The sequence below is a fragment of the Gordonia sp. VNK1 genome (assembly GCF_040049135.1).
GTDB lineage: Bacteria > Actinomycetota > Actinomycetes > Mycobacteriales > Mycobacteriaceae > Gordonia > Gordonia oleivorans.
Window position 1 is genome coordinate 1 of the sequence record NZ_JBDZDJ010000018.1, and the last position, 115343, is coordinate 115343.

A 115343-nucleotide genomic window follows, 5' to 3' on the forward strand; every position below is an offset into this window, starting at 1 on the left:
AAACCCGCGGCTGCCGCGGGTGTTTTTGTTGTCTTCACAAACCACAAATCATGCCCCGGCAGCCGCTCCCACCAGCGCAAACACGCCGCGCAACCTCACAACCCGCGATCTACGGCTGTAGTACTAGTGGCTATGATCTCACGTTCGACGGCTTCCCTGAGCAGGGACTTGAGTAGATTCCATGCCGCCGCACGGCTCGCTTCATAGGTTGTGCCAAGGCCTTGCCACCATTCGTCGAGGCCGTCGGCAGTGATCGCGGCGACGGCGTGGGTACCAAGTCCTGGAATGATCCGACTATCGAGCAGTCGCTTGTACTCGGATCGGGTTGTTGGCTCCAGGGATCTGCCGGCCAGCGCGACTTCTGCGAATTCGGCAAGAGTAAGTGAAGAACGGGAGGCCTTCCTTTCGCGCTCTTTCGGTGGTGTCCAGCCACCTTGATCGATCAGGCTGCGCTCTGTGTGTAGCCAGGCCTCGGCTGCCATTCGGGTGGCGAAGGTCTTGGGCGCGCGGAACCTCGTGGGCGTGCCGTTGAAGACGTGCATATACGACGCTTCGAATCTCCCGCCAGGAGTACGCGGCTTCTGCACGAAGCCCCACCCTCTGCGGCGTCGCTTACCCGGCATCGTGGGCCCCTGTCGTCTGTCATCCGGTGGGTTGCTATGCGCGTTCCTGCTTGCTCATGCAGATAACTCGCGCGATATAGATGCTATCTCGTGGACGCTTGCGCATGTCGGTGGATGCGGCTACAGTCGCTCCTACCGGGCAATACGTGCTCCATATAGCCTGGTCAAACAACTCAATGGGTTCCTAAGTGCATCCAGGTTCGAGTCCTGGTGGGGGAGCAACGACGTATCCGCAGGTAGGTGCGGGTACCGGCGAACTCTCGATGTGGTCCGTGCGCCCTGCGCGCACCCCGATGCGGTTCACGCGCCTGGTTCTCGTTGGCGCGGTGCTCCCGTGCTCGCGCTGTTTGTTGCAACAAACAGCGCGAGTGTGGGGGCGCCGCGCGGGCGAACAGGACCCGCGCGAGTAATGCGGTCTCCAACGCCTCCCGTTTGGCAGCACCCCAGCCCACCGTGATTTAATTTGCCGGACTGGAAATTTACGATTCGGGATTGGTGGCGGGTGTCGGACGGGGTGGACTGGGGTAGGCGGCGCGCCATTCGCCGACGACGCGTGGCGCAACTGTGTATCGCTGTGGGGTTCAGTGCCGGAACGTATGCATTGATCTACGGTGCGTCCATCCTCTATTCGTTGACGATGCTGTTCAGCTTCGGCGACACCGACGTCGGCGGTGAGTTCGAGGTGACCACTCAAATCGCCCAGCAGACAACCGTATTCACAGTCATCGTGGTATTGGTGTTGCTCGCCGCGCTACGGGTCTGTCGACGTTGGTGGCCCGGGATCGGATCGGGTCCATGGTCGCCTCAGTGCGTGCCCGTCGCGACCGTACTCGGATCGGTCGGGTTCGTCATGGCGTCCGTGGTGTTCGGAGTGATCGTGATCGTGCCGGCGATCGACGGTCTGCACCTCTTCAGTTCCGGCACTGCGATGGACAGCGGACTCGCCGCGTCGCTGTGGTGGGCGGTCGGCGCCGGATTCGGTGAGGAGATCATCGTCCTCGCCGTCCCCGTGGTGATCTTGCGGTTCTATCGGGTGCCGACGGTGGGTGCCATCTGGATTCTCGTCGCGCTCCGCATCGCATATCACCTGTACTACAACGTGATCGGTGTCTGGTGGATGCTGCCGTGGGCGCTCGCCTCGGCGCTGATCTACTGGTGGTGGCCAGATCGTCGGATTCTCGGTGGGTTGATCGTCGCGCACATCGCCTACGACGCGGTGGCGGCGAGCGGAACGACTGCGTTCTTCGTCTTTGCCGGTGTCGCGGTGATCCTGCTGGCGGCGGCAACTCTGGCCGACCCCGGGTGGTTCCGCGTCTCGGCGCTACCGATGCGCAGCACGGACATTCGGCGCGCACTGCTCGGCCCGTCGGGTACCGGATGGACGCCGTCCGGACATCGTCGAGCTCGCAACGACTGAATCAACCCCGGAGCAGACCTCTTGGGCTGATTCGCAGCGTGGAGGATTTCGGCCCGGGTCGAGCAGCAACCGATCCGATGACACCGTGAGGCCACCGCGATCAGCAGCTGGCGCAAGCGCTTACGGTTGCGACCGCCAGGGAGATCGTGCCCGCGGCGTGCACTATCCGCGGCCACAAGGGTGGGTCGGACAACGCGAAATCTTGTGGCGCAGAGCCACTGTGAAGGGTTTCGACCATGCTGTCGGTGTCCCACAGTGCGAGAGCAGGTCCGTTCGAGTGTGCCGCGTTGTAGTAGACACCATGAACAGTGCGGTTCGGCGCGGGCTGATCCTCATGGATGGCTCGAGCCCACTGCTGGGTGAGGTCGCGAGCGTACGCACCGGTCGCGAGCGAGGGTAGCGCGCCGATACGCATGGCGGCGCCCTGTCCTCGCAGATCGAGCAGGTCGATCGGTGAGCGTGGGCCAACGATCGCCACGCGGTAGTTGGGGCAGATCTCCGCGATACTCAAGTCCCCGAATACTTCTCCGAGTGCAGTTGCGAGGTTGGTGGCGACGTAGAGCACAGACCGTCCACGCGGACATATCCCCGGCGGATCTGCCGGAGTGTGGTGATCGAACCGGTGTAGCGGCCCGAACCGGCGGTGAGTGACGCCGTCGGGAGTATGTCGTGACCGATGGTAGATACGGCACCACGTCCACGCCCCGCCCGTCCCACGGGGCTGCCACGTCCAGGACAAACCCGCGGCCGGGAGGGGGCGTTGTGGCGTGGCGAGGTCGACTACCACGCCGCGGCGGTGGTGGCTCTCGCCGCAGCAAGGACCTTGGCGATCTGGTCGGTGGCGAGAGCGTCGGCGGGTGTGGCCCCGTCGAGGTCGGCGTTCGGGCGTGTCATCCAGTGGCTCAATGTGACGACACCACCGGGGAACACCTCACGCAACCGGGCCAGCCCGTCGAGATGTCCGCGCGCAGTGTCTGCCCGGAACTGCCACGCCGGCAACCGCCACTGCCGACCATCTTTCAGCCCGATCAAATCGTGCCCGCGGAGACGATCGAGCACAGCTTGAGTCGAGATGCCGAGGAGCTCCGCGGCCTCACTCGTTCCAATCGCGGCGACGAGCGTCGCGTGACGCGCCGCGTACTGACGAGACAAGTTCGCGAGCAGGTCCTCGTCCCGTTCGGCGGGTGTCGGCGCCGGCCCCCACAGGTCGCTGTCGATATCCGGCGCGCCGCCTCGCAGTCCGCGAACAAAGGTTTCCTTTGTCTGCGGGGATGCGGCACGGAGAGCGGTGGCCAACGCCTCGTCGAACCCGGCCGAGGACGACTCGTCGCTGCTGTCGAATGCTGTCCCGCCGTTGCGTCGACCCGCGGGCGAGGTGATGGGCACCTTCTTGTCGGGTGCCCGTACAGCGTGCCTGCGGCCCGCCACTTTCACCGTGCGACCAGGTCGCTGCGGCCTACGCGTCTTCGGCACTGCCATACCTTCCATGATAGCGATCCCAAGCAAAACAAGTTGCCCAAGATAACAAGGCGGTGGACGGGATAAGACAAATGGGTCACCCGCCGACCTTCACGTCCTGGCCGGGGCTCTCTTGCGGGAACTCCGCATAAGACCCGTGCTTCCTCCGATCAACAGACCCCGGGACCAAATCGGGACGCCCCGATGTTCTTCTCTGTGACGCCGCAGCCAGCGGCGCACCGGAGAGGAGAGAAGTGTCCGACTACCGCAGCACACCCGAGGCCGTGAGCCGTCTCACCGCCGACCAGTATCGCGTCACGCAGCGTGACGGCACCGAGCCCGCGTTCCGTAACGCCTACTGGGACAACCACGAGCCCGGCATCTACGTCGACGTCGTGTCCGGCGAGCCGTTGTTCGCCTCGACCGAGAAGTACGACAGTGGCACCGGCTGGCCGAGTTTCACCCGCCCCATCAGCGACGACGCGGTGACCACCCGCACCGACCGCAAGCTGTTCATGTCCCGCACCGAGGTGCGTTCGGCCCACGCCGACAGCCACCTCGGTCACGTCTTCACCGATGGCCCGCGCGCCGACGGCGGCCTGCGCTACTGCATGAACTCGGCGGCGCTGCGCTTCATCCCCGTCGCCGAACTCGAGGAGCAGGGGTATGGGCAGTACCGGCGACTGTTCGACGACCCGACGAGCACTCACACGACAACCGACACCACCGAGGAGAATCCATCATGACCAGTGGCCCCAATGACACCGGACGCATCACGACGACGCCAGGAACCGAGACCGCCGTCCTCGCCGGCGGATGCTTCTGGGGCGTCGAGGACCTCATCCGTCGCCAACCCGGGGTTGTGGCCACCCGCGTCGGCTACACCGGTGGCAGCAATGATCATCCGACCTACCGCAATCACCCCGGACATGCGGAAGCCGTCGAGATCGTCTTCGATCCGACACGCACGACCTACCGCGACATCTTGGCGTTCTTCTTCCAGATCCACGATCCGTCGACGAAGAACCGTCAGGGTAATGACGTGGGCAGCAGCTACCGGTCGGCCATCTTCCCGGTGACACCCGAGCAGGAGCACATCGCACGGGAGACGATCGCCGACGTCGACGCGTCCGGACTATGGCCGGGCAAGGCGGTCACGACGATCGAGCCGGCGGCCCCGTTCTGGGAGGCCGAGCCCGAGCATCAGGACTACCTGGTGCGCTACCCCAACGGGTACACCTGCCACTTCCCGCGGCCGGGGTGGGTGCTGCCGAAGCGAAATGAGGTGCGCAGCAACAGCTGACGCCTTCCTTCCGCGGCCAAAGATGGGTCGTGTCGGCGAATAGTGGTGCTGTAGAACCCAATTCCTCCAACACGACCCATCGACGCCGGCCGCAACGTCGAAGCTCGCCATGTCCGATCCCATGATGTGACACGCCGAGGTTGCACAGCCACCCATCCGCGGGCAGAGTGAAAGGCAACGTCCACAAGTGCTTCGGCGCGGAAGGGATCGCTGTCGCAATGACCTCGGAGCACCGAACGTGCAGGTCATCAGTCGATTCCGCCCACTTCCTCGCTGCCGGGATGAGTCGTCGCCGCTTCTTTTCCGTGGCTGCGGCCGCGGGTGTCGGCGTGGCCGGCGCGACGGTACTTGGCGCCTGTGCGCCGTCCGGGTCTGGTGTGGCGAGCTCGGACAACACGATTCGGGCGGCGATCGCCGGGGAGCCGGATCAACTCGATCCGCACAAGACCAGCTCGTACTTCTCATTCGAGGTGCTGGAGAACGTCTTCGACACTCTCGTCGAACCCGACGAGAAACTCGAGATGCAACCGGCGCTGGCGCAGTCCTGGCAGGTCAGCCCGGACGCCACCATCTGGACATTCACTCTTCGGCCGAATGTCCGTTTCCACAACGGTGATTCGCTGACCGCCCAGGACGTGGTGTATTCCTATCGCCGCATCATCGATCAAGATCTGTCCAGCGCATGGCGATTGGAGAACATCGCCACCATCGCCGCACCCGATGACCAGCACGTGGTCATCACGACCACGGCACCGAGCTCGAATCTCTTGTCCACCATCGGCAGCTTCAAGGGAGTGGCAATCGTCAACCGCCGCAACGTCGAATCCGGACAAATCGCCACCCACCCGATCGGCACCGGCCCGTTCTCCTACGACTCGGGCTCACCGGGGACCTCGATCGTCCTCAAGGCCAACCCCGGCTACTGGGGTGGTGCGCCGAGGGTCGACGGCGTCGCCTACAGTTTCATCTCCCAGCAGACCACGGCCGTCTCGGCGCTGCGCTCCGGTGAGATCGACTGGACCGATTCCATTCCCGCTCAACAACTCCGGATTCTGGAGAGTACCGACGGCGTCGTCGTCGGCAGTGTGGTCGCCAACGACTACTGGTATGTGGCAATGAACTTCGCCAAGAAGCCCTTCGATGACACGCGGGTTCGTCAGGCCGTCGCGTACGCCATCGACCGCAAGTCCATCGCCCAGGTCGTCGGTTACGGCACGGCCACCCCCAACCAGCTGGCCATACCGAAGACCAGTCCGTGGTTCGCCGAATATGGCCGCTACACCGACGGATTGGATCGGGACGGCGCCACCGACAAGGCGCGCGACCTGCTGAAGCAGGCCGGGGTGGGCTCCCTGCCGATGGGATTGATGGTGACCACCGAATACCCGGAAACGGTGACCGCCGCGCAGGTGATCGCCTCCAACCTGTCCGACGTCGGCATCGACGTCACCATCGAGCAACTCGACTTCGGTGTGTGGCTCGACCGCCAATCGCAGGGTGCCTTCGACGCACTCCTGCTCGGCTGGCTCGGCAATCTCGATCCGGACGATTACTACTACGCCCAACATCATTCGCAGGGAACGTCGAACTCACAGAAGTACGCCAACCCCGACGTCGACCGCCTCCTCGACGCCGGCCGCGTCGAACTCGACATGGCCCGGCGCAAACAGATCTACACCGACGCCGCCGCCCACATCGCCGACGACGTCAGCTACCTCTACCTGTACAACCCGTCGGCCAATCAGGCCTACACCAGCGCCCTGCTCGACTACACCGTCCGATCCGACAAGGCGATCCGCTTCCGTGGCGCACACCTGGATCGGAGTCAGAGCGTATGAACGGATTCGGTTGGCCGCTGGTGCGTTTCATCCTGCTGCGGTTGCTCTACACCGCCATCGTCCTGCTGGGCGTGATCGTGGTGGTGTTCCTGCTGATCCAGGTGGTGCCCGGTGATCCCGTCCGCATCGCCCTGGGTACCCGGTACACGCCTGAGGCCTACGATTCTCTACGTCAGGCGTCCGGACTCGACCAGCCGCCCCTGACCCAGCTCGTCCACTACATCGGCAACGTCTTCACCGGCGACCTCGGCGTCAGCTTCCGCGACGGCGAATCGGTCACCGACCTGCTGCTCTCCCGACTGCCGGCGACCATCGCACTCGCCCTGGCCGCGATCGTGGTCGCCCTGGTGATCGCCATCCCGCTGGGCACCTGGGCGGCGCTGCGTGAAGGCCGGTTGGCCGACAACAGTATTCGCGTGGTGTCCCAGTTCGGGATCTCGGTGCCCGACTTCTGGATGGGCATCCTGCTGATCGCGGTGTTCTCCACCGCGTTGGGCTGGCTGCCGTCGGCGGGATACCGGCCACTCTCGGCCGGGTTCGTGCCGTGGATCGAACACCTGGTGCTCCCGGCGATCACCGTCGGCATGGTCACCGGCGCGATCATGACCCGCTACGTACGCACCGCCATTCTCGACGCCGCGAACTCGCCGTTCGTCATGACCGCCGAATCGAAGGGGCTCAGCCGCAGGCGAATCCTTGTCTCCCACATCGGACGCAACGCGCTGGTCCCGGTGCTCACCATCTCCGGCATCCAGCTCGCCACGCTGCTCGGTGGTGTGATCGTGGTCGAGGTGGTCTTCGCCTGGCCCGGACTCGGGCGCCTGGTCTACGACTCGGTCGCCGCCCGCGACTACCCGGTCCTGCAGGGCGCTATCCTGCTCATCGCCGCCATCTTCCTGATCATCAACCTCATCGTCGACATCCTCTACGCCGTCATCGATCCCAGGATTCGGCTGTCATGACCACGACCAACCCGCCCACCCCCGACGAGCCCGCCACCGACGAGCCCACCGCCGCAGCGCCGGAGCCGACCGACTCCGCCTGGCGGCTGTTCCTGCGCAACCCGGCCTCGGTCGCCGGGCTCGTCGTGATCCTCGTCGTGATCATCTGCGCGCTCTTCGGGCAGTGGATCGCGCCTTACGGCGCCAACGACATCGACGTTCCCGACGCGCTCGCGGCACCGAGTTGGTCGCATCTGTTCGGCACCGACGACCTCGGCCGCGACGTGTTCTCACGCGTCGTCCTCGCCGCGTCGGTGAGCCTGCGGGTGGCCGTCGTGGCGGTGGCGATCTCCCTGATCGTCGGCGTGATCCTCGGGATGTTCTCCGGCTTCGCCGGTGGTGTGGTCGACACGGTCCTGATGCGCATCGTCGATGTCGTCTTCTCCTTCCCGGTCATGTTGCTGGCCTTGGCGATCGTGGCGATCCTGGGTCCCGGCGTCACCTCGGCGATGATCGCGATCGGCATCGTCTACATCCCGATCTTCGCCCGCGTCGCCCGCGCCGACACGCTGCGGGTGCGCCAGACACAGTTCGTGCAGGCCGCCACCACCATGGGTGTCGGAACGCCACGCATCCTGTTCGGTCATGTGCTGCCCAACATCTCGGGTCCGGTGGTCGTGCAGACCTCCATCTCGCTGGCATTCGCCATCCTCAGCGAGGCGGCACTGTCGTTCCTCGGCCTCGGAGTGCAACCACCCGAACCGTCGTGGGGCCGGATGCTCTACGACGCGCAGGGATTCATCACCAGCGCCTGGTGGATGGGAGTGTTCCCCGGCCTGGCCATCCTGTTCACCGTCTTCGCGTTCAACCTCATCGGCGACGGTGTCCGCGACGTCCTCGACCCACGCCAACGCACCCTGCTCCGCAACCGCGGAAAGCGGCGCCACCCCACGGTGACCCGCGCGACCGTCACCCCGGTCGCCGACTCCGACACCGACGACTCCGCCGAGACGGTCCTGACCGTCACCGACCTCGTAGTCGGCGTGGGGCCACGGGAGATCGTGCACGGCAACAGCTTCAGTGTCGCCAAGGGGGAGACCCTCGGCATCGTCGGCGAGAGTGGATCGGGTAAGTCCCTGTCGGTGCTGGCGGCCACCGGACTCTTCGACGCGCCGAGCGCCCATATCTCGGGTTCGGCGCGCATCGGCGACACCGAGGTCATCGGCGCCTCCGATGCGACGCTGCGCGCGGTGCACGGATCCCGTGTCGGATTCGTCTTCCAGGACCCGTCGTCGAGTCTCAATCCGCTGCTCACCGTCGAATCGCAACTGACCGAGGGGCCGCGTCGGCACCTGAAGCTCACCAAATCGCAAGCGCGAGAACGGGCGCTGCAACTGCTGCGCGATGTGAACCTGCCCGATCCGGAGAGCAAACTGCACGCCTACCCGCACCAGCTGTCCGGTGGGCAGCGCCAGCGGGTGATGATCGCCATTGCACTCGCCTGCGACCCGGAGATCCTCATCGCCGACGAGGCGACCACCGCACTCGACGTGACCACCCAGGCCCAGATCATCGACCTGGTCGCCGAACTCCAGCGGGAACGCGGGATGGCGGTGGTGTGGATCAGCCACGATCTCGGCGTCATCGGACGCATCGCCGACAGTGTCCTCGTCATGCGTTCGGGTTCCGTCGTCGAAACCGGCACGGTCGACGAGGTTTTCGCCAACCCGCGTGCTGAGTACACGCGAACCCTGCTCGAATCCCGGCCGTTGCTGAGCAAGGTCGGTGACCGCGCCGAACCCGAATCCGACACCGACGACACGTCGCCCGCACTGGTCAGTATGCGCGGCCTCGGGGTCGATTTCACCATGCGACGCACCACGGGTCGCGACACCCTGCATGCGGTACGCGACGTGGATCTCGATGTGGCACAAGGCACCACCCTGGGGATCGTCGGCGAATCCGGGTCGGGGAAGTCGACCATCGCCGGCGTGTTCACCGGGCTGATCACCTCCGGCGGCGGGACCACGGTGCACGGGAGCATCGACGTGCGGGTCGACGGCCGAACCATCGACGCGGTCGGCGTGCGCGGTCACGATGCCGCGGTCCTGCGTCGACGGGTGTCGATGGTCTTCCAGGACCCGGGCGCCTCACTCGATCCACGCATGACCGTGGCCGCCTCGATCGCCGAACCGCTGCGCACCCACGGCCTGGTCTCCGGCAAGGGCGCGCTGCGCGAGCGTGCGGAGGAACTGCTCGGCGACGTCAGCCTCGACGGCTCGTATCTGGGTCGCTACCCGCACGAGATGTCCGGCGGGCAACGTCAACGAGTCTGTCTGGCACGGGCTCTCGCCTCCGACCCGGAGGTCCTCATCCTCGACGAGTCGACCGCGTCGCTGGACGTGTCGGTACAGTCCGAGGTCCTCGAGCTGCTCGCGCGTCTGCAGGCCGAGAAAGGCCTGACCTACCTGTTCATCGCGCATGATCTTGCCGTCGTCGAGCAGATCAGTGACACCGTGGCGGTCATGCAGAACGGCAGGGTCGTCGAAAGCGGTCCGGCCACAAGGATTCTGCACGACCCGGAGACCGACTACACCCGCAGGCTGCTCGCCGCGATCCCGCCGGAGACGCCGCAGCGGGCCTGAGGTGGCCGAGTCCAGGGCACTGACAGCCGCCTCACAGTTCCCGAACCTATCGTGGTGACATGGCGTCGACACTGCAGTCCGAACCCGTCCGCTCGATCCTCGACGAACTCTACGAACGCGCCCGCCAAGGAGGGCGTCCGCCGGGGCCGCGCCCGGGCGGCGCGCCACCGATGGATGCGCTCAGTCCTCAGGAGCACGCCGATGCCATGGCGGATCGCTACATGGCGATCGGCCGCGACACCGGTGTGCTGGCCTACTCGCTGATCCGCGCGGCGCGCCCATCGGTGGTCGTCGAATTCGGGATGTCCTACGGTGTGTCGGCTCTCTTCATCGCGTCCGCGTTGCGGGACAACGGGTCCGGTCATCTCTACACCACCGAACTCAGCGGCAAGAAGGTGGCCGCCGCGAGCGCGACCTTCGCCGACGCGGGTCTCGACGACCTCATCACCGTCCTCGAGGGCGACGCGCGTGAGACGCTGACGACGGTGACCGACGAGATCGGTTTCGTGCTCCTCGACGGGTGGAAGGATCTCTACACCGAGATCCTGGCCTTGCTCGAACCGCGGCTGCGTCCGGGTGCGCTCATCCTCGCCGACAACACCGATAGTCCCGGCGCCGCACCGTATCTCGACGTTGTGCGGGCCGGCGGCGACTACACCGGCGTCCCGCTGCCGGGCAAGCACGGTGATTCGGTCGAATTGAGCTGCCGCCTCTGATCGAGGGCCCGCTCAGGACAGCGTGGCGACCAGCACCCCGACGATCAGCACGATGAACACCAGGAAGATGACCGCGCCGCCGATGATGGCGGCGCGGGTCGTCGCCGGATCGGTGGGTTGGCGCGGCGGTTGGTAGCCGGTCGGTGTGGGGTTCACCGGGCCGGGACTCATCGTGCCCGGCGTCACCGGCGGAATGTGGACGATCGGCGGCAACACACCCGCCGGGGCGGCCTGCGGCATGGGTGGCGGGGGCGGGACGGCCACCGGCGGTGGCACCGACACGCGGCCCTCGAGCGCCTCGCGAGCCGCCTGCGCCATCTGCCCGGCGGTGACGAAACGATCGGCCGGATTCTTGGCCATCCCGCGGGCGATGACGTAGTCGAAGGGGCTGCCCAGCATGGGCGGCGGCTGATTGAGGTGGGCCGCGACGAGTACCTGGAGATCTCCCGCCCCGAACGGCGCCGCGGCCGTGAGGCATTCGACGAGCACACAGGTCAACGCGTAGATGTCGGTGGCCGGGGTGGCGATGTTGCCGGCGCCGAAGCGTTCGGGAGCCATGTAGGCGAACGATCCGACCGCGGCGCCGGTTTCGGTCAAACGCGGATCGGTGGTGGTCTGGGCGAGGCCGAAGTCGACGAGGTAGGCGAAGTCGCCGCTGTCGATGAGGACGTTGTCCGGTTTGACGTCCCGGTGGACCAGCCCGGCGGCGTGCGCGGCGTCGAGTGCCTGGGCGACCTGTTCGATGATGGACACCGCACGCTCGGGTGCCAGCGGCCCGCCGGCGAGCAGATGCCGCAGATCGGTGCCGCCGGAGACGATCCGCATGTCCAGGAACAGCAGCCCGTTGATCTCGCCCCAATCGTGGATGGGGATGACGTGCGGATCGTTGAGTTGGGCGGCCATCCGGGACTCGCGCAGGAACCGTTCGCGGAACATCGCGTCGCCCGCGTATTGCTGGGCCAGCAGTTTCAGGGCGACGGTGCGTCCGCGGCGTTCGTCGCGGGCCTCGTAGACCTCGCCCATCGCGCCACGCCCCAGGAGCCGTTGCAAGGTGTAATCACCCAGAACGGAACCGCTGCGGTCGGCGGGGCTTCCCATGGCGTGCGTCATCCTCCTGCCCACCGGGCCTCGGGCGGGTCCGCGGCAACGGATCGCTTTCCGCGGTACGCTACCCGCTCCACGTCGAGGTCGTGGACATCGACGCGCGGGTGTGGATGGCCGGCGGCCCGGCTCCGAGCTCGTATGACCTCGGCCTCTTGTCCCAATTGTCCTGCGCGACAGGCACTGAGGTGTTCAGCGACCGTGCTCGCGGGTGCCGTGACGGCGATGCCGCGGCGGTGATGCGTGTCGATCAGACAGACGGCCCGGCCATCGTCATGATGGCCGGGCCGTCCGTCTGCCGGTGCGGTGTCGAGATGGCTCAGGGGAGCCGGTGTCTCACGTCAGTGTGCGACGACCATCTCGTCCCCCTGGGTGGCGGGCAGCTTGCCGCTGCGGATCACCACCGCGGAGATGACGCCGCCGGCCGCGAAGACCGCGGCGGCGACCCAGAACGCCACCGTGTAGGAGTGCACCGCGGCCATCAGTGACAGCTGCTGCAGGTTCGCCGTGTGTGCGGCGTGATCGGTGACGTAGCCCGCCGCCGCGCTGGAGGCGATGGTGGACAGCAATGCGGTGCCGACCGACCCGCCGACCTGCTGCATCGTGTTGACCGTCGCCGAGGCCACGCCCGCGTCCTGGGGTTGCACACCGGAGATGGCGCCCTGCATGGCCGGTGCCATCGACGCACCGAGTCCCAGGCCCATCACGATCAGTGCGGGCAGGATGTCGGTGGTGTACGAACTCGAGTCGCTCAGCCGGGTCAGATACACCATGCCACCTGCGGCGATGAGCATGCCCGCGGTCATCAGCCAGCGCGGCCCGAACCGCGGCAGCAGGACCGCGGTCGAGGTGGTGGCGGTGAGGATGAGGGCGGCGATCATCGGCAAGAACGCCAGTCCGGTCCGGATCGGGCTGAACGCGAGGTTCTGCTGCAGGTAGTAGGTCAGGAACAGGAAGATCCCGAACATTCCGATACCGACGATGAAGACCGCGAGGTACGAGCCGGCACGGGTGCGGTCGGTGATGACCCGCAGCGGCAGCAGGGCATGCTCGGTGCGCGATTGCAGCCAGACGAAGACGCCGAGGAGTACCGCACCGGCCACCAGCCAGGTGAGGGTGGCCCAGTCGGACCAGCCGTGGGTCTCGGCGTGGGAGAAACCGTAGACGATGGAGAACAGTGCCACCGAGACGGTCAGGACGCCGGGGATGTCCAGCTTGGGGCGGTGTTCGGCCTTGTGCGGGGCCAGGAACAGGATGGCGCCGACCAGGGCGATGGCCGCGATCACCAGGTTCACATACAGGCACCAGCGCCAATCGGCCCACTCGGTGAGCATGCCGCCGAGCAGCAGGCCCAGCGCGCCGCCACCACCGGCGATGGCGCCGAAGATGCCGAAGGCCTTGCCGCGTTCATCGGGGTCGACGAACGTCGTGGTCAGCAGCGACAGTGCGGCCGGGGCGAGCAGTGCGCCGAAGACGCCCTGACCGGCGCGTGCGGCGACCAGCATGGTGAAGTTCACCGCGGCGCCACCGACCGCCGACATCACCGCGAAGCCGATGAGCCCGATGATGAAGGTGTTCTTGCGGCCCCACAGGTCCGACAGGCGGCCGCCGAGGAGCAGGAGGCTGCCGAAGGCGAGGGCGTAGGCGGTCACGATCCACTGACGGTCGGCGTTGTCGAATCCGAGCGACGACTGTGCGTGGGGGAGTGCGATGTTGACGATGGTGGCGTCGAGCACGACCATCAGCTGGGCCAGGGCGAGGACACCCAGCACCACCCACCGGAGCCGGTGATGCCGGGCCTCCGGGGTTTCGGGAAGAGACGAGGTCTCCTCGTTCTTCGAATAGACGGTTGTCATTCCGGCCTCCTGAAGCTAGGTGGAGGAGCTTCCTCCGGTTACCCAAGGGCCAACGGCACCCAACCGGAGAAGATTCCTCCGTTTGCTAAACTGTGACCATGACCACCCAGGCCGGGGAATCGCGGCCGTTGCGCGCCGACGCCGAACGCAACCGCTTACGCATCATCGCCGCAGCTCGAGAGCTCTTCGCCCAGCGCGGGCTCGACGTCTCCCTCGACGAGGTCGCCGAGGCCGCCGACGTGGGCGTGGGCACCGTCTACCGACGATTCGCCAATCGCGACGAACTCATCGCCGGCGTCCTCATCGAGCACCTGAACACCGTGAACGCCAAGACGGCCGCGGCACTGGAGAACGACGATCCCTGGGCGGCTGTGGTCGACCTCGTCACCTGGCTCGCCCAGTCGATGGCCGAGGACCGTGGGCTGGCGGCGATCATCATGCGGGTCGATCACTCCCACCCCGACATCACCGCGGTCAAGTCGCAGATGTCGGAACGGGTGGAGCAGATGTTCGCCCGGGCCCGGGACGCCGGAGTGGTCCGGCCGGATCTGGCGTCCACCGACTTCTACGCCATCTTCACCATGCTGTCGGCGGTGGCCGACGCCACCCAGGAGACCGCTCCGGGTGTCTGGCGCCGCTACCTCGGGTTGATCCTCGACGCCATCAAGGCCGACCCGCAGCGCAGCCCCCTCGACGTCCCACCGATGACCTTCGAGCAGGTGATGGACATGCAGCGGGCCAAACACGACGCGAAGCGCCGGGCGTCGGAACAGGGCGGCTGACTCGCCGTCAGGTGGCTCAGGTCCCCATGGTCGAGATCGACAGGATCTCCGGCACGGTCCGGGGCGTTCCCCAGTACCCGCCCGCACGTGCCGGCGTGAACCCGCCGGTCGAGATCGCGTCGACGACGGCCATGCCGTCGGGGTCGACGGTCCCGACGTGGGTGTAGATCGGGGCGCTGATGACCGGCCGGATCGCAACGAAGAAGGTGGCCGAGCCCTTCGGGTTCGACTGCCCGGTCAGCTGCGGATCCGCGACGGAGACCGACACACTCCCGCGCGGGTAACTCACCTGCGCTCGCCCGAAACCATCTGTGCTCCCGGCCGACGGGAGGTCGGTCGGGACCTCGTCGGGAGATGTCCATCCCGGACCGGCGCTCACCTGATGGATGTCGTCGGGCGTTTCCGTGGCGCCCGCCGGTTCGCCGCACACCAGAATGTAATCGCTCAGCCGACGACAGACCATGTCGTCGTAATACCGGGCGCGGGCAAGCGCGGCGATCGCCCCGGCATTGCAGGGCGCCGAGGAGTGGTCGAGGTCGATGCCGATCGTCCCCCTGCTGGTGTGCATGTCGAGGCGGGTGACACCGCTCGCCGGCTGCGTCGCCGACGGAGTCGGTGTCCGCGTGCCGTCGTGGGCTGCGGCGGGGTAGGAACAGGCGACCGAACCGGCCGCCGCCGTGGTGGTGGACAACCCTGCGCCCGCAACGGGATTCGACGGACCACGAACCGCGATGGCAACCATCACGGCGGTGATCGTCACGATCACGAGCGCGGCGAGGATGCCGCCGGCGATCAGGGCTCGCCGCGGCCCTCGGCGCTCGCCGGTAGGGATCGGCGTCGGTGGCGGCGGAAACAGCGGCGGCGGTGGAGGACTCATCGGCGGCGCGGTGGCGACACGGGTGCGCGCGGTCGCCGTGGGTGTGGGTGCGGGTGCCATGGGCGGGGGTGCGGGCAGCGGTGTCGTCGGTGCGGCAACCGGGACCGGTGCGGCACCCGGGCCGGATGCGGACGCGGCATCGCCGGCCGCGTGGGCGAGCTGTCCGGCGGTGGCGAAGCGGTGCTGCGGTGACTTGTTCAGCGCCGTCGCGATGACCGGGTCGAAGGCGTTGTGCAGCAACGGTGGTGGTGCCGAGATGTGCGCGCCGATCAGGCGGTGGATATCGCCGGTTCCGAAAGGTGGCTGCCCGGAGAGGCATTCGTACAGGACACAACCGAGTGCGTAGATGTCGACCGACGGGCTGATCGCATCGGTCGGCCCGAACCGTTCGGGTGCCATATACGAGAACGAACCGATGGCCGCACCGGTCTGGGTGATCCGGGTGTCGGTGATCCCCTGGGCGAGGCCGAAATCGGCGAGATAGACGAAGTCGTTGGCGGCGATGAGGATGTTGTCGGGTTTGACGTCGCGGTGGACGAGGCCCTCGGCGTGGGCGACGTCGAGCGCCGAGGCGACCTGGCCGATGATGCGGACCGCCCGGTCGGCGGGAATCGGTCCCGCCGCAAGGATGTCGGACAGGTTGTGGCCGCGAACCACCCGCATGTCGAGGAATAGTTGGCCTGCCACCTCGCCCCAATCGTGGATCGGGACGACATGTGGATTGTTGATCCGCGCCGCGATCCGGGACTCGCGCAGGAATCGTTCCCGGAACTGTGGGTCGTGCGCGAGGCCGGACGTCAGGAGTTTGAGTGCCACCTCGCGGCCGCGTCGGGTGTCGCGGGCCAGATAGACCTCGCCCATGCCGCCGCGACCCAGAAGACGTTCGAGGACGTAATCGCCCAGCACGTCGCCGGAACGGTCGGTGGGGCCGGTCACGGTGATGATTCCCCTGCACGTCGATGGCTCACGGACTCGAGGATGGGCGACTCGAGGGACGTCAGACTATCAAGCCCTCACTCTTGAGCCAGTCATAGGCGACGGTCGACGGATCTTCTCCGTCGATGTCGACGCGTCCGTTGAGTTCCTGCATCACCTCATCGGTGAGCCGCTCGGATATGGTGCCCAATAGCCCCGTCAGTTGCGGCCATTCCTTCAGGATCTCGGCGCGCACCACGGCGGTCCCGCTGTAGGGCAGGAAGAACTTCTTGTCGTCGACGAGGACGGTGAGGTCCAGATTCTTGATACGACCGTCGGTGGTGTACACCTCGCCGAAGTTGCACGGTGAACTCTTGGCCGTGGAGGTGTAGATGACGCCGGCGTCCATGCGGGTGACATTGTCCAGCGGGACGCCGTTGGGGTCACCGAGCGGCATGCCGTAGGTCTGCAACATCGGTTTGAAACCATCGGGGCGAGAGTAGAACTCGTCGTCGACACAGAAGGTGCGTTCGGCGACAGGCAGTTTCGCCACGTCGGAGAGCGAGGTCACACCCAACTGCTTGGCCTTGGCAGAGGCCGCGGCAAAGGCATAGGTGTCGTTGAAGTTGGCGGGTGGCAACCACACCAGGTTGTGCTCGGCGAGTTCGATGTCATGGACCTTCTGCCACAACACTTGCGGATCGGCGATGGTCTCGGTTTCGCCGTGATAGTTCACCCACGCGGTGCCGGTGTACTCCCACAGGATGTCGGCGTCGCCGTTGAGTTGAGCTTGCCGGGATGACGCCGATCCGGGTGCGCCGGTGAGATCGGTGACGTCCGCGCCCGCCGCCGCCAGATAGGTCGCAGTGATCTTGCCCAGGAGCACGCCCTCGGTGAAACTCTTCGATGTCACCGTGAGTTCGGCGCCCTTCAGCGGGGTCTGCCCATCGGGGAGCGAGGCCTGCTCGAACGTTCCCGAACTGCTCACCAGGCCACAGCCGGCAAGGACGAGCAGACCGGCCAGCAGCACACCCATCGTGCGCGAGGCCCGCAGGAGTCGCGGTGCGTAAGCGGTTGTCATGAGATGCCCCGCGGTGTGGCCACGAGTTCGACGATGCGGCCGAGCCAATCGATGACCATCGCCAACAGCGCCACCAGGATTGCCCCGGAGATCAGGAGTTTCGGCAGGAACAGTGTGACCCCCGTGGTGATCAACGTGCCCAGGCTCGTCGCCCCGATGAACGTGCTCAGGGTTGCGGTACCGACCAGGATGACCAGCGCGATCCGTACCCCGTTGAGGATCACCGGAACAGCGAGCGGTAACTCGACCTGGACGAGGGTACGCACCGCCGAGTATCCGATGCCGCGGGAGGCCTCGATGGTGCGTTGGTCGACCTGCCGCAATCCGACGATGGTGTTCTGCAGGATTGGTAGCACGGCGTACACGACGAGTCCGACGACGGCGGTCTTGAATCCGGTGCCGAGCCAGAAGGTGAACAAGACCAGCAGGCCGACGGCCGGCGCGGCCTGACCGATGTTGGCGACGTTCACCGCAATCGGACTGAACCAGCGCATCGATGGCCGGGTGAGGATGATGCCGAGTGGAATCGCGATGACGATGACGATCACGGTGGCGGTCAAGGTCAGTTTGATGTGATCGAGAATGGTCGTCTGTAGCGTCGCCCACTCCAACGACGCGCTCTCGGTTTCGGTGAATGTGGTGGTCGCGTACCAACTGAAGTACCCGATACCGATCACCAGGAACACCAGCGGCTCAAACCACACATCGATCGGTAGTTGCCGGAATCGTTTCATGATGCCGGGTCCGATTCGAGGGGTGGATTCTTCGGTTCGCCACCCTCTCGGTGCGAGGCGTAGCTGGTCTCGTCCTCATCCGTGCGGGCATCGGCGAGCTGTGACCGGATCACATCCATCACCGCGGCGATGGTGAGCGAGCCTATGACCGATCCACGGCCGTCGGTGACGAGCGTTCCTCCCTGGCTGGCCGCGAGCATGGAATCCAGGGCGTCGTTGAGTGTCGACGAGTCCGCGACGACCGGTAGGCGGGGATCGACGTAGTCGGAGATCTCCCTTTTCGTCGACACCTCACCAAGTGTGGGCCAGGCCCTCGGTCGGCCGTGCTCGTCGACCACCACAATCCAATCGTGGCCGTTGCTCCGGGCCCGGTCGAGCACCGAAGCGGATGAATCCCCGACCTGCGCGGTGGTGACCTCGACGAGATCGACATCGCGCACCCGCGAGAGTGTCAGATGTGCCAGCGTCGCCCCGGAGCCGATGAACTCCTCGACGAACGGGGTGGCCGGGTTGGCCAGGATCTCCTCCGGCGGCGCGTACTGCTCCACGTGCCCGCCCTCGGACAGGATCAGGACCTTGTCGCCGAGCTTGGTGGCCTCCTCGAAGTCGTGGGTGACCAGCACGATGGTCTTGCCGAGTTCCTTCTGGATGGCGATCAGGCTGTCCTGCAACCGAACCCGGGTGATGGGGTCGACCGCGCCGAACGGTTCGTCCATCAGCAGAACGGGTGGATCGGCGGCCAGCGCGCGGGCCACACCCACGCGCTGTTGCTGGCCACCGGACATGTCCTTGGGTAGTCGGTGGGCAAACGTCGCCGAATCCAGACCGACCAGGTCGAGGAGATACTCGGTTCGCTCGGCGATCTTCTTCTTGTCCCATCCCAGCACCCGGGGGATGGCGCCGATGTTCTTGGCGACATCCCAGTGTGGGAAGAGTCCGCCGGACTGGATGACGTAGCCGATTGACTGCCGGAGCTTGTCGGGGTTCTCGCGGGTGACGTCGCGGTCGCCGATGAAGATTCGCCCCTCTGTGGGTTCGATGAGCCGGTTGATCATCTTGAGTGTGGTCGTCTTGCCGCATCCGGAGGGACCGACGAAGGCCACGATGTCACCGGCATCGATGGTCAGGTCGAGTCGCTCTACCGCCGGTGTGGCCTGGCCGCGATAGCGCTTGACGACACCGTCCAACCGGATCGAGGCACCTGTGACAGTCCGGTCGTCGGACCCCGGCGAGTGAGGTGACGCCGGGCCGGGTGCGGCGGAACCATGTGAGACATCGGTCATGACAACCCCTTGGAGATCGTGACGCGGCCGAGAAGGACAAGCAGTGCGTCGAAGACGAGTGCGATGGCGACGATGAGAATGGTTCCGGTGAGCGCCATTTCGAGTGCATTGGCGCCGCCGAGTCGGGAGAGTCCGTTGAAGATCAGTGAACCGAGTCCCGGGCCGAGGACATAGGCGACGATCGCGGCGACACCGACGATCATCTGTGTCGAAACCCGGATACCGGTCAGGATCACCGGCCACGCGATCGGCAGTTCCACGGTGAGCAGAATGCGCCAGCGCGGCAACCCGATTCCACGTGCGGATTCAATGACCGTGTCGGGCACCGAGCGCAGGCCGACGACCGCGTTGCCGATCACCGGCATGGCGGCGAAGAACGCCAACATGATGAACGACGGCACCACTCCGAGCCCGAAGGGCACGATCAACAGTGCGAGCAATGCCAGTGACGGGATGGTCAGCGCCACTCGGCTCGACGTCAGCGTCAGCGACGATACGAGCGGCAGCCGATAGACCAGCACCGCGATGATCACCGCCGCCAGCGCACCGACGAGGACCGTCTGGAAGGCGAGCGAGGCGTGCTGATAGGTCAAGAACGTCAAGGTGGACGCGTGGCCACTGATGTAGTTCCACAACTGCACGTGTCGATCCCTTCGTGGACCCCGAAGTGGACAAGGGGTTGCGCAATGTGGCGGCACACCACTTGTGCCGCTTTTCGAACACTAGTTGTCCGTGGTGCCGGCCGTTGCCCGATTGGGGCGTGAAGAGTGCGCGCGTGCGTTCACCGAGGAGATGTCGGCGCCCGATGACATGGGCACATTCCCGTCGCATCACGATTGTCGGCAACTTTCAATCATGATGAACAAAAGTCGCTGGCGACGCGGGCCGATAGGCTGGACGCCATGGCAGTCAGTCGCCCCACCGACAAGACCGACGAGGTCCGGCGCGCACCCCGCGCGCGGATGACCGGTGCGCAGCGTCGCCTGCAACTCATTGAGGTCGCGCGGGGATTGTTCGCCGAACGCGGCTTCGAGGCCACCTCCATCGAGGAGATCGCGCAGCGGGCCGGTGTGTCCAAGCCGATCGTCTACGAACATTTCGGCGGCAAGGAGGGTCTCTACGCGGTGGTGGTGGACCGCGAGATGGAGACGTTGCTGGAGATGGTGACGTCGTCGCTGTCGCGCAATCGCTCGCTGTACCGCATCCAGCAGGTGGCGCTCGCGCTACTCACCTACATGGAGGAACGCACCGACGGCTTCCGCATCCTCGTCCGTGGCGAGAGCACCAGCGCCGGCACCTATTCGAGCCTGCTCAACGACGCGATCAGCCAGGTCGAGCACATCCTGGCCGGCGACTTCGAGCGACGCGGATTCGACCCGAAACTGGCGCCGCTCTACGCCCAGGCGCTCGTCGGCATGGTGTCGGTGACCGCGCAATGGTGGCTCGATGTGCGGGAGCCCTCCAAAGAGGTTGTCGCCGCACACCTGGTGAATCTGTGCTGGAACGGACTGACCCGCCTCGACCCCGATCCGGAGTTGGTGGGACCCGATTACGTTGAACCCGAACGGGTTGGATCAGACCGGGTCGAACCCACCGAGCGGAGCGCGGCCGAGGACTCCGACGACTGAGCGACCGCACGCGGTTCGCCCATCTTGGCCGCGACCACACCGACGATGATCAACACTCCACCGAGGATCTGGGCCGGCGCGGGAATCTGCCCGAGCAGTGCCGCCGCCCACACCACGGCGGCGAGCACCTCCAGCAACGCGATCAGCGAGGCGAGTCGCGCACCCAGGCGCCGGGCCGCGCCGATGCCGGTGAGATATGCGGTGGCCGCGGAGATGACGGCGAGTCCGACCAGCACCGAGGCGGCCGGCGCGGCGAATCCGGCGAAATGTGCGGTGGCCTCACCGGCGGTCATCGGCAGCACTCCCACCACCCCGAACATGCCCAAAAGCAGTGCGGCGAAGATCATTCCGCCGGTCGCCAGCACGGCGGGCGGCAGGTCGTCGTGCTGGTGGGCCGAGATCAGGAAGTAGCCGGCCGCGCCGATCATCGCTCCCACGGCCCAGAGTGCGCCGACCGGATCGATCGATGCCGGGCCGAGGAGGTCGAGGACGAGGACGAGACCGACCGCGCAGATCGCGATCCCGGCGACCGCCCACCTGCTCGGCCGCTGTCGGTGGACGGCCCACATCCACCCGACCACGACGACCGGCGCGGTGTACTCGATCAGCAGCGCGGGACCGACGTCCATCGTCTGGATCGCCGAGAAGTAGCAGAACTGGGCGGCGGCGATGCCGAGCAGTCCATACAGTGCGATGGTCTTTCCGTGCGCGCCGAGGATGGAGACGAGCCGGGCCGGGCGCAGCTGCGACCAGCCGCCCAGGTCGCGCACCGCGAAGGGGATGAGTGCCAGTCCGCCGAGTCCGATACGGATGCCGACGACGGCACCGGGACTCCATCCGGCCGCCAGCAGCGGAGTCGCCAGCGCGCCGGAGATGCCAAAGCTGACCGCCGAGATCACCGCCAGTACCAACCCCGACCTGACGCGGGTGGCGTCGAACGTGGGGTCATTGGTCAACGTGCTCATGACGAATGACGCTAGGGTCCGATTCGGTAATGTGTCAACATGATTTTCGGTGATGACGTGGACCTGGCGCTGCAGGCGGCGGTCACCCTGGTCAATTCGGGCTCGCCCCCGGACACCTTCGAGACGATCGCCGATCTCGACGCGTACTGGGAACGGTTCGGCTACACCGGCCGCCGAGTCGGCGATCGCGCCGAACTCGACAGCGTCCGGGCCATCCGGCCGCGTCTGCGGGCACTGTTGCTGGCCGACCGCGACGACGCCGTCGACCTGGTCAACACGGTCCTGCGCCGTCACCGGGCGCTGCCTCAGCTGGTCCGGCACGGGCGGACCGATTGGCATCTGCATGCCATCGATGACGACGCGCCCTTGGCCGACCGGATCATGGTGGAGACCGCGATGGCGCTGGTCGACGTGATCCGCGCCGATGACCTGTCACGCCTCGCGATCTGCGCCGACGAGGGCTGCGACGCCGTCGTCCTCGACCTGTCCCGCAACCGATCGCGACGGTACTGCTCCACGGCGTGCACCAACCGCAATGCGGTCGCCGCCTACCGCGCCCGGCAGGGCGATCCCGAGGGAGCCCGGCGGGCATGACCACCGGACGCTGACCGCTGACGCCAGGTCCTACAATCGCACGAGTGTCGTCTTCACCCGCCCTGTCCGGACTTGCCGCTCTCACCTGTTCGGATGCCTCGCTCGCCGCGCTCCGTGAACGGTGCGACACCGACCGCCTCGACATCACCGGACCGGACGCCGCGCGCCCCTTCGTCGTCGCCTGTCTCGCAGCGTCGTCGGCGCCGCTGCTCGTCGTGTCCGCCAACGGTCGCGAGGCCGACGACCTGACCGCCGAGCTGCGCGAAATGCTCGACGACCCGGACTCGGTCGCGCAGTTCCCGTCCTGGGAGACGCTCCCGCATGAACGGCTCTCGCCCAGCGCCGACACCGTCGGCGCGCGTCTGGCGGTGCTGCACCGTCTTGCGCAGCCGGGGGAGCATCCGCTGCGCGTGGTGGTGACCACGGTGCGTTCCCTGGTGCAGCCGATGGCACCGGGCCTCGGTGCGGTCCGCGCCATCACCCTGCGCGAGGGCATCGAGATCGACTTCGACACCCTTCTGGCCGATCTGGTGGAGATGGCCTACGAGCGCGTCGACATGGTGGGCCGGCGTGGCGAGTTCGCAGTCCGCGGCGGCATCCTCGACGTCTTTCCGACGACCACCGACTATCCGGTGCGCGTGGAGTTCTGGGGTGACGAGATCACCGAGATGCGCGCCTTCTCGGTCGCCGATCAGCGCAGCCAGCCCGAGATCGACGCCGCCGAGGTGCAGATCCATCCCTGTCGTGAACTGGTGCTCACCGAACGGGTCCGCCACCGTGCCGCCGACCTCGCCGCGGCGAACACCGGCGACGAGGCACTGGCCGACATGCTGGCGAAGCTCTCCGAGGGCATTCCGGTGGAGGGCATGGAAGCGCTCATCCCGGCGCTCGTCGACGGGCAGATGCAACTGCTCACCGAGGTGATCCCGGACGGCTCACGGGTCCTCGTCCTCGACCCGGAGAAGGTCCGCACCCGCGCGGGCGACCTCGCGGCCACCGGAGCCGAATTCCTCGAGGCGTCCTGGAACGCGGCCGCCTTCGGGGCCTCGGCGCCCGTCGACAACGTCGGCGGCGCAACCGGAATCGACCTGCAGGCCAGCGCCTACCGTCCGCTCGACGAGGTGATGGACACGACCATCGCCGCCGGTCGCTCCTGGTGGACGATGAGCCCGCTGTCGGCGGGCTTCGGCGACGAATTCGAGCTGGACCTGGTGGCCGGGCCGACGCCGCACGGCGGTGAGAAGGAGATCGCGGAAACCTTCGCGATGCTGCGCGCGCACGTCGCCACCGGCAAACCCGCCGCAATCGTGGTGGCCGGCAAGGGAACCGCCACCCGTATCGGCGAACGCCTCGCCGACGCCGAGGTGCCGCATTCGATCGCCGAGCCGGGGGACCGGCCCGCCGACGGCGAGGTCACCGTCTACGGCGGCACCCTGCGCCACGGAATCATCTCTGCCTCTGCGGGATTGGTGATCGTCACCGAAACCGACCTGACCGGCTCGCGGGTGGCGGCCGTGCGCGACGGGCGGCGGCTGCCCGCCAAACGACGCAACCAGGTCGACCCGTTGGCCCTGACCGCCGGTGACCTGGTGGTGCACGACCAGCACGGCATCGGCAAGTTCGTCGAGATGATCGAACGCACGGTGTCCGGGGCGCGACGCGAATACCTGGTGCTGGAGTACGCCGCGGGCAAACGCGGTCAGCCCGGCGACCGGCTCTACGTTCCGATGGATGCCCTCGACCAGCTGTCCCGGTACGTCGGTGGCGAGCAGCCGTCGCTGTCGAAGCTCGGTGGTTCCGACTGGCAGAACACCAAACGCAAGGCGCGCAAGGCCGTTCGGGAGATCGCCGGTGAGCTCGTGCAACTCTACGCCGCCCGCCACGCCGCCCCCGGGTACGCCTTCAGTCCGGACACCCCGTGGCAGCGGGAGATGGAGGACGCCTTCGACTTCACCGAGACCGTCGATCAGATGACGGTGATAGGCGAGGTCAAGGACGACATGGAGAAGCCCGTCCCGATGGACCGGGTGATCGTCGGCGACGTGGGCTACGGCAAGACCGAGATCGCGGTGCGCGCGGCCTTCAAGGCCGTCCAGGACGGCAAGCAGGTGGCCGTTCTCGTGCCGACAACCATTCTGGCGCAACAACATCTGCAGACCTTCACCGAGCGGATGTCGGGTTTCCCGGTGCGGGTGCGGGGGCTATCGCGGTTCACCGACACCAAGGAATCCAAGGAGATCATCGAGGCGATGGCCGACGGTTCGGTCGACATCGTGATCGGTACCCACCGGCTCCTGCAGACCGGGGTCACCTGGAAGGATCTCGGCCTCGTCATCGTCGACGAGGAACAGCGTTTCGGTGTGGAACACAAGGAGCACATCAAGTCGCTGCGCACCCACGTCGACGTGCTGACCATGTCGGCCACCCCGATCCCGCGCACCCTGGAGATGTCGATGGCCGGCATCCGGGAGATGTCGACGATCCTCACCCCGCCCGAGGAGCGGCATCCGGTGCTCACCTACGTGGGCGGGTATGCGGCCAAGCAGGTGGCCGCCGCCATTCGCCGCGAACTCCTGCGTGACGGGCAGGTCTTCTACGTCCACAACCGTGTCTCCACCATCGACAAGACGGCCAAGGAGATCGCCGACATGGTCCCCGAGGCCAGAGTCGTTGTGGCACATGGCCAGATGAACGAGGATCAGCTCGAACGCACCGTCTCCGGATTCTGGAACCGGGAGTACGACGTGCTGGTGTGCACCACCATCATCGAGACCGGACTCGACATCTCCAATGCGAACACCCTGATCGTCGACCGCGCCGAGAATCTCGGTCTGTCGCAACTGCATCAGCTGCGCGGCCGGGTGGGACGCAGCCGGGAACGCGGATACGCCTACTTGCTCTACAGTTCCGAGAAGCCGTTGACCGAGACCGCCTACGACCGCCTGGCCACCATCGCCCAGAACAACGAACTCGGCGCGGGAATGGCGGTGGCGCTCAAGGACCTCGAACTGCGCGGAGCCGGAAACGTGCTCGGCGCCGAACAATCCGGTCACGTCGCCGGAGTGGGATTCGACCTGTATGTGCGGCTCGTCGGCGAGGCGGTGGAGGCCTATCGCGCCGCCGCCGACGGTAAACCGGTGACCAGCGAAGAGGTCACCGAGGTGCGTGTCGATCTCCCCGTCGACGCCCACATCCCGGTCGAATACGTCGACTCCGACCGCCTGCGCCTCGAGGCGTACCGCAAACTCGCCTCGGCATCGGCCGATTCCGAGGTGGACGCGGTGATGAGCGAACTGCTCGACCGCTACGGGGAACCGCCGGAGGAGACCCGGCGCCTCGCCTCGATCGCCAAGCTGCGATTGCGTTGCCGCGAACGTGGTGTCGCCGAACTCGGGGTGGTGGGAACCAACGTCAAGGTGTCGCCGCTGCATCTGCTCGACAGTGAGCAGATACGCCTCAAGCGGCTGTACTCCGCGGCGTCCTATCGTGCGACGACCGGCGTCATCACGCTGCCGATCCCACGGACCGGCGGGGTCGGATCGGCGCGACTGCGCGACGACGAGCTGATCGACTACCTCGTCACCTTCCTGACGCAGCTCAAACCTACGCCGGCGCCGTAGCCGATCCCCGAGAGAAACCGCATCGACATCCCACGTTGTCGCGGGTACACCGTTTACGGTTGTCGTGTTCTCACATACGTTCCGTGAAAGGTGCCCGCGATGACGGTGGTCCTGCTCGATCCGCTGCGTCCGGACATGATCCCGATCCGCGCACGGTCGGAGCTGTCCGGAACGGTGTATGTGACCGAGGACGTCCCCACCACGATCCTGTGGGAGCTCGATCACTTCGAGCCGGTCTTCGACGAGACACCCCTGGGAACCACACTGTTGTCGACCGATCCGCATCATCGGTTGGTCGCCGCGCGCAGAGCGCTCGGTGACACCGTCATCGAGGCGACCCCGCTGGCCGGTGGTGACCTGCTGGCCGCCGTCGCGCTGATGGACACCCTGCGACGCAACGGTCCGTGGGAGTCGCAGCAGACCCACGCCTCGCTGCGGCGCTACCTGCTCGAGGAGGTCTACGAGCTCCTCGACGCCTTCGACTCCGGCGATCAGGCACACCTGCGCGAAGAGCTCGGCGACCTGCTGCTCCAGGTGTTGTTCCATGCGCGTATCGCGGCCGATCATCCGACCGAGCCGTTCGACATCGATGCTGTCGCAAGAAGTTTCACCGATAAGGTGACCCGCCGCACTCCCGGGGTGCTGTCCGGGGCGCACAGCGATCTCGAGACGCAGATCCGCGAGTGGGAAGAGCGCAAGGCCGCCGAGAAGAATCGGGGATCGGTACTCGACGGGATCGCCACCACCGCGCCGGCTCTCGCACTGACTCAAAAGGTTCTCGAAAGGCTCACCGCCGCAGGCTATCCCGTCGAACGCATCGATCCGGAAGTGCTGACGGTGACCGTGGCCGCCGGAGACGACAGCGTCGAGGCCGCCGCGCGAGCACGCACCCTGGACCTGATGGCCCAGGTGCGTGCCGTCGAGGAACAGGCCCGGGCCGACGAGGTCGTCCTCGACAGCCGCGAGGCGTGGTGCTCGATCCTCGACGGCACGGCGGTACCGGAATCGGAACCGGAAACGGAACCGCAGTTCGAGGATCCGGCCCCGGTCGCCGAAACCGACGGCGAACCCCCGGCCGAGTAGTGGCAGCATGCCATCTGCATGCTCAACTCCCACCCGCGCGGAATGCATGACGTGTAGGTGGGAGGTGCGCGCGCACCGCCGGTACGGTGCACGTTCGGATCACGGTGATTTCAACGTGGTGGCCGGGGCCGGAGGCCGCCGCCCGCACCCGCCCCGCGATACCCCCACGACATGGGAAAACGCGGCCGTGCATCATGGAGGGATGCCTTTCGACACCGCAGGCGACCCCGATGGAGGCACCCGGAGCACCCGCGAGAACGTGATCCTGGTGCACTGGCACGATCTCGGTCGCCACCTGAGGTGCTACGGCGCCGACGGTGTCGAGAGCCCCCATCTCGACGCGCTGGCCGCCGAGGGCATCCGGTTCACTGACGCACATGCCACCGCCCCGCTGTGCTCACCGGCCCGCGGTTCACTGTTCACCGGCGAATATCCGCACCACAACGGGCTCGTCGGCCTGGCGCATCACGGGTTCGCCTATCGCGACGGCGTGCAGACGCTTCCGGCTCTGCTGGGTGGTCACGGGTACCGCACGGTGCTCTTCGGCATGCAGCACGAGAGCACCGATCCCACCAGCATCGGCTTCGACTCGGTGGATGTCTCCGACTCACGGTGTGACTACGTCGTCGGTGAATCGCAGTGGTGGCTGCGGCGTCACGTCGAGGCCGGCGGAAACCGGCCGTTCCTGTTGACGGCCGGATTCTTCGAGACGCACCGTCCCTACCCCGACGACGAGTACGCACCCGCCGACACCACCGACATCGAGGTGCCCGGATTCCTGCCCGACACCGGTGACGTCCGCGACGACCTCGCCGGTCTGCACGGCAGCATCACCAAGGCCGACGCCGCGGTGGGGCGGCTGCTCGCCACCGTCGACGAACTCGGACTGGCCGAGAACACCTGGATCGTCTTCGTGACCGACCACGGTCTGGCGTTCCCGCGTGCCAAGTCCACGCTGTACGCCGAAGGGACCGGCGTCGCCCTGATCGTCCGGCCGCCGCGGGCCCGCGGTATCGCCCCGCGGGTCTATGACGACCTGTTCTCCGGGGTCGATCTCACGCCGACCATTCTCGACCTGCTCGGGATGGATCTGCCCGACACGGTCGACGGTGACTCCCATGCCGCGGAGTTGACGGACGCCTCCGACGGTGCGGTGCGTGAGGAGGTCTTCACCGAGAAGACCTATCACGACGCCTTCGACCCGATCCGGGCCGTGCGCACCAAGACGCACAGCTACATCGAGAACTACGCGCACCGTCCCGAACTGTTGCTGCCACTCGACATCGCCGACAGTCTCTCCGCACGATCCCTCGAGCCGGCTATCACTGTCCGGGACCGCGCGCACATCGAACTCTACGATCTGGTTTCCGATCCGTATGAGCAAAAGAACGTCGCCGACGATCCCGACTACGCCGAGATCCGCGCCGACCTCGCGGCGCGTCTGGCCCGGTGGCGCAGCACCACCGGCGACGCACTTCCCCCGGAGGCGGAGGGAACCGCGGTCGCCGAAGCGTTCATGGCGGTCTTCAACGCGAAGACCGAGGCCGGAGACCCTGCCGAGGAGGCACTTCCGTCGCGGCGGCCGCTCGGCGAACGCCGCGAGCTCAGTGGCGATCTCACCTCCGGTGAGGGCGACGTGGTTCGCGCCTCACACTCGGCGGGCGCCACGCACTGACCGCCGGATCGACGGCGTGCGGTCGGGCACGCACACTGGCCCGTCGGTGTCAATGATTTTCCGCGCGCTGGCCGTAAAATCCCAGGTTGCGGGCGGTTTCGAGGTGGCTACACTGAGCCGGTGTCCAGCCAGAACTACCTCGTGTGCGCCAGTCAGCGCAGTGGGAGCACGCTGCTCGTCGAGTCCCTCGCCGCCACCGGTGTGGCCGGGACCCCCGAGGAGTTCTTCCAGTACCTCACGTCGTCCTCACAGTCCCCGCAGCCACGGGAATGGTTTGCCGGAGTGACGGATTCGACGATCCTGGATCTGCTCGACGAGGTGGACCCGGGAGAGGTCGACACTCGCGACTTCGATCGGTGGCGCACCGATGTCCTCGAGGCCGGCCGCACTCAGAACGGCGTCTGGGGCGGCAAGCTGATGTGGAATCAGACGCCACTTCTGATCGCGCGGACCCGCGTCGCATCCGGGTCCCTGCGCACGGCCATCCGTGAACTGTTCGGCGACGATCCGCTTTTCGTTCACGTCTATCGTGAAGATGTTGTGCCGCAGGCTGTCTCGATGTGGCGTGCGGTACAGACCCGGGTGTGGCGCGACGGTCACGGTCCGCATTTCGAGGCCGACCGCGACGAGAAGGCGCAGTACAACGCCGAGGGCATCGCGCACCTGGCAGCCATCCTGTCCGAGCAGGAACGGCAGTGGCGACGCTGGTTCGCCGAGGAACAGATCGAGGCCATCGACATCGAGTTCGGGGAGTTGGTCAAGGATCCTCAGGGCACCACGGCCGTGGTACTCGAAGCCCTGCACCTCGATCCCGGACTCGCCCCGCCACCACCTCTCAAGCCCCAGTCGAATGCGCGATCCAAGGAATGGGTCACGCGCTATCGTGCCGACGCGGAACAGAACGGATATCCACTATGACCGCCGACCTCACCGACCATCCGACATCGGCGCCCGCATCGGAATTCGATCATGTTGCCGCACTGCGCATCCTGGAGTCGGAATCCGTTCACATCATCCGTGAGGTGGCCGCCGAACTCGAGCGTCCGGTGTTGCTGTTCTCCGGCGGCAAGGACTCCATCGTCCTATTGCGATTGGCGGAGAAGGCATTTCGGCCGAGCCCGCTGCCGTTCCCGATCCTGCATGTGGACACCGGTCACAACTTCGACGAGGTGATCGAGTTCCGGGACCGGCGAGTGGCGCCGACCGAGGAGAATCCCTCCGGCATCAAACTGATCGTGGCGTCGGTTCCCGATGCGATCGCCGCCGGCCGGATCGCCGAATCGACCGACCCGTCCGGATCACGCAACCGCCTGCAGACCCGGGTGCTGCTCGATGCATTGGAGGAAGGCGGATTCGACGCCGCCTTCGGCGGTGCGCGCCGCGACGAGGACCGCGCCCGCGCCAAGGAACGCGTGTTCAGCTTCCGTGACGAATTCGGCCAGTGGGATCCGCGGGCGCAACGCCCGGAACCGTGGTCGTTGTACAACGGCCGCATCCGGAAGGGGGAGTCGGTCCGCGTCTTCCCGCTGTCGAACTGGACCGAGACCGACATCTGGCGCTACATCGAACTCGAGCAACTCGACCTGCCGTCCATCTACTACGCCGCCGAGCGTGAGGTGTTCGACCGGGACGGCATTCTCCTTGCGGTGTCCGAGTTCTCGCAGCCGGGCGCGGCCGACGAGGTGAGCACCGAATGGGTGCGCTACCGCACCGTCGGTGATCTGACGATCACCGGGGCGGTGCGCTCACGCGCCACCACCATCCCCGAGATCATCGCCGAGATCAGCGAGGCGACCGTCTCCGAACGCGGCGAGACCCGCGCCGACGACCGGACATCGTCGGCCGCCATGGAAGACCGTAAACGAGAGGGCTACTTCTGATGAGCACCGCTGTCGCACGGCCCCATCGACCGACCACCAACCGGCAGATCCTGCGCCTGGCAACCGCCGGCAGCGTCGACGACGGCAAGTCGACACTGATCGGCCGACTACTCCACGACACCGGCAGCCTGCCCACCGATCACCTCGCCGGGGTGACCTCCGACGACGGTGACGTCGACCTGGCGGCCTTATCGGACGGGCTGCGCGCCGAGCGGGAGCAGGGCATCACCATCGATGTCGCCTACCGCTTCTTCTCCAGCGACACACGCAGTTACGTCCTCGCCGACACGCCCGGTCACGAGCGCTACACCCGCAACACCTTCACCGGTGCCTCCAATGCGCACGTCGCGGTCCTGCTCGTCGACGCCCGAAAAGGATTGCAGCGTCAGACCCGTCGCCACGCGCGGATCGCCACCCTCGTCGGCGTCCCGCACGTCATTGCGGCGGTGAACAAGATCGACCTCGTCGACTTCTCGCAGGAACGATTCGACGAGTTGCAGGCAGACCTGACCGAACTCGCTGTCCAGCTCGGGATCGGTGAGATCCTCGCGATCCCGGTGGCCGCCAAGATCGGCGACAACGTCGTGCACCGCTCGTCCCACACTCCGTGGTACTCCGGTCCGACCCTGCTGGAGTACCTGGAATCGGTGGAGCTGCAGGCACCGTCGCCGCAGCCGCGGGAACTCCGGCTGCCGGTGCAATGGGTGTCGCGGCCCGGTCCCGACGGCAAACGCAACTACACCGGACGGGTGGCCGCCGGCACCCTGGCCGTCGGCGATCCGGTGACGGTGTTGCCCTCCGGCTCACGCAGCGTCGTCACCGCACTCGACACCCTCGATCCGCGGCGCGACGTCGCGGTGGCGGGCCTGTCGGTGTCGGTGCAACTGGCCGACGAGATCGACATCGGCCGCGGTGATGTCCTCATCAGCGGCGCCGAGGATGCGCATCGGCCGGTGCCGGCGCGCGAGTTGTCGGCCACGCTGTGCTGGCTGTCGGAGGCGCCGCTGCATGCCGGCGATCGGGTTGCGCTCAAGCAGGGCGCACACACGGTCCGCGCCACCGTAGGCTCGCTCGAACGCCGCCTCGACCCGGAGTCGCTCCTCGAGGTCGTCGGACCAACAGAGTTGGGCCTCAACGACATCGGCACCGTCACGCTGCGTACGTCGTCGGTCGTGGTGGCCGACCGCTACATCGAGAACCGGGACACCGGCGCCTTCATCCTGATCGATGAATCCTCCAACGACACCGTCGGTGCCGGCACCATTCTCGAACCGCGAGAGGTCATCCCCGGCAAGGCCACCCGCAACGACATCAAGTGGCACCCGAGTTCACTCAACCGCTCGGAACGGTGGGCCAAGACCGGACAGCGGGGCGCCACGGTGTGGCTGACCGGACTGCCCGCCTCGGGGAAATCGACGGTGGCCGTCGCGCTGGAACGAGAACTGGTCAACCGCACGCGGGTGGCCTATCTCGTCGACGGTGACAATATCCGGCACGGCATCTCCGACGACCTGGGCTTCTCGCCGGGGGACCGGGCCGAGAACATCCGCCGGGTCGGCCATCTCGCCCGACTGTTCGCCGACGCCGGGGTCATCGCGATCGCGTCGATGGTCTCGCCCTTGCATTCCGATCGGGAGATCGCACGGGAACTGCACCACGCCGCCGACCTGGACTTCGTCGAGGTGCACGTGTCCACCCCGGTCGGCGAATGTGAACGTCGCGACCCGAAGGGCCTGTACGCGCGGGCTCGGCGCGGTGAACTCAAGGGCCTCACCGGTATCGACGCACCGTACGAGAAGCCGCTGAATCCGGACCTGCGATTCGACACCACCGGAGCCGACATCGACGAACTCGCCGGTCGGGTACTGGCGCTGCTGGCGCAACGGGGCATCATCGAGGAGTGAGTTGTTGCCACCCGGAACGTGACGCCCAGCGCGAGGAGGACTCCGCGGTAGGTGTGCCGACGTCCGGCGGCAGCCATGGAATCGAGTCGGTGGCCATCCCGGCGGGCGAATTCGCCATGGGCGACGCGTTCGACGAGGGGTACCGCACCGACGGCGAGACCCCGGTTCATCGAGTGACGCTGAGCGCGTTCGAGATCGACACCACCACCGTCACCAACGAGGCATTCGGTGTGTTCGTCGCCGACACCGGTCACCTCACCGATGCGCAACGATTCGGCTCGTCGGCGGTGTTCGCCGGGCACGTGCCGACGGGACATGTGTCGGGGGAGGCCGGTGTCCGGATCGTCGGCACCCCCTGGTGGATCGACGTCCCCGGTGCCACCTGGGATCACCCGTTCGGACCCGGCAGCGACCTCGCCGGTCGTGCCGATCACCCGGTGGTGCACGTCTCCCATCGGGACGCGCTCGCATACTGCGCGTGGGCCGGACGTGCACTGCCCACCGAATCGCAGTGGGAGTACGCCGCACGCGGTGGGCTCGACGGCGCCCGGTTTCCCTGGGGCGATGAGCACCCGACCTCAGATGATCCGCGGTGCAACATCTTCCCGGGAGAGTTCCCCGACCGTCCCGACGGCCCGGTCGGGACGATGCCCGTCACATCGTTCGCGCCCAACGGATTCGGCCTGTACCAGATGGTCGGCAACGTCTGGGAATGGTGCGCCGATCGGTTCAGTGCGCGGGCCTATCGCACGGCGCCGGCCGACGATCCGATCGGCTCCGAACGCGGGCGGTCACGCGTCCTGCGCGGCGGCAGTCACCTCTGCCACGACTCCTACTGCTACCGCTACCGGGTGGCGGCACGCTCACACAACACTCCCGAAACATCCACGGGCAACATCGGTTTCCGTACCGTCGGCTCGGCCTAGCCGTCGAGTGGGCGCCCATGCGCGTCGAGTGGGCGCCTCAGATTATCGACTGTGCTGCAACAGGAATCCGATTCACTCAGCCCCGGTACCCGAGCATGGTCTTGCCGTACCAATCGCCGATCTCCTTCAGGCCCGGTGGGACCGCCCACAGTGAACTCGAGATCGGGGAGATGTACTCGTTCAGCGCATCCTGGGCGAGGTTGTTCTGGATTCGTGCGAACTGATCGTGCGCGTTCTTCTGGTAGGCCATGAAGAACAACCCCGCGGCGAGTGTTCCGGTGCGCGTGTCGATTCCGTCGGTGTAGTTGTAGCCGCGACGCAGGATCTGGGCCCCGCCGTTGCTGTCCGGGTGGGCGAGACGAACGTGGGAGAAGCGGTCGATCTTGGTCTGGCCCGAACTGTCCTTGACCGCGAAGTCGAGGTCGGTGAACTCCTCACCGCCCGACAGTGGCGCGCCGGAATCCTTGATACGACCGAAGATCCGTTCCTGGTCGGAGATGTCGTCGGAGTCCCACGCCTCGATGTGCATCCGGATCTTGCGGGTGACGAGGTAGCTGCCGCCGGTCATCCAGGCCTGATCGGTCTCGTCGCCCACCCACACCCACTCGTCGGCGACGGCCGGTTCCTCGGCCTTGATGTTGGCGGTACCGTCCTTGAATCCCAGCAGGTTTCGGGGTGTGACCTGGGATGTGGTGGTGGCCGATGCGCGACCGAAACCCTCCTGCAGCCACCGCAGAGTGACCACGTTGCGGCCGATCCGCGCGAGATTGCGCACCGCGTGGAAGGCGACCTGCGGATCCTCCGAACACGCCTGGATGCAGATGTCACCACCGCTGATGGTGGGATCGATCGTGGTGTCGACGGCCAACTGCCCCAACGGTTTCAGTGCGGAAGGCATCTTCGATTGCAGGCCGAGCCGGTCGTCGAACAACGTCGGCCCGAAGCCGACGGTGACCGTCAGCAGGTTCGGGCCGAGGTCGAAGGCCTCGCCGGTATCGGCCGGCGGCGACTGCGGCCGGGATTCGACCGGCCCGACCGGTTTGCCCTCGACGAGCAGGCTGGCCGCCGCCGCCCACCGCGCCAGCATCACCTCGAGGGTGTCGACGGTGACGGTGTCCTTCAGGTCGAACGCCGCGAACACCAACGAATTCTGTTGGCGGGTGATGATTCCTGCCTGATGCGGACCGTAGAACGGTACCGACTGGTCGGCGGTGTCCAGCGAGTCGTCGGCGGTCAGCGCGTAGGTGATCCCGGCGCCGGCGGCCCCGCCGACCGCCAGGCCCGCACCCGCGATCCCGGCGCCGGTGAGGAAGCCGCGACGGTTCACCCCACGGCTCCTCCCGGTGCGCGGTTCGGCGGGGTCGGGTTCTGGCGTGTCGGCGGTGCTCATCAGCTGGCTGCGGCGATCTTGCCACCGGCCTGAGACAGCGGATCCTTGACGGCGATGATGGCCGCGGCCATCTCGCGCTTCTGCTCCTCGGTGACCTGGCCGAACGGCTTGAATCCGCCGGGCGCGTTGGGGTCACGGAAGGAGTCGACGAGGTCGTCGACCTTGTCGAAGGCCTGCTGGATGGTCGTCGTCAACTGCGGATCGATCTGATTCAGAGCAGGTTTGACGATGGCGAAGGCCTGCTGACTACCCTCGATGTTGGCCTGCATGTCGACGAAGTCGATGTGGCTGTACGCCTCTTCCTCGCCGGTCAGCTTGGTGGTCGAGACCTCGTCGAGCAGGTCGCCGGCACCGTTGATGATGTCGGCGGGCTTGACCTCGAAGCCCGGCTCGTTGACCAGTCGCTGCAGATCCTTGACGTTGGTCAGCAGGGTCTGGGACACCTGCTGCATTCCGTCGAGGTTGCCGGCCTCCCACAGTTGCTTCTCGATGACGTGGAAGCCTTCCCACGTGTCGCCCGGACCGACCGCATCCGGACGTGCGTCGATCGCGACGTCGAGGTTGACGGCGTTGTCGGTGGAGCAATCGGCGGCACCGTTGGCGCAGAAGGTTCCGGCGATCGGTTCGATGCGTTCGTAGTAGGGCCGGGCCTTGATGTAGGCGTCCTTGGCGGCGCTGACATCTCCGGCCTGGACCGCGGTGTTGAGTGCCTCGGTGGCGGTGACCAGACTGTTGACCTGGGTGATGACGTACTGCTTGTACTCGGCGGCCGCAGCGTTGAGCTGATCGGCGACGGTGCCGGATGCCTGGGCGGCCTGCCCGGTCACCGTGAAGGTGGTCTTCTCCGTGGTCGCGCCGGGGCAGTAGATCTCGTAGGTGCCGCCGTCGAGCTTGTGGGAGAACGACGTTGCGGCCATTCCGGGTGCGATGTTCTCGCGTTCGGCGAGGATCTTGCCGTCCTGCAACAATTCCACTTCGCTGACCGCTGCCGCGTTGGTGTTCTTGATCTCGAACGTGATCGGGCCGGCCTCGACCTTGTCCGGAGTCACCGTGCAGCCGTCGTTGGTCATCTCGACCGTGACGGTCTTGGCCTCGCTCGACGAATCGTCGTCGCTGCTGCTGCAGGCGGCGACGCCGGCGAGGGCCACCACAGACGCCCCTGTGGCGACGAGTCGCATTGCCTTCATCGGGTGTGCTCCTTTTCCTCCAACGGCGCTTCGGTAGCGGCCGGGTCTTGGGTTCGGTGTCGTCGGATGAACAGCAGGGCGGCTGCCACCAATGCGAGGACGACGGCGACGACGGTCAGTGTCAACGGGATTCGCACGCCCTGCGATTCGTGATCGAGCTGCTGTGTGTGAGCGCTGTCGAGGGCGGTGAGTTCGACGGAGGTGGGCTCATGACTCGCGGTGACGGTGCCGACCCTGCCCAGTACCGTCGCAGCGCCGCGCTCCGGGGTGGCCGTGGCGGTGATCGCGTAGATCACCCGTGCGGCCAGCGGTCGATGGAAGTACGGGTCGAGCGCGACGGTCACCGTCGCGGTCACCGCGTACACGACGGGGGCGGACGCGCCGAACTTCTATGTGTCGAGGCCGACCGGGATGCGTCCGTCGTTGGCGGCGACCACCTGGGCGAGGGTGACGGTGGTGGGCGCGCCGGTCACCAGGGCGTCGACGGGGATGGCGGGGCTGATCACCTGGGTGTAGCCCGGTGCGGCCACGGTGCCGAATGTCGTGGGGGCGATCGCACTGAGCCGGGGCATCGGCGTGGTCACGTCACCGGACTGCAGGGAGCCGGTCGCCGACTCCGCGGTGGCGTCGTCGACGGTCACCGCGACACCATCGGGTGCCCGCATCGTCGTACCGGCGAGGATTCCGCTGGTGGTGGGCGCCTGGGTGACGGACATGGCCAACGTGGTGGGTGGCAATGACGGCGTGGCGGGCGCGGTCAGGAACACGACCAGCGCCGCGACCGCGGCACCGGCGGCCAGAGCACCCGAGACGAGACCGACCCGACGACGAGGGAACGGTTTTCCGGCGGGCCACAACACGATCCCACCGACGATCAGCACGTAGAGCACCCAGCCGACAACCTCGATCAGCACCGGTTTGGGTTGCAACCCGAGCACGCCGGTCAGCAGCGACGACTGCACCGATCCCGGCCGCACCAGCCAACTCAGGTCGAGGATCTGCTGCTGGCCGGCGTCGAGCCAGCCGGCTTCGTGGGCGGTGTGCAGGGCCGTCATCACCAGGCCCGCCGCCACCAGGACGAGCAGCAGGCCGGTGACCTTGAAGAAGCGTGCCAGGTTGATCCGGACGCCACCGCGGTAGATTCCGTAGCCGAGCGCGATGGCGATCCCGATACCGATGATCGCGCCGGCGGCCGAGGGCACCGCGTTTCCGCAGGCGTTGAAGGCGGCGACCAGAAAGACAGCGGTCTCCAGCCCTTCCCGCAACACTGCGAGAAACGCCATCAGCACGAACGCCGTCGCCGAACCATCGGCCATCGCGTCGGAGGCGGCAGACTCCAAGTCTCCCTTGAGGTCTCGTGAGTGCTCACGCATCCACACGATCATGTAGGTGACCATCGCGACGGCGATCACCCCGATGACGGTCTCCAGTGCCTCCTGCTGGCGTTGCGGGAGATCGCGGGAGAGAACTTCGAGGCCGAGGGCCACGGCGACGCAGATGGCAACGGCCACAACGACGCCCACCCACATCCAGCGCAGGGCGTCGGTGCGGTTCTGCCGGCGCAGGAACGCCGCGATGATGCCGACGATGAGGGCGGCCTCCAGGCCCTCGCGGAGTCCGATGATCGTGTCGCGAGCACGGCCACCCCATCCGGGTCGGGCCGGAAATGCCGGAGTTGCCGGAGCCTGGCCGGGATGCCGGATCACGGTTGACGGCCGTGACCAATGTGGGCGTGGCGCCCGACGTCGGCTCCATGTTCTGACTTTCGGTTATCGCTCGGCCGCGACGGAGGTCCGTCGTTTGGTGAGGCTAACCGATGACAGTAGCGCCTCGGATGGGGAACCGGAACGGCGTGGCCGGAGTTGAGAAGTAAGTCGGGACCATCGGCCCCACGGCGACGCCGCGATGTGGCGATCCGGTGCCCGATGTGTCACCCTGATTCGTTTGTTTGTCCAGGCTGTGAAGTCCACAGGTGTGAGTAGCGGTGAGGTGCAGTGATGTACGGGGGTAGGGGAGTGCGCAGACGTACCGTGGTGGCGGCATCGGCGGTGCTCGCGGTCATCGGTTCGCTGACGTTGACCAGTTGCCTGGATCTGCCGTCGCTGAACCGGCCCGACATCCCCGACGGCATCCCGCCGGCGATGGGCACCCCGCAGCCCTACATCGACATCGATGCCCCCGGACGCACCGCGGCGGAGATGGTGCAGTGGGCGACGCCGATCTCCGAGGCGACCGGTATCCCACTGGTGTCGCTGGAGGCCTACGGCAACGCGGCCGAGATCCAACGGCAGCAACATCCCGAGTGCGGCATCGGGTGGACGACGCTGGCCGGCATCGGTGGGGTGGAGAGCAAACACGGCACCTACCGGGGCGCGCGTGTCGCGGCCAACGGCGACACCTCACCACCCATCCGCGGGGTGCCACTGGACGGTACGCGCGGCAACCTGGAGATCCCCGACACCGATCAGGGTCGACTCGACGGCGACTCCACGCATGATCGGGCGATGGGTCCGTTCCAGTTCATCCCCGAGACCTGGACCCGCTACGGCGTCGACGCCAACGGCGACGGCAAGGTCGACCCCGACAACATCGACGACGCGGCGTTGTCGGCGGCACGGTATCTCTGCGTGTCCTCCGGCGGTGACATGACCACCGCGGCCGGATGGGAGAAAGCGGTGATGGTCTACAACAATTCGATGGCCTACGTCATCAATGTCCGCGACCACGCCAACGCGTATTCGGTGAACGTCCGATACTGATCCCCTCCTCGCCGGAAGAATCGGCGCACATGTTCTAGGCTTTGACGCGTACCCGTCGGCGCCCCAAGATGTCGCCGACCCGTTCATCGAAGGGGCTACACCGTGGCAATCATCGAACAGGTTGGCGCACGCGAGATTCTCGATTCGCGAGGCAACCCGACCGTCGAGGTCGAGGTCGTTCTCGACGATGGAACCTTCACTCGTGCCGCCGTTCCGTCGGGTGCCTCGACGGGTGAACACGAGGCCGTCGAGTTGCGTGACGGTGGCGAGCGCTACAACGGCAAGGGCGTCACCAAGGCCGTCGAGGGTGTCCTCGGTGAGCTGGCCCCGGCCGTGATCGGTATCGACGCCGAGGAGCAGCGTCTGGTCGATCAGGCACTCCTGGACTGCGACGGCACCCCCGACAAAAGCCGCATCGGCGCCAACGCCATCCTCGGTGTCTCCCTCGCCGTGGCCAAGGGCGCCGCCGAATCGGCGGGCCTGCCGCTGTTCCGCTACGTCGGCGGACCCAACGCGCACATCCTCCCTGTGCCCTGCATGAACATCATCAACGGTGGTGAGCACGCCGACAACGGCATCGACTTCCAGGAGTTCATGATCTGCCCGGTCGGCGCACCCACCTTCAAGGAGGCCCTGCGGGCCGGCGCCGAGGTCTACCACGCGCTCAAGTCGGTGCTGCACAAGCAGGGACTGGCCACCGCGCTCGGCGACGAGGGTGGATTCGCCCCCGACCTGGCCAACACCGACGCCGCGATCTCGGTGATCGGCGAGGCCGTCGGCAAGGCCGGCTACAACTTCGGCAAGGACATCGTGATCGCGCTGGACGCGGCCGCTACCGAGTTCTTCTCCGACGGTGTCTACAAGCTCGAGGGCAAGGACTACTCGTCCGACGAGATGGTGCCGTACTACGAGAAGCTGGTCGCCGACTTCCCGATCGTGTCGATCGAGGACGGACTGGCCGAGGACGACTGGGACGGCTGGGCCAAGCTCACCGAGGCCATCGGCGACAAGGTGCAGCTGGTCGGTGACGACCTGTTCGTCACCAACCCGGAGCGCCTCGAGGAGGGCATCTCCAAGGGCATCGCCAACGCGCTGCTGGTGAAGGTGAACCAGATCGGCACGCTCACCGAGACGCTGGACGCGGTCGCCCTGGCCCACAACAACAGCTACAAGACGATGATGAGCCACCGGTCCGGTGAGACCGAGGACACCACCATCGCCGACCTCGCCGTGGCGTGTGCCAGCGGTCAGATCAAGACCGGTGCCCCGGCCCGCAGTGAGCGCGTCGCCAAGTACAACCAGCTGCTGCGCATCGAGGAAGGCCTCGGTGACGCGGCACGCTACGCCGGGGACCTCGCCTTCCCCCGGTTCTCGTTTGGTTCGTGATTAGCTAGGGCCCATGGCAGAGGGCTATGGGCGTTCCCGCGACGATCGGCGTCGGCGGGCGAACGGATCCGCTCGGGATTCGCGTTCCACGGAACGAGCCCGCCGCGCCCGCCGCTCGTCGTCGTCGACGTCGCGTCGTCCGGTCTCGGTGATCGAGACCGGCGAGCAGGAAATCCACTCCGATGACGTCGGAATCGTCGACGAGATCACCGACGACCGTCCACGGCCGAGTCGCCTTCCCCGACGCCGTCCCCCCGTCACGCAGACGATCGCCGGACGGGTCCGGCGGATGGATGCCAAGCGGGCGGTCGTCCTGGCGCTGGTCCTCGGTGTCGTGATCGTCGCGTTGGCACCGTCGCTGCGCAACTACTATGCGGGCCGCACCGAGTACAACCAGATCGTCGAATCCAACGCCCAACTGCGCGAACAAGAAGCCTACTACCAGCAGAAGGTGAACGAGCAGGGCGACCCTGCGTACGTCGAGGCGCAGGCCAGGGCGCGTCTGCAGTTCGTGCGCCCCGGCGAGACCCCGCTGGTGATGATGTACCCCGGCGACGCGGAGCGGCAGGCGCAACAGCAGGCCGCCGAGCAGCACGCCCGCAACCCCTGGTACGGCAATCTGTGGGAGTCGGTGTCGACGCCACCCGACGACGACCGGTGAGCCACGCCTCGCCGGGCCGGTAGGGTTATCCACTCGTGAGCATCTCTGACGACGATCTGGCGATCGTGACCGCGCAGCTGGGACGTGAACCGCGCGGGGCGATCGAGGTCAGCTACCGCACCCCCGATGGGCAGCCGGCGGTCATCAAGACGCGACCGCGCCTGCCCGACGGCACGCCGTTTCCGACCCTGTACTACCTGACCGATCCACGGCTGACCGCCGAAGCGAGCCGGCAGGAGTCGGCCGGGGTCATGAAAGAGATGACCGCACGGCTGTCCGCGGACCCCGAACTGGCCGCCGCCTATCGCCGCGCGCACGAGTCCTACCTCGCCGAACGTGACGAGATCGACTCTCTCGGAACGGATTTCACCGGCGGAGGGATGCCGGACCGGGTCAAATGCCTGCACGTGCTCATCGCCCACTCGCTTGCGAAGGGGCCGGGGGTCAACCCGCTCGGTGACGAGTCCGTCGCGCTGGCAGCAGATTCCGGTCTCCGGGGTAGCGCGATCCCGGCGGACTGGCCGCCGTACACCGCACCGGCCGAAGGCGACCCGTCATGACCGTCGTCGGCGCCGTGGATTGCGGCACCAACTCCATCCGCCTGCTGATCGCGCGTCCGGCCGAGGACGGCCGACTGACCGACATCCGCCGCGAGATGCGTGTCGTCCGACTCGGGCAGGGCGTCGACGCCACCGGCATGTTCGCCGACGAAGCGCTCGAGCGGACGCGGGCAGCGTTGTCGGACTACGTCGACGCGATGGTGGACGCCGGCGTCGAACGCGTCCGGATGGTGGCGACCTCGGCCACCCGGGACGCGTCCAACCGCGACGACTTCTTCGCGATGACGGCCCGGTTGCTCGGTACCGTGGTTCCCGGCGCCGTCGCCGAGGTGATATCCGGAGACGAGGAGGCGCGCCTCTCGTTTCGGGGTGCGGTGAGCGAACTCGACTCGGCCCGTGGGCCTTTCGTCGTGACCGATCTGGGCGGAGGTTCCACCGAGGTGGTCGCCGGCGACGGACATGAGGTGATCGTCGGGTACTCGGCGAACATCGGATGTGTCCGCGTCACCGAACGTGCGTTGCCATCGGACCCGCCGACGGCCGGCGAGGTCGCTGCCGCCGAGGAGTTCATCCGGGAGCGGCTGGCACCGGCATTCGCGGCGGTGCCCGTCGAGCGCGCTCACACCTGGGTCGGCGTCGCCGGCACCCTGACCACCCTCGCGGCCCTGCACCTCGGCCTGACCGAATACGACTCCGACGTGATCCACCTGTCGACCGTGCCGCTCGACGACCTCGACGCGGTCTGCCGTCGACTGGTGGCGATGACACGAGCCGAACGCGCCGCCTTGGGGCCGATGCACCCGGGTCGCGTCGACGTGATCGGTGGCGGTTCGCTGGTGACCATGGAGTTGGCGCGGCAACTCGCCGAGCGGGCCGGGATCACCGAACTCGTCGTCAGCGAACACGACATCCTCGACGGGATCGCGTTGGGGCTACTGGACTGACTGTCTCACCGGTCGTGTGTGTCCCGTTGGTCGGGAGGTGGCTGGTGGGTGTGGCCGGTTTTCCGTTGGTCGAGCCGCCTCGTGCGGGCTTGTGAGCCCGTGGCGTGTGTCCCGTTGGTCGCGGTGGCTGGTGGGTGTGGCAGGTGTTTCGTTGGTCGAGCCGCCTCGTGCGAGCTTGCGAGCCCGTGGCGTGTCGAGACCACCCGCAACCCGAAAACCCTTCCGGGCCAACACCCTTCGCCGGCCACGGCCGAACGGGCAGCGCTCAACCCGGTGCAGCGCCGACGCTCAATCGCGAATCACGACACCGGCGCGCTCGGCGCCCGCAGAGAGATGTTGTTGCAGGCCTCGCAGACGTCCTCGGGAATCACCCCGCGACGCTGAAGGAAACCGAAGATGGTGCAGCCCAGGCAGAATCCGAGTGCGAACTCGAGCGTCGCGGCGACGATCAGGACACCGACGACGATCTGCGCGGCGAGACCGAAGCCGAGCAGGCTCAGAATCAGCGCGGTGGTGCTGACCACCAGACCGATGCCCTGCGCGAACCGCTTCGGCGGACCCGGGACCAACTTCGTCTTGCGCCAGATCTTCGGCGCGATCACCCGCACCGACAACTGGCCGAACGGCGACAACTTGGGTCCCGACAGCACCCGCAGCAGAAATCCGATCGCCAGCACCGCGTAGAGCGCCCAGTGATTGACGACGATCGTCACGACGGCCAGCGCCACCACGAGACCCGCCGTCGAGCGGGCCGCGTAATCGTTGACCGGATTGGGGAAGGTGAACACCGACGGCGCCGACACACTGACCTCCTGGCTCGAACTGCGTAACGGAACCAAGCTACGTGTGTACGTCAGTTGCACCAAATCTTTGACTCAGCGTGCGTGAAACCCAAAAGACCAGGGCAAACGATGCCGGTCAGTCTTCGGACGGGGCGACCGGAGCCTCCATCATCCCCTCGAGAGTCGCGGACTCCCCACCATCCGGAGAGCCCAGACTGTCGGTGTCGGAATCAAGATCCTCGACATCCTGCGGCACCACCGGAGCCTCGATCGACGCCTCCAGATTGGGCACCTCGATATCGGCCTCGATCGCATCGGTATCAGCGACCCCGGCCTCGGCCGGCTCGGCAGGCTCGACATCCAGAAGATCCTCGACGAGGTCGTCGACCAGATCGGCATCGAGGACGCGCGCCTCGTCGGCCTTCGCCTTCTGCGACGCCTCACGCATCTCGAACCCATCGGAGATGATCTCGCCGATCTCCCGCGCGACATCAACCACCGCAGAGGTGATGATGGTGGCGATCTGACCCACATGAGTAGCGGTCGACTCGACGAGTTCCTGGATCAGATCCTTGTTGCGTTCAATACGGTCGACCATGAGTGTCAGTCTCCTTGTCCCCGGGACCGCGACGACGAACGTCCACGCGGCAGTCGCCGATGAGGATACTCTGCATTCGGCGCGGACTCCGTCCGCGCGTGCCCGGCGGGCTGGCAGCACCGCGTCTTCCTCCTCATCGCATTGTCGCTTCGCTCCTCGCTCTTCGTCGTGCAGACGCGGCGCGCCCGCCGGGCGTGGTGGTTGGGTAGCGGTGGGCGAGTTGGATGGGTTGGGTCTTTCTCGCTCTTCGTCGTGCAGACGCACCGCGCCCGCCGGGCGCTGGCTGGTTGGCACAGGCTCCGGCGGGCGTGGTGAATGGCTCTCAGGCGGCGCCGGCCGGCTTCTCCCGCTCGACGACGACGTTCAGGTCATTGTCGTCGCGGGTCATGAAGTTCGGCAGCGACAGCTTCGCGATCTTCATCCACGTCGAGCCCAGCTGACGGCGCAGCGAACCGGTGTTGTACGGCAGTCCGTGGCGTTCGCACACCTCGCGGACCTCGGCGGCCATCTCGGGGTAGCGGCTGGCCGGAATGTCCGGGAACAGGTGGTGCTCGATCTGGTGCGACAGGTTGCCGCTCATGATGTGGAACAGTTCACCACCCTCGATGTTGGCCGAGCCGAGCATCTGCCGCAGGTACCACTGACCGCGGGTTTCGTTCTGGCACTCCTCGGAGGTGAACGTCTGCGCCCCGGTGGGGAAGTGGCCGCAGAAGATGATCGAGTACGCCCAGACATTGCGCACCAGGTTCGCGGTGGCGTTGCCCAGCAAGGTCGGGATGAACATCGGGCCCGACAGCGCAGGGAAGACCACATAGTCCTTGAGGACCTGTCGACTTGCCTTGCGCCACATGCCCTTCACCAGGCCCTTGACGTCGCTCCACTTGCGCTTGCCGGCGACGAGGTTCTCCGCCTCGAGATCGTGGAGCATCACACCCCACTCGAAGAGCAGCATCAGCGCCGTCGCGTACCCGAGGTTGCCCAGATAGTACGGATTCCACTTCTGATCCCGCGCCATCCGCAGGATGCCGTAGCCGATGTCACGGTCCTCGCCGAGGATGTTGGTGAAGGTGTGATGCAGGTAGTTGTGGCTGTGCTTCCACTGATCGCCGGGACACACGTTGTCCCACTCGAATTCACGGGAGTTGTAGGTGTCCTCCCGCATCCAGTCGTACTGGCCGTGCATCACGTTGTGGCCGATTTCCATGTTGTCGAGAATCTTCGACACCGACAACGCGGCCACCCCCGCGACCCACGCCGGCGGGAAGAAGCCGGCGAACAACAATGCGCGCCCGGTGAATTCGAGGCCACGCTGGGTGCGGATGATCTTGTAGAGGTACTCGCGATCCTTGGTGCCCAGGTCGGCGACGACCCGGGCGCGGATCTCGTCGAGCTCACGGCCGAGCTGCTCGACCTGCTCGTAACTCAGGTGCAGGGTGTTCCGGTCCTCCGACGGGGTCGGCGGAAGAACCTGCAGGGCGGGGAGATTCGGGGTGCTCTCGACGATCTCCGGAGTGGGGACGATGTTGGTTGCCATGTCTAAACCTCGATTTCGACGTCGCCGACGGGTGCATTGATGCACAACTGGATCTGGGTGTCGGATTCGGTATCGGTCTCGCCGGTCAGCACATTGCGGGTGCATCCCGACTTCTTGATTGCGGTGCAGGAAAAGCAGATCCCCATGCGGCAGCCCGACTCCGGGGTCAGTCCCGCAGATTCGGCCTGGTCGAGGATCGTGCGACCGTCGTTGGTCGCCGACGCGCCCGAACGGCTGAACGTGAGTTCGCCGTGGACGGGCTCGTTGGGGTCGACGGCGATGGGTGCGGCGAGGGTGAACGCCTCGCTGTGCACGCGTGCCGTCGGATTGTGGGCGTCGTAGTACTCGAACACGGCATCCATCAGTGCGGCCGGACCGCAGACGAAGACATCGGAACCGTCATGTCCGGTGATGCCGTCGAGATGGGTGGCCGTGAAATGACCCGTGGACCCCTCTTCGCCGCCGCGTGTGTAGAAGATCCGCAGGTCGAGATTCGGGTGAACCGCGGCCAAGGCGGACAGCTCCGCTCGGTACGCGAGATCGGCCGGGGTGCGTGCGTAATGCACGAACGTGATCGTGCCGGGATAGCCATTCGAGACGAGCGTACGCAGCATTGAGAGTGCAGGTGTAATGCCGCTGCCGCCGCTGATGAAGACCGGCGCCCCGACACCGCCGGCCGGTAGTGTGAAGTCGCCGGATGCCTGGGACAGTCCGTACACATCGCCGACGCGGGCGTGTGCTCGCAGGTGTCGGGAGACGTGGCCGTCATCATGGGCGGTGATGGTCAGTTCCACGGTGCCGTCCGGCCCGGCCGATGCGTTGGCGGGGGAGAAGCAGCGTGTCTGGCGAACGCCGTCAACAACGACGCTGAGCTGCACAAACTGTCCTGCTTCGTGGCCCTTCCACTGGCGTGTCGGAGTGAGGGTCAGTCGGACGGTGCGAGGTGTCGGATGCTCGACGCGGGTCACCCGGGCGCGCAGGTCGCGCCAGGTGAGCATCGGGTCGACGAGTTCGAGATAGCGGTCGACCGGATGCGGCGACATGGTCGCCTCGACGATCGAGGAAAAGAGTTCGGGAAAGCGGATGCTCATGGGGCTGGCTCCGTTCGTCTCACTCGGTTTGAGTGAACATCTGTACTCCGAACAGTGTGGCATGATCCGGGCCCCGCTCGTCAAGGGAAAACGGCAACCCTGACTTCCTGTCTGGTCACAGCATGACCTCGGTAGTGATTGACATCACTACCGAGGCTTGCGATAGTGGCGTCAGTTGAATTTGAGCTCAACTTCATCCTGGTTCGCACAATCACAAGCACAATCACAGGAGAGCGGTATGGCAGGAGATAGGTCCGCAGAACGAGTGCGCGCGCAGGTGCCGACGAGTTCCGACACCCACGGCAGGCGCGCCCACCGAAAACTCCTCACCGCCGGGCTCGTCGGAAGCTCCATCGAGTGGTACGACTTCTTCCTCTACGGCACCGCGGCCGCGCTGGTGTTCCCGCACATCTTCTTTCCCGGTTCGTCGCCGTTCGTGGCAACCCTGTTGTCCTTCAGCACGTTCTGGGCCGGCTTCGTCGCACGGCCCGTCGGCGGTCTGATCGCCGGCCACTACGGCGACAAGTACGGGCGCAAACCGGCGGTCGTCGTCTCCCTGTTCGTGATGGGGGCGTGCACCTTCCTGATCGGCTGCCTGCCCACGGCGGGCGCGATCGGTGTCGCGGCCCCGGTCCTGCTGGTGCTGTTGCGATTCGCGCAGGGACTGGCGTGCGGTGGTCAGTGGGGCGGCATCGTCTTGTTGCTCACCGAATCCGCGAGCCCCAAACGTCGTGGATTCTCCGGCACTTTCGGGCAGATGGGTGTCAGTTTCGGTGTGCTGCTGGGCAATCTGATCTTCGTCGGAACGAGTTCGTCGGTGTCCAACGAGGCCTTCCTGTCCTGGGGCTGGCGGATACCGTTCCTGCTGTCGGCGGTGCTGTTCCCGGTGGTGTATTTCATCCAGACCCGCGTCGAGGACTCACCGGAGTTCAAGGAACTCGAGCGGCAGGTCGCCGCCGGCAAAGAGGTCGTGCCCCAGGCGCCACTGCTGGAGGCGATCAAGGGCAGCTGGCGCACCATCCTGCTCGGCTGTGGTCTGCTGGCCGCCACCAACGCGCTGTTCTACATCTCGATCGCCGGCGTGCTGAGCTACGCCACGGCCGCACTGGACATGAACCGTAACGAGCTGCTCACCATGTCGATGCTCAGTTGCCTGATCTCGGTGCCGGTCGTGGCGTGGTCCGGCTGGATGTCGGACCGCATCGGCCGTCGGCCCTTGATCATGGTGGGCGCGGTGGGAATCGTCGTCTGGGCCTTCCCGTACTTCTGGCTCGTCAACACGGCCAACCTCACCGCGTTCTTCGTCGCGGTCACCGTCGGATCGATCTTCCAGTCGATGACCTACGGGCCGGTCGCCGCCTACATGGGTGAATTGTTCGCCCTGAACGTCCGGTACTCGGGTGCGTCGCTGGCCTACCAACTCGCCGCCATCACGATCAGTGGCGGTACGCCGTTCATCATGACCGCACTCATCGAAGAGACCGGCACCACGACGGTGGTCGCGGTGTTCGTGGCGCTGATGGGTGTGATCACCTTCGCCTCGGCGTGGCGTCTGCGTGAAACCAACCCCGCGTCGGTCCGCAGCGATCCGCAGGCACTCCCGGGACTGGCGCACGCGGTCTGACACGCGCACGAACTGCGGCGTCCACCGGGGTGACCGGTGGACGTCGCAGTGTGTGCCACATCCGGAACCCGCCGTCGATGAACGGGCCGGCTGCGCGAGGATGATCTGACAGCACGATCGAAGGAGCGTGAGATGACGGTACCGACGCCGGCGACGGTGTTCGTCGCGAATCGGGGCGAGATCGCCTTGCGGATCATTCGCACCGCCCGAGAACTGGGATACCTCACCGTTGCCGTGTACGCGGCAGACGACGCCGACGCCCCACACGTGTCCGCGGCGTCGATCGCGATCGCGCTGCCGGGTGTCGGTGCCTCGGCCTACCTGAACATCGCGGCGATGGTGCAGTCGGCCCTGGATGCCGGCGCGACACTCGTCCACCCGGGCTACGGATTCCTCAGTGAATCAGCCGAATTCGCGCACGCCTGTGACGAGGCCGGACTGACCTTCGTCGGCCCGGACGCCGAGACGCTCGAGTTGTTCGGAGACAAGGCGGCCGCCCGGTCGGCGGCCGTTGCGGCAGGCGTGCCGGTTCTCGACGCCACCGACGGCGGAATCGACGAGGCCACCGCGCAATGGTTTCTGCTCGCTCATCCGGCCGGAATCATGCTCAAGGCGATCGCCGGCGGCGGTGGCCGCGGAACGCGTCCGGTGACCGATCCCGAGGATCTCGGTGAGGCATTCCGGGTGTGCACTTCCGAGGCCGAGATGGGTTTCGGCACCGGAGCGTTGTTCGCCGAGGAGCTGCTCCGCGGAGCACGCCACATCGAGGTGCAGGTGGTCGCTTCGCGCGACGACGCCGGGGTGACGCACGCTCTCGCGCTCGGCGACCGTGACTGCAGCGTGCAGCGGCGCCGGCAGAAACTCGTGGAGATCGCACCGGCGCAGGATCTTGACGCGCACGTGCGGTCCGCGTTGCATCGGTCGGCGGTGACCTTGTGTGCGCAGAGCAGGTATCGCGGGCTGGCCACCGTCGAGTTCCTGGTCACCGGAGACTCGTTCGTCTTCCTGGAGGTCAACCCACGAATTCAGGTGGAACACACCATCACCGAAGAGGTGACCGGCGTCGACCTCGTCGAGGTCGGGCTGCGGGTCGCCGAGGGGTGTGCTCTCGACGAACTGGGGTTGCCCGCCGGTGTGACCGTGGTGGGCGATCAGGTGTCGGGGGCGGTGGCATCCAGCCGCGGAATCGCGATCCAGGCTCGCATCAATACCGAGACCATCGGACCCGATGCGGCCACCACCCCCGATTCCGGTGTGTTGACGGTCTTTTCGCCACCGACCGGCCCCGGTATCCGCGTGGACACGTATGGCCGTCCCGGTCTGGTGATCAGCCCCCGCTACGATTCGTTGCTGGCCAAGGTGATCGGCCACGTACGTCACGATGACTTTGCCGCCGCGGTCCGCAAACTCGACGCCGCGTTGGCGGACTTCGCCATCGAAGGGGTCTCGACCACGATCGCGGTGCTCCGCGCGGTGTTGGCGGACAAGGAGTTCGGCGCAGGTGCTGTCGGCACCGACTACTTCGAGCGGCGGATCGCCGACTTTGCTCCGGCAGAGCCGCTGGCCAACGATCCATCGGAGCGTCGGGACGAGGTGCAGGTCGGGGAGGACGAACAGGTGTTGACCGCGCCGATGGCCGGAGTGGTTGTTGATCTGCCGACCGTGGGCGTCGTCATCCCCGCACATGCGCCGATCGTGGTCCTTGAGGCGATGAAGATGGAACATGTTGTCTCGCTGCCTCATCCGGTTGAAGTTCGTCGGGTGCTGGGCGACCCTGCCCGGGCGGTACCTGCCGGTGAAGCGTTGGTGGTCCTGGCCGGCGTTGATGGGCGTACTGTCGCGGTCGAGGTCGATGTGATCGATCCCGACGAGGTCCGCGAGGATCTCGCCGAGATCCTCCGTCGTCACGATGTCACTCGCGACGACGCTCGTCCCGCGGCGGTGGCCAAGCGACACGCGCAGGGGCGCCGCACTGCACGTGAGAACCTCGCCGATCTGGTCGACGAGGGCAGTTTCATCGAGTACGGTGCGTTGGCGTTGGCCGCGCAGCGCACCCGTCGCAGCGAAGAGGACCTGATCGCCAACACGCCGGCCGACGGCCTCGTGGGCGGTGTGGCCACGATCGGTGCCGATCAGGTGGGTGCGGCGGCAGCGGAGGCGGTGGTCGTCTCCTACGACTACACCGTCCTTGCCGGTACCCAGGGGATGCGCAATCACGCCAAGACCGACCGCCTACTGGAGATCGCGAGGCGTAAGCGGATTCCGTTGGTGCTTTTCGCCGAAGGTGGCGGCGGTCGTCCCGGCGACACCGATGCGCTCGGTGCCGCGGGTCTGGAACTCGATACCTTCCGCTCGATGGCCGGATTGCGTGGCGTCGTACCCACTGTTGCCATCGTGTCGGGGCGGTGTTTCGCCGGGAACGCCGCACTGGCTGGTGCGTGTGATGTTCTCATCGCCACCCCCGATGCCAACATCGGCATGGGCGGGCCGGCGATGGTCGAGGGTGGCGGACTCGGTGTGTATCGCCCCGAGGAGATTGGACCCATAGATGTGCAATCGCGAAACGGAGTGGTCCACGTCGCGGCGCGCGACGAGGCCGACGCCGTCGCCAGTGCGCGACAATACCTCTCGTACTTCCAGGGAGATCTGGACGAGTGGGAGGCGCCCGATGCGCGCCTTGCCCGACATGTGGTCCCGGAGAATCGGTTGCGCGCCTACACTATCCGCTCGGCCATCGATGCGATAGCCGACGTCGATTCGGTTCTGGAGCTGCAACGCGATTACGGCATCGGCATGGTCACCGCGCTCATCCGGGTCGAGGGTGTCGCCTACGGCGTTCTCGCAAATTCCAACGCACACCTGGGCGGTGCGATCGACGCCGACGCCGCCGATAAGGCCGCGGAGTTCCTCACACTCTGCGAAGCACACCGACTGCCTGTTGTGACGCTCTGCGACACACCGGGTTTCATGGTCGGTCCCGAATCCGAGACGGACGCCACGGTGCGCCGGTTCGGGCGTATGTTCATTGCCGGGGCGCGACTGACGGTCCCGTTCGGCATGATCATCCTCCGCAAGGGCTACGGTCTCGGTGCGATGGCCATGGCCGGCGGCTCGTTCCACGCACCCGAGTTCACGGTGGCGTGGCCGACGGGCGAGATCGGCGCCATGGGTTTGGAAGGCTCTGTGCGGCTGGGCTTTCGGAAGGAACTCGAAGCGGTGACCGATCCTGGTGAGCGTGCTGCACTCTTCGACGAGCTTCTCGCCAAGGCGTACGCACATGGCAAGGCGCTGCAGTCGGCCACCACCTTCGAACTCGATGACGTCATCGATCCCGCGACCTCTCGTGACTGGATTCGGCAACTGGCGAGATCACGGAACCGCCAATGACCTGCGGTCGATGAGGGTACGGCCGCACCGTTCGAGCCGACCCATTCCGTTGGTCGAGCCTCACCACCCGTTGGTCGAGCCGTCCGTCCCGCCGGTCGAGCCGGTCCGGAGCGATAGCCGCCGCGTTGAGCTCCGTCGAAACGGAGGACCGTGTCGAGACCCTCGTAAGGCAAGGCTGTAACTCCCCACCGCCACAACGTTTCTGTGGTCGTGAGGCCGGGCGGCCAGTACCGGTGGGCGAGGCTGGTTCAGGACGTATCGAGCCAGTAGTGGAGCCGGGCGGCCAGGACACGTTCGATCCGGCTGTTGCGTGGGTTCATGCCGATGGCGGCCAGTTCCTCGAGCTCACGTTCACGGTCGGCATCGCTGGTACGGATGCCGCCATCACGGATGCGACGTTCGCGTGCCTGATCTTCGGTGGTCGTGTCGCTGACACGGATCCTGGTGTGCGAGGCACGTTCGAGCCCGGCAATGGTGGCAGGGTCGTCGGGATCGTCGGTGATCGGAACACCGTCGCCGTCGAAGATGACCAGGTCGATCTCCCCGGTGTTGGTGACACCAGGTTCGTCGGGGTGCTCGTCGCCTGCGGCGTCGGGCCCGTCCCGTTGGTCGGGTGGTCGGGGCTCGACCGGATCGGGTTGGGCTGCGCCCGAATCATATTCGTCGACGGCTGGGTCGGGCCGGTCAGCGACGCCGGACTCGTGGTCGTCGTCCTGGTCGACGCTGTCTGCGATGTCGATGCTGTCGCCGATGGTCGACGAGTCGACGGTCGGAGCGTGATCGTCACTCGAAACCCCACAGTCGGACGGGGTTTCGGCCTCCACGGTTGCCGGGGTTTCGGCGTCGTGGCGGCTGTCGGCGTCGGGATCGGCCGGTTCGTCGATGTGGGTATCGACCGGCTCGGCCTCACCATTTACGTCACCGTCAGCGGCTTCGGCTTCGACATCAACAGCCTCGGCATCGACGATGTCGGCGTCGACCATGGCGGCGTCACCCGAGTCGGTGTCTGCGGGTTCGGTTGCGCCGGCACCACAATCGGCACTGCTGGTGTGCTCGCTGTGGATCTGGTCGCGGATCTGGTCGAGTTTCTGCTCGTACAGGGCGGTGATGTCGGGGTGGTCGTTGACGACCTTCGGGTTTGCCGGCATGCCGGGTTCGGCGTTGAGTTGCCACCAGCACCGTCCGGCGAGGGGGCCGTCTTCGTAGATGCCGGTGGTGTACTGCCCGGGGTTCGGGCCGACCATCCGGTTGTGCGGCCCACACGCGGGGGCGAGGTCGGTGATGTCGGTTTTCCCGCCATCAGCCCAGTCCTCTTTGGCGTGATGCATTTCCGAATGCGACGCGGGTTGTCCGCAGCCGGGGAACGAGCACACTTCGCCACCGGTGCGGGAGAACGACGCGATCCGCTGCTCGGTCGACGCCAACCGTCGGGACCGCCCGAGATACAGGGGCAGGTCGATGGCGTCGGAGAACACCGCCAGGAACTGCTGCACATCGGTGGGATCCTCGATGTCCCCCAACGCGCTCAGTAAATCCGGAATCGGAATCGTCGAACCCGAAGCTGTGGTGGCATACCCGGCGCCGGCCAGCAGATCGGTCACGAACGCTTTCGCGATCAACGCGACCGGCAAACCCCGATGAGTCTTGCCGAGCACCCCTTCTTTCATCGCCGACACCAACAACACGTGCATCGCATCAAGATTGCGTTGCGCCTGGCTGCGGTCGTCACGCTTGACCGCGGCCGCGAGTTGGTCGGGGTCGGCGTCACCGATCGCACCGGTGGGCGATTCGGCATCCTCCAAGTTGTTCATTCCGGGTTTGGCCCAGGCGTCGAGCATGGTGTCCCACAGGGCGCGGGTGACCGGGGGTAGGTGCCCGTTGAGTTTCGCCATCCCATCGACCCGGGACTGGTTGATCCACAGATTGCGGCGCTGTTGGCGTTCCTTCTCCTCCACCAACTGCCCGTCGGGGTCGAGGTGCGCCAGAATCCGGGCACCCATCTTGGTGATGTCGGCGGGGATGTGTTCGGTGGCTTTCTCACCCAAGGTTTCTTCGGCGGCGACCTTCTTGTCATGCGGGACCGCGCCCGGGATCTTGTCCAGGGCTTCCAACGCCGCCGACAGGTGGGTGTGACCGATCAGGCCCTTCTCATAGGCGGCCGACAGGGTGGGGTATTTCGGTTCCTCCGGTTGTCCGGTCAGTCCGTGGAACCGGGCGGTGGCTTTCATGTGCGCGATGCGCATGGTGGGTTGCGCGATCCGCAGATCGAAGTTCAGAAAGTTGGACAGGCTGACTTTGCCGACTTTGCGGTGCACATTGCGATCCGAGATTTCCAGGATCGCGCGGTCGCCTTGGAAGTGGGTGCGGGTGGCGATCTGTTCGGACAGTCTTGCTGCTTCGATGACCTCGGTGTCCGAGCATGCGGTCATCGGAGTCTGGGCCAACTCGTCGAGCAACGCGTTGATCTGGTGCATCAGCTGCAGTGGTTGCGACATGGGAGTGTCGGTGGTGTCTGTCATGCTGATGTCACCTCCCCCGAGAAGGCCGTTGTGGCGTATGTGTTCTATTATAGCCACTTTTACAAGACTCGCAAGTGTTTTCTATTCACAGGTTGTGCATACGTGAGTGTGGTTGGGGTGGTGCAGTTTTCAGCGTCGGCTTGCGAGGTCTCGACACGGTCCTCCGCTAGCGCTCCGGACCGGCTCGACCGGCGGGATAAGGGGCTCGACCGGCGGGATAAGAGACTCGACCGACGGGATAGAGACTCGACCGACGGGATAGAGACTCGACCGACGGGATAGAGACTCGGCCAGCGGGGTGGGGCTCTGCCAACGATCTGGGGTCTCGATCGGCGAGACGAGGGTGCTCGACCGGCGAGACGAGGGTGCTCGACCGGCGAGAAGGGGTGCTTGACCGGCGAAATGTGGGGCTTGATCGGTGAGACGAGTGTGCTCGACCGCCGGGCGGGGGAGTGCTCGGCCGGCCGATCGGGACTCAGCCGACGGATGAGCGCTCGACCGGGCGAAGTGCGGTTCGGTCGATCTGCCGTTTGAGGATCTTGCCGGTCGAACCTTTGGGTAGGGCGTCGGTGAACGCGATGATTCGTGGAATCTTATACGCGGACAGTCGCTCCCGGCACCATGCTGTGATCTCTTCGGCGGTGGCGGCCGCCTCGGGTCGAAGGGCCACGACTGCTGCCACTTCCTCGCCGTAGTGATCGTCGGCGATCCCGATGACGGCCGCCTCCACAACGTCGGGGTGCGCGTACAGTACTTCTTCGACCTCACCGGGATACACGTTGTAGCCGCCGCGGATGATGAGATCCTTGACGCGGTCGACGATCCGGAGATCACCGTCGTCGTCGAACTCGCCGAGATCGCCGGTCCGGAACCAACCGTCCGGTGACAGCACGGCCGCGGTGGCGTCGGGCATGCGCCAGTAGCCCTTCATCACCGTGTCGCCCTTGATGAACACCTCGCCGACAATGCCGGTCGCGCAGCGCTTTCCGTCGCTGTCCCGGATTTCGATCTCCGTGCGTGGCGCCACGGATCCGGTGGACCCGATCTTTCCGCCGCGATCGATGTCGTTGAAGGTCGCCATCGCCGTCGTCTCGGTCAAGCCGTAGCCCTCGAGGAGGGTGCAATCGAATCGCTTTTCAAACGCCTTCGCGATGTCGCCGGGCAATGATGCGCCACCCGACACCGCCACCCGCAACTGTGCGAAATCGGCGGCGGCGTCGTCGGGAACGTTGTGCAGCATGGCATTCCACATGGTCGGCACGCCACACATGATGGTGAGGCGGTCACGACGCAGCATGTCGAGCATTCCCTCGGGACTGAACCGCGGCAGCAGCGAAACCGATGCGCCCGAGGTGAAGCCGGCCATCATCACCGAGGCCTGGCCGAACACGTGGAACAGTGGCAGGCCGGTGCCGATACGGTCATCGGCGGTACCGCGACTCAGAGACGCGGCGATCTCGCCCGCTGCAAGGAGATTGCCCACCGTCAGTTCCGCGCCCTTGGGCTTCCCGGTGGTGCCGGAGGTGTACAGGATCGCCGCGGTGTCCTCGCGATCGCGATCGGCGGGAGCGTCGATGCGTCGGTCGCCGGACGGTGCGCCGGGCAGGAGGTCGATGACGTCCACGCCGACGGCGTGCGCGGCATCGGTGACCGCCGGTCCGAGTTCATGCCAGCGAATGGCGAGTGCGGCAGAGGAATTGGTCAAGAAGTACTCGATCTCCGCCGCAGTCGACATGGTGTTCACCGTGATGACGGTGGCGCCGAGCGCCTGCACGCCGAGATAGGCGACGGCGAACTCGGGAACCGACGGTGCGGCGAGGAGCACCCGGTCACCCGGGCGCACGCCTGCAGTGAGGAGACCGCCCGCATACGTCAGCGCCATCTCGTACAGATCGTGATAGGACCATTGGGTCCCTTCCGCGCGGAGCGCGACCGCTTCCGGGGTGGTGACGGCGTGGTGGCGGACAGGGTCGAGGACCGAGGGCATGCGGGAACTCCTGTGGTTAGGGGGATCAGAATCGGTGAATGGTGCTGGTGGCCGTCATGAGTCGGCGGCGACGACCCGGCCGAGAGACTCCGCCACCATCACCGGCTTGTCCGACCCCTCGCACTCGAGGGTCTGTGAGGTGACCACCTGGATTCCGCCGGGAACCTCGTCGGCCGAGATCACCGACACCCGCATGCGCACACGAGAACCCACCGGCACCGGTGCCGGAAAGCGAACCTTGTTGTAGCCGTAGTTCAATGCATGCGCGAAGCCGTCGAACCGCAGCAGTTGCCCGGACAGATGCGGGCCGAGCGACAGGGACAGCAAACCGTGGACGATGGTCGTTCCGAGTGGACTCCCCGCGGCGCGGGCCGGATCGATGTGAATCCACTGATGGTCATCGGTGGCGTCGGCAAACGCGTTCACCCGGTTCTGACTCACCTCGTACCACGGCGTAGGACCCAACTCGACGCCGATCAATGACCGCAGGTCGGCGGCGTTCGCGGGGCGGACGGGCAGTGTGAGTGCAGGCATGGACGCCTCCTGTATGGGTGTGGGGATGGCATGAGTTGAACTTGATTCCGACTTCAACTATAGATGATGGAGAGACCCAGGTCACTGTCGAAAGGTGAAATTGCATGTCGCTCGCAGATCTGACGGGCCGGACCGCGGTGGTCACCGGCGCGTCGCGCGGAATCGGATTCGCCGCCGCCACAGCTCTGGCCGCCGCCGGTGCCAACGTCGTGGTGACATCACGGAACGCGGAAGCGGCAGTGGCTGCCGCACAACAGATCGGACCGGAGGTGCTCGGCATCGGTGCGCACGCGGCCGAGGAGGACCAGGCTCGCGCGTGCATCGAGAAGACGATGGAGTGCTTTGGCTCCGTGGACATCCTGGTCAACAACGCCGGAACCAATCCCGCTTACGGGCCGCTGATCGCCCAGGACCACGCACGGTTCGCCAAGATCATGGACGTCAATGTCTGGGGACCGTTGATGTGGACGGCCATCGCCGTCGAGAGGTGGATGGGGGAGCACGGTGGATCGGTCATCAACACCGCCTCCATTGGCGGTCTCGGTCATGAGCCGATGATCGGGCTCTACAACACGTCCAAAGCTGCCCTGATATACGCGACCAAGCAACTGGCACTGGAACTCTCACCTCGAGTCCGGGTCAACGCCGTCGCGCCGGGCGTGGTGCGGACCCGCCTGGCCGAGGCGCTCTGGAAGGAACATGAGGCCCAGGTGGCCGACGTGACAGCACTCGGGCGCATCGGTGAACCCGACGACATCGCCTCCGCCATCACTTATCTCGCCTCCGATGCGGCGTCCTGGATGACCGGCGAGATCATGATTGTGGACGGTGGTCAGCATCTCGGGGATGCCGCGCCGTATCGATCCGACGCACTTGCCGCACACTGACCAACCACCGCACGACACCAGGAGACCTTGTGGACCACTCCGCCGACGCGGTTGAGACCGAACTGCACACCCGGGTGAGGGAGCTGCTCGACACGCGCGACCCGGCCACCACGCCCGCAGCCGACTTCCTGGGTGCACGATTCGACGCCGGACTGGCCTGGGTGCACTTTCCGAAAGGGTACGGCGGTCTCGGTATCGCGCAGACCCACCAGGCGCAGGTCGACGCCGCCCTCGACGCGGCCGGTGCACCGGGACCCGCCAAGAGCCGCAACGGGATCGGACTGGGAATGGCCGCGCCGACCATCGCCGCGCTCGGCACCGACGAACAACGCGCCAGGTTCCTGCGTCCGCTCTACACCGGTGAACACATCTACTGTCAACTCTTCAGCGAACCCGGTGCCGGATCCGACCTCGCCGCGGTCGCCACCCGCGCCGTCCGAGACGGCGACGAGTGGATCGTCAACGGACAGAAGGTCTGGACCTCCGGCGCCCACAACGCCCAACGCGCCATTCTGGTGGCGCGCACCGATCCGTCGGCGCCCAAACACGCCGGGCTGACCTACTTCATCGTCGACATGGCCGACCCCGGCATCGAGATCCGGCCGCTGCGCCAGATCACCGGCGAAGCCGAGTTCAACGAGGTGTTCCTCACCGACGTCCGCATCCCGGACGCCAACCGCATCAGCGACATCGGCAACGGTTGGCGGGTGGCCACCACGACACTCAACAACGAGCGCGTCGCCATCGGTTCGGGTGCACCACGCGAAGGCGGCATGATCGGCAAACTTGCCGACCACTGGCGCGCCGACCCCGACGTCCGCGACCCGTCGAAACTCGACACCCTGATGCGACTCTGGGTCGATGCCGAGGTCACCCGACTCACCGGCGAACGACTCCGCGGGCAACTCGCAGCCGGTCAACCCGGACCCGAGGGATCGGCGATGAAACTGGCCTTCGCCCGTCAGGCCCAACAGATCTCGGGCTTCGATCTCGAGATCTCCGGATCTGCCGGCCTACGCTACGACGACTGGTCACTGCGCCGACCCGAAAGCGTGGACTTCACCGGCCGCGACGCCGGTTACCGCTACCTGCGCGCCAAGGGCAATTCGATCGAGGGCGGCACCTCGGAGATCCTGCGCAACGTCGTCGCCGAACGTGTACTCGGACTGCCCCCCGAACACCGCGTCGACAAAGACGTCGCCTGGAAGGACCTGCCCCGATGATCACCCAGCCTGCCGCAGCCGACCTCGACTACTCCGACACCGAAGTCGCGCTGCGGGATTCGGTGCGTCGACTCTTCTCCGACCGACTCCCGACCGACGTCGTGATGAGCTCCTACGACAACCCGGCGCCCGACGTCAGCGGAGTGTGGAAGACCCTCGCCGTCGACCTCGGACTCGCCGGCCTCCTCGTTCCGGAAAGCCTCGGCGGCGCAGGAGCATCCGCGCGTGAGGCTGCCGTCGTCTGCGAGGAGATCGGCCGAGCCGTCGCACCGGTGCCCTACCTCTCGTCGGCGGTCCTGGCGACACTGGCCCTGCTCAACGCCGGTGACACCGACACCGTTGCGCGACTCGCGGAGGGTGCGATCACCGCGGCCCTCGTGGTGCCGTTCTCGGCGGCGGCCGTCGATCCGGTGGTGACCGCGCACGACGGCACCGTGTCCGGGCGCGTCGACACCGTCGCCGGTGCCGCCGAGGCCGACATCCTGGTGGTCCCGGCGATCGGCGATGATGGCACCGAACTTCATGTGGTGGAATCGACTTCGCCCGGTGTGCACGTTCGTCCGATTCTCGCCCTCGACATGACCCGTCCGTTGGCGGACGTGGAGTTCACCGCCGCCCCCGCCCGACGCGTCGACACGCGCGATCCCGATCATGCGCTCCGCACCGCTCTGCGGACGGCCTCGGCGCTGCTCGCCTCCGAACAGTTGGGGGTCGCCCAGTGGTGCTTCGACACCACACTGGCATATGTGAAGGACCGCAGGCAGTTCGGCCGACAGATCGGCTCCTACCAGGCCATCAAACACCGATTGGCCGACCTGTGGCTGGAGGTCAGCTCGGCGGGTGCCGCAGCCCGCTACGCCGGCGACACCATCGCCCGCGACGACGACGCCGGGATCGCCGCGCATGTCGCGGCATCGTACTGCGGTGACACCGCGGTCAGGGCCGCCGAGGAATGTGTGCAACTGCACGGCGGGATCGGCATGACGTGGGAGTACCCGGCGCACCTGTACCTCAAGCGCGCCAAGGCCGATCAGATCGCACTCGGCGACGGCTACTGGCACCGGGCCCGCCTCGCCGAACTCGTCGCTCTGCCCCCGAACTGACCCGACACCACCAATGACACATTCACACAACACCTTTGGAGGAGGCACCCTGATGAGAAGCTGGCGAGTGCACGAACTCGGCGAACCCACCGATGCCCTGAGCCTCGACGAGATCGACGAGCCCACCCCGGGACCCGGCCAGGTGAAGGTGAAAGTCCTTGCCGCACCGGCCAACTTCCCCGACGTGCTGCTGTGTCGAGGCGAGTATCAGATCAAGCCGCCGTTGCCGTTCACGCCGGGAGTCGAATTGTGCGGTGAGGTCGTCGAGATCGGCGACGACGTGACCCGCGCGGTCGTCGGAGACCGCGTCGTCGGCACGCCGATCCTGCCCGGCGGCGCCTTCGCCGAGTACGCGCTGATGCAGCAGAGGTCGGTCTTCGCCGCGCCCGATGCGCTCGACGACGCCGAGGCCGCAGCCCTGACCATCGGCTACCAGACCGCGTGGTTCGCCCTGCACCGTCGCACCCAGATCTCGGCCGGCGATGTCCTGCTGGTGCACGCCGCTGCCGGCGGCGTCGGCAGCGCCGCCGTGCAGCTCGGCAAGGCCGCCGGAGCCCGTGTCGTCGGAGTGGTCGGTGGCGATGAGAAGGCGCAGTATGTGCGTGAGCTGGGCGCCGACCTCGTCGTCGACCGTCATACCGAGGATGTCGTCGCCGCGGTGAAGGACTTCACCGACGGCCACGGCGCCGACATCGTCTTCGATCCCGTCGGCGGCGACGCATACGCGGGCTCGACGAAGTGCATCGCATTCGAGGGCCGGATCGTCGTGATCGGATTCGCCGGCGGCACCATTCCGCAGCCGGCGCTCAATCACGCGCTGATCAAGAACTACTCGATCGTCGGGCTGCATTGGGGGCTCTATCAGACCAAGAATCCGGAGGTCATCGACGATTGTCATGCCGAGCTGCTGCGACTGGCCGACAAGGGCCTGGTCACGCCGCTGATCTCGGAGCGACTCGCGTTCACCGATGTGGCCGATGGTCTGAGTCGGCTGGGTGCCGGCACCACGGTCGGACGCCTGGTCTTCCTGCCCTGAGCTGCTCCGGGAGCCGGCGCGCGCCGCGATAGACTCACCCGGTGACCCGAACCCGACGTTCCTCGACGCGCCCCGCGCGGGATTCGGACACCGAGAGCCGCGCCGACAAGAAGAACCGGACACGGCAGGCACTGCTCGACACCACCCTGGAACTGGTGAGTGAACGCAGCTTCGCCACCATCAGCCTGCGTGAGGTCGCCCGTGGCGCGGGGATCGTGCCGACCGCGTTCTATCGGCACTTCGCCTCGATGGAGGATCTCGGCGTCACCCTGGTCGAGGACTCGATGCGCATCCTGCGCCGAACCCTGCGGGAGGGCAGGCGTGACCTCGCGGCGCGGCAGGCGTTGCCGACCGCGCAGAATTCACTGGCCATCCTGCTGCGGCACGTCCATGACAACGAGACCGCGTTTCGCTTCCTGGTCCGGGAGCAGCACGGCGGTGTCGCCGAGATCCGTCGCGCCATCGACACCGAGTTGCGGCTGTTTTCCAAGGAACTCGCCATCGACCTGTCGCGGCTACCCGATCTCGCGCAGTGGCAGCCGCAGGACCTCGAACTGGCTGCCGAACTCATCGTCACGATCATGCTGACCGCCGTCGCCGACCTGCTCGACGGTGATCGCCGGGGACCCGACGCCGAACAGGAGATCGTCACCCGCACCGAACGGCAACTGGTGATGGTCTTTCTCGGCATGGGTCGTTGGCACCCGGAACCATGATCGGGCGACCGGACGGGGCACCGGCACACCGCAACTGACCGGACATGGGTTGGGCTCACCGCGATTTCAACGGTGGGCAACCGGCGCCCTCAGGGCCAAGATGGCCGACGTTGCCGTGCACCACGTGCACGCTCGCGTCCGAGCAGTCTGAGTCAGGAGACCCCGTGTCCACCGAAAACATCGCCGATGAGGTCAAGTTCGCCTACTGGGTACCCAACGTGTCCGGTGGTCTGGTGACCAGCGATATCGAGCAGCGCACCAGTTGGGATTACGAGTACAACGTCAAGCTGGCGCAAACCGCGGAGAACAACGGGTTCGAATACGCCCTGTCCCAGGTCCGGTACGAGGCGTCCTACGGTGCGGAGTTCCAGCACGAATCCACCAGTTTCAGCCTCGCGCTGCTGCTGGCGACGCAGAAGCTCAAACTGATCGCCGCGGTTCACCCGGGTCTGTGGCATCCGGCGGTGCTCGCGAAGTTCGGTGCCACCGCCGACATCCTGTCCGGAGGCCGATTCTCCATCAACGTCGTCAGCGGCTGGTTCAAGGATGAGTTCATCCACCTCGGCGAACAGTGGCTCGAGCACGACGAACGGTACCGTCGCAGTGGGGAATTCCTCGAGGTGATCCGCAAGCTCTGGACCGAGGACAACGTCGACTACCGTGGCGACTTCTACCGCATCCACGATTTCACCTTGAAACCCAAGCCGCTGAACACCCCGCAGCGTCCCAATCCCGAACTGTTCCAAGGGGGTAACTCCACCGCCGCCCGCAACAACGGTGGCCGGTACGCCGACTGGTACTTCTCCAACGGCAAGGATTTCGACGGTGTCACCGAACAACTCGACGATCTGCGCGCGGTCGCCCGCGCCCACGATCGTGAGGTCCGGTTCGGTCTCAACGGCTTCATCATCGCCCGGGACACCGAGGCCGAGGCGCGCGACACGCTCCGCGAGATCGTCGAGAAGGCGAATCGTCCTGCGGTGGAAGGCTTCCGCTCGGCCGTGCAGCAGGCGGGCAACGCCACCGGCGACAAGAAGGGGATGTGGGCCGACTCGTCGTTTGAGGATCTCGTCCAGTACAACGACGGTTTCCGCACTCAGCTGATCGGCACACCCGAGCAGATCGCGGAGCGGATCGTGGCCTACAAGCGTCTCGGCGTCGACCTGATCCTCGGCGGTTTCCTGCACTTCCAGGAGGAGATCGAGTACTTTGGCGAGCGTGTCCTCCCGCTCGTCCGCGAACTCGAAGCCGCCGAGCGATCCGCGGCGGTCTGAGGACGCGATGAGCATCACCCAAGCGGGTACGGACCGCGTCGATCGTGGTGCGGCCCGACTGGAATCGGCGGCGCAGGCCCGCGCGGCCGCGGTCCGGCTGGCGGAGCGTTTCGCGGTGGGTGCCGCGGCCCGCGATCTCGACCGACGTCTGCCGTATGCGGAGATCGACGAGTTGTCCACGAGCGGGCTGCTCGCGATCACCGTTCCGGCGTCCTTCGGCGGGCCCGACCTCGCTCCCAGCGTGGTGGCCGACGTCACCCGAATCACCGCGGCCGCCGATCCCAACATCGCCCAGATTCCGCACAGTCACTTCGTGTACCTGAATCTGCTGCGGCTTGCCGCCCCAGAAGAATTGGCGCGCAGGCAATTCGGCGAGGTACTCCGGGGTGGCAGGGTGGCCAACGCGCAGTCGGAAAAGGGTGGCAAGACCATCGCCGACATCTCCACCACCTTGACCACGGTCGGAACGGACCGCTTCCGGCTCGACGGGGAGAAGTTCTACGCCACCGGGTCGTTGTTCGCCGACACCCTCGCCGTGCTCGCCCGCCACCCGGGTGACGATGCCCTGCCGGCCGGTGAGTACATCGCGTTCGTCCCGTCCGACGCGCCGGGTGTGGAGCTCGTCGACGACTGGAATGCGTTGGGACAGCGCACGACCGGTTCGGGGACGGTGCGATTCGTCGACGTCGCGGTGGGTCGGGGGGACCTGGTGATCCGCGCCGATGCCGTCTCGCGACCGACGGGGTACGGCGCGTTCGCCCAACTCCTGCATGTGGCCATCGACGTCGGCATCGCCCGTGGTGCTCTGGACGAGGCGGTGCGCTTCGTCAACACCTCTTCCCGGCCGTGGTTCGAGGCGGGTGTGGATCGGGCCGTCGACGACGAGTTGCTGGTGCAGCGTTTCGGTGAACTGGCGGTCGAATTGATCACGGCGGAGGCCACTCTTGCTGCGGCCGGCCGGGCGCTCGACCGTGCCACGGGATTCCTCGCCGACGATTCCGGCACCGAGGATTCTCTCCGTACCGTCGCCGACGCCTCGATCGCGGTCGCGGCCGCCAAGGTCGTCGCCGACCGGGTGTCGAACGAGTTGGGCTCCGCGCTGTTCGAGGTGAGTGGGACGCGCAGCGCGGCGGCCGGTGGCGGTTTGGACCGGTTCTGGCGCAACGCGCGGACCCACACCCTGCACGATCCGGTGCGCTGGAAGATCCAGCACATCGGACGTCATGTCCTGCGAAACGAGGACCCGCCGATCCACGGGGTGATCTGAGCCCATCGGCGGTGCGGCGTTACCGATGTCGTCCGCCGAGACGACACCGTCGGCGTATCCGCGCTGACCAGGGAGACGACGCCCGAAGAGCGGGAGAGAGATGTCCGACTCCACGGTTATGCTCGCACCATGTCATCGAGCCGCGTGAGTTCCCAGTTCGGGCCGTACCGCCTGGACGAGCTGCTGGGTCGGGGCGGAATGGGCGAGGTCTATCGCGCGTATGACACCGTCAAGGACCGTGAGGTCGCGCTCAAACTCCTGAACCCGGGGCTCGCCGACGACGAGGTGTATCAGCAACGGTTTCGTCGCGAGTCGCATGCCGCCGCGCGGCTCGGGGAACCCCATGTCATCCCGATCCACGACTGGGGCGAGATCGACGGGGTGCTGTTCATCGACATGCGCCTGGTCGAAGGGGAGGATCTGCGCGGACTGCTGCGCCGCGAGCATGCGATCGCACCGGAGCGGGCGGTCACCATCATCGAGCAGGTCGCCTCGGCGCTCGACGCGGCCCACGCCGACGGCCTCGTCCACCGCGACATCAAACCCGAGAACGTGTTGATCGGGCAGAACGATTTCGCCTATCTCGTGGATTTCGGCATCGCGCACGGTGCCGACGACACGCATCTGACCCAGGCGGGCACCGCGATCGGCTCGATCGCCTACATGGCGCCGGAGTTGTTCGACGCTGTGCCGGTGAGCGCGTCCAGCGATATCTATGCGCTGACGTGCGTGTTGTTCGAATGCCTGACCGGCCGGGTGCCGCATCCGGCCGACACGATCAGCTCCGCCATCAAGGCCGCGGTGATGTCGCCGCCGCCGGCGCCGAGCAGCGTCAACGCCGACGTCCCGCCGGCGATGGATGCGGTCATCGGCATCGGACTCGACCCCGACCCGGCACGACGCTTCGGCACGGCCAAGGATCTGGCCCGTGCGGCCCGCGCCGCTTTGACCGGAGAGTCGCCGACGACGATCGTGCCGGCGTCCGGTGCCCGCCCCGATCTCCTGAAGAAGGCCCCGCCGACCACCATCGCACCCACCGCCGACGACGAGGCGTACCGGGCGACGGCCCTGCGGCCGTCGGGACCGCACGTGCATCCGGGTGCGGCGGCCGCGGCAGGGGCGGCCGGCACCGCCAACCTCTCTGGGCCGCAGAGCTATTCGGGGCCTCAGAGCTATTCGGGGCCCCAGGGCTACTCCGGGCCTCAGGATCTTTCCGGCCCGCAGGTGATCGGTGCCCCGCAGCCCGGATATCCGGGCGGGTACGGCCCACCGCCCTACGCTCAGCCCGGCTACCCGCCCCCGCAGGAGCGTGATCGGTCGTTGGTGGGCGTGCTCGTCGGCGTCCTCGCACTGCTCGTGATCGGCCTGCTCATCGCTGGCGCGTTCTGGCTGTTCGGCTCATCATCGTCGGATTCCACGGCGGACGGGCCGGCGACGACGACCATCACCCAGGCCCCGCAGGTCACCCAGGTGCCGCCTGCCACTTTCCCTCCGAATGCTGTTCCGTGCGATGCGACTTCAGCGGTGGGGTCCTCTGTGACGACGTGTCCGTTCGCTCAGGTTGTTCGGGATCAATACTTGGCGATGGGGAGTTTCGGTCCCGCAAGGACGGTGATCGCGACGAGTCCGGTCAATGGAAACACGTACTCCATGGACTGCGTTCCAGGAGAAGGTGGAGTGATCCAGTGTGCCGGAGGGAGCAATGCTGTCGTATATATTCTTCGAGGCTAGTGACCGCATAGGTGTGTGATGCCTTTGGTGTTGTCACTTGTAGATGATCCAACCAATCATAAGGTCAAGACGAGGAACTCTAGCATGGTTTCGCCCATCTCAGGAACGCGTGTCGGAAAGCAGTTCGGCCAGTACCGTATAGAAGCTCTTCTTGGCAAAGGGGGAATGGGTGAAGTCTATAAAGCTTATGACACTCGGAAGCAACGACTAGTCGCGCTTAAGATTCTTAATCCAACCCTGGCTCAGGATGCCGTGTTTCAGAAGCGGTTTCAGCGGGAATCTCATATTGCTGCGCGCTTGGGAGAGCCACACGTCATCCCTATTCATGATTGGGGTGAGATCGACGGGATACTTTATATCGACATGCGCTGGGTGGACGGGCAAGACTTGCGGAGTCTACTTCGGAGTGAAGGCCGCCTTACGCCTAGCCGGGCTGTTTTCATCATTTCTCAGGTGGCTGCGGCGCTCGATGCGGCGCATCGAGACGGACTTGTGCACCGGGATATCAAGCCGGAGAATGTTCTCATCGGCGAGAATGATTTCGCCTACCTAGTAGATTTTGGAATTGCTCAGCAGGGGACTTCGGACACCAAGCTTACTGAGACCGGTTCCGCAATTGGCTCATTCTCCTATATGGCGCCCGAGCGACTTGATAATGTGCCAGTGACGTCAGCGGTAGATGTGTACGGCCTCGGCTGCGTTCTTTATGAATGCCTGACTGGCCGTGTGCCATTCCCGGCCGACTCGATCAGTGGAATTGTGAAGGCAATCGTTTTGGATGGTCCGCCGTCGGTTAGTACCTTGCAGTCGGGTATACCAGCCGCGTTTGATTCTGTGCTCCACAAAGCGTTGGCCAAGGACCCCTCACGTCGTCAGTCGACGGCGGGAGGACTCGCCAATGAAGCGGCTCGCGCTTTGGAAGGCGTTGGCAGCGCGCCCTCGGCTGAGTCGAGTCCGAACGACCTAGTGGGCCGCGAACTGCCAACTGAGCTGCCAGTGGGAAGGCAGCGGGGCGATTACGCACCCACCGTTTACGGCAGCACTCCCCCAAGAGTTGATACGCCGTGGGAGTACTCCGGTGGGGCGAGCGGCGGGTACGCCGCACCAGGGCAATTGGCGAATGCGCCGCAACCGAGCGGGCGTCGCTGGAACGTTGCCCTGGTTCTGCTTGGCTCTGTTGCGGTTCTTGCTCTTGCTGGTGTGATCGGTTGGTTCGTGTCACAGGTCGTGGGTGATAGCAACACGGTGGCCACAATGTCCGATCCGGGGACATCCGTGGCGTCGGTCGAACAGCCGCAGTCCACTGTGCCGGCGGTCACCGAAACGACCACAGTGGTTCCGGCAATACCAACGACGCCCAACTTCGCGTTCTTGCAAACGCCCCATCTGGACTGTGGTTCTGGCGCATACGCTGACAATCGTGATCCGAGCCACCAGGTGACATGTGCCTGGGCGAGTTCTGTTGCCCAGTCGGTTGGGCCGCGCGCCCCTCAGCAAGTTGTCGAGGGTTCGGCATTCAGTGGTCAGGTTGGCGAATATCGAAGTTACTTGTGCCGCTGGAGTTCAGGTGGGTACTACGAATGCAGTTCACAGATTGGGAATATATTTTGGGTCGTTCCATGAAATTTTGCGGTTTCTACCCGACAGGCTTTCTTCTCGGCACTGCACTCTTGGTAATGGGATGTGGTACAAGTGGCGGTGCAATGACGAGCCCAAGCTCGAGTCCGGTTTACGGTCAGTCTCGTCCTGCAATTTTGGTGTCGCAACAACCAATATCCGAGAATCAATGTGCGAAAGTCACCATCGCAATAGATCCGGGGCACAACCCAGTGCCCATCAATAGGTTTGATCCGGTTACTGGTGCAGCTCAGATCGATTACTCGAACGGGGCGGAGGACCAAGATGTTTTCCGCGTAGCCTCGATTGTTAAAGAGGGGCTGGAGCGTGATGGATATCGTGTGGTGCTCCTCAAGCGGACGGTTTCCGAGAGCGTGAGCTACCGCGAGCGCGTGACGCGTGCCGAACGTGCGGATGCACTATTCGCGATGAGTATCCACACCAGTCCAGGTGCAAATCAAGTATTTCCACAGCGGGTTGGTCTTTACCGTCAAGGAACCGGAGCCAACGGTACCCAAAGGCGTGTCGTCTTTGTGAATGAAGCGACGGCATCACATTCACTCCGGTACTCGACGGCGGTGGCGAGGGGTAGGGCGCAGGTCCAAGGTACCCCGGTGACCGTAACGGATAACAGCTTCGATGGCCGACCTCCTTTGTGGGAGGGTAATATTCCAATTATTTCGCTTATATCCGACCGCGTGCCGTGGGTTTATAATGAGTTCGGCACTGCAACTGCAGGTGGTTCGATAGCGCTACCTGACGGAGCTCTCCGCGAGTATGCGGCGGGGCTTATTGCCGGAGTTCGATTGGCGGCCCCGCTGACGAGGGGCGGTTGTTCTTCGCACTGAGAGGCTGATTCGGCTCACATGCCGCTCCTGACTACCGAGCGCTCTTATGGTGAATCCGACATGGCGGACACGCGGATCACGACTCGCACACGGTGCGGTCTCGGTTCGACGATCGGGCGCCTCCCGGTTGGTTGAGGTGTTCAACCGCCCATAGGCTCATTCTGTTGCTGATGTGACGGAGGAGGCTTAAGTGGCTGGAGTGAAGAGGGTGCTGGTGGCGACGGTGCTTGCCCTGGTGTTCGCGGTCGTGGTGCCGGCGGCCATGGCGGCGGCAGCGCCGGCACCGGCGCTGCCCGCCCTGCCGCCGCTGCCCGAGCCGCTGCGCACCTGGCTCGCGCCGGCGGTACCTCCGCAGCAGGCGCTGTCGAAGACCTTCACGCCCTTTCAGAAGTCGCTCGCGAAGAGTCTGCCGGGCAGTATCGGCATCTCCATCGTGCCGGTGGGCTCGGACGCCGCGATCTCGTTGGGGACGTTCACCACCGGTCGCGCCTGGTCGACCCTCAAGGTGCCGGTCGCGCTGGCTGCCGAGCGTCGCCTCGGCTCCGCGGTCGTCGGCTCGGAGACCAAGGCGATCACCGTGTCCGACAACGATGCCGCCGAAGACCTCTGGGGCGCACTCGGCGGTGGACAGTCCTCCGTGGACGCGGTGACCACCGTGCTGCGCGAGGGCCACGATATGCGCACCCACGTCAGTTCCGAACTCGATGCGCCGCCGTCCTTTCCGGGTTACAGCATGTGGGCACTGGCCGATCAGGCCCGTTTCGGCGCGCACCTCCCGTGCATGCCGGGGACCGACCGCATCCTGCGCCTGATGAGTGCGGTGGGCCCCAATCAGCGCTGGGGCGTGGCCAACATCGGGCGCACCAACCGCTCGGTGACCTCGACCGCGGTGAAGGGCGGATGGGGACCGGGCACCGGGACGTCGTCGGCCTTCCTGGTCCGCCAGCTTGGCCTGGTGACCACACGATCGGGCCAGTTCGCCGTGTCGATCGCGGCGGTGCCACGCAGCGGACGATTCGAGGACGGCACCGCGATGCTCACCCGGATCGGCGATTGGGTGGGGCGCAATCTGTCGTCGGTGCCGACCGGTCGGTGCGGACTGCTCTGAAACTCGTCGTCGCCGACGTCGCGGTCAGCCGTCCGGCATCGAATGTCGGCCACGCGCCGGTGGATTCGGCGGACGGGTCGTCGGTGGTGTGGGCGGACGGGTCGTCGGTGGTGTGGGCGGCGGTGATGGTTGTTGCGGTGGTGATGGTCGTGACGACGGTGGTGGCACCTCATCGGGTTCGAGATCGATGATCGGGCGGCGCGCGGTTGTCGGCGCCGAGCGTGCCGGTTCGGGATCGCCCGCGGCCGACGAGGTCGACTTCGACGGCTCCGCGACGGTTCCCGCTCCGGAAGGGCGGGTGAGTGCCGCGGCGATCGCGGTGGTCAACGGAACCGAGAGCGCGATCGCGATGCCCCCGACGAAGGAGCGTGCCAGTTCCACGGCGACGGTGTCGGTGGTGATCATCGAGCCGAACGGCTGCTGGGCCACCGAGAACAGCAACAGCAGCGGGAGAGCGCTGCCGGCGTAGGCGAACACCAGGGTGTAGACGGTGCTGGCGATGTGGTCGCGGCCCACCCGCATGGCCGCCCGGAACGTGGCCAGCCGGGTCGGTTCCCCGGCGCCGGCCAGTTCGAAGGCGGCCGACGCCTGCGTGATGGTGACGTCGTTGAGGACGCCGAGCGTGCCGATGATGAAGCCCGCCAACAACAATCCGCTGACCGAGATGGTGCCCTGATACACCTGCAGGCTCGTCGTCTGGTCACCGGACAGACCGCTCAACTGCATCGTCTCGATCGCCAGCCAGCTCAGCACACCCGCCAGCACCATCGACGTCAACGTACCCAACAGCGCCGATGAGGTGCGCAGGCTGACCCCGTGTGCGAGGTAGAGCACGACGAACAGGATGGCCGCCGAGCTGACCACCGCGACCGCGACCGGTGACTCTCCGTCGAGGATTGCGGGCAGTGTGAAGAATCCGAGCACCAGGAACGCGAAGGCCAGACCGATCAGTGAACGCAGTCCCCGCCAGGCGGCCACCAGGATGATCGCCGCCGCGAACAGCAGGGCCCACACGATGGTGGAGGTGGTGCGGTTGAAGTCGAAGAAGGAGTACCGCGGTTGCCCGTCGGGCCCGGCCACCGTGCTCAACCGGATGGAGTCGCCGACATGCAATGTCGGTTGGCCCGCCTGCGGGTCGTCCGGATGGCCCAGGGTCTGCGACGACGAGTCCGGGCTCGTCCCCGCCTGTGCGGCGTTGGTCGGCACCTCGAGCAGGGTGTACTTGCCGTCGTGCTCGCCCGAGGTGATGCGTACGGTGAATTCGAGGCACGGCCCGCTGCCCTCGCCGGAGATCGGGATGTCGGCGGTGTCGTTGATGGCTCCGACCATCTGGTTGAGGCACTCACCCCGGGTCTGACTGATGATCTCGCCGTCGACCGCGTGGATCGCGGTGCCGTCGGGCCCACGGAACTGGGCGGGGACCGGATGATCTCCATAGGACGGCCGTAGGAGGAATCCGCAGACGATCACGGCGAGACCCGCGACGATCAGCAATCCGATGACGAGGCGTTTGGCCAGCGGTGACAGGACGACCTCGATGTCGGACAGGTGGTGTGAGTGCCCGTGGCCCGCGCCGTGTCCGATCCGGCGGTCACCGTGCTTCCTACCAATCACTCCGACACCATAGGCCGAGGCGGTCCGGGGCGGCGGAGAACACGCGCCGCCACCGGACCGCCTCGGGCGAACCCGCTCAGAGCGGCAACAGGATGTTCTTCACCGCGGGGTCGGTGGCCAGGTACTGCTGCACGGCCGGGTCCTTGAACGCCGCCACCAACTTCTTGATGTTCTCGGAATCACGCCACTTGCTTCCGATGGTCAACTGCCCGGCGAACTCGTCCGGCGCCGGCGGGGCGAAGATCTGCTTGGAGAGGTCGACGCCGGCCGCGAGGTAGTACTCGGTGTAGCCGACGGTGGCGTCGAGATCGGGCAACGCCCGGGACTGCGCGGCGAAGTCGAGCAGGGTGAACTGCAGATTCCGCGGATTCGACGCGATGTCGTCCTGGGTGGCGGTCCACTTGTCCACGCCCGGCTTGAGGGTGATCAGGCCGGCGCGTTCGAGCAGCCACAATCCCTGCGCCTCGTTGGCGGGGTCTGAGTAGAGCGACACCTTCGCGTTCTGTGGCAGGTCGGTCGGTGAGGCGTACTTGTCCGACCAGATGCCGAAGCCCCACCGGAAGACCGGTGTCGCCGCCTCCTCCTGGAAGTCCGGATTGGCCGCGAGGACCTGCGAGAGCCACAGTTTGTGCTGATAGATCGTGCCCGCGACCTCACCGTCGCTGACGGCCCGGTTGAGGGTGGTGGAGTCGGCGAGGCCGCGGAAGGCGACGGTGATGCCGTAGCGGGGTGCGACCTGGGTGGCGACGAAATTGACCAGCGCCTGTTCGCTGGCATTGCCCTCGGCGGTGACGACCGTCAGCGTCGCGCCCGGGGTGTCGTTGGGTGAGGCCTCATCCGAACCGGCGAACCGCCACGCGATCACCGCGGCGAGAACGATCACCACGACCGCGGCGGCACCGGCGATCAAGGGCCAGCGGCGGCGGGAACGCAATTGGATGCCGTTGTGGTCGCCGGAGTCCGGGGTGTCCGAACCCGGGGCGGGAGCGCCGGGTGGGGAATCGGTGGTTTGAGACATGGGGGTAGCGCCTTTCGTGGATGGGGCGGGTAATGAGAGTGGTTGTGTGAAGCCGTGTTTCAGCGTCGCGTGGCGAGCTTGCGCTCCGGTGTGAGGTGGCGGACGAGGGCGTCGCCACCGACCTGGATGAGTGCGACGGTGACGACCAGCGCGATGATGGTTGCGATCATCACGCCGTGGTCGAACCGCTGATAGCCGTAGGTGACGGCGATGTAGCCGAGGCCGCCGGCGCCGATGGTGCCGGCGATCGTCGAGTACTCGATCATCGCGATGGTGTTGATCGTCAGACCGCCGATGATGTTCGGCAGTGCCTCGGGAATCTGTGCAGACCAGACGATCTGGGCGTTGGACCCGCCGGATGCCATGGCCACCTCGACCACCGAGGTGGGCACCGCCCGCAGGGAGTTCTCGACGATGCGGGTGAAGAACGCGATGCCGGCGATCGACATCGGTACCACCGCCGCGGCGATGCCGATGTTGGTGCCGGTGACGAACCGGGTGAACGGAATGATCGCCGTCATCAACACCAGGAACGGCAGTGACCGCCCGACACTGATGACCCACGACAGGGGTGTGTGCAGTGAGCGGCGTTCGAACAGACCGCCCGGGGCGAGATTGTGGATCAGGGCACCCAGCGGCACGCCGACGATCAGCACGATGACCATCACGATGCTCACCATCATGACGGTGTCGACGAAGGCCGGTATCAGCAGCGACGGGATCTCGTTGACCGGCACGGTGATCGAAGCGAGAATGTGGGTGTCACTCGGCGCGCTCATGCGGCGACCTCGCGTGCGGCCTGCGCGGTGGGTCGTGCGGTCACGCCGAGTTCGTTTGCGGTGACGACGAATTCGTCGACGGAGCTCGCGTTGACGGACACGGTGAGTTCACCCACGGGGACACCGTCGACACTCTGGACGTTGGCGCCGAGGATGCCCACCGGAGCGCCGATGCGCGTCGACACCCGGGTGATCCAGTCCGACGGAACCGCCGCCGAGTGGTAGGTGACCACCACCGCGACCTCGCCGGCGGCGGCCGGAGCAGGAATTCCGTGGGGTCGAAGTGATTGTCCCAGAGAAGAATCGGGGCTCAGGGCAAGATCGACCACCGATCCCTGTTCGACGATGGTGCCATGATCGAGGCGACCCACCCGATCGGCGATCCGGGTGATCAGATCCATCTCATGGGTGATGAACACGACGGCCAGACCCAGGTCGTCGCGGACGTCGGCGAGCAGGTCGAGGAAGGACTCGGTGGCCACCGGGTCGAGTCCGGAGGTGGCCTCATCCGACAGCAGCACCGAGGGTTTGAGTGCCAAGGCGCGTGCGATGCCGACGCGTTGACGCTGGCCGCCGGAGAGCTGATGCGGATACAGATTCGCGCGGTCCGCCATGCCCACCCGGTCGAGGAGCTCGGCGACCCGGGAGCGCGTCGCGGCCTTCGTGGCACCGAGATACTCCAAGGGCAGGGCGACGTTCTCGGCGGCGGTGCGGCGCGAGAGCAGGCTCGAGGACTGGAAGACGGTGCCGATCCGTCGACGCGCCGCCCGCAATGCCGCGGAGTCGAGGTGCGCGAGGTTCTCGCCGTTGACGATCACCTCACCGGAGGTGGGGCGCTGCAACAGATTCAGGCATTGGGCGAGGGTGCTCTTGCCGGCACCGGACGGGCCGACCACGGCGAACACCTCGCCACCGGCCACGGTGAACGAGACATCGTCGAGAACCGTCGACGGACCCGACGGGGTGTCGAAGACCTTGGTGAGATGCGAGACGACGATCATCGGAGTACTCCCGGTGCGACGAGCCGACCGTGGGCACCGACCTCACGAATGGAGTCGTCGATCGTCGAGGCCGGTCCACCGACCCGGAACGATGCCCCACGATGATTGTCGGGGAGCAGGTCACCACGGCCGAACAGCTTGTGCCGCAACGTACCCGGGACGTAGTCGCGGTGATACAGTCCGCGGCGTTCCAACGCGGGAACGACGTGGGTGATGACATCGGCGAAGGTGCCGGGGGTGATGGCGTAGGCGAGGTTGAAACCGTCGACGTCGGTGTCGGCGACCCAGCTCTCGAGTGCCTCGGCGACCTCATCGCCGGAACCGATGAGCACCGGTCCCATCCCGCCGATGCCGCCCCACGCGGCGATGTCGCGCACCGTCCATTCGTCGCCCGACTCGGAGGCCTGCTGGAAGGCGGCCACCGCGGACTGGATGGCGTTGCTCTCGACGTTGCCGATCGGTTCGTCGAGGTCATAGGACGCGAGGTCGATGCCCATCCATCCGGACATGAACACCAGCGACCCTTCCGCGCTGGCGTGGCGCTGATAGTCGGCGGCCTTGGCGCGGGCGGCCTCGGGCGTGGAGTCGGTGATGATCGTCAGCAGGGTGTAGATGCGGGCGTCGTAGGGGCCCCGGCCGGCTGCCACCAGCTCGTCGCGGATCTTCGAGACAGTCTCGCGCAGAATGGCTTTGGTGGGGGCGGCGACGAAGATGGCTTCGGCGTTCTGGGCGGCGAAGCGTCGTCCGCGGGGCGACGCGCCGGCCTGGTAGATCACCGGCGAGCCCTGCGGTGACGGCTCGGACAGGTGAATCCCCGGAACCGTGAAATGCTCGCCGCGGTGACCGATGTGGTGCACCTTCTCCGGATCGGCGAAGACGCCGGCCGCGCGGTCGCGACGCACGGCGTCACGTTCCCAGGAGCCCTCCCACAGTTTGTAGAGCACGGTGAGGTACTCGTCGGCGTGGTCGTAGCGGCTGTCGTGGGCGAGTTGGTCGTCATCGCCCATGTTCCGTGCGGCGGAGGGCAGGTAGCCGGTGACCACATTCCAGCCGATGCGTCCCCTGGTCAGGTGATCCAGCGTCGACAGGCGCCGCGCGAACGGATACGGATGCTCGAAGCCGGTGCCGGTGGTGATGCCGAAGCCGAGGTGTTCGGTCACGTGGGCCATTGCCGACACGAGCAGCAGTGGGTCGTTGACGGGGATCTGGGCGCCCTGCCGGATGGCGGCCTCATCGGTGCCCGCGTACACGTCGTAGGTACCCAGAACGTCGGCGATGAACAGACCGTCGAAACCACCGGTCTCCAGCAGTCGCGCCAGGTCGACCCAGTAGTCGAGGGTGTTGTAGTCCCACGAACGATCGGCGGGGTGGCGCCACAGCCCGGGTGATTGGTGGGCAACGCAGTTCATGTCGAAGGCGTTGAACCGGATGGGTCGGCGCGCCGGGACGAATCCAGGCGGGGTGGGTACAGATGCAGAGGGCACAGAGTCAGACACCCCGCCATGGTTGACGGACGCGGACGTGCAGGCCAGGGTTGCGCGCGCGGCGAAGAAAATCTTTGCATCTGGGCGGATACATGCGGTCGCGGCGATACGGGAGTAGGTGTGGACATATGAAATCCACCGAGATCCTCGCCGACGGATTCGCCCGCGTCCGCGAGAACGTCCACGCCGTACTCGACGATATCGAGGAGCAGCGACTCACCTATCGGCCCGCCGACGGTGCCAACACCATCGCGTGGCTCATCTGGCATCTGGCCCGGGTGCAGGACGCGCAGGTCGCCGATGTCGCCGGCACCGACCAGGTGTGGACCTCCGACGGCTGGTTCGACCGGTTCGCGTTGCCGTTCGAGCCGTCGGCCAGTGGGTACGGGCAGAGCGCCGCGGACGTGATCCGGGTGGTCGGACCGGCGGAGTTGCTGGCGGGTTACTACGATGCGGCCCATCAGGTCACCGTGGACTATCTGGCCGGCCTCGATGACGACGACCTCGACCGCGTCATCGACACGCGGTGGGATCCGCCGGTCACGCTGGGGGTGCGGCTGGTGAGCATCCTCGACGACGACGCCCAGCACGTCGGTCAGGCCGCGTATCTGCGGGGCCTTGACGTCGACTTCGGCTGAGCGGCAGTCGGTTCGGCTGATCTCAGATCCAGCCGCGCTCGCGGGCGACGTGCGCCGCCTCGGCGCGGGTGGCGGTGCCGGTCTTCCCGATCGCCGAGGACAGATGATTGCGGACAGTCCCGGCCGACAGGTGAATCTCGGCGGCGATGGTGGCCACCGTCGCGCCGGACAGCGCGGCGCGCAACACCTCGGATTCGCGAGGGGTGAGCGGATTGTCGCCGCTGGTGAGGCTTTCGGTGGCCAGCATCGGGTCGATCACTCGTAGACCGGCGTGTACCCGTCGGACCGCGTCGGCCAATTCGGCTGCCGGAGTGTCTTTCACGACGAAACCGGAGGCCCCGGCCGCGATGGCGCGCCGCAGATATCCGGGTCGGCCGAAGGTGGTGACGATCAGGGAGTGGACGTCGGGTAGTTCGGCGTGCACCGCGGCGGCCGCGTCGATTCCGTCGATTCCCGGCATCTCGATGTCGAGTAGGCAGACCTGTGCGCCGGAATCGCGTGCCGCGGCGACAACTTCGTCTCCTCGACCGACCTGGGCCACCACCTCGAGGTCGGGTTCGAGGCCGAGGAGTGCGGCGAGTGCTCCACGCACCAAGGCCTGGTCGTCGGCGAGCAGCAACCGGATCGGCCCACTCATGTCCTCACCGCCGTCACCGCCGTGCCGTCGGCGTCGGAGGTGACGCTCAGGGTCCCGCCCGCGGACTCGACCCGTTCGGTCAATCCGCGCAGCCCGTTGCCGAATCCGGATGCGCCCATTCCGGAACCGTTGTCCCGCACAGTGATCGAGGTGTCATCGATCACGACGACGCAGCGGGAGGCGCCGCTGTGGCGGACCACGTTGGTGACGGCCTCGCGCAGGACCCACGCGAGCAGCGAGCCGTTGGGTGTGTGGATGTTCCGACCGGGTAGGTCGGCGGTGATCCCGGCTGCGAGCAAGGCGCTTTCGGCGCCGGCGATGGCGCTGGGCAGATCCGGGGTGCGCAACTGTCCGACGGTGGAGCGGACCTCGGCGAGGGCGTCCCGGGCGAGTTGATTCACTTCGGACATCTCGGCTTTCGCGCGTTGGGGATCGAGGTCGATGAGGCGACCGGCGAGTTCGGTCTTGATGGTGATCACGGTCAGTGAATGGCCGAGAATGTCGTGGACGTCGCGTGCGACGCGTTCACGTTCGGCGACGACGGCCAGTTCGGCGTCGAGTTCGCGACGGCGTTCTTCGGCGCGTTCCCGTTCGTTCTCGCGCATCGCGATGGTGCGAAAGCCCAGCATGGTGAAGCCCACCGCGACGAGGACGACGACCAGGCCGAGGTCCTGCTCCCAGCCGGCGATGGCCGGGATGGCCAGGGCGCACACGACGACACCGCAGATGGTGGTCGCTGCCCAGCCGTACGGAAAGGTGAACGCCGCCACCACCATCAGGAATGGTGCTGTGCCGAATGCACCCTCGCCGATGATCGGGAGCAGGCCGATCGTGAGGAGCGCCAGCACCCCGAAGACCGGTACCCCGCGGCGATCCGGCCCGGTGCGGCCCGACAGCACGTAGACGCTGGCCAGCAGGTAGACGAGCGCGAAAGCCCCCACGAGGGCGTAGCCGATCGCCTTGACCGGCGCGGAGTGGTCCGAGCCGATCACCGCGCCGAGCGGATAGCCGAGGAACAGCATCCAGATGGCGACGAACGCCCAGCGCATGTTGCGCCAGGGCGTTCGCCACGCGGGGTGGATGTCGGTCATTGTGTGGGCCGTTTCTGCGGTGTTCTGCGTTGCTCGTCACTGACGAGTTGTACTGCGACTGTAGAAGACTGCGGCAGTCGAAGCGAAGACCACGCCCCACACGATCAGGTTGGCGCACGCGACCCACAGTGGGATGTGGGTGCCGTAGACCGTCACTCCGTGGTCGAGGGGGTAGCGGGCGAGGGTGACGACGCCGAACATCGGGGTGAACTGCGCGATGGTGAGCATCACGCCCTTGAGGGGGACGAAGACGTTGCCCGCGAACGCGAGCAGGGCCAGGACGCCGCCCATGACCTGCATGGCACCGTCGGAGCGCATCAGGCTGCCGACGGCCAGCCCGAAGGCGGCGAACACCGATGCGCCGATCCAGCCGAGGAGCAGGCAGGCGATCCAGATCCCGACGGGTGCATGCGCCCCGGTCGCAACGCCCGCAACGGAGAGAACCAGGATCGGCAACGCGCCGATCGCGAGTGCGACGCCGACCTTGGTGGCGACATATCCGGACGGCCGCAGGGGCGTCATCATCAGCGTGCGGGTCCAGCCGGCCTGCTGTTCGATCGCCACCGATGCGGCGTTGGAGGCGGCGGCGAGAATGGCGCCGTACACGGCCATGCCGATGAGGACGTAGAACGCGACGTTGCCGGAACCGACCGTGTCGTCGGTGTTCTGGGTGGCGCCGAACACCAGGTAGAGCAGCGCGGGCATCGCGACGGTGAAGATCATCGCGCGTCGGTTGCGCAGGACCCGGCGGATGTCGAGTCGCAGGTAGGTGGCCGAGGGGATGAGGCTGGTGAGGCTCGTCGAGCGCTGCTCGGCCGGCTGATCGATCGTTGCGGTGGTCATGGTGGTGTCCTTCGAGGGTGGTTGATGTGTGGATCGAGCGGAGTGCGGATCAGGCGGCCGAGGTGAGTGCGACGAAGGCGTCTTCGAGGTTGTGCGTGGCGATCTCGACCTCGCGAGCGTGGGTCGAGGTGAGCAGGCAGCGGGCCAACGCATCGGAGTCGGCCGCGGACAGATAGGTTCGGCCGCCGCGTCGTTCGGTGACCTCGAGGTCGACGATCACCCTCGCCACTGTTGCCAGTTCGGCGTCGTCGACGATGGCCGACACGATGCGCCGGCTCGCGATGTTGCGGATCTCGGCGGTCGATCCGTCGGCGACGATCCGGCCGTGGGCGATCATGATGATGCGGTCGGCGAAGTCGTCGGCCTCGTCGAGGTAGTGGGTCGCGAAGACGACGGTGCGGCCGTTGGTGGCGTCGGTGCGCATCGCCGACCAGAAGGCGCGCCGTGATTCGACATCCATTCCCGCGGTGGGCTCGTCGAGCACGATGAGGTCCGGGTCGGGGAGGGTGGCGAGCGCGAACTTGAGGCGTTGCTGTTCACCGCCGGAGCACCGGGATACCTTTCGGCCGGCGAGGTGGGCGATATCGGCACGCGACATCGCCGATTCGACGTCGCCGCTGCGGCCGTGCAGCGCCGCCACGATGCGCATCGTCTCCTCGACGGTGAAATCCGGTAGCAGGCCACCGCTTTGCAGGACTGCGGCGATCCGGCCGCCACGTGCGGCGCTTCGGGCCGACCGGCCGTACACCGTCACCGATCCCGAATCGGGTTGTGTCAGTCCGAGGATCATGTCGATGGTGGTGGTCTTGCCGGCCCCGTTGGGGCCGAGGAAGGCCACCACCTCGCCGGGATTGATGGTGAGGTCGAGGCCGTCGACGGCGGTGACGCGGTGGCCGTGTGGGCCGCGGAACGTCTTGCGGAGGTCCTGGGTGCGGATCGCGGGTGCTGTGGTCATGCATCTCACGATGCCCGCTGCGGGGTCGGCGCACCCAGAGCAGATGTCATCAATGCCCCATGACGTTTGTCATGCACCGACAGCGCTCTGTATCTCGCTGACAGCGCTCGCGACGTCACTGACAGCGCTCGCCTCGTCGTTGACGGCGCTCTGAAGTTCGCTGACAGCGCTCTGGACTCTGCTATCAACGTGGAGGAGAGCCCTGTGAACGACGGACAGAGCCCTGTGAACGACGACGGACAGAGCCCTGTGAACGACGACGGACAGAGCCCTGTGAACGACGACGGACAGAGCGCTGTGAACGTCGGACAGAGCGCTGTCAACGTGGGTGCGGGCGCTGTCAGTGGAGGGGCGGTGAACTGTGAAGCATGCTGTCGTGCAGCGATTTACCTCCAGCACCCCTGCACGGTCTGGAAGTCGCCGGCGAAGGCGGGACCGGTTCCGGTGCAGGTGGGTCCGGTGACGCCGTTGACGGTCACCGATGCTCCCGGGCCGGCGATTCCGATCGCGAGTCCGGGGCGCACTCCGGTCATGGTCACCGAGGCGTTCGGTCCGATGGCGATCGCGGCGGGGGCGGCGAGGTTGGTGGCGGTCGATGTGGCGTTTCCGCCGTCGGCGGAGATCGCCAGGCTCAGGCCGTTATCGGTTGCTGCCGCCGAACATCCTGGGGCGGTTGCGGTTTGGCCGGGCAGCGCGGGACAGATGGATGGCGCCGCGGCGGCGTCGGGGGCGGCGGCGAAGGCGATGGCGCCCGCTCCGGCGGTGGCGATGGCGAATCCGAGTGCGAGACGGGTGGACTTGTGCATGTCGACTCCTGGTGACCTCGATGGTGTGGACACTCAGGGGTTCGCGACCGACACGGCGCCGGATTGCCGATGGCGCGTCATCCGACGTGCACGGCGGGCCGTTTGGTCATGTCCGGTTCCGCCCGACGCACCACCTCGCGGGTCACCGCCGCGACCTCGCCCTCGCCGATGAACAGGAAGCGGAGCAGGTTCACCAGCGGATTCGCCTCGCTCCATTCGAAATACACATTCGGGACGATGTCGGTCCAATCGCGGATGGCGAACAACGCCGACGCGATGGTGTTCGGTACCGCTGCGGAATCGACCCAGAGGATGCGGAACCCGCCCTCGTGATAGCGGCCGTGGATCTCGAGATCGGTGCTGAATTCGGACGAGTCGGTCACGTTGACCTCGAGGAAGATGATCTGCTCGGCGTCGGGGATGTGGCTTTCGGCGCGTTGCTGGATCTCCTTCTCGTGGTATTCCGTGAGAGAGCGTTCCTCCGGATCGTGGGTGACGATGTGGATCTGCCCGAATTCGGCTGCGGCATCGATGATGCGTTGTGCAGTGTCGTCGAAAGTGATCTCGCCGCTGCGCAGTTCGAAGGAACGGTTGATCCGGGAGGCAAAGGAGACGATGAGGATCGCCACGATGAAGAAGGCGGCGACCTGCACGCCCTCGGGCCGTTCGATGATGTTGGCGATGGTGGTGTAGGCGAAGATGATCGAGATGGCGGCGAAGGCCACCGTCGCGACGGTGCGTCGCCGTTTGCGCACCGACAACGTCACCGCCACTGCGGCCGAGGTCATCAACACCAGGACGCCGGTGGCGTACGCGGCTCCCTGGGCGTCGACGGAGGCACCGAAGTACACCGTCACCCCGGCCGCGATGAGGATGAAAACCACGACGAGGGGCCGGGCCGCGCGCCCCCAGTCCGGTGCCATGCCGTAGCGGGGGAGGTATCGCGGCACCAGGTTGAGGAGTCCGGCCATCGCCGAGGCGCCGGCGAACCACAGGATCAGGATGGTGCTGATGTCGTAGACGGTGCCGAAGCCGTTGCCGAGGTAGTCGTGGGCGAGGAAGGCCAGGGCGCGACCGTTGGCGGGCCCGCCCGGCTGGAACTCGTCCTCCGGTATCAGGATCGTGCACACGAGGCTGCTGGTGATCAGCAGGACGCTCATGATGACGGCCGATGTGGTCAGCAGCTTTCGTGCTCCGGCGATGCGGGTCGCGGGATGGTCGGGCGGGTCGTCGTCGGAGCCGTCGATCTGGGGCATCACCGCCACACCCGTCTCGAAGCCCGACAATCCCAGTGCCAGCTTGGGAAACACCAGCAGGGCGACGGCCACGATCATCCATGGGCTGCCGTGTTCGGCGGTCATGGCGTGACGCCAGTCGACGATCACGTGCGGGGTGGTGGCCAGGTGCCAGAGGCCGTCGGCGATGACGACGACGTTCAACGCCAGATACACCGCGACAAGTCCCACCGCCACGGTGATGGCCTCGGTGAATCCGCGGAGGAAGATCGCGGCCAGCAGCGCCAGGAACACCAGTGTGATGGCCACGTTGTGGCCCTCGAAGAACGACGGCACGAACGGATTCTCGATGAAGTGCGCGGTGGCGTCGGCCGCCGACAACGTCATCGTGATCAGGAAGTCGGTGGCCGCGAAACCCAAGAGCACCAGGACGAAGATCTTGCCGCCCCAACGCGATAGCAGGTGCTCGAGCATCGCGATGGAGCCTTCGCCGCGATGGGAGCGTCGCGCGATGTAGCGGTAAACGGGAAGCGCGCCGAACAGGGTGAGGGCGACCAGCACGATGGTGGCCAACGGTGCGATGGTCCCGGCCGCCAGCACGGCGATGCCCGGCTGGTAGCCGAGCGTGGAGAAGTAGTCGACGCCCGTCAGACACATCACCTTCCACCACGGATGGGTGTGGGATTCCTCGCTGGGGATACGGTGCGGACCCATCAGTCCCGCGGGCTCGGGGCTGATGTCGGAGAGGAACCACCGACGGACCGGCGCGGGTATCACTGGGGAAGGCACCCGCTGACTGTAATGGGGCAGAAGGTGCGCGGCCACGGGAGCGCAAATTATCCGAATTGTCCGAGATTGCCGCCGGCGTACCTCGGACATACCGAACAACATTGGTACACAAAGGATTTCATGGACATTGAATTCGTCTGACGACCGGCCAACGGTCACCTGGCCGCCATCTGATCGGCCCCGGCCGGTTGCCGTGGGCCCCGTACGCTTCGCGAGGTCGTGAACACCGCGACCGTTGACGACATCTGTGAGGGGAACCAATGAGCACCAACAAGTCACGGCGCAACCGCGCGGCCGTGCGCGCGGCAGCCGCGGGCGCCGCGGCACTCGGGGTGGGGTTGGCGATGGCAGCGCCGGCACACGCCGACGCATTCGTGCGACTGCCCGGCGGCAGCGCCCACGGCGATGGCCTGGATCTGACGCGTACCAGCGAATCCGCGCAGATCTCACCATCTTTGGCCGGCAACGGCCTCGGCCGCACCGCCTGGGTCAGTGCGCACATCGTGCTCAAGGCCTCCGGGCTCAAGGAATCGGCCGCCGGTCCCAACAACGGGCCCGCCGGTGAATCCGCGTCGCCGGGCAGCAATGGCACCTCCACCGACGGCGCGGCCGCCACCCTGTCGGTCGGCTACATCGTGGGCTGCCAGGTCAACGTGGGCAGCGCTTCGGTCGGCTTCACCGGAAGCCTCAACGCACTCACGAGCGCTCCCACCGGAACCGGCACCCTCAGTGTCCCGATCACGCCGGGTCAGGTCGTGTTCGCGCAGATCGACTACAAGGACATCGAGAAGTCGGGTACCTACTACTTCGACTACGACCGCGTGCAGCTGCAGGTACAGAACTGTGCGGGGTACGCGCAGGCGCGGTCCTTCGTCACGGTGGAGACCACCGGCAGCAACCACCGCAAGATCAACCTCTACGGCAAGCCGTTCTCCATCGGCTGACGTTTCACCCCACTCCTCATCCGCGCCGATGATCCCGGCGTACTTCCATTCTCCGAGAGGGAGATCCATGAACATCAGTCTCAAGCGTCTCGCCGTGCTCGGCGGACCCGTCGCGATGGGTGCCGCCGCGCTGCTGTCGGTGACCGGTGTCGCCGCCGCCGACGTACACGTCGCGTTGCCGTCGCAGACCGACCAGCAGCGCATGGGTGACGGCACTGTCGTGTCGGTCACCCGGACCGGCGAGAACGCCACGATCAACCAGTCGCTGGGCGGTACGCCGCTGCACCGCAATGCGTGGGTGTCGGCGAACTACACCGTGCACACCAGCACCAAGGTCAAGAAGATCAAGGTGCAGGCCGGCTACGTCATCGGCTGCCAGGTCAACATCTCCGGCCTCACCAGCAACGGTGGTGGCAGCGGCACCGCCAACAGCAGCGGCGACGTCACCGCCGCGACCGCCACCGCCGGCGGTTCGATCTCGATCGGGCCCGGTCAGGCGGTCAACGTCTACGTCAACGACGTGGAGAGTGCCGACGACTTCGGCGCCGACAAGCACTCCTCCAAGGTGACCTTCAAGGGTGTCGACGAGGCCAAGCTGAGCTACGTCAACGAGACGATCCAGATCAACGGCTGCGCCGGGTACGCGCAGGCGCGGTCCTACGCCAACGTCTACGTGGTCACTGGCAACGCCGAGCAGGTCACGACGTTCTACGGCAAGCCGTTCAGCCTCGGATAACCCTCTCACAGCGGGGCTGAGCTCATCGGTGCGGCGCACCCGGGATTCCCGGGTGCGCCGCGCTCGTCCCGCAGGGACGACGCTCGCCGTGAGATGCTCGGCAGGTGGATCAGGAGCGGAACGAGGCACCCAAGTCCGACGGGTCGGAATCACTGCTGACCGTCATCATCGCGTTCGCGATGAACGTTCTCATCGCGGTGGCCAAATCGGCGGCCGCGGTGTTGACCGGCTCGGCATCGATGGTCGCCGAGGCGGTGCATTCCTGGGCCGATTCGGGTAACGAGGTGTTCCTGCTCATTGCCGAACGGCGCGGCGGTCTCGGCCGGGATCGTGCCCATCCCTTCGGCCACGGCCGGGAAACCTACATCTGGTCGATGTTCGCCGCGTTCGGTCTGTTCGCCGTGGGTGCTGCCGTGTCGGTGATGCATGGCATCACTTCCCTCCGCGATCCCGAACCCGACGCCAACTATCTCGTCGGCTATATCGTTCTCGCCATATCCTTTGTGCTGGAGGGTGTTTCCTTCCTGCAGTCGGTTCGGCAGGCGCACGCGGGTGGCCGACGGCTCTCGATGCATCCACTTCGGTTCGTCAGCCGCACCTCGAACTCCACTCTGCGAGCGGTGTTCTTCGAGGATGCGGCGGCTCTCACCGGCCTGCTGATCGCCGCGGCCGGAATGGCGTTGCACGAGATCACCGGCAATGCCGTGTACGACGCGGTCGGCTCCATTCTGGTGGGTCTGCTCCTCGGTGTGATCGCCATCTTCCTCATTCAGCGCAACAGTCAATTCCTGTTGGGCCAACCGGCGATGCCGGTCACGCGCGGCACGATGCTGCGGTTCCTGCTCGAGCATCCCGACATCGACCGCGTGACGTACCTACACGTCGAATACGTGGGCCCGGTGCAGTACTACCTCGTTGCGGCCGTGGATATCCGCGGCGATATGCGTGAGCATGACGTCGCCGTGCTGTTGCGTCGGATCGAGGCGGAAATCGAGCAGCAGGACATCATCGTCGAGGCGGTACTGACGTTGTCCACCGCCGACGAACCGTCGTTGCAGCGGTGACGTGACATGCCCTCAGTGCCCGGGGAACCCGGTGTGCATCTCCCAGTAGAGGATCTCGGTGTCGGATGTCGCGCTGTCGGAGGTCGCGGTGACGGGTTGCTCTGTCGCATCGGTGAACTGGACGGCGTCACCACGCTCGAGTGAGGTGACCTCACCGTCGAGGGAGAGGTCGACGGTCCCGTCGACCACATACAGGTGGCCGAAGGGGGCGGCCGGAAGTGTCACGGTGCCACCGGCGTGCATCCGTGCCGCGTGCAGCGCGGCGTAGCTGTTGGGCAGGGTCACCGGTGCGACACCGCGATGGTGATCGAGGCCGGACACGATCGGGACGAGTTCACCCGAGACCAGTGCCTCACTGACGTCGGCCTCGGCGTAACCGGGTGTGGCCCCGGCGTATTCGGTGGCCACCCACATCTGCACCACCCGCAGACGCTGATTGTCGGCCCGACTGGACGCATTGCGCTCGGAGTGCATGATCCCCGTGCCGGCGGTCATCCGCTGTACCACGCCGGGAGTGAGGACGCCCTCGTGGCCGCGGGAATCCTTGTGGTGCAACGATCCCTCGACGACCCAGGTGACGATCTCTGTGTCGGCGTGCTGGTGGGTGTCGAATCCCTCACCGGCGTCGACGGTGTCGTCGTTGTTGACCATCAGGACGCCGTGGGCGTTGCCGATCAGGTCGAAATTGCCGGTGGCGGGGAAGGATTGGTGCGAGGTGAGCCATTCGCTGTCCCAGCGATGGCGGTCGTCGGCGCGGATCACCCGGATCTGCGAGGTGGTGGTCATGAGGTCTCCGAATCCGAGAGGTCATCGAGATGGTGGGTGAGGGTCTCCATGATGGACGCGAGGCGACGGTCGTCGGCGGGCGAGAGGGCAGTGGAGAACAGGCGCGTCACGGCCTCGCCGTGGTCCCGAGCGGCCGCGGCGAATGCCTGGCGGCCGGCCTCGGTGACCACGGCGTAGCTGCCCCGGCGATCCTCGGGGGCCGATTCCCGTCGGAGCCAGCCACGTTTGACCATCACGTCGATCTGATAGGACAGTCGCGAGGTGGAGAACACCATCCGTCGCGACAGGTCGCGCATCCGGGCGCGCTGCTCCGGGCACTCCTGCAGGATCAGTAGAATGTGATAGTCCGACAACGACATCCCACAGTGGGCGCGTAGCTCCTCGTCCAGCAGGGTGTGCAGGCGTGCGCTGGTCTCGATGAACGAGCGCCACGAGGTGGGCTCTCGTGCAACAGAACTCACTGGATTGTCAGCGGACACTGGTGTGCGGCATCAGCGCATCCGGCGGTACGACGCCGAGCCGTCCGGCCTGAAAGTCGTTGATCGCCTCGACGAGCTGTTCCCGGGTGTTCATCACGAACGGACCATACTGCGCGACCGGTTCGCGGATCGGCTGACCACCGAGCAGGAGGACTTCCAATGCGGGTCGGTTGCTGTCCTGTCCGGAATCGGCCGACACGGTCAGCCGATCGCCGGCACCGAACACGGCGAGCTGTCCCTGCTCGATCGGACGTGCCTGCGCGCCAACGGTTCCACGGCCCGACAGCACGTAGGCCAGGGCGTTGAAATCCTGGCGCCACGGCAGGGAGATCGACGCACCCGGCTCGACGGTGGCGTGCGCGACGGTGATCGGGGTGTGAGTGGAGCCAGGACCGGCATGACCGTCGATCTCACCCGCGATGATGCGGACCAGTGACCCACCGTCGGGGGAGGCGACGAGCGCGACCTGACCTCCCTCGAGGTTCTGATAGCGCGGGGTCAGGAACTTGTCCTTGGCGGGCAGATTCACCCACAGCTGGATGCCGTGGAACAGTCCGCCGGACTCGACCAGTTCGGCCGGCGGGGTCTCAATGTGCAGAATGCCCGAGCCGGCGGTCATCCACTGGGTGGCGCCGTTCTCGATCAGGCCACCACCTCCGGTGGAGTCCTGATGCTGGAACCGGCCGTCGATCATGTAGGTCACCGTCTCGAAGCCGCGGTGCGGATGCCAGTCGGTGCCCCGGGGCTCACCCGGCTGGTAGTCGACCTCACCCATCTGATCCATGTGGATGAACGGATCGAGTGCCGCGGCGGACACCCCGGCGAAGGCCCTGACCACCGGGAAGCCCTCGCCCTCGTAGCCACGCGGGCCGCGGGTGACCGAGCGGACCTCGCGTTCGGTGTCCTCGAGCGCGGCCGGTGTCAGCCGGGGCAGGGTGGTGGTGTCGGCGGTGACGGCGGGCATGGGAACCTCCTCTGTGGATTTGCTCAATTTTGAGCAACTGGGGGAGTCAACGGGGTGGGGTGGGTGGTTATTCCGGAGGTGTCGATGTCGCCGATGGCGGTACGGTGTGTGTGCTTTCCGCGTGCATCCGGCGGCGACTCGATGGGTGGTGTTGGCGCAGATGAGTCTTGACCATGAGGCGTTGCACGAGGTCATGCGAATTGGCGGCGTGCACACGAAGAGTGAGGCGGTGAACCTCGCCCTACACGACTACGTGGAGCGGTGTCACCGGATCGAGGCCTTGGCGCGGTCGCGCGGGCATGCCCAGGAGTGGGATCACGAGGCGTGGCGCGACGCACGTGCCGACGACAAAGCTGTCGTCACGAGTGGCGACTGAGGACATCACGGCGGAGGAGAGCGACGGCCCGCGGATAATGCGCCTCTCGGCAAGTGGCCGCTCGTAGCGGCGAATGGGGTGGGGCCCGGGGCAGAGATCCGCGAACCGTCACAGTCCACAACAGGTCGATGCGGTGAGGTATTCCGTCTCGCATCGACGGTTCGTCACAGGGTCCGCGGCCACCGATCCAGCACCGGGGCCGAATCGGCGGGGATCAACCGACTCAGCATGGCTCGCAACGGCGGCCACGGTTCTCGGCCTTTGCGGGTCACGGCGTAGGCGGTCATCCGGACGTCGGGGTCTCCGAGTGGCAACACCGTCAGGCCGTCGCGTGCCGGACGATGCAGGGGCAACAGGGCGACGCCGTAGCCGGCCAGGATGAGATCTTCGACGAGGTCGAGATTGTCGATCTGATGCGCGATCCGCGGCGTGAACCCCGACAGCGAGGCCAGCACGCGCACGGCGGTCTCGTCGGCGCTGTTGCGGGAGTTGACGATCCAGTCGTGGTCGGCGTAGTCGTTCAGGTCGAGGGTGCCCGATGCGCGTTCCGGTACCGCCAAACCCCAAGGGGTGGACCATAAAGCGACACTCTCGAGGACGGGATCGGGGGTGGCCGGGGCGAGGTTGTAGTCGTAGGTCAACGCCAGATCGAGGTCGTCGTCGGCGAGGAGACCGAATGCCTCGATCGGTTCGTACTCGCTGACGATGGTGTGGAGCCCCGGATGTGTCGCGGCCAGTTCGGCCAGGGTGGGCATCAAGGACTCGCGAATGCCGGTGGCGAAACCGCCGATTCGCAGGGTGCCGACCGGTTCGGCGTCGGGGTCGAGATCGCGAAGGGCCGCGTCGATCGCGGCCAGGATGGTGACCGCATGATCGGCCAGTCGTCGGCCGGCGGGTGTCAGGCGGACACGACGACCGTCCGGTTCGATCAGTTGTGTCCTGGTCTCCTTGGCCAGTGCGGCGATCTGCTGGGACACCGTCGACGTGGTGAGGTGATGGGTGTCGGCGACCGCTCGCATCGAGCCCAGCCGGGACAGGGCGAGCAGGAGTTCCAGCCGTCGAGGATCCACGCCATGATTGTTCATTATTGGCGAACGATATGTCCAGGAATATCACGTGGACACGAACGAACCCGCCGTTCTTCAATGGATTCATGAAACACACGGCGGCACGTACCGGCACGGCGATGGCCATCACCTCGATGCTCTGCGTCCAGTTGGGCCTGGCGTTCTCGGTGGCACTCATCGATCGCATCGGGGCGGAGGGCGCGGGTTGGCTGCGGCTGGCCTGGGCCGGTGTGCTGCTGCTGGCGTTCGTTCGCCCCCGGCCGGGCGCCTTCACCCGCCGCGGTTTCCTCACGGCCGTCGCGCTCGGCGTCGCCACCGCCGGGTCGGTGATGCTGTTCATGGGGGCCGCGGCCCGGATACCGCTCGGCACGGCCAGCGCTCTGGAGTTCCTCGGTCCGTTGGGCGTGGCGGTCCTCACCGCACGCGGTGGCGCACGGGTTCTCTGGCCGGCGCTCGCCGCGCTCGGGGTGGTGTTGCTGACCCAACCGTGGTCGGGAGGCGTCAACGGGATCGGCGTGCTGTTCGCCCTGTCCGCGGCGGTCTGCTGGGGTGCCTACATCCTGCTCACCCAGAAGGTCGGCGACGAGGTGTCCGGCCTGCAGGGACTCGCGGTGTCGATGGCCGTCGCCGGAATCGTGGCGACCGTCGTGGCCGGTCCCGCCACCCTGGGTCGGATGACCCCACAACTGTGGCTGATCGGACTGGGGTTGGCCATCCTGCTGCCGGTGGTGCCGTTCGTGCTCGAGTTGCAGGCGCTGCGACGACTTACCACCTCGTCGTTCGGCACCCTGATGGCGTTGGAACCGGGGTTCGCGATGCTGATCGGACTGATTGTGCTGCACCAGGTTCCGGGTCCATTGTCGGTGATCGGGCTGGGCCTGGTGGTGGCCGCCGGAGTCGGTGCCGCCCGCGGCGGCGCGCGGATCGAGGAGCCCACGACGCTGCCGGTTCGGGTGCCGGAGACGATCGGCGAGCGGTAGTGGCAACGGGCAGCGGACCTACGGCCACAACAACGACTTGATCGCCCGTCGTTCATCCATCGCGGCGAAGCCCTCGGCGGCCTCGCTCAGTGGGAGTTCGAGGTCGAAGACCAAGCCGGGGTTGATCTTTCGTTCCCAGGTGAGCTGCATGAGGTGCGGCAGGTAGGCGCGGCAGTGCGCCGGACCGCCCTTGATGCCGACGTTGCGCCAGAAGAGTTGGTCGATCGGCAGATCGCCGTGGGGTACCCCGACGAGTCCGATGTTGCCGCCGGGGCGAACGCTGCCCGCGGCCTGCAGTCGCGCGCCCTCGGTGCCGACGCATTCGAGGACACAGTCGGCGCCGATACCGTCGGTGAGTTCCCGGATGCGGGCGATGCCCTCGTCGTCGCGTTCTTCGACGATGTGGGTGGCGCCGAACTCGGTGGCCACGCGTTGACGCGGTTCGTGGCGGCTCATCGCGATCACCGTCTCGGCGCCGAGTTGCACCGCGGCGAGGACGGCGCACAGACCGACGGCGCCATCACCGACGACGGCCACACTGGTGCCCGGACCGACACCGGCGGAGACGGCCGCATGCCACCCGGTGCACATGACGTCGGACAGGGTGAGCAGGCTCGGGATCAGGTCGTTCGGCGGCATCTCCGGGGTGGCCACCAGGGTGCCGTCGGCCATCGGGATGCGGATCTGTTCGGCTTGTGCACCGTCGTAGTGGGAACCGTTCTGGCAGTTGGCCGTTGCACCCTTGCGGCACACCGGGCAGGTGTTGTCCGACGGGTTGAATCCACCGACGACGAAGTCACCGGGCGTCACGCTGCGGACATCGTCGCCGACCGCGGTCACCACCCCGCAGAACTCGTGGCCGATCGGCGTGGGCTTCTTGACGTCCGCGATTCCTCGATAGCGCCAGAGATCGGATCCGCACACGCACGCGGCGACGGTGCGCACCAGCGCGTCGGTCGGTTCGAGGATGACGGGATCGGGACGCTCTTCGTAACGAACGTCGCCGGGGGCATGAATGACGGCTCCAAACATGAATCCCAGTCAACTACGTCGTCCACATCGGTGGGAGGGTCTGGCATTACCTCCTGGTGGTGAGTGCCCACTCGCGCGGGTCGTCGTCGCTCCCGTGAATCGTCGACGACCCGCGTGAGCCGAGTGGGGTCGCGCGAGGGGAGACGGCCTACCCGCTCTCACGGGCGCGGCGCAACAGGGTCGGGCAGTGGGCGTTGACGATCACCAGGTCGGGTTGCTTCTCGGCCCAGAGTTCGCGCAGCCGACGGTGATTGGCCCGAACCTGTGTCCAGTCGTAGGCGATGGCGCGCTCCATCGCGGTCAGGCTCCGCGGTGTGTGCCCGCTGCCGTCGATCTGCCCATGGTGATAGAGGGAGTCGCCGATGTGCAGAACCCACCGGTCGGGTGCGTTCGGGTCGTCGGGATCGCGGGCATCGACGGCGATGGCCGCATGTCCGCGACTGTGTCCGGGCAGACCGATGAGCACGATCCCGTCCGCAATGTCGGTGAGTTCGGTCGCCCGCGCGAATCCGCGCCACATATCGCCCTGGGCGGGATCATGGGTGACCAGGATGGGTCCGTGGTCGTGGCCGGCCGGGAGGTAACGGCGGTTCTCAATCAGTGTGCCGGGATTCGTCATGGCCGCGTCCTCCTTGGCGGTGAGATGCACACGCGCATGGGGAAAGTCGGCCAGCCCTCCGATGTGATCGGCGTCGAAGTGGGTGAGCACGATGTCAGTCACATCCGCGGCGTGGTATCCAAGCGACTGCACCTGCCGGATCGCGGTCTCGGACTCGTCGAACACCGGCCGTACGAAGTGGCGAGCGGGTCCGAATCGTTGAGCGGGCGCCGCACGATCACGAAGCCCCAGACCGGAGTCGATGAGAACCAGGCCGTTCGGGGTTTCGACGAGTAACACATGACAGACCAGACCGTCGGGTGCACCCCACGGATGCATGGTTCCGCAGTTGAGATGATGGACCTTCATGGCAGTCGGTCTACTGTCCTTAGGTTGTCGCCGTCGTGGGCCGGTATGCCGCCGACCCGCCACTACCCACGGTGAGGGTAATCCGAGTCACCACAATACCCACGCTGTGGATTTACTCAAGGGGTGGGCATACTGGGATTCATGACGGGATCGCCTCAACCGGTCCGACGGGGCCGGCCACCCAAGGACAGTGCAGGACTCTCCCGCGCCGCCATCGTCGAAGCGACGTTGAAAGTCATTGATGCCGAGGGTGTTCCGCAGGTGTCGATGCGATCGGTGGCCCGTCTGCTGGGCGTCGACGCCAAGAGTCTGTACAACCACGTCGACGGCAAAGACGACGTACTCGACGCCGTCGCCGAACATCTGCTCAGCGGTATCGACTTGCCCCGACGAACTGGTGACACCGCGACGGATCTGCGCGCGATCGCCGACGCATTTCGGGTGCGTGCGCTCTCTCATCCCGAGGCCGCGTCGCTGGTTCTCACCCGGCAGTTGGCGTCGCCGGCCGGGCTCGCGCCGGTCGACGCATTTCTCGCCGTGCTGCGGGATGCCGGATGTGCGGTCCCCGAGGCCGTGCGCCTCCTGCGTACGCTCGTCGCCGCACTCGTCGGTACCTTGCTGCGAGAAGTCAACGTCGACCCCACGTTTGGGGTCGGCGATGATCTCGGATGGTCGTCGCGCCGCGAGGTGCTCGAACAGTCCGGCCTGCCACGCGTCACCGAGGCTGCGCAGGAACTCGCGCGCTACGACCGTGACGCCGAGTTCGACTTCGCGATCACCGCGGCGATCGATGTGGTCCTGATGCGCACCGGTTCGGTATCCAGGTGAACCGTAACCGACCGGGCGGTGCAGTCGACGCGGCCGATACCGCACCACCAGATAACCGTCGGGTCGCCGCCGCCCGCACGAACAAGGTGGCGGCGACCGTGGCGTCCGGGTGTGAACCGGTACGACCTAAGCGGTGACCTGAACCCACGCCGACGACGTCCGTCCGGACCAGTTGGCGAGACGCTCGGTGGGCCCGGCACCGTCGCGTGACTCGACGACCGGGCCGAACGGGACGGTGTCGTCGGCGCGGATCTCCGCGGGGATGAACCGTTGTGCCACAGCCAGAGTGGCCTCGGCGAGTGCCGGGTCGGGTTCGGCGTCTTGTCCGGTGGCGACGGCGAGATCCCAACCGTGGACCAGCGTCTCGTTGACGTAACCCCAGAGTGCGCCCGCGCCGGGGACCTCGCCCCACGGAACCTTCACCATCGCGGTGAGTTTCGCGTCGCCGGACCAGGAGTCGATGGCGACGGTGGTCAGGTCGGCGTAGGTGCCCGCATCGTGGCGATCGTCGACGCTGGGCACGGCGAAGACGTCGTCGCCGTTACCGAGTGCGACCGCCCGACGGGCCGTGCCGATCAGGTGCCCGGCGAGCGCGCGAACGTCGAAATCGTCACAGGGAGTGGGGGAATCGAGTTGGTCGTCGTCGACGCGGGTGAGCAGATCGGTGACCCAGCGGGTCGCGGCGGCGTAGACGGGACGCGGATCGGCGGGGAGTGCGGGAGTGCTCATGATGAGTTCCTTCCATGGTCGTGGTGGCTGACGACAACCAGTGAAACGCCGATACCTGACATCTTCTGTCAGGTATTTCTGAGAGACTTTTCTCGTGCGTGCCGATCGCTTGTTGTCGGTCCTGATGCTGTTGCGGTCTCGGGGCCGGATGACGGCTGCGGAACTGGCCGTGGAACTCGAGGTCTCGGAGCGCACGGTGTTGCGTGACATCGAGGCTTTGTCGGCGTCGGGGGTGCCGGTGTATTCCGAACGCGGGCGCCACGGCGGATTCGCGCTGCTGCCGGGATACCGCACCGATCTGTCCGGGCTGACGCTGAGTGAGGCGATCGCCGTGCTGTCGGGCGGCGGACGGATCGATTCGCCCGCCGCGGCGAGCGCCAAGCGCAAACTCGAGGCCGCCCTGCCGGAGGCGCACCGGAGTCGGGTCGCCGCGGCCGCTCAGCGAATTCTGGTGCGCCCGGAGGGCTTTGTGCGTTCCCCGGCGACGCTCGACGAACTCGCCCCGGTGCAGCAGGCGGTGTTCGACGGCCGGCGAATCCGGCTGACCTATCAGGCGCGAGGACGCGAGCCCCGGGAGCGGGTACTCGATCCGATCGGTCTCATCGTCGCCGGCGACACGTGGTATCTCGTCGCCAATTCCGATGGCGAGGAACGGATGTATCGCGTCTCGCGGATGTCGGATGTGCAGATTCTCGACGAACCGGCGAACCGGGACGAGCAGGTGGATCTCGACGAGGTGTGGGAACGGCATCGGGACGCGTTCCGGGCCGGATTCGAGGAACTCGACGTGATCCTCGACTGCGCACGAGAGGATGTCGACAAGCTCGTCGGTCCGGTAGTCGTGGCGTCTGTCAAGGAGAGCGACTCACCGACACACGTCCGCGTCCATCTGCGCTTCGCGGATCGGGCGCGCGTGTCGCGGGTGTTGTGGAATGTGGGCTTCGATGTCGACTTCGAGGTCATCGAACCGATCTGGCTCCGCGACGAACTGCGCTCCCGGGCACACATGGTCGCGGAGTCGTCCGCACGACAACAACCCTGAGGTCGCCGGCCTCGACGAATCGCGTCCGGGATGGCGTCCGCATCTGAGGACACCGTGTATCCCGATGTCTTCCCGATTGCGCGCAAAACAACCATAATCAGGCTCATGGCAGACAAAGGTGCGCCGATCGGGACTCGTCCCGGCGAGCGTCAGCGATTCCGGAAACTCGCGCAGGCCGCGCTCAACGCGGATGTCACCGTGGGCCAGGTGGACACGATCCTCACCGACATGGGCGACGCGCTCGACGGGTTCGGGAACACCCTCACCGATCTCGACGGCACGATGGTGAAGATGGAGGCCACGCTGAACCACCTGAGCAACACACTGGTGCAGGTGGATGCGACCGTTGACCGGATGGGTGAGATCGTGGACCGCATGGAATTGATCGTGGGTCGGGTGGAGGCATTGGTGGCGATCGGCGAGGCCGCGCTGCGTCCGATCGGGGCCATCGAATCGGCCAGTCGCAGTGTCATGTCACGCATCGGATTGGGGTGAGCGGTCAGTGACTGTCGAGGAGCGCGAATTTCAAGGCGCACACGGGGAGACCATCGTCTACGACGTCCACACACCCGAGTCGGCGCAGCCGCGCGCGGTGGTCGTCATCGCGCACGGCATGGGCGAGCACGGACGACGCTACGGCCACGTTGTCGATGCACTGTTGGCCGACGGGTACGTAGTGGCGGTTCCCGATCACCTCGGGCATGGCCGCTCGGGCGGTGCGCGCATGCGGATCCGCTCGTTCTCCGACTACACCACCGACCTGCACCGCGTGATCGGCAACGTCGCCGTCGACGGACTGCCCACCTATCTGCTGGGACACAGCATGGGCGGCTGCATCGCGCTGGATTACGCGCTCGACCACCCCGACGAACTCGCCGGGCTCATCCTGTCCGGCGCGGCGATCATGCCGGGCGACGACCTACCCGGTCCGCTGATCGCGGTGTCGAAGATCGTCGGCAAGATCGCGCCGACGCTGCCCACGTTGGCGCTGGACTCCGCCAGTATCAGTCGCGATCCGGCGGTGGTGGCCGAGTACGAGGCCGACCCGTTGGTGTACCGCGGCAAGATCCCGGCCCGGCTGGGTGCAGAGATGGTCACCACGATGCAGTCCTTCCCGAAGCGCTTGCCGACGCTGAGAATGCCGGTGCTGGTGATGCACGGCAGCGAAGACAAGCTGACCAACCCGTACGGCAGCCGACTCGTTGACAAGCTGGCCGGGTCGGACGACAAGACCGTCATCATCTGGGACGGGCTGCGTCACGAGATCTTCAACGAACCGGAGAAGGACGACGTGATCGGCACACTCACACGGTGGCTGGATCAGCGGGTCGGCGCATCGTGAACTGTTCGACGCCCATCCGGCCGTCACGAAAGGCCATCCGCCCGCCGACGAGGTAGAGCCGCCACACCCGTGCCACCTCGTCACCGACGAGTCGGACGGCGGCGTCGTAGTTCTTCTCGAACGTCTCGTACCAGGCGTCCACGGTGCGCACATAGTGCTCGGCCATCGGCCGCACGTCGGTCACCTCGAGCCCGGCGTCGCGCAGCATGGCGGCGGTGTCGTCGACCGGACGCATGTACATGTCGGGGGCGATGAAGGACTCGATGAACGGGCCGCCACCGGGATGATTGCCGGCGCGACGCGACATCTGCTGGATGCAGACGCGCCCGCCCGCCTTCACCTTGTCATGGAGGACGGCGGCATAGGTGGGGTAATTGCGTTGTCCCACATGCTCACCCATCTCGATCGAGGCCACCGCATCGAAGCCGGAATCGGGGATCTCGCGGTAATCCTGCACGCGGATCTCCACCAGGTCACCCAGTCCGCGTTCGGCGATCCGGGCGTCGATGAACTCCTTCTGCTCGGCGGCGATCGTGACGCCGAGAACCCGTGCACCGTAGCGCTCCGCCGCGAACAGCGACAGTGATCCCCATCCGCATCCGATGTCGAGTAGCCGCGCTCCCGGCCCGAGGTGATCCAGTCCGACGTTGCGGCACACCAGATCCAGCTTGTCGGCTTGCGCATCGGCGAGCGTGTAGTCGGGCGCCTCGGAGGTCCAGTAGGCGCTCGAATAGGCCATGTGCTCGTCCAGGATCAGCGAATAGAACTCGTTGGACAGATCGTAGTGATGGCTGATCGCGGCGCGGTCCCGCGCCCGGGAATGCAACCGGCCGCGTACCCGCGCCTGCGAGGCCGGCGGCGCCTTGGGCGGTCCGATCAGCTTGTGCGACAACGCCAGTCGAGTCAGATCCCACAACAGTCGGGGAGTGAGCCGGATCTTGGAGAGGCCGCGCTCGGCCGACACCTGCCACACGTGGGTGAGTGCGTCGTCGAGGTCTCCGGTGACGTCGAGTTCACCGGTGACATAGGCCTGCGCGGCACCGAGTTCCCCCGGATGCCAGAGCATGCGCCGCAACGCATCCCGGCTGTAGAGCACGACGTGCGGTGCGTCCTCGGGGCCGGCGGTACTGCCGTCCCAGGCCGTCAGATGGACCGGTAACTCACCCCGTGTCTGGTCTTCGATCACCCGCGCCAACGATGCGGCGACGCTCATGCGGCCTCCCTGCTTCGGTCCTGCTTCGGTGTCGGTGCACAAGGTGTTCGCGGCGGGGCGTGGGGTGGATGGGTGGGGTGTTGGTGGTGTTCCGGCGTCGGTTCGGGTGGTCTCGACGCGCCGCGGGCTCGCAAGCTCGCACGAGGCGGCTCGACCGACGGGGGACGGAACGCGCGTCCGCTGGGGGCTCCTCGCGCCACGACCGACGGGAGGGGGGCGCCTCGGCCGGCGGGTGGGGGCGCCTCGACCGGCGGGTGGGGGCGCCTCGACCGGCGGGTGGGGTGCGGGTGGTCTCGACGCGCCGCGGGCTCGCAAGCTCGCACGAGGCGGCTCGACCGACGGGGGGACGGGGCGCGCGTCCGTTGGGGGCTCCTCGCGCCACGACCGACGGGAGGGGGGCGCCTCGGCCGGCGGGTGGGGAGCGGGTGGTCTCGAGCCGCCGCGGGCTCGCAAGCTCGCACGAGGCGGCTCGACCGACGGGGGACGGGGCGCGCGTCCGCTGGGGGCTCCTTGCTCCTCGACCGGCGGGTGAGGGACGGTGCCGCCGGCGATAAAGAGCCGGCCGCCGCTGATCCGGGAAAGTGGTTCAGCGACGGCCGGAAAGGGGACCTCGGGTGTCAGGCGTCGTAGCCGAGCAGCGACTTCACCTCGAGGAAGTCCTCGAAGCCGTAGTCGCCGCCCCATTCGCGGCCGTTGCCGCTCTTCTTGTAGCCGCCGAACGGGGCGGCCGGGTCGACCTGTGCGCCGTTGAGCGCGATGGAACCGGCGCGAATCGCCCCGCCGATACGACGGACCTCGTCGATGTCCTTGCCCGACACGTAGCCGGCGAGACCGTATTCGGTGTCGTTGGCGATCTTGATGGCCTCGTCGACGGAGTCGTAGCCGATGACCACCAACACCGGGCCGAAGACCTCGGTCTGGGCGATCTCCATGTCGTTGGTGACGTTGGTGAACACGGTCGGCTGCACGTAGTAGCCGGTTGGCAGCCCCTCGGGCCGGCCCGCACCGCCGATGACCGGGGTGGCACCGGCGTCGATGGCGCGTTCGATCAGACCCTGGATCTTGTCGAACTGGGCTTCGGAGACCACCGGGCCGAGGCGGACGTCGGTGTTGGGATCGCCGACGGTGAGTCCCGCTCCGGCGGACTTGGCGATCTCGGCGACCTCGTCGAGACGAGAGTTGGGAACGAGCATGCGGCTCGGGGCATTACAGGACTGACCCGAGTTGAGCATCATCGTCGCGATGCCACCGGCGACATTCTTGGCGAAGTCCTCGTCGTCGAGGATGATGTTGGGGCTCTTGCCGCCGAGTTCCTGCGCGACCCGCTTGACGGTCGGCGCGGCACTCTTGGCGACCTCGATGCCGGCACGGGTGGAGCCGGTGAACGAGATCATGTCGATGTCGGGATGCGACGACAGCGCCGCCCCCACACCCGGTCCGTCACCGTTGACGAGGTTGAACACGCCCGCCGGAACGCCTGCGGCATCAAGGATCTCGGCGACGATGGCGGCGCTGAACGGGGCCACCTCCGACGGCTTGAGCACCACTGTGCAGCCGGTGGCCAGCGCCGGTGCGAGCTTGCACATGACCTGGTTGAGCGGCCAGTTCCACGGGGTGATGAAGCCGCAGACGCCGACCGGTTCCTTGACGATGCGGTGCGCGCCGCGGTCCTCGCCGAAGGAGTAGGTGGGCAGGGTGGCGGCGGCGGTCATCAGGTGGCCGAGTCCGATGGGCACCTGCGCGGCGTTGGACAGTCCGGCCGGAGCGCCCATCTCCTCGGTCACCGCAGCGGCGAGGTCGGGCATCCGCTTCTGGTATTCGGCGATGATCGCGTTGAGCACGGCGACGCGCTCGTCGACCGTGGTCTGCCCCCAGGTGGCGAAGGCGCGACGAGCCGCGGCGACCGCGGCGTCGACATCGGCGGCGGTGCCGAGCGCGACCTGCCCGGCGGACTTCTCGGTGGCCGGGTTGATCACGTCGATCAGGTTGAGCTCGGTCGGCTCGACCCACTGGCCGTCGATGTAGAACTTGGTGATCTCGCGCATCTGTCCTCCGTCTCGCGGTTGTCACACGTATGTGTTCCACCCCACACTATGCCTTCGCGGCGGCTGCCGAGCGAGCGGTCGGTAAATTGGCGGTGGCCGTCGCGAATCGAGACGCTCGGAGTGATCCGCGGGGTCTACGGTGGGGTCCATGATCCATATCGTCGCCACCTGGAAGATCAAGCCCGAATTCGCCGACCAATGGCCGGAACTGTCCGCCGAGTTCACCAAGGCCACCCAGGCCGAGCCGGGAAACCGCTGGTTCGAGTGGTCCCGAAGCCTCACCGATCCGCATTCGTATGTGCTCGTCGAGGCCTTCGACGACGATGCCGCCGGTGCGCACGTGAACAGTGATCACTTCAAGAAGGCGACCGCCGAGTTGCCGGCCTATCTCGCCGAGACGCCGAAGATCATCAACACGACCGTGGAGCAGGACGACTGGTCGGAGCTCGGGGAGATGGCCGTCGACTGACTGTCGTCGCGCACTCCGGGCGAGGGGCTCGGGGGTGTGAGGGATCTGGGCCTGTAAGAGATTCCGCGGGACGGGTTTCGCTCATTCTGTGAGTGACCTGAGAGCAACGGCGTTATCGTGGGGATCGCGCTCGACACCCCTGCGAGCTCCTCCGAAAGGCCGCGACCATGAATCGTCGCTCCGCGTTGTTCGCTGTCCTGTTTTCTCTGCTTCTCGCTCTCACCGGCGGTGGAATCGCTTCTGCAGCACCAGGTTCGCTGGATCTGGGCTCCTCCGGACTGGACATACCCGGCATCGGCGAGGGGTGTTCGAAAGACCTCGTCGATGGCGACTGGCGCCTCGGCCCGGAAACCTTGTCGACGCTGCCGCCGGTGGCCACGCAACTCGAGGGTTATCGACGAACGGGGACGAAGGGCAAGAACAACCAGGAGTTCCTCCAGGCGTTCTGGACAGGGCCCAAAGAGACCGGGAAATGGAACTATCCCCCCGAGAACGGTTACGTCCTCGACGACGCCGGCAAACCCATCAAGTCCGAGAAGACGATGGTGCCCGGTGACCGGATGGACCGCTACGGCGGTGAGGGCGGCACTTTCATGGCCCCGGAGGGCACGCCGTATCCGCAACGGTCACTTCCGCCGGGAAACCTCGTCAGCAGCGCTTCGCCGTCGACCTGCAACTATCACGATTACATCGTGATCAGGCCGTTCAAGGTCTACGCCGGTGATATCGCGCCCGCATTCGACCAACCCGGTGGTGGCAAGCAGTACGAGATCGTCGATCCGTTGCTGGACCCGAACCCGGCCTGCGGCACCGCCGGCGTCCAGTTCCTGATCTGCGCCGGATACCTCGTCAAAATCTACCCCGGCCCGCTGTGACACCTGGCGGTGCTGACAGCCTGCTCGATGCGGAGATGCGAAGCAAGGTCGAGGATCTCGCGTCGCGCATGCACGCCCAGCCGGCCGACCTTCCCGAGATGGACCGTATCCGCGACGACGGCGTCCCGTCGTGTTGGCGGGACGCCGACGGATCGTGGCATCTGACGGTCCGAGAGCGCGCAAACACCCTGTCGGACAGGCCCACCCGGGATCCGGACGAGTACTTGCGGATCGTCGCCCAGAGCATCGCCGAGCAGCAGTCCTACCGACTGCACCCGCCGGGTTCGCCGGACTTCCGGCGGGAGTCCTGGCGGGCGCAGTTCGATTCGCTGGCGGCCATCAATCCGCTGTGGGCCCAGGCGTGGTTGCGGGAGATCCGACACACCCTCGTGGACAGGGGCGCCGATGCAACCGTCCTGGATCTGTTGCCGTTGGCCGACTGAGTTGGTGGGTGGCCTGCGCTGTCAGCGTCTGTGCTGTCAGCGTCTGTACGGTCAGCGACTGGCCGGAACCGCGTCGCGGTCGGTGTCCGCCGATGGAGTCGTGTCCGCTGTCCCGCCGAGTGCCTCACCCTCGATGTCGACGTTGGGCAGGATGTGGTCGAGCCAGCGCGGCAGCCACCATGCCTTGTCGCCGAGAAGGGTCAGCACCGCGGGCATCAGGGTCATCCGGATGATGAACGCGTCGAAGACGACCGCGATCGCCAGCGCGAATCCCATCACCTTGATGAAGGCCATGTCCTGGAGCATGAACGCGGCGAAGACCGAGATCATGATCGCGGCGGCCGCGGCCACCACCCGGGCGCCGTGTCGATAGCCGACGATCACGGCCTGCTTGGCGTCGGTGCCGTGGACATAGGCCTCTCGCATCCGGGTCACCAGGAACACCTGATAGTCCATGGCGAGTCCGAACACGATGCCCACCAACATGATCGGCAGGAAGCTGACCAGCGGCTGCGGGTTGTTCACGATGCCCAGCCAGCCGTCGGTGAATAGTGCGACGGTGACACCGAAGGTGGCGGCAACCGACAGTAGGAAGCCGAGAGCCGCGACCAGGGGCACGAGGATCGACCGGAACACAACGATCAGGATCAGGAAGGCCAACCCGACCACCACGAGCAGATACGGGATCAGTGAGCCGGACAACCGGTCGGAGACATCGAGTTCGATGGCGGTCTGCCCGGTGACGCCGTAACTCACGTCGAGGCGTTGGTCGATCCCGGATTCGTTGTCGCGCAACGTGGTCACCAGATCGTGGGTCTGATCGGAGTCGGCGGCGGTGGCCGGGATGACGGTCACGATGGCGGCATCGGCATTGTTCTTGCTGACATCGCCGGCGTCGATCCATGCGGCAGCGACGCCGTCGGTGCCGCGGATGTCGTCGACGAGGCTGTCATAGGCACGGATGCGGGCTGCCTGATCGGGGAGTCGGGCACCGTCGGCGACGAGCACCAGCGGGCCGTTGTAGCCGGGGCCGTACTTCTCGGCAATGAGGTCGTAGGCCTGCCGTTGCGTGGTGGACGGGTCCGACGTGCCGTCATTGGGCAGCGCGAGTTTGAGGCCCGCCATCGGCAGCGCCAGCAGGATCAGGCCGACGACGATGACACCGGTGACCAGGCGCGGACGCTTGACCACCTGGTGCACATAGCGTTGCCCGTTGTGCACCCGCGCGGTCTCGTCGCCGGTCACGTCGGGAGCGTTGAGGAACGACAGTCGTCCGCCGAAGGCCTTGCCGCCGAACAGTCCGAGGATCGCCGGGAGCAGGGTGAGGGCCACCAGTACCGCGACGATGACGGTGGCCGCCGCCGCGATACCCATCGCGGTGAGGAACGGGATGTTGACGATGGCGAGTGCCGCGAGCGCGATGACCACGGTCGACCCGGCGAACACCACCGCCGAGCCCGCCGTTCCGACGGCTCTGCCCGCGGCCTCGGCACGCGTTGCGCTGCGGTGTATCTCATGGCGATAGCGGGACACGATGAACAGGGCGTAGTCGATACCGACCGCGAGTCCGATCATCGTTGCCAGGACCGGGGTTTCCTGACTGAGGTCGAAGAATCCGGTGGCGATGGACACGCCCATCATGCCGACGGCGACGCCGACGATGGCGGTGAGGATGGGCATACCCCAGGCCACCAATGAGGCGAAGGTGAGGATGAGGATCAGTGCGCCGACGGCGATACCGATCAGCTCCGAGGTCACACCGAGCTCGAAACTGCTTGTCGCCGTGCCCTTCATATCGACGGTCAGGCCGGCGTCGCGGCCGGTCTGGGCGACGGCGTCCATCTGATCGCGCATGGCGTCGGTGACGTCGGCGGAGGCGTCGACGTCGAATCCGGCGCCGAACTGCACCGCACTGGCGTCGGCGTTGACCGGGGAGCCGGCCTGCACCGTCGCGGCCGCCTGGTCCGGCGAGGCCCCGAACATCTTCTCCTGTGCGGCAACGAGTTTCTGACGTGCCGGGCCCGGTTGCTGTTGGGTTCCGTAGAGCTGCAACGGATTGACGACGGCGGTCTGGGGGTTCTTGACACCGTCGACCTGGCGGAGCTGGGTCACCATCTTCGCGACCGCGGCAGCGTACCGGGGATCGGTCAGTGAGGCGCCGTCGGGCGCGGCCACCACGTAGGTGACGCTGACGTCATTGCCGAACTTGGGTTTGTCCGGAAAGCGTTCGACCATCAGGTTCTGCGCGCGTTCGGACGGGATTCCGGGAATGGAGAAGGATTCGGTGGTGGGCTTGGAGAGGAATGCGGCTCCGAGGCCGAGCCCGATGAGGACCAACACCCAGATGGCGATGGTCTTGAATCTGTTGACGTAGGCCCAGCGGCCCACTCGGTACAGGAAATTGGCCACGTCAGTGCTCCTCGGGTGTCGGCCGTGGACGATTCGGCTGGGACAGTGATGGAAGTGGTTGTGCGATACCAGAACCGGTCTGGTCGAAGGCGAGATCGAGAATGCTGCGGGCGTCCGCTCCGACGGTGTCGCGAACTGTCATCCAGTGCTCGAGCCCCGACCGCGCGGTGGTGAGCGCGAGGCCGAAGGCGAGTCGGGGATACAACGCGGACGGGTCGACGCCGCGGGCGGCCATCATGGCGCGCAGTTGTTCTTCACAGGTGGCGAGCAGGTCGACGTGGCGGCTGTGGGCGGTCAGTGCCGGTTCGTTGTCGAAGAGGCGCAGGAGCGTCACGAACTGTTCGGGTTCGACGTCCTCGGTTTCGGTGGCGATCTCGATGAGGACCACACGGAGTGAATCCCACAGTGTTTCCGAACTCGGTCGGGAGCTCACGCCGGTCACGATCTGTTCGATCAGATCACCGGCGAAGCTGACCAGGGCGTCCTCTTTGCCGGTGAAGTAGTTGTGGAAGGTCCGGACGGAGACGCCGGCCTCGGCGGCGACGGCCTCGATGGTGACGTGGTCCATGCCGTCGCGCAGCGCGAGTGCGAGGACCGCGTGCGCGAGTGCCTGGCGGGTGGCCGCCTTCTTCGACTCGCGGAGGCCGGTGGGACGCATGTGTTCCACCGTACGTAAATTGCACGACCCCTGCAATATTGCAGGGTCGTGCAATTTATGATCGTCTGGTCACACGCGGCGTCAGCGAGTGGTCTGGCTCACTGACCGTCGCGCGCCCTGTGAGCGGTTGCCGTGACCGCGGTTGCCGGTCGCCTGACCGTGCGACTGGCCGCGATTCGCGCCGTGCGAGCGGCCGCGACCGGTGCCGTTGTCGGCGGAACGTGCGGAACCCGAGCGGCCTCCACCGGATCGGGCGCCGCCGGATCGTGTACCTCCGGATCGTGCACCTCCGGCACGACCGCCTTCGGAACGTCCGCCGCCACCGGAACGGCGGCGGCCACCGGAGTTGCGGTTCTGTCCGCCGCGCTGCGCGGCCGCGGGGGCCTCGGGTGCCGGCGTCACGAACTCTGCGCGCTCACCGACCAGATCGTGGACGGCCGTCGACGTCGCCTCGACGCGCTGCGGGGTGACGGTGATCTTGGCCTTGCCCAGCAGCGACTTGAGGTCGCGGCGCTGCTCGGGCAGGCACAGGGTGACCACGTCGCCTGCGCTTCCTGCGCGGGCGGTGCGACCGGACCGGTGCAGGTAGGCCTTGTGCTCGGCCGGCGGATCGACATGGACGACGAGTTCGATGTCGTCCACGTGCACGCCGCGGGCGGCGACGTCGGTGGCGACGAGTACGCGCACCGAGCCGTCGCCGAAGGCGGCCAGGCTGCGATCACGTTGTGCCTGACTGAGATTGCCGTGCAGATCGACCGCCGGGATGCCCTCGGCGGTGAGCTTCTTGGCGAGTTTGCGGGCCTGGTGCTTGGTGCGCATGAACAGGACGCGGCGCCCGGTACCGGAGGCGAGTTCACGGACCACCGCCGTCTTCGCGGTGGTGTCGGCGACCTCGAAGACGTGGTGGGTCATCTGCTCGACCGGTGAGCTCGCGTCGTCGACCGAGTGCATCACCGGGTCGTGCAGGAATCGCTTGACGAGCTTGTCGACGCCATTGTCCAGCGTCGCCGAGAACAGCAGACGCTGTCCGTCGGCGGGGGTGGCGGCGAGGATGCGGGTCACCGCGGGCAGGAAGCCGAGGTCTGCCATGTGATCGGCCTCGTCGAGGACCGTGATCTCGACGTCGTCGAGGCGAATGATGTTCTGGCGCACCAGGTCTTCGAGGCGACCGGGGCATGCCACGACGATGTCGGCGCCGCGGCGCAGGGCTTGTTCTTGGCGGGTCTGCTTGACGCCGCCGAAGACGGTGGTCACACGCAGTCCGACGGCGGTGGCCAGCGGGGTCACCGCGTCGGCGATCTGGGTGGCCAGTTCACGGGTCGGCGCGAGGACCAGTCCGGTGGGGGCGCCCGGGGTGCGGGTCATCTCCATCTCGGCCAGACCGGCGACCAGCGGGATGGCGAAGGCCAGGGTCTTTCCTGAGCCGGTGCGGCCCCGGCCGAGGACGTCGGCGCCGTCGAGGGTGTCCGGCAAGGTGTCGGCTTGGATGGGGAATGCCTCGGTCTTACCGTCGGCGGCGAGAGCCTCGACCAGTGCGGTGGGCACGCCGAGGGACGCGAAGGTGGTCATGAACGTGTGGTGCCTTTCGGGCGGGTCTCACGGCGCAGGGGTCACCCACATCCGCGAGATCGGATGGCGAACGCGCGGGCTCGCGCATTCGTTCGCCGTATGAAGTGGAGTGATCGAGGCGGACGAATTATCTGCGGGCCTCTTCTATGAGGCCGCGGGGTCCGCCGACAACAGTCGTTCTACGACGCCTGACTCCGCGCTGGGCGGGTCATTCGTCCTCCGACGCTACACGTGCAACGTCGACAATGCCGAATCGTGGTGTGGGTCACCATGTCGTGAGGTGCTCAGGCGACGCTGCTCGCCACCGCGATCACCACACCGGCGACGGTCAGCACACCCACGACCACCGCATAGATCCACGCCGCGCGGCGTTGTCCGCGCCGGGCTGCGCCGATGCCGAGTCCGACAGCGATCAGGATCACCGCTGCGTAGACCGAGATGCCGATGGTGAGTCCGGCAACCGCGGCGTCGGTCATCGCGAGAATCTGCGGCGCGGCGCCCCAGCGGTACATACCGGTCATGACCTGAGTAGATCACGGCCGGTGCTCAGATCACCCCTGTGGGTGCTCGTCGGGTGCCGGGCTGCTGGGTGGGCATGCGATTGGGTGGGACCGGGTACGGTGCGCCTTTCCCCAGCGTGCCCGCGGCGATGTTCGGACCGCATTGCACCAGGGCGTTCTGGGCGGCGGGGGCCGGGTCGCCGAACCGTGGCCGCGCACTGTTGGGGGCGTTGCCGAAATCGAAGGCCGAGGTCATGTCGCCGACGACGGATCGGCGCCACGCCGTCAGGTTGGGGACGTCGACACCGAAGCGCTTCTCGATGAGCCGCAGCTGCGAGGTGTGGTCGAAGCGTTCGGTCGCCACGAGACCGCCGCGGCTGTAGGGGGAGATGACGAAACACGGCACGCGATAGCCGAGACCGATCGGTCCGCGGATGCCCTTCGACGACGACACCTTGTTGATGTCGGGGACGCTGAGGTATTCGCCTGGCGTCCCGGGTGGTGGGGTGGGCGGGGTCACATGATCGAAGAATCCGCCGTTCTCGTCATAGCTGATGATGAGTGCGGTTTTCTCCCACACCGCCGGGTTGGAGGTGAGGATGTCGAGCAGTTGCACGATGCCGACGGCGCCCAGCGCGGCAGGAAGTGCCGGATGTTCGCATTCCATCGCCGGCGGTACCACCCACGACACCTTCGGCAGGCGGTTGGCCTTGACGTCGGCGGCGAAGTCGTTGGGGTAGGTGGGATCGATTCCGCGGCGGGCCAATTCGGAGTTCGGGTTCTGGGCCTGGGTGAAACAGCCCATCATTCCGTCGAGGATGACCGACGACACCGGCCCGAGATCCTTGTTGTTGTAGATCTTCCAGCTCACCCCGGCGTCGCGAAGGTTTTCCGGCATGGTGCGCCAGCTGTAGGCGAATTTTGGTATGAGAGTGGGTGTCTCGACGAGGGGTCCACCGTGGCGGCCGTCCGGGTCCAGTGTTGCGCTCATCCAGTACAGCCGGTTGGGGTCGGTCGGACCGAGTACCGAGCAGTGGTAGGCGTCGCACAGGGTGAAGGCCTCGGCGAGGCTGCGGTGGACCGGGATGTCCTCGCGTTCGTAGTAGCCCATCAGGGCCGGCGCGTTGTCGGGGCCGACCGAGGCGATCGACATCGGCAGCCAGCCGTCGTTGCGGCCGTGATTCCACGCCTTGTGCAGTCCGGCCCACGAGTGATCGGGATCGTTGATGCACTCACCGTCGAGGTTGGCGTCGTGGGTGGTGTCGAGCCGGAACGGCATGGTGTGGCCGGTCGGGGTCGGGCCCACCCCCGGCGCCCAGCCCCGTTGTTTCCACAGTGGCGTCGATTCCCCGAAACCCCGTACCCCGGAATAGGTTCCGAAGTAGTGGTCGAATGACCGGTTCTCCTGCATGAACAGCACGATGTGCTCGATGTCCGAGAGCGAACCGGTGCCGCCGGGATCGGCCGACGCGTACGCCTTGTCGATGATCGGCGCGGCCCACGAGGTCAGCAGTGCGCCCCCACCGACGGCGGTGACACGATTGAGGAAGTCTCGCCGGGAGTATCCGGCGAATGGGACATTGGGCACGGGTGCTCCTCGTCTGCGACGGTTGCACCCGGGCTGGTGGCCCCCCGGTGAGGGCGCAGGTGCTCACCGAACGGTGAGTCTAGACCCGACCTCGCCCGTGCGTGGACGAAGCCGGGCCGAACATCCGGCGCCGGTCGATCAGACCACCGATTCCGTCCGCTCCGTCGACGAGTCGACCTTGTCCTTCTCCCAGAAGGTCGCCCCGACGATGCCCAATGCCACCGGATCGAACTGCGGGTCGATGCCCGTTTTCTTCTGCCGTTCGTAGTCACGGAGTGCGGTGAACACCGGTTGCTGCAGGATGAGGATGCCGACGATGTTGAGCCACGCCATCAGTCCGACGCCGATGTCACCGAGAGTCCAGGCGTCCGTCGCCGTCGACACCGCGCCGATTGCCACAGACACCAGGATCAGGGCCTGCAGCAGCAGCGTGGCGTTGCTGCCGAGGGTGCTGCGCAGCGGCCGCACATAGATCGTAGAGGCCTTGCCCATCAGGAATCGGAGATTGGTTTCGGCCATGTAGTAGTAGGCGATGATCGTCGTCAGGCAGAAGAACAGCAGCGACACCGCCACGAACGACGAGCCCGCGCCGCTCCACAGGGTGTCGAATCCGGTTTGGACGAAGGTGGGTCCCACCTCCGCGTCGGCGGGCAGCATGCCGCCTTCGGCGATGACTGCTCCGCTGTCCGATTCGCCCTCGAACACGCGGTACGCGCCGGTGGACAGGATGAGGAAGCCGGTGGCCGAGCAGACGAACAGGGTGTCGACATAGACGGCGAAGGCCTGGACGAGCCCCTGCTTGGCCGGATGGGAGACCTCTGCGGCCGCGGCAGCGTGCGGTCCGGTGCCCTGGCCGGCCTCGTTGGAGTAGATGCCGCGTTTGACGCCCCACATGATGGCGACGCCGATGATCGCGCCGAATGCCGAGTCCACGCCGAAGGCGGACCCGAAGACCGTCGCGATCACCCCGGGAACCTCCGAGGCGTTGAAGGCGACGATGATCAGGGCGATGACGATATAAATGACCGCCATCAGCGGGACCACGATCGAGGCGAAGGTGGCGATGCGTTTGACGCCACCGATGATCACGAACGCCAGCACGATGACCGATCCCACCGCTGCGATCCACTTCTCGATGCCCCAGGCGTTCTCCATCGCGATGGCCATCGAGTTCGACTGCACGCTGGGCAGCAGCAGGCCACAGGCCAGGGTGGTGACCGCGGCGAAGATCAGGCCGTAGACCTTGAAGGCGCCGGATGCCTTGGTGTGGGCGAACGCTCGGCTCAGGTAGTACGCCGGTCCGCCGCGGTACTCGCCGGTGAGGTGATCGCGCGTCTTGTAGATCTGACCCAGCGTGCACTCGACGAAGGAGGTCGACGCACCGAGGAAGGCGACCATCCACATCCAGAACAGTGCGCCCGGGCCGCCGAACGCGATGGCGGTGGCCACGCCCGCGATGTTTCCGGTACCCACACGACCGGCCAATGACATGGTCAGCGCCTGGAACGACGAGACCCCCGACGGCGACTTCTCGCCGTGGAACATCAGCCGGATCATCTCCTTGAACTGACGTACCTGGACGAAGCGCGATCGGATGGAGAAGTACACACCTGCGGCGAGGCACAGGAAGACCAGTGCGTTGCTCCAGATGTATCCGTTGATCTCGGCGAGGACCTCGGACATGAGACTCCTGGCGTTGGGTGCCGTCCGTCAGGTCGACCCCTCGACCTGACGACGGAGAGGATGCCCGGGGCGTGGACGGCACGTGGCGAACTCTTGGACGTCTCTTTACCTTCGCATGACTCCGAGATGTTCGCGCGGTGAACGCGCGGCGGCGTCCTGGCCCGGCCGGGTGGGTGCTGGTCAGGCGGTCGAGTCCGGAGCCGCGGTGCGGATGAGGGCCTCGAGTTCGGCCCGGATCGATTCCAGCGGGTCGTAGCCGGCGATCGCCGTGGCGATGGCGGCCGCGTTGGTGCGGTGGTCGTCGCTCCCGATCACCTCGGAGACCGCCTGCGCGATGCGGGCCGGCGTCGGTTGTGAGGTGCGCAGATTCACCCCCACGTCGAAGAAATCCACCCGCGCGGCGACCTCGGGTTTGTCCTCGGCGCCGGGCGCGACGACGATCGGTACGCCGTGGCTCAGGGCCAGCAGCACGGTTCCGTATCCACCGTTGGTGACCAGCGCGTCGAGACGGGGCAGCAGCAGATCGTAGGGAAGGAACTCGGCCACATGGGCATTGGCCGGAATCGGGCCGACCGACTTCACGGGGACGTTGCCCGTGCTGACCACGACGTGGCCGTCGAACTCGGCCAGTCCGTCGAGTGTCGGCCGGATCAACGTGGAAAGGTCCTGGTTGGCGACGGTTCCCTGGGTGACGTGGACGATCGGCCGTCCGTCGTCGAGTTCGTCCCACCAGAGTGGGAGTGAGACCGGACGGTTCGACCGGCTGGTGTCGACCGGACCGACGAAGCGCAGCCCGGGAACGAAGTCGGTCAGCGGATACTCGAATTCTCGTGGGCCCAGTTGCAGGAGGCGATCGAAGAGTCCCGCGAGGTCGAGGATGAAGGGGAAGTCGGATGGCAGCGACGTGCCGGTGGCTTCCTGGTACATGGTGCGTGCGAGCTTCTGGGTGCCGCGGAACGCGATGTTGACCACCGCAAAGTTCAACGCGCGGTTACGAAGTCGACCCCAAGGCGACCACGACGGCGACAAGGCCATACCGGCCGGTGCCGCATCGCGGGAGAGCTGGGCGAGCGGTCCGATTCCGAAGGCAGCCACCGGCGGCCGCTCTCCGCTGGGGCGGGTGAGCAGGGGCGCGATTCCGGCGAACAGGTGATCCACCACCACCGCATCCACGTCGTCGTCGGCGAGAACAGAACGGACACCGGCCCATTGATCGGGAATCGGGTGAATGAAGTTGTGCTGCAACTGGTATTGCGACAGTGCCAACCCGCTGTGGCGATCGAGATCAGGGAGGTATCCGTCGAGATCGCGTTCGTCGAAGTCGGCGCGGCCGGTCAGTGGAACGAAGTCCATCCCGGCGTCCCGGGCGCTGTCGGCGAAACGGGAGCCGGTCAGCATGATCACGCGGTGGCCGGCGGTCACGAGGTGACGGCCCGCGGCGAGCATCGGCGCCACGTGCCCGTACAGCGGATTGGACGCGAAGAGGAAAGTCGCCATCGGGTTCCTAATCAGACTTGATAGCCGTTCAAGTTAGAATTGAACCATGATCCGGGCGGATGCGGGCGACATCAGACGTTCCTATGACGCCGCCGCCCGACGAGCGCGCGGCGACGCCGATCGGGCCAAGACCCGAGACCGCATCGTCTCGGCAGCGCAGGAGTTGTTCATCGCCAACGGCTACCGGGCGACGTCGATGGCGGCCATTGCGGCTGCCGCCGGTGTGTCGTCGCAGACGATCTATCTCGCCATCGGATCGAAAGCCGCAGTGCTGCAATCGGTGTCGGATCGCGTCATCCTCGGTGGCGAGGCCGCTGCGGTGGCCGATCTCGGCTGGGTACACCGGCTGGCCGCCGAGGACGACCCACACGCACAGTTGCGCATCCTCGTCACCGAACTCGTCTCACTGGCCGAGCGGGCCGCGCCGATCTGGCGGGTCACCCAGCAGGCGGCGGCGGAGGAACCGGAGTTGGCCGCGGCCTGGCGGCGGCATGAGGAGGGGCGACTGGCCGATCAGCGCGCGCTGGTCGGGCTGGTCCGCGGCCTCGCGGTCTCGCCGGAACGCGCGACCGACATCATTCACGGTTTCCTGAGGCCCGATCTCTGGCAGGTGTTCGGGATCGAGCGGGGCTGGACACGCGACGAGGTCGAGGAACTTGCGCTCGATCTGCTTGCCCACCTGCTGCTCTGAGCGCGCCGCTTTCGTATGTCGGATGGGTCGCCGCGCGTGGGGATGTCACTGTCCGGCGCGGCGGATCGCGGTGCGAAGGCGTGCGAGGTCGCCGCTGCGCCGGCCGAGAACAAGCCACAGGATCGCGAGATAGGGCGTGATCGCCGCGGCGATGTAGGCGCGTGCATGCGCGGGAAGGAGGTCGTCGATGACCTGATCCCGGGGCACGCCGTCGACGTCGGCGGGCAGCCAACTGTCGAGCAGCGTTCGGGTCAGCGACACCGGTTCGAATGGCCCGACGGAACTGGCGAGATAGAACGAGATGAGCGTGATGACGAATGCGCCGATCGATGCGATCACCTGCACCTGCGAACCGAGAATGGCCGAGACGCTGCGTATTGCCTCGACGCTGAACCCCAGGACGAGTGCCAGAAGGAGGCAGGCGATCTGAGCGCTGAGCAGTTCTTCGAGGACGGAACTCTCGTCGTCGCTGGACTGCATGGCGGGAAGGGCCAGGGCCAAGGACACCAGACCCGAGATCAGTGCGACCAGCGTGACGCTTGAGGTGGCATCGTTGATGCGCTGGAAAGACGCTCGCGCCGCCTGTTCAGTGGTGGCGGAGGCCGCCTTGGGCGAGACGTGGTACACGATCAGCACCACCAATCCGGCGATGACGATCGACAGCATCCAGGCGACGGCACTGGTGGCGACCCCGGCCAGGGCGAACGACCCCACCAATGGTCCGAACGCCGCATCGGAGATGAGGCGGGTGCCGATCAGCGGCAGCACTCCGACGACGGCGACGACCAGCCCGCTCGCCAGCAGTGGCCCGGAGAACTCGGTGAGATCGAGTGCGTCGAGGTCCGGGTCCTTGCCGCGGATCACTCGCCATTCCGCGGTCATCAATCGGCCGGAACCGCGCAGCCAGTGCGTTCGACCGCGCGGTCGGTCGGGCTTACTCATGGTTGATCATCATGCCCACGAGGTGCCGTCGAGGTGTTGTGGACACACCGTCATCGGCCGGTGGGATCGGCCGGCGGGGCGCGCGGTGAGTTGCCGCCGGGTTCGATCGGCGGGTTCCGTGGAGTGTGCGGCCTACCGTGGAGTGATGACCACTTCGGAGAACTCCCCATCAGAGATCTACGACGTCATCGTGATCGGCGCCGGGCCGGCGGGTGAGAACGCCGCCGACTACGCCATTCGCGGCAGCGATCGCACCGCCGTCATCATCGAGGAGCAGTTGGTCGGTGGTGAATGTTCGTACTGGGCGTGTATGCCGAGCAAGGCGCTGCTGGGGGCCGGGGCGGCGCTCGACCATGCGGTGGCGTTACCGGGGTCGCGTGGACGGGTCACTACGTCAGCGCCCGACGCGTCGGCGCTGCTGGACTGGCGGACCCGGATCGCCGGACGTGACGACACCGGTCAAGTGGAATGGCTCGATTCGGCCGGCATCGATCTGATCCGCGGACGTGGGCGAATCGTCGGCGAGCGGGTCGTCGACGTCGAGGGCCGCACGATCCGGGCGCGTGAGGCGGTGGTTCTGGCGACCGGGAGTACCGCGGCGATCCCGCCCATCGCGGGGTTGGCCGACACCTTGCCGTGGACGTCGCGGGACGCGACGAACCTGCTCGAGGTGCCCGGCCGGATCGCGATCCTCGGCGGTGGGGTGGTGGCCTGTGAGGCCGCCACCTGGTGCACCGATCTGGGCGCGGCCGTGACGATGGTGGTGCGCGGTGAGACCCTTCTGCCGTCCATGGAACCCTTTGCCGGACAACGTGTTGCCGAAGGATTGCGCGAGCGCGGCGTCGACATCCGGTTCGGGTCAACCTTCACCGAGGTCTCGCGCCCGGACGTCGTCGACACCGGGTACGGGCGCATTCACGGCGGACCGGTCTCGGCAACGATCGCAGATCACAACGGTCATGCGGAAAGTCTCGAGGTCGACGAGATCCTGGTTGCCGCGGGGCGACGGCCGGCCATGGCGGGACTGGGACTGGATTCGATCGGTATCGATCCGTCGCGGCCGCTCGACGTCGACGATCACCTCAACGTCGCCGGGCATGACTGGCTGTATGCGGTCGGCGATGTAAACGGCCGGGCCCCGCTGACGCATATGGGGAAGTATCAGGCGCGGGTGGTCGGTGATGTCATCGCCGCGCGCGCATCGGGGACGGCACTCGACGATCGCCACGCCGCGACGTCGGACCATGGCGGAATCCCCCAGGTCGTGTTCACCCGGCCGCAGGTGGCGTCGGTGGGGGTCACCGAGGCTGCGGCTCGGGCAGCCGGCCACGCGGTGACGGTGTCCGACCTCGACATTGCCGTCGCCGGTTCGGCCCTCGAGAGCGAGGACTACCGCGGGCACGCGACGTTGGTGATCGACGGCGATCGTGACGTGCTCATCGGGGCCACCTTCGTCGGTCCCGACATCGCCGAACTGCTGCACAGCGCGACGGTTGCCGTGGTGGGGGAGGTTCCGCTGTCGCGGTTGTGGCATGCGGTGCCCGCGTATCCCACGGTCAGTGAGGTGTGGCTACGCCTCCTAGAGAACTTGCGCTGAGTGAACCTTTGCCGGCCGGTCCTACGGTTACCGCGATGAATCGATCGACGGAATCGAACAAATCGGACCTGGCCAAGACTGGGTAAAACCCGGATGTGAGTGGGACCACAACTCGGGAGCATTGTCTGCCAGACCACCACACAACCTGGAGGCAGCCCATGAGTTCCCCGTCCACCTGGTCCGGCCCGCAGCACCGCAGCAGCGTGCTCTGGATCGTCACCCTGGCCACCATCGCGATCGTCTTCGACGGTTACGACCTCGTCGTCTATGGCACCGTGCTGCCGATCCTGCTCGATGACCCCACCCAACTCGGAAACCTGAGCGCGGCCACCGCCGGAGCGCTCGGCTCGTACGCGCTGGTCGGGGTGATGATCGGCGCATTCATCGCGGGCGCCTTCGGCGATCGGGTGGGGCGGCGTCGGATGATGCTGTTCAACATCATCTGGTTCTCGGTCGGCATGGGGGCGACTGCGCTGGCGCACAACCTCGTCACCTTCGGTGTTCTGCGGTGCCTCACCGGCATCGGTATCGGTGGTCTTGTCGCCACCGTCGGCGCCATGGTGGCCGAGTTCGCGCCGCCGGCCAAACGCAATCTGTTCAACGCGATCGTCTACAGCGGAGTCCCGGCCGGCGGTGTCGTGGCCGCTGTGCTGGCATTGCTGTTCGCCGACCACATCGGATGGCGTGGACTGTTCTGGGTGGGCGCGCTTCCGCTGATCACCCTCTTGCCGGTCGCTTGGTTCAAGATGCCCGAGTCGCCGCGCTGGCTGGTGGCCCGCGGCAGGATTGCCGAGGCGCAAGCCATCAGCGCACGTACCGGTATCCCGATGCCCGCCGAAGAATCACCGGCGGTGCCGAGCGTGGCCGGGGCTGTTGCCCCATCGGAGAAGGTCGGGTTTGCCGCGCTGACGACGCGTCATCTCGCCGTACCCACCCTGCTGCTGGGCCTGATGAGCTTCGCGGGACTGCTGCTCACCTACGGACTGAACACCTGGCTGCCGCAGATCATGAAATCTGCCGGGTTCAACGCGAAGGGTTCCCTGTCGTTCCTGTTGGTGCTCAACGGTGGTGCGATCGTCGGCGGTCTGATCGCCGCGCGTCTCGCGGATCGTCGTGGGCCGCAACGGATCGTGGCCACATCCTTCTGCCTCGCCACCGTGGCGCTGGTATGTCTGACGATGGGATTCCCGCTGCCGGTTCTCCTCGCGGCGGTCGCCGTGGCGGGCGTCGGCACCATCGGAACCCAGGTGCTCATCTACGGTTACGTCTCCAACTTCTACCCGACGAGCGCCCGGGCCGCGGGCGTGGCCTGGTGTGCCGGATTCGGCCGCCTGGGTGGA

At 66.5% G+C, this 115343-nt stretch carries 100 protein-coding genes and 1 pseudogene (1 of these 101 running past the window's edge); 51 read left to right on the forward strand and 50 right to left on the reverse strand.

What is annotated here, in order from left to right; all coding sequences use genetic code 11:
* Positions 1 to 95: 95 nt before the first annotated feature.
* Positions 96 to 587, reverse strand: coding sequence for a hypothetical protein (locus ABLE94_RS19270; RefSeq protein WP_348809563.1), 492 nt, complete (start codon positions 585 to 587; stop codon positions 96 to 98).
* 538 nt (positions 588 to 1125) lie between these two features.
* On the opposite strand from ABLE94_RS19270, the gene ABLE94_RS19275 reads away from it, so the two are divergent.
* On the forward strand, positions 1126 to 2040 hold the full coding sequence (locus tag ABLE94_RS19275) for a hypothetical protein (protein ID WP_348809564.1): 915 nt from the start codon (positions 1126 to 1128) through the stop codon (positions 2038 to 2040).
* 100 nt (positions 2041 to 2140) lie between these two features.
* Here ABLE94_RS19275 and ABLE94_RS19280 read toward each other — a convergent pair whose 3' ends face one another.
* Entirely contained in the window at positions 2141 to 2827 is a 687-nt protein-coding gene (locus ABLE94_RS19280) for an RES family NAD+ phosphorylase (RefSeq protein WP_348802901.1), read from the reverse strand.
* On the reverse strand, positions 2821 to 3519 hold the full coding sequence (locus ABLE94_RS19285; protein WP_348802900.1) for an antitoxin Xre/MbcA/ParS toxin-binding domain-containing protein: 699 nt from the start codon (positions 3517 to 3519) through the stop codon (positions 2821 to 2823). Before ABLE94_RS19285 ends, ABLE94_RS19280 begins: the two co-directional genes overlap by 7 nt.
* Before the next feature lie 233 nt (positions 3520 to 3752).
* Here ABLE94_RS19285 and msrB point away from each other — a divergent pair, with 233 nt between their 5' ends.
* The 6 genes from msrB to ABLE94_RS19315 all read left to right on the forward strand — a co-directional run bounded on the left by msrB (position 3753) and on the right by ABLE94_RS19315 (position 10941).
* Positions 3753 to 4244, forward strand: a complete 492-nt coding sequence (gene msrB, locus ABLE94_RS19290) for a peptide-methionine (R)-S-oxide reductase MsrB (RefSeq protein ID WP_348802898.1) — start codon at positions 3753 to 3755, stop codon at positions 4242 to 4244.
* Positions 4241 to 4801: a peptide-methionine (S)-S-oxide reductase MsrA gene (gene msrA, locus ABLE94_RS19295; protein WP_348809565.1), complete on the forward strand. Its 561-nt coding sequence runs from the start codon at positions 4241 to 4243 to the stop codon at positions 4799 to 4801. The genes msrB and msrA overlap by 4 nt, the downstream gene beginning before the upstream one ends.
* A gap of 281 nt (positions 4802 to 5082) precedes the next feature.
* Positions 5083 to 6639 (forward strand): ABC transporter substrate-binding protein, encoded by a 1557-nt coding sequence (locus ABLE94_RS19300; protein ID WP_425476249.1) that lies wholly within the window; start codon positions 5083 to 5085, stop codon positions 6637 to 6639.
* Complete coding sequence (locus ABLE94_RS19305; RefSeq protein ID WP_348802894.1) at positions 6636 to 7601, forward strand: ABC transporter permease; 966 nt, start codon at positions 6636 to 6638, stop codon at positions 7599 to 7601. Before ABLE94_RS19300 ends, ABLE94_RS19305 begins: the two co-directional genes overlap by 4 nt.
* A complete protein-coding gene (locus ABLE94_RS19310; protein WP_348802892.1) occupies positions 7598 to 10225 on the forward strand; it encodes a dipeptide ABC transporter ATP-binding protein in 2628 nt (875 codons plus the stop codon). The genes ABLE94_RS19305 and ABLE94_RS19310 overlap by 4 nt, the downstream gene beginning before the upstream one ends.
* Positions 10226 to 10284: 59 nt before the next feature.
* Positions 10285 to 10941 carry an O-methyltransferase gene (locus ABLE94_RS19315; RefSeq protein ID WP_348802891.1) on the forward strand — a complete coding sequence of 219 codons (657 nt, stop codon included), beginning with the start codon at positions 10285 to 10287 and terminating at the stop codon, positions 10939 to 10941.
* Positions 10942 to 10953: 12 nt separating this feature from the next.
* Here the strand turns inward: ABLE94_RS19315 and ABLE94_RS19320 are convergent, their stop codons facing one another.
* Together ABLE94_RS19320 and ABLE94_RS19325 are read right to left on the reverse strand one after the other, a co-directional pair.
* Positions 10954 to 12039 (reverse strand): serine/threonine-protein kinase, encoded by a 1086-nt coding sequence (locus ABLE94_RS19320; RefSeq protein WP_348802890.1) that lies wholly within the window; start codon positions 12037 to 12039, stop codon positions 10954 to 10956.
* 344 nt (positions 12040 to 12383) lie between these two features.
* A complete protein-coding gene (locus ABLE94_RS19325) occupies positions 12384 to 13898 on the reverse strand; it encodes a DHA2 family efflux MFS transporter permease subunit (protein WP_348809567.1) in 1515 nt (504 codons plus the stop codon).
* Positions 13899 to 13996: 98 nt separating this feature from the next.
* Between ABLE94_RS19325 and ABLE94_RS19330 the strand changes: the two genes are divergently transcribed.
* A complete protein-coding gene (locus ABLE94_RS19330; RefSeq protein ID WP_348802888.1) occupies positions 13997 to 14680 on the forward strand; it encodes a TetR/AcrR family transcriptional regulator in 684 nt (227 codons plus the stop codon).
* Between the two features lie 16 nt (positions 14681 to 14696).
* On the opposite strand, the gene ABLE94_RS19335 is transcribed toward ABLE94_RS19330, so the two are convergent.
* The 5 genes from ABLE94_RS19335 to ABLE94_RS19355 form a co-directional block, all read right to left on the reverse strand.
* Positions 14697 to 16493 (reverse strand): protein kinase domain-containing protein, encoded by a 1797-nt coding sequence (locus ABLE94_RS19335; protein ID WP_348802887.1) that lies wholly within the window; start codon positions 16491 to 16493, stop codon positions 14697 to 14699.
* A gap of 61 nt (positions 16494 to 16554) precedes the next feature.
* The gene (locus ABLE94_RS19340; RefSeq protein WP_348803204.1) at positions 16555 to 17508 is read right to left on the reverse strand and encodes a glycine betaine ABC transporter substrate-binding protein; all 954 of its coding nucleotides are present in this window, start codon (positions 17506 to 17508) and stop codon (positions 16555 to 16557) included.
* A gap of 41 nt (positions 17509 to 17549) precedes the next feature.
* Positions 17550 to 18287 carry an ABC transporter permease gene (locus tag ABLE94_RS19345; protein WP_348802886.1) on the reverse strand — a complete coding sequence of 246 codons (738 nt, stop codon included), beginning with the start codon at positions 18285 to 18287 and terminating at the stop codon, positions 17550 to 17552.
* A complete protein-coding gene (locus ABLE94_RS19350) occupies positions 18284 to 19570 on the reverse strand; it encodes an ATP-binding cassette domain-containing protein (protein ID WP_348802885.1) in 1287 nt (428 codons plus the stop codon). Before ABLE94_RS19350 ends, ABLE94_RS19345 begins: the two co-directional genes overlap by 4 nt.
* Positions 19567 to 20211: an ABC transporter permease gene (locus ABLE94_RS19355; protein ID WP_348802884.1), complete on the reverse strand. Its 645-nt coding sequence runs from the start codon at positions 20209 to 20211 to the stop codon at positions 19567 to 19569. Before ABLE94_RS19355 ends, ABLE94_RS19350 begins: the two co-directional genes overlap by 4 nt.
* A 261-nt stretch (positions 20212 to 20472) precedes the next feature.
* Between ABLE94_RS19355 and ABLE94_RS19360 the strand changes: the two genes are divergently transcribed.
* Positions 20473 to 21198 (forward strand): TetR family transcriptional regulator, encoded by a 726-nt coding sequence (locus ABLE94_RS19360; RefSeq protein ID WP_348802883.1) that lies wholly within the window; start codon positions 20473 to 20475, stop codon positions 21196 to 21198.
* Here the strand turns inward: ABLE94_RS19360 and ABLE94_RS19365 are convergent.
* Entirely contained in the window at positions 21120 to 22163 is a 1044-nt protein-coding gene (locus ABLE94_RS19365) for an EamA family transporter (RefSeq protein ID WP_348802882.1), read from the reverse strand. The genes ABLE94_RS19360 and ABLE94_RS19365 overlap by 79 nt on opposite strands.
* Before the next feature lie 39 nt (positions 22164 to 22202).
* On the opposite strand from ABLE94_RS19365, the gene ABLE94_RS19370 reads away from it, so the two are divergent.
* From ABLE94_RS19370 to ABLE94_RS19405, 8 genes are all read left to right on the forward strand, one after another.
* Positions 22203 to 22757: a CGNR zinc finger domain-containing protein gene (locus ABLE94_RS19370; RefSeq protein ID WP_348802881.1), complete on the forward strand. Its 555-nt coding sequence runs from the start codon at positions 22203 to 22205 to the stop codon at positions 22755 to 22757.
* Between the two features lie 44 nt (positions 22758 to 22801).
* On the forward strand, positions 22802 to 26377 hold the full coding sequence (mfd, locus tag ABLE94_RS19375) for a transcription-repair coupling factor (protein ID WP_348802880.1): 3576 nt from the start codon (positions 22802 to 22804) through the stop codon (positions 26375 to 26377).
* Between the two features lie 99 nt (positions 26378 to 26476).
* Entirely contained in the window at positions 26477 to 27460 is a 984-nt protein-coding gene (locus ABLE94_RS19380) for a nucleoside triphosphate pyrophosphohydrolase (protein WP_348802879.1), read from the forward strand.
* A gap of 202 nt (positions 27461 to 27662) precedes the next feature.
* Complete coding sequence (locus tag ABLE94_RS19385; RefSeq protein WP_348802878.1) at positions 27663 to 29135, forward strand: sulfatase family protein; 1473 nt, start codon at positions 27663 to 27665, stop codon at positions 29133 to 29135.
* A gap of 120 nt (positions 29136 to 29255) precedes the next feature.
* Positions 29256 to 30053, forward strand: a complete 798-nt coding sequence (gene stf0, locus ABLE94_RS19390) for a trehalose 2-sulfotransferase (protein ID WP_348802877.1) — start codon at positions 29256 to 29258, stop codon at positions 30051 to 30053.
* On the forward strand, positions 30050 to 31015 hold the full coding sequence (cysD, locus tag ABLE94_RS19395; RefSeq protein WP_348802875.1) for a sulfate adenylyltransferase subunit CysD: 966 nt from the start codon (positions 30050 to 30052) through the stop codon (positions 31013 to 31015). The genes stf0 and cysD overlap by 4 nt, the downstream gene beginning before the upstream one ends.
* Positions 31015 to 32919 carry an adenylyl-sulfate kinase gene (gene cysC / locus ABLE94_RS19400; RefSeq protein ID WP_348802873.1) on the forward strand — a complete coding sequence of 635 codons (1905 nt, stop codon included), beginning with the start codon at positions 31015 to 31017 and terminating at the stop codon, positions 32917 to 32919. The genes cysD and cysC overlap by 1 nt, the downstream gene beginning before the upstream one ends.
* Entirely contained in the window at positions 32916 to 33845 is a 930-nt protein-coding gene (locus tag ABLE94_RS19405) for a formylglycine-generating enzyme family protein (RefSeq protein ID WP_348802872.1), read from the forward strand. The genes cysC and ABLE94_RS19405 overlap by 4 nt, the downstream gene beginning before the upstream one ends.
* A 76-nt stretch (positions 33846 to 33921) precedes the next feature.
* Here ABLE94_RS19405 and efeB read toward each other — a convergent pair whose 3' ends face one another.
* From efeB to efeU, 4 genes are read right to left on the reverse strand one after another with little or no spacing between them, the layout of a single operon-like run.
* Positions 33922 to 35235 (reverse strand): iron uptake transporter deferrochelatase/peroxidase subunit, encoded by a 1314-nt coding sequence (efeB, locus tag ABLE94_RS19410; protein ID WP_425476250.1) that lies wholly within the window; start codon positions 35233 to 35235, stop codon positions 33922 to 33924.
* Positions 35235 to 36422 carry an iron uptake system protein EfeO gene (efeO, locus tag ABLE94_RS19415; protein WP_348802869.1) on the reverse strand — a complete coding sequence of 396 codons (1188 nt, stop codon included), beginning with the start codon at positions 36420 to 36422 and terminating at the stop codon, positions 35235 to 35237. Before efeO ends, efeB begins: the two co-directional genes overlap by 1 nt.
* Entirely contained in the window at positions 36419 to 36778 is a 360-nt protein-coding gene (locus tag ABLE94_RS19420; protein ID WP_348802868.1) for a hypothetical protein, read from the reverse strand. Before ABLE94_RS19420 ends, efeO begins: the two co-directional genes overlap by 4 nt.
* A gap of 33 nt (positions 36779 to 36811) precedes the next feature.
* Positions 36812 to 38128 (reverse strand): iron uptake transporter permease EfeU, encoded by a 1317-nt coding sequence (gene efeU, locus ABLE94_RS19425; RefSeq protein ID WP_348802867.1) that lies wholly within the window; start codon positions 38126 to 38128, stop codon positions 36812 to 36814.
* Between the two features lie 291 nt (positions 38129 to 38419).
* Here efeU and ABLE94_RS19430 point away from each other — a divergent pair, with 291 nt between their 5' ends.
* The 5 genes from ABLE94_RS19430 to ABLE94_RS19450 all read left to right on the forward strand — a co-directional run bounded on the left by ABLE94_RS19430 (position 38420) and on the right by ABLE94_RS19450 (position 42732).
* Positions 38420 to 39181: a lytic transglycosylase domain-containing protein gene (locus ABLE94_RS19430; protein ID WP_348802866.1), complete on the forward strand. Its 762-nt coding sequence runs from the start codon at positions 38420 to 38422 to the stop codon at positions 39179 to 39181.
* A gap of 102 nt (positions 39182 to 39283) precedes the next feature.
* Positions 39284 to 40567: a phosphopyruvate hydratase gene (gene eno / locus ABLE94_RS19435; RefSeq protein WP_348802865.1), complete on the forward strand. Its 1284-nt coding sequence runs from the start codon at positions 39284 to 39286 to the stop codon at positions 40565 to 40567.
* Between the two features lie 13 nt (positions 40568 to 40580).
* On the forward strand, positions 40581 to 41228 hold the full coding sequence (locus ABLE94_RS19440) for an FtsB family cell division protein (RefSeq protein ID WP_348802864.1): 648 nt from the start codon (positions 40581 to 40583) through the stop codon (positions 41226 to 41228).
* A 35-nt stretch (positions 41229 to 41263) separates the two neighbouring features.
* Positions 41264 to 41788 (forward strand): DUF501 domain-containing protein, encoded by a 525-nt coding sequence (locus ABLE94_RS19445; RefSeq protein ID WP_348809568.1) that lies wholly within the window; start codon positions 41264 to 41266, stop codon positions 41786 to 41788.
* Positions 41785 to 42732 (forward strand): Ppx/GppA phosphatase family protein, encoded by a 948-nt coding sequence (locus tag ABLE94_RS19450; protein WP_348809569.1) that lies wholly within the window; start codon positions 41785 to 41787, stop codon positions 42730 to 42732. The genes ABLE94_RS19445 and ABLE94_RS19450 overlap by 4 nt, the downstream gene beginning before the upstream one ends.
* Positions 42733 to 43031: 299 nt before the next feature.
* Here the strand turns inward: ABLE94_RS19450 and ABLE94_RS19455 are convergent, their stop codons facing one another.
* The 4 genes from ABLE94_RS19455 to ABLE94_RS19470 form a co-directional block, all read right to left on the reverse strand.
* Entirely contained in the window at positions 43032 to 43535 is a 504-nt protein-coding gene (locus ABLE94_RS19455; RefSeq protein ID WP_348802861.1) for a DUF4395 domain-containing protein, read from the reverse strand.
* 115 nt (positions 43536 to 43650) lie between these two features.
* Entirely contained in the window at positions 43651 to 44376 is a 726-nt protein-coding gene (locus ABLE94_RS19460; RefSeq protein WP_348809570.1) for a hypothetical protein, read from the reverse strand.
* Positions 44377 to 44434: 58 nt separating this feature from the next.
* Positions 44435 to 45646: a fatty acid desaturase family protein gene (locus ABLE94_RS19465; RefSeq protein ID WP_348802859.1), complete on the reverse strand. Its 1212-nt coding sequence runs from the start codon at positions 45644 to 45646 to the stop codon at positions 44435 to 44437.
* Positions 45647 to 45648: 2 nt separating this feature from the next.
* Entirely contained in the window at positions 45649 to 46737 is a 1089-nt protein-coding gene (locus ABLE94_RS19470; RefSeq protein ID WP_348802857.1) for a ferredoxin reductase, read from the reverse strand.
* A 238-nt stretch (positions 46738 to 46975) separates the two neighbouring features.
* On the opposite strand from ABLE94_RS19470, the gene ABLE94_RS19475 reads away from it, so the two are divergent.
* The gene (locus ABLE94_RS19475; RefSeq protein ID WP_348809571.1) at positions 46976 to 48361 is read left to right on the forward strand and encodes an MFS transporter; all 1386 of its coding nucleotides are present in this window, start codon (positions 46976 to 46978) and stop codon (positions 48359 to 48361) included.
* Positions 48362 to 48493: 132 nt separating this feature from the next.
* Entirely contained in the window at positions 48494 to 51748 is a 3255-nt protein-coding gene (locus tag ABLE94_RS19480) for an acetyl-CoA carboxylase family protein (RefSeq protein ID WP_348809572.1), read from the forward strand.
* A gap of 248 nt (positions 51749 to 51996) precedes the next feature.
* Here ABLE94_RS19480 and ABLE94_RS19485 read toward each other — a convergent pair whose 3' ends face one another.
* The 3 genes from ABLE94_RS19485 to ABLE94_RS19495 all read right to left on the reverse strand — a co-directional run bounded on the left by ABLE94_RS19485 (position 51997) and on the right by ABLE94_RS19495 (position 56788).
* Positions 51997 to 54267, reverse strand: coding sequence for a DUF222 domain-containing protein (locus tag ABLE94_RS19485; RefSeq protein WP_348802854.1), 2271 nt, complete (start codon positions 54265 to 54267; stop codon positions 51997 to 51999).
* Between the two features lie 475 nt (positions 54268 to 54742).
* The gene (locus ABLE94_RS19490) at positions 54743 to 56254 is read right to left on the reverse strand and encodes an AMP-binding protein (protein ID WP_348802853.1); all 1512 of its coding nucleotides are present in this window, start codon (positions 56252 to 56254) and stop codon (positions 54743 to 54745) included.
* Positions 56255 to 56308: 54 nt separating this feature from the next.
* Positions 56309 to 56788 (reverse strand): MaoC family dehydratase, encoded by a 480-nt coding sequence (locus ABLE94_RS19495; protein WP_348802852.1) that lies wholly within the window; start codon positions 56786 to 56788, stop codon positions 56309 to 56311.
* Between the two features lie 104 nt (positions 56789 to 56892).
* Here ABLE94_RS19495 and ABLE94_RS19500 point away from each other — a divergent pair, with 104 nt between their 5' ends.
* The 11 genes from ABLE94_RS19500 to ABLE94_RS19550 all read left to right on the forward strand — a co-directional run bounded on the left by ABLE94_RS19500 (position 56893) and on the right by ABLE94_RS19550 (position 69598).
* Positions 56893 to 57675 (forward strand): SDR family oxidoreductase, encoded by a 783-nt coding sequence (locus tag ABLE94_RS19500; protein ID WP_348802850.1) that lies wholly within the window; start codon positions 56893 to 56895, stop codon positions 57673 to 57675.
* Between the two features lie 29 nt (positions 57676 to 57704).
* Entirely contained in the window at positions 57705 to 58898 is a 1194-nt protein-coding gene (locus ABLE94_RS19505; protein WP_348809573.1) for an acyl-CoA dehydrogenase family protein, read from the forward strand.
* Entirely contained in the window at positions 58895 to 60001 is a 1107-nt protein-coding gene (locus ABLE94_RS19510; protein ID WP_348809574.1) for an acyl-CoA dehydrogenase family protein, read from the forward strand. Before ABLE94_RS19505 ends, ABLE94_RS19510 begins: the two co-directional genes overlap by 4 nt.
* Before the next feature lie 52 nt (positions 60002 to 60053).
* Complete coding sequence (locus ABLE94_RS19515; RefSeq protein WP_348802847.1) at positions 60054 to 61037, forward strand: NADPH:quinone oxidoreductase family protein; 984 nt, start codon at positions 60054 to 60056, stop codon at positions 61035 to 61037.
* Positions 61038 to 61078: 41 nt separating this feature from the next.
* Positions 61079 to 61753, forward strand: a complete 675-nt coding sequence (locus ABLE94_RS19520) for a TetR family transcriptional regulator (RefSeq protein WP_348802846.1) — start codon at positions 61079 to 61081, stop codon at positions 61751 to 61753.
* A 164-nt stretch (positions 61754 to 61917) separates the two neighbouring features.
* Entirely contained in the window at positions 61918 to 63027 is a 1110-nt protein-coding gene (gene sfnG, locus ABLE94_RS19525) for a dimethylsulfone monooxygenase SfnG (protein ID WP_348809575.1), read from the forward strand.
* Positions 63028 to 63034: 7 nt separating this feature from the next.
* Complete coding sequence (locus ABLE94_RS19530) at positions 63035 to 64294, forward strand: SfnB family sulfur acquisition oxidoreductase (protein WP_348809576.1); 1260 nt, start codon at positions 63035 to 63037, stop codon at positions 64292 to 64294.
* 129 nt (positions 64295 to 64423) lie between these two features.
* On the forward strand, positions 64424 to 66025 hold the full coding sequence (locus ABLE94_RS19535; RefSeq protein ID WP_348809577.1) for a serine/threonine-protein kinase: 1602 nt from the start codon (positions 64424 to 64426) through the stop codon (positions 66023 to 66025).
* A gap of 18 nt (positions 66026 to 66043) precedes the next feature.
* On the forward strand, positions 66044 to 67648 hold the full coding sequence (locus tag ABLE94_RS19540) for a serine/threonine-protein kinase (protein ID WP_348809578.1): 1605 nt from the start codon (positions 66044 to 66046) through the stop codon (positions 67646 to 67648).
* Positions 67606 to 68490 (forward strand): N-acetylmuramoyl-L-alanine amidase, encoded by an 885-nt coding sequence (locus ABLE94_RS19545; protein WP_348809579.1) that lies wholly within the window; start codon positions 67606 to 67608, stop codon positions 68488 to 68490. The genes ABLE94_RS19540 and ABLE94_RS19545 overlap by 43 nt, the downstream gene beginning before the upstream one ends.
* Positions 68491 to 68752: 262 nt before the next feature.
* Positions 68753 to 69598 carry a serine hydrolase gene (locus ABLE94_RS19550; protein ID WP_348809610.1) on the forward strand — a complete coding sequence of 282 codons (846 nt, stop codon included), beginning with the start codon at positions 68753 to 68755 and terminating at the stop codon, positions 69596 to 69598.
* Between the two features lie 24 nt (positions 69599 to 69622).
* On the opposite strand, the gene ABLE94_RS19555 is transcribed toward ABLE94_RS19550, so the two are convergent.
* The 5 genes from ABLE94_RS19555 to ABLE94_RS19575 all read right to left on the reverse strand — a co-directional run bounded on the left by ABLE94_RS19555 (position 69623) and on the right by ABLE94_RS19575 (position 75506).
* Positions 69623 to 71209, reverse strand: a complete 1587-nt coding sequence (locus tag ABLE94_RS19555; protein ID WP_425476252.1) for a YibE/F family protein — start codon at positions 71207 to 71209, stop codon at positions 69623 to 69625.
* Positions 71210 to 71288: 79 nt separating this feature from the next.
* Positions 71289 to 72230, reverse strand: a complete 942-nt coding sequence (locus ABLE94_RS19560; protein WP_348809581.1) for a MetQ/NlpA family ABC transporter substrate-binding protein — start codon at positions 72228 to 72230, stop codon at positions 71289 to 71291.
* 59 nt (positions 72231 to 72289) lie between these two features.
* Complete coding sequence (locus tag ABLE94_RS19565) at positions 72290 to 73009, reverse strand: methionine ABC transporter permease (protein WP_348809582.1); 720 nt, start codon at positions 73007 to 73009, stop codon at positions 72290 to 72292.
* Positions 73006 to 74010, reverse strand: coding sequence for a methionine ABC transporter ATP-binding protein (locus ABLE94_RS19570; protein ID WP_348809583.1), 1005 nt, complete (start codon positions 74008 to 74010; stop codon positions 73006 to 73008). The genes ABLE94_RS19565 and ABLE94_RS19570 overlap by 4 nt, the downstream gene beginning before the upstream one ends.
* The gene (locus ABLE94_RS19575; RefSeq protein ID WP_425476251.1) at positions 74007 to 75506 is read right to left on the reverse strand and encodes an LLM class flavin-dependent oxidoreductase; all 1500 of its coding nucleotides are present in this window, start codon (positions 75504 to 75506) and stop codon (positions 74007 to 74009) included. The genes ABLE94_RS19570 and ABLE94_RS19575 overlap by 4 nt, the downstream gene beginning before the upstream one ends.
* 116 nt (positions 75507 to 75622) lie before the next feature.
* Here ABLE94_RS19575 and ABLE94_RS19580 point away from each other — a divergent pair, with 116 nt between their 5' ends.
* Positions 75623 to 76132: a mycothiol transferase gene (locus ABLE94_RS19580; RefSeq protein WP_348809584.1), complete on the forward strand. Its 510-nt coding sequence runs from the start codon at positions 75623 to 75625 to the stop codon at positions 76130 to 76132.
* Between the two features lie 22 nt (positions 76133 to 76154).
* Here the strand turns inward: ABLE94_RS19580 and ABLE94_RS19585 are convergent, their stop codons facing one another.
* From ABLE94_RS19585 to ABLE94_RS19610, 6 genes are all read right to left on the reverse strand, one after another.
* Positions 76155 to 76769: a response regulator gene (locus ABLE94_RS19585; RefSeq protein WP_348809585.1), complete on the reverse strand. Its 615-nt coding sequence runs from the start codon at positions 76767 to 76769 to the stop codon at positions 76155 to 76157.
* A complete protein-coding gene (locus ABLE94_RS19590; RefSeq protein ID WP_348809586.1) occupies positions 76766 to 77860 on the reverse strand; it encodes a sensor histidine kinase in 1095 nt (364 codons plus the stop codon). The genes ABLE94_RS19585 and ABLE94_RS19590 overlap by 4 nt, the downstream gene beginning before the upstream one ends.
* 36 nt (positions 77861 to 77896) lie before the next feature.
* A complete protein-coding gene (locus ABLE94_RS19595) occupies positions 77897 to 78703 on the reverse strand; it encodes an ABC transporter permease (RefSeq protein WP_348802834.1) in 807 nt (268 codons plus the stop codon).
* Positions 78704 to 78752: 49 nt separating this feature from the next.
* The gene (locus tag ABLE94_RS19600) at positions 78753 to 79658 is read right to left on the reverse strand and encodes an ABC transporter ATP-binding protein (RefSeq protein ID WP_348802833.1); all 906 of its coding nucleotides are present in this window, start codon (positions 79656 to 79658) and stop codon (positions 78753 to 78755) included.
* A gap of 386 nt (positions 79659 to 80044) precedes the next feature.
* The gene (locus ABLE94_RS19605; protein WP_348802832.1) at positions 80045 to 80464 is read right to left on the reverse strand and encodes a hypothetical protein; all 420 of its coding nucleotides are present in this window, start codon (positions 80462 to 80464) and stop codon (positions 80045 to 80047) included.
* Positions 80465 to 80541: 77 nt separating this feature from the next.
* Positions 80542 to 82413, reverse strand: a complete 1872-nt coding sequence (locus ABLE94_RS19610) for an APC family permease (RefSeq protein ID WP_348809612.1) — start codon at positions 82411 to 82413, stop codon at positions 80542 to 80544.
* Between the two features lie 335 nt (positions 82414 to 82748).
* Between ABLE94_RS19610 and ABLE94_RS19615 the strand changes: the two genes are divergently transcribed.
* From ABLE94_RS19615 to ABLE94_RS19625, 3 genes are all read left to right on the forward strand, one after another.
* Positions 82749 to 83432, forward strand: coding sequence for an MspA family porin (locus tag ABLE94_RS19615; RefSeq protein ID WP_348809587.1), 684 nt, complete (start codon positions 82749 to 82751; stop codon positions 83430 to 83432).
* Between the two features lie 67 nt (positions 83433 to 83499).
* On the forward strand, positions 83500 to 84168 hold the full coding sequence (locus ABLE94_RS19620) for an MspA family porin (RefSeq protein WP_348809588.1): 669 nt from the start codon (positions 83500 to 83502) through the stop codon (positions 84166 to 84168).
* Positions 84169 to 84272: 104 nt separating this feature from the next.
* Positions 84273 to 85232 (forward strand): cation diffusion facilitator family transporter, encoded by a 960-nt coding sequence (locus ABLE94_RS19625; protein WP_348809589.1) that lies wholly within the window; start codon positions 84273 to 84275, stop codon positions 85230 to 85232.
* Positions 85233 to 85244: 12 nt separating this feature from the next.
* Here the strand turns inward: ABLE94_RS19625 and ABLE94_RS19630 are convergent, their stop codons facing one another.
* The 3 genes from ABLE94_RS19630 to ABLE94_RS19640 are packed head-to-tail and all read right to left on the reverse strand — an operon-like array spanning position 85245 to position 87461.
* Entirely contained in the window at positions 85245 to 86018 is a 774-nt protein-coding gene (locus tag ABLE94_RS19630) for a pirin family protein (protein ID WP_348802828.1), read from the reverse strand.
* Positions 86015 to 86479 (reverse strand): MarR family winged helix-turn-helix transcriptional regulator, encoded by a 465-nt coding sequence (locus ABLE94_RS19635; protein ID WP_348809590.1) that lies wholly within the window; start codon positions 86477 to 86479, stop codon positions 86015 to 86017. Before ABLE94_RS19635 ends, ABLE94_RS19630 begins: the two co-directional genes overlap by 4 nt.
* 7 nt (positions 86480 to 86486) lie before the next feature.
* On the reverse strand, positions 86487 to 87461 hold the full coding sequence (locus ABLE94_RS19640) for a pirin family protein (protein WP_348809591.1): 975 nt from the start codon (positions 87459 to 87461) through the stop codon (positions 86487 to 86489).
* 160 nt (positions 87462 to 87621) lie between these two features.
* Here ABLE94_RS19640 and ABLE94_RS19645 point away from each other — a divergent pair.
* Positions 87622 to 87756: pseudogene (locus ABLE94_RS19645) on the forward strand (type II toxin-antitoxin system VapB family antitoxin); the annotation flags it as partial.
* A gap of 245 nt (positions 87757 to 88001) precedes the next feature.
* Here the strand turns inward: ABLE94_RS19645 and ABLE94_RS19650 are convergent.
* The gene (locus tag ABLE94_RS19650; protein WP_348809592.1) at positions 88002 to 88907 is read right to left on the reverse strand and encodes a LysR family transcriptional regulator; all 906 of its coding nucleotides are present in this window, start codon (positions 88905 to 88907) and stop codon (positions 88002 to 88004) included.
* An 83-nt stretch (positions 88908 to 88990) separates the two neighbouring features.
* On the opposite strand from ABLE94_RS19650, the gene ABLE94_RS19655 reads away from it, so the two are divergent.
* Entirely contained in the window at positions 88991 to 89884 is an 894-nt protein-coding gene (locus tag ABLE94_RS19655; protein ID WP_348802822.1) for an EamA family transporter, read from the forward strand.
* An 18-nt stretch (positions 89885 to 89902) separates the two neighbouring features.
* On the opposite strand, the gene ABLE94_RS19660 is transcribed toward ABLE94_RS19655, so the two are convergent.
* Together ABLE94_RS19660 and ABLE94_RS19665 are read right to left on the reverse strand one after the other, a co-directional pair.
* Positions 89903 to 90916 carry a zinc-dependent alcohol dehydrogenase family protein gene (locus ABLE94_RS19660; RefSeq protein ID WP_348809593.1) on the reverse strand — a complete coding sequence of 338 codons (1014 nt, stop codon included), beginning with the start codon at positions 90914 to 90916 and terminating at the stop codon, positions 89903 to 89905.
* Positions 90917 to 91064: 148 nt separating this feature from the next.
* Entirely contained in the window at positions 91065 to 91883 is an 819-nt protein-coding gene (locus ABLE94_RS19665; protein ID WP_348802819.1) for an MBL fold metallo-hydrolase, read from the reverse strand.
* A gap of 141 nt (positions 91884 to 92024) precedes the next feature.
* Between ABLE94_RS19665 and ABLE94_RS19670 the strand changes: the two genes are divergently transcribed.
* Entirely contained in the window at positions 92025 to 92711 is a 687-nt protein-coding gene (locus ABLE94_RS19670) for a TetR/AcrR family transcriptional regulator (RefSeq protein ID WP_348802818.1), read from the forward strand.
* A gap of 126 nt (positions 92712 to 92837) precedes the next feature.
* Here ABLE94_RS19670 and ABLE94_RS19675 read toward each other — a convergent pair whose 3' ends face one another.
* Positions 92838 to 93440 carry a TIGR03086 family metal-binding protein gene (locus ABLE94_RS19675; RefSeq protein ID WP_348809594.1) on the reverse strand — a complete coding sequence of 201 codons (603 nt, stop codon included), beginning with the start codon at positions 93438 to 93440 and terminating at the stop codon, positions 92838 to 92840.
* Between the two features lie 94 nt (positions 93441 to 93534).
* On the opposite strand from ABLE94_RS19675, the gene ABLE94_RS19680 reads away from it, so the two are divergent.
* The 3 genes from ABLE94_RS19680 to ABLE94_RS19690 all read left to right on the forward strand — a co-directional run bounded on the left by ABLE94_RS19680 (position 93535) and on the right by ABLE94_RS19690 (position 95824).
* The gene (locus tag ABLE94_RS19680; RefSeq protein ID WP_348809595.1) at positions 93535 to 94482 is read left to right on the forward strand and encodes a helix-turn-helix transcriptional regulator; all 948 of its coding nucleotides are present in this window, start codon (positions 93535 to 93537) and stop codon (positions 94480 to 94482) included.
* Between the two features lie 105 nt (positions 94483 to 94587).
* Positions 94588 to 94977, forward strand: coding sequence for a hypothetical protein (locus ABLE94_RS19685; protein ID WP_348803198.1), 390 nt, complete (start codon positions 94588 to 94590; stop codon positions 94975 to 94977).
* Positions 94978 to 94984: 7 nt separating this feature from the next.
* The gene (locus tag ABLE94_RS19690; RefSeq protein ID WP_348809596.1) at positions 94985 to 95824 is read left to right on the forward strand and encodes an alpha/beta hydrolase; all 840 of its coding nucleotides are present in this window, start codon (positions 94985 to 94987) and stop codon (positions 95822 to 95824) included.
* Here the strand turns inward: ABLE94_RS19690 and ABLE94_RS19695 are convergent.
* Together ABLE94_RS19695 and ABLE94_RS19700 are read right to left on the reverse strand one after the other, a co-directional pair.
* Positions 95787 to 97037, reverse strand: coding sequence for a class I SAM-dependent methyltransferase (locus ABLE94_RS19695; protein WP_348809597.1), 1251 nt, complete (start codon positions 97035 to 97037; stop codon positions 95787 to 95789). The two genes, ABLE94_RS19690 and ABLE94_RS19695, sit on opposite strands and share 38 nt — an antisense overlap.
* Positions 97038 to 97654: 617 nt before the next feature.
* Positions 97655 to 99082 carry an aldehyde dehydrogenase family protein gene (locus tag ABLE94_RS19700; protein ID WP_348809598.1) on the reverse strand — a complete coding sequence of 476 codons (1428 nt, stop codon included), beginning with the start codon at positions 99080 to 99082 and terminating at the stop codon, positions 97655 to 97657.
* Positions 99083 to 99230: 148 nt separating this feature from the next.
* On the opposite strand from ABLE94_RS19700, the gene ABLE94_RS19705 reads away from it, so the two are divergent.
* The 3 genes from ABLE94_RS19705 to ABLE94_RS19715 all read left to right on the forward strand — a co-directional run bounded on the left by ABLE94_RS19705 (position 99231) and on the right by ABLE94_RS19715 (position 100869).
* Positions 99231 to 99551 carry a putative quinol monooxygenase gene (locus tag ABLE94_RS19705; RefSeq protein WP_348802810.1) on the forward strand — a complete coding sequence of 107 codons (321 nt, stop codon included), beginning with the start codon at positions 99231 to 99233 and terminating at the stop codon, positions 99549 to 99551.
* Positions 99552 to 99718: 167 nt separating this feature from the next.
* Complete coding sequence (locus ABLE94_RS19710; protein WP_348802809.1) at positions 99719 to 100426, forward strand: TNT domain-containing protein; 708 nt, start codon at positions 99719 to 99721, stop codon at positions 100424 to 100426.
* 35 nt (positions 100427 to 100461) lie between these two features.
* A complete protein-coding gene (locus tag ABLE94_RS19715; RefSeq protein ID WP_348802807.1) occupies positions 100462 to 100869 on the forward strand; it encodes an Imm63 family immunity protein in 408 nt (135 codons plus the stop codon).
* A gap of 51 nt (positions 100870 to 100920) precedes the next feature.
* On the opposite strand, the gene ABLE94_RS19720 is transcribed toward ABLE94_RS19715, so the two are convergent.
* The 7 genes from ABLE94_RS19720 to ABLE94_RS19750 all read right to left on the reverse strand — a co-directional run bounded on the left by ABLE94_RS19720 (position 100921) and on the right by ABLE94_RS19750 (position 110773).
* Entirely contained in the window at positions 100921 to 103278 is a 2358-nt protein-coding gene (locus ABLE94_RS19720) for an MMPL family transporter (RefSeq protein WP_348809599.1), read from the reverse strand.
* A 1-nt stretch (position 103279) separates the two neighbouring features.
* The gene (locus tag ABLE94_RS19725) at positions 103280 to 103936 is read right to left on the reverse strand and encodes a TetR/AcrR family transcriptional regulator (protein WP_348809600.1); all 657 of its coding nucleotides are present in this window, start codon (positions 103934 to 103936) and stop codon (positions 103280 to 103282) included.
* Positions 103937 to 104017: 81 nt separating this feature from the next.
* Positions 104018 to 105505: a DEAD/DEAH box helicase gene (locus ABLE94_RS19730; protein WP_348809601.1), complete on the reverse strand. Its 1488-nt coding sequence runs from the start codon at positions 105503 to 105505 to the stop codon at positions 104018 to 104020.
* A gap of 284 nt (positions 105506 to 105789) precedes the next feature.
* Positions 105790 to 106026, reverse strand: coding sequence for a hypothetical protein (locus tag ABLE94_RS19735; RefSeq protein ID WP_348809602.1), 237 nt, complete (start codon positions 106024 to 106026; stop codon positions 105790 to 105792).
* 25 nt (positions 106027 to 106051) lie between these two features.
* Positions 106052 to 107593 (reverse strand): alkaline phosphatase family protein, encoded by a 1542-nt coding sequence (locus ABLE94_RS19740; protein ID WP_348809603.1) that lies wholly within the window; start codon positions 107591 to 107593, stop codon positions 106052 to 106054.
* A gap of 138 nt (positions 107594 to 107731) precedes the next feature.
* Positions 107732 to 109276, reverse strand: a complete 1545-nt coding sequence (locus ABLE94_RS19745; RefSeq protein ID WP_348809604.1) for an alanine/glycine:cation symporter family protein — start codon at positions 109274 to 109276, stop codon at positions 107732 to 107734.
* 180 nt (positions 109277 to 109456) lie between these two features.
* Positions 109457 to 110773, reverse strand: coding sequence for a glycosyltransferase (locus ABLE94_RS19750; protein ID WP_348809605.1), 1317 nt, complete (start codon positions 110771 to 110773; stop codon positions 109457 to 109459).
* Between the two features lie 46 nt (positions 110774 to 110819).
* On the opposite strand from ABLE94_RS19750, the gene ABLE94_RS19755 reads away from it, so the two are divergent.
* Positions 110820 to 111464 carry a TetR/AcrR family transcriptional regulator gene (locus tag ABLE94_RS19755; RefSeq protein ID WP_348809606.1) on the forward strand — a complete coding sequence of 215 codons (645 nt, stop codon included), beginning with the start codon at positions 110820 to 110822 and terminating at the stop codon, positions 111462 to 111464.
* A 45-nt stretch (positions 111465 to 111509) separates the two neighbouring features.
* Here the strand turns inward: ABLE94_RS19755 and ABLE94_RS19760 are convergent, their stop codons facing one another.
* Positions 111510 to 112406, reverse strand: coding sequence for a hypothetical protein (locus ABLE94_RS19760; RefSeq protein ID WP_348809607.1), 897 nt, complete (start codon positions 112404 to 112406; stop codon positions 111510 to 111512).
* Between the two features lie 145 nt (positions 112407 to 112551).
* On the opposite strand from ABLE94_RS19760, the gene ABLE94_RS19765 reads away from it, so the two are divergent.
* Positions 112552 to 114003 (forward strand): dihydrolipoyl dehydrogenase family protein, encoded by a 1452-nt coding sequence (locus ABLE94_RS19765; protein ID WP_348809608.1) that lies wholly within the window; start codon positions 112552 to 112554, stop codon positions 114001 to 114003.
* Between the two features lie 158 nt (positions 114004 to 114161).
* On the forward strand, positions 114162 to 115343 hold the 5' portion of the coding sequence (locus ABLE94_RS19770; RefSeq protein WP_348809609.1) for an MFS transporter. It continues 183 nt past the right edge of the window; 1182 of the gene's 1365 nt are visible here — the first part of the coding sequence; it begins with the start codon at positions 114162 to 114164; the stop codon falls past the right edge of the window.

Bases quoted from the DNA above. Each gene is read 5' to 3' on its own strand.
- ABLE94_RS19285 (WP_348802900.1), bottom strand. From the start codon at position 3,519: ATGGCAGTGCCGAAGACGCGTAGGCCGCAGCGACCTGGTCGCACGGTG.
- ABLE94_RS19715 (WP_348802807.1), top strand. From the start codon at position 100,462: ATGCGAAGCAAGGTCGAGGATCTCGCGTCGCGCATGCACGCCCAGCCG.
- ABLE94_RS19755 (WP_348809606.1), top strand. From the start codon at position 110,820: ATGATCCGGGCGGATGCGGGCGACATCAGACGTTCCTATGACGCCGCC.
- ABLE94_RS19360 (WP_348802883.1), top strand. From the start codon at position 20,473: ATGGCAGTCAGTCGCCCCACCGACAAGACCGACGAGGTCCGGCGCGCA.
- ABLE94_RS19570 (WP_348809583.1), bottom strand. From the start codon at position 74,010: ATGATCGTCGTCTCGCATCTCACCAAGGTCTTCGACACCCCGTCGGGT.
- ABLE94_RS19585 (WP_348809585.1), bottom strand. From the start codon at position 76,769: ATGAGTGGGCCGATCCGGTTGCTGCTCGCCGACGACCAGGCCTTGGTG.
- ABLE94_RS19480 (WP_348809572.1), top strand. From the start codon at position 48,494: ATGACGGTACCGACGCCGGCGACGGTGTTCGTCGCGAATCGGGGCGAG.
- ABLE94_RS19535 (WP_348809577.1), top strand. From the start codon at position 64,424: ATGTCATCGAGCCGCGTGAGTTCCCAGTTCGGGCCGTACCGCCTGGAC.
- ABLE94_RS19490 (WP_348802853.1), bottom strand. From the start codon at position 56,254: ATGCCCTCGGTCCTCGACCCTGTCCGCCACCACGCCGTCACCACCCCG.
- ABLE94_RS19440 (WP_348802864.1), top strand. From the start codon at position 40,581: ATGGCAGAGGGCTATGGGCGTTCCCGCGACGATCGGCGTCGGCGGGCG.
- ABLE94_RS19675 (WP_348809594.1), bottom strand. From the start codon at position 93,440: ATGAGCACTCCCGCACTCCCCGCCGATCCGCGTCCCGTCTACGCCGCC.
- ABLE94_RS19365 (WP_348802882.1), bottom strand. From the start codon at position 22,163: ATGAGCACGTTGACCAATGACCCCACGTTCGACGCCACCCGCGTCAGG.
- ABLE94_RS19470 (WP_348802857.1), bottom strand. From the start codon at position 46,737: ATGAGCATCCGCTTTCCCGAACTCTTTTCCTCGATCGTCGAGGCGACC.
- ABLE94_RS19510 (WP_348809574.1), top strand. From the start codon at position 58,895: ATGATCACCCAGCCTGCCGCAGCCGACCTCGACTACTCCGACACCGAA.
- ABLE94_RS19760 (WP_348809607.1), bottom strand. From the start codon at position 112,406: ATGAGTAAGCCCGACCGACCGCGCGGTCGAACGCACTGGCTGCGCGGT.
- ABLE94_RS19370 (WP_348802881.1), top strand. From the start codon at position 22,203: ATGATTTTCGGTGATGACGTGGACCTGGCGCTGCAGGCGGCGGTCACC.
- ABLE94_RS19735 (WP_348809602.1), bottom strand. From the start codon at position 106,026: ATGACCGGTATGTACCGCTGGGGCGCCGCGCCGCAGATTCTCGCGATG.
- ABLE94_RS19725 (WP_348809600.1), bottom strand. From the start codon at position 103,936: ATGCGTCCCACCGGCCTCCGCGAGTCGAAGAAGGCGGCCACCCGCCAG.
- ABLE94_RS19730 (WP_348809601.1), bottom strand. From the start codon at position 105,505: ATGACCACCTTCGCGTCCCTCGGCGTGCCCACCGCACTGGTCGAGGCT.
- ABLE94_RS19310 (WP_348802892.1), top strand. From the start codon at position 7,598: ATGACCACGACCAACCCGCCCACCCCCGACGAGCCCGCCACCGACGAG.
- ABLE94_RS19660 (WP_348809593.1), bottom strand. From the start codon at position 90,916: ATGTTTGGAGCCGTCATTCATGCCCCCGGCGACGTTCGTTACGAAGAG.
- ABLE94_RS19630 (WP_348802828.1), bottom strand. From the start codon at position 86,018: ATGACCACCACCTCGCAGATCCGGGTGATCCGCGCCGACGACCGCCAT.
- ABLE94_RS19345 (WP_348802886.1), bottom strand. From the start codon at position 18,287: ATGAAACGATTCCGGCAACTACCGATCGATGTGTGGTTTGAGCCGCTG.
- ABLE94_RS19320 (WP_348802890.1), bottom strand. From the start codon at position 12,039: ATGGGAAGCCCCGCCGACCGCAGCGGTTCCGTTCTGGGTGATTACACC.
- ABLE94_RS19485 (WP_348802854.1), bottom strand. From the start codon at position 54,267: ATGACAGACACCACCGACACTCCCATGTCGCAACCACTGCAGCTGATG.
- ABLE94_RS19670 (WP_348802818.1), top strand. From the start codon at position 92,025: ATGACGGGATCGCCTCAACCGGTCCGACGGGGCCGGCCACCCAAGGAC.
- ABLE94_RS19330 (WP_348802888.1), top strand. From the start codon at position 13,997: ATGACCACCCAGGCCGGGGAATCGCGGCCGTTGCGCGCCGACGCCGAA.
- ABLE94_RS19305 (WP_348802894.1), top strand. From the start codon at position 6,636: ATGAACGGATTCGGTTGGCCGCTGGTGCGTTTCATCCTGCTGCGGTTG.
- ABLE94_RS19640 (WP_348809591.1), bottom strand. From the start codon at position 87,461: ATGCCCGCCGTCACCGCCGACACCACCACCCTGCCCCGGCTGACACCG.
- ABLE94_RS19580 (WP_348809584.1), top strand. From the start codon at position 75,623: ATGAAATCCACCGAGATCCTCGCCGACGGATTCGCCCGCGTCCGCGAG.
- ABLE94_RS19700 (WP_348809598.1), bottom strand. From the start codon at position 99,082: ATGCGCGAGATCACCAAGTTCTACATCGACGGCCAGTGGGTCGAGCCG.
- ABLE94_RS19655 (WP_348802822.1), top strand. From the start codon at position 88,991: ATGAAACACACGGCGGCACGTACCGGCACGGCGATGGCCATCACCTCG.
- ABLE94_RS19620 (WP_348809588.1), top strand. From the start codon at position 83,500: ATGAACATCAGTCTCAAGCGTCTCGCCGTGCTCGGCGGACCCGTCGCG.
- ABLE94_RS19550 (WP_348809610.1), top strand. From the start codon at position 68,753: ATGGCGGCGGCAGCGCCGGCACCGGCGCTGCCCGCCCTGCCGCCGCTG.
- ABLE94_RS19350 (WP_348802885.1), bottom strand. From the start codon at position 19,570: ATGACCGATGTCTCACATGGTTCCGCCGCACCCGGCCCGGCGTCACCT.
- ABLE94_RS19545 (WP_348809579.1), top strand. From the start codon at position 67,606: ATGCAGTTCACAGATTGGGAATATATTTTGGGTCGTTCCATGAAATTT.
- ABLE94_RS19600 (WP_348802833.1), bottom strand. From the start codon at position 79,658: ATGACCACAGCACCCGCGATCCGCACCCAGGACCTCCGCAAGACGTTC.
- efeB (WP_425476250.1), bottom strand. From the start codon at position 35,235: ATGAGCACCGCCGACACGCCAGAACCCGACCCCGCCGAACCGCGCACC.
- ABLE94_RS19515 (WP_348802847.1), top strand. From the start codon at position 60,054: ATGAGAAGCTGGCGAGTGCACGAACTCGGCGAACCCACCGATGCCCTG.
- ABLE94_RS19685 (WP_348803198.1), top strand. From the start codon at position 94,588: ATGGCAGACAAAGGTGCGCCGATCGGGACTCGTCCCGGCGAGCGTCAG.
- ABLE94_RS19465 (WP_348802859.1), bottom strand. From the start codon at position 45,646: ATGGCAACCAACATCGTCCCCACTCCGGAGATCGTCGAGAGCACCCCG.
- ABLE94_RS19565 (WP_348809582.1), bottom strand. From the start codon at position 73,009: ATGAGCGCGCCGAGTGACACCCACATTCTCGCTTCGATCACCGTGCCG.
- cysD (WP_348802875.1), top strand. From the start codon at position 30,050: ATGACCGCCGACCTCACCGACCATCCGACATCGGCGCCCGCATCGGAA.
- ABLE94_RS19665 (WP_348802819.1), bottom strand. From the start codon at position 91,883: ATGAAGGTCCATCATCTCAACTGCGGAACCATGCATCCGTGGGGTGCA.
- msrA (WP_348809565.1), top strand. From the start codon at position 4,241: ATGACCAGTGGCCCCAATGACACCGGACGCATCACGACGACGCCAGGA.
- ABLE94_RS19450 (WP_348809569.1), top strand. From the start codon at position 41,785: ATGACCGTCGTCGGCGCCGTGGATTGCGGCACCAACTCCATCCGCCTG.
- ABLE94_RS19495 (WP_348802852.1), bottom strand. From the start codon at position 56,788: ATGCCTGCACTCACACTGCCCGTCCGCCCCGCGAACGCCGCCGACCTG.
- ABLE94_RS19300 (WP_425476249.1), top strand. From the start codon at position 5,083: ATGAGTCGTCGCCGCTTCTTTTCCGTGGCTGCGGCCGCGGGTGTCGGC.
- ABLE94_RS19325 (WP_348809567.1), bottom strand. From the start codon at position 13,898: ATGACAACCGTCTATTCGAAGAACGAGGAGACCTCGTCTCTTCCCGAA.
- cysC (WP_348802873.1), top strand. From the start codon at position 31,015: ATGAGCACCGCTGTCGCACGGCCCCATCGACCGACCACCAACCGGCAG.
- efeO (WP_348802869.1), bottom strand. From the start codon at position 36,422: ATGAAGGCAATGCGACTCGTCGCCACAGGGGCGTCTGTGGTGGCCCTC.
- ABLE94_RS19745 (WP_348809604.1), bottom strand. From the start codon at position 109,276: ATGTCCGAGGTCCTCGCCGAGATCAACGGATACATCTGGAGCAACGCA.
- ABLE94_RS19590 (WP_348809586.1), bottom strand. From the start codon at position 77,860: ATGACCGACATCCACCCCGCGTGGCGAACGCCCTGGCGCAACATGCGC.
- ABLE94_RS19385 (WP_348802878.1), top strand. From the start codon at position 27,663: ATGCCTTTCGACACCGCAGGCGACCCCGATGGAGGCACCCGGAGCACC.
- ABLE94_RS19705 (WP_348802810.1), top strand. From the start codon at position 99,231: ATGATCCATATCGTCGCCACCTGGAAGATCAAGCCCGAATTCGCCGAC.
- ABLE94_RS19615 (WP_348809587.1), top strand. From the start codon at position 82,749: ATGAGCACCAACAAGTCACGGCGCAACCGCGCGGCCGTGCGCGCGGCA.
- ABLE94_RS19430 (WP_348802866.1), top strand. From the start codon at position 38,420: ATGTACGGGGGTAGGGGAGTGCGCAGACGTACCGTGGTGGCGGCATCG.
- ABLE94_RS19340 (WP_348803204.1), bottom strand. From the start codon at position 17,508: ATGGGTGTGCTGCTGGCCGGTCTGCTCGTCCTTGCCGGCTGTGGCCTG.
- ABLE94_RS19605 (WP_348802832.1), bottom strand. From the start codon at position 80,464: ATGCACAAGTCCACCCGTCTCGCACTCGGATTCGCCATCGCCACCGCC.
- ABLE94_RS19475 (WP_348809571.1), top strand. From the start codon at position 46,976: ATGGCAGGAGATAGGTCCGCAGAACGAGTGCGCGCGCAGGTGCCGACG.
- ABLE94_RS19710 (WP_348802809.1), top strand. From the start codon at position 99,719: ATGAATCGTCGCTCCGCGTTGTTCGCTGTCCTGTTTTCTCTGCTTCTC.
- ABLE94_RS19765 (WP_348809608.1), top strand. From the start codon at position 112,552: ATGACCACTTCGGAGAACTCCCCATCAGAGATCTACGACGTCATCGTG.
- ABLE94_RS19540 (WP_348809578.1), top strand. From the start codon at position 66,044: ATGCCTTTGGTGTTGTCACTTGTAGATGATCCAACCAATCATAAGGTC.
- ABLE94_RS19695 (WP_348809597.1), bottom strand. From the start codon at position 97,037: ATGAGCGTCGCCGCATCGTTGGCGCGGGTGATCGAAGACCAGACACGG.
- ABLE94_RS19380 (WP_348802879.1), top strand. From the start codon at position 26,477: ATGACGGTGGTCCTGCTCGATCCGCTGCGTCCGGACATGATCCCGATC.
- ABLE94_RS19595 (WP_348802834.1), bottom strand. From the start codon at position 78,703: ATGACCACCGCAACGATCGATCAGCCGGCCGAGCAGCGCTCGACGAGC.
- ABLE94_RS19750 (WP_348809605.1), bottom strand. From the start codon at position 110,773: ATGGCGACTTTCCTCTTCGCGTCCAATCCGCTGTACGGGCACGTGGCG.
- ABLE94_RS19560 (WP_348809581.1), bottom strand. From the start codon at position 72,230: ATGTCTCAAACCACCGATTCCCCACCCGGCGCTCCCGCCCCGGGTTCG.
- ABLE94_RS19610 (WP_348809612.1), bottom strand. From the start codon at position 82,413: ATGGGTCCGCACCGTATCCCCAGCGAGGAATCCCACACCCATCCGTGG.
- ABLE94_RS19500 (WP_348802850.1), top strand. From the start codon at position 56,893: ATGTCGCTCGCAGATCTGACGGGCCGGACCGCGGTGGTCACCGGCGCG.
- ABLE94_RS19315 (WP_348802891.1), top strand. From the start codon at position 10,285: ATGGCGTCGACACTGCAGTCCGAACCCGTCCGCTCGATCCTCGACGAA.
- ABLE94_RS19530 (WP_348809576.1), top strand. From the start codon at position 63,035: ATGAGCATCACCCAAGCGGGTACGGACCGCGTCGATCGTGGTGCGGCC.